We start from the raw sequence: 98632 nt of genomic DNA, 5'->3' as shown, positions 1-98632 counted from the left end.
CCGGATGAGACCGCTGTGACAGCATGCGCTATGCCTTCTCGCTGCGCCCCCCAGCGCGCAGAGAGCGGCTTTCCTTGACAGCGCGGTCGGACGGAGGTCGTCGCCCGAGGCTAGGGAGCGTGCCGCTCTCACCGCCTCGCACCGCGAGGTGAGGGAGCGCGTTGGCGGTCAGCTTTGGGTCGAGCGCACCGCGCGTGAGGCAGTCGACCGCGGCTGCGGCGTCATCACGCTCGAGGACGGGTGCGCGGGCGCTTCTGAGGAAGCGCACCGCGGGGCGCTGCGCCTGCTGCGCGCTCTCGGTGAGGTCCAGACAGTGCGCGCGCGGTTCGACAACGCCTGAGTGCTCAGCGCTCACGTCGGAAGACGCCGCCGCCGTTCTCGGATACAATTTTGGAGACAGCCGGATTTCCGGATGTCGCGAAAGGCACGATGACCTCCACCCTCGACCGATCGGCATCGCTCGAGCCCTCTTCCCCGACATGGACCGTTGGGCGGCTGATCGGGATCGGCTTTGTTTTCGCTGTTGCCATCGCACTGCTCGGACTGCTCGGCTATGGGCTGCTGGTCTCGGGAAAGCCGCGCGGCGACGTGCCGATCGAGCCGCGGCCGGCGCGGCCGTTCACTCTTCGCCTCTTCGATGGCTCGACCCTCTCGCTCGACGAATTGCGCGGCCGGCCGGTGCTGGTCAACTTCTGGGCATCGTGGTGCGGCCCGTGCATCGAGGAAGCGCCGGTGCTCGAGCGGGCCGCTCAGCGCTACGCGTCCACGGGACTTGTCCTCGTCGGCGTTGGGGTGTGGGATAGCGAGCAGAACGCCCGCGCTTTCATCCAGCGGCATGGCATCACCTACCCGAACGGCCTCGACCCGACTGGCGCGGTCGCAATCGACTACGGCGTTGGAGGCGTCCCAGAGTCGTTCTTCATCGACCGCAACGGCATGATCGTCCGCAAGTGGGTCGGGCCGTTGACCGACCGGCAGATTGCGCTCCTGCTGGATGAGTTGACGAAGTGACCGACCTCGTTCCGCACGTCAGCTGGACCGTCGCCTTCCTGGCCGGGCTTGTCTCGTTCCTCTCGCCGTGCGTTGCGCCGCTCGTGCCGGGCTATGTCGCGTACGTCTCCGGCGCGTCCCTCGACCGGCCTGCGCCGATCACCCGGGTGCTTGGCACGACCTTGCTGTTCGTCCTCGGGTTTACCTTCGTCTTTGTCGCGCTCGGCATGTCGGCCGGGCTGGTTGGCGCGGCCATGGAGGGGGTCCGCCCCGTGCTTTACCGCGCCGGCGGAGCACTCCTCATCGTAATGGGGCTGACGCTGATCGGCATCGGGCCGCGGTTTCTGCAGGCCGACCGACGCGTTCATCTCCCGCGTGAGGCGCTTGGCCCGGCTGGCCCCGTGCTCCTCGGGATGGCCTTCGCCTTCGGCTGGACGCCCTGCATCGGGCCGATCCTCGCCTCGATCCTGTTCTACGCCGGCACCCGCGAGACGGTCGGCCAAGCGGGGCTGCTGCTGCTCGCCTACTCCCTTGGCCTCGGGCTCCCCTTCGTCGCGGTCGGGGTCGGACTGAGCCGCCTGCTCGGCGCTTGGCGCGCGCTGCGCCGAGTGAGCGGCCCGCTCAGCGCGCTCTCCGGGCTGACGCTCATCGCTGTCGGCGTGCTGTTCCTCACCGACCGGTCCTACATTGTCGCCATGCTGGTCGGACGGCTTGCCGCGTTCTGGCCAGTGCCATCCATGGGGTAGCGCAATGTTCCGTCTCCTGCTCGCTCTGCTGCTCGGCGCTCTCGCTGTCACGCCGGCCTTCGCCCAAGACCCGACGCGGGACGCCTTTCTCCTCTACCGCACGCTCAAATGTCCTGTCTGCGAGACGTCGCTCGAAGGGTCCGATAGCGCGCTCGCCAATCAGATGAAAGAGCAGATCCGCCAAAAGCTCGCCGCCGGCGAGACCCCTGAGCAGATCACCGCCTATTTCGTCGAGCGCTACGGCGAGTCGATCCTCGTCGCGCCGCCGAAGGAAGGCCCTAGTCTGACGGCGTGGATTATGCCGGCCGTTGGGTTTGTGATCGGCATCGGCGTGGTCACCCTCGCTCTCCGCCGACTGAGCCGGCGCGCGCCGAGCGCCCCTCTCGTTCCGGCCGACGACGCGCCGCTCGATCCGGAGTATGCTGCCCGCCTCGAGCGGGAACTCCAAGAAGCGGAGCGGTAGCCGCCCTCCCCCGCGCCGCGGGAGGAGACGCTGCGCGCTGACGATCACGGTGAGCAGAAAGAGGTGATGCTCCCCGTCACGCCTGACGCCGGTGACGGTAGGGAGGGAGCGAGGAGTTGCTGATCGAGCGAGCCGGGCGGACAGCGGGCGCGCGTGAGCACCACCGGCCCGAGCGAGCGGCGGGCGCTGCCGAAGCTGCTGATGCAGTCGGCTCGCACGAAGAGTCAGCCATCGTCGCCGAACTGGACCGGAGAGCGCTCGGAGCCGGCACGTCGGTCCGGCGGTCGCCCGAGCACCGTTTCGCCTGCCACTTCCAAAGCGTTTCAGTGACTAGCGCCGCTCTCGGCCGCTCCCCCCGGGGCTCGAAGACGTCCGCAAGGACGTCGGCAAGGCGGGCGAGCGCGCTTTGGTGAGGAACGCTCGCTCCCTGCGTCTGCTCGAAGGGTGGCCCGCTGTCCACGCGGCGAGCGGCCTCGCGACGAAGGCGGGCGGCACGACGATCGGAGCGCCTTGTTCGCGTCTCCTTTCGGGAAGAACGCCCATGCCCCGCCGGCGCGCTCGTCATGAGGGTGTGGTAGGATATTGAGAATGAACTGAACATGTGCGCGCTGGGGGAGCCCGGGAGTCGGGCTGAGAAATCGGCAGGAGCCGCCGATGACCCCGAAACACCTGATCCGGGTCGTGCCGGCGGAGGGAATGCGTGGAATGCAAACGCCGCACCGGCCGTTCGGAGGCGGCGTTTCTCGTTCCCGCGCACCGGAGGAGCGCTATGACCGACCCCCTGATCATCGCTGGCCGAACGTTTCGCTCGCGGTTGATGCTCGGCACCGGCAAGTACCGGACGCCCGAGGAGATGAACGCGGCGCTTGCCGCCTCGGGGACCGAGATTGTCACCGTCGCCATTCGCCGCCTGCCGCTCGACCGTCCGGGGGAGAAGACCCTGCTCGACTATGTCGACTGGTCGCGCTACACCATCCTGCCGAACACCGCCGGCTGTGCCACCCCAGAGGAGGCGCTGCGGATTGCCCGTCTCGCGCGCGCGCTCGGCCTGCCGAACTGGATCAAACTCGAAGTGATCCCTGACCCGAAATACCTCCTTCCCGACCCGATCGGGACGCTCGAGGCGGCGCGACGGCTGATTGAAGAAGGCTTCGACGTTCTGCCGTATATCAACGACGACCCGGTGCTTGCTCGCCGGCTGGAGGAGATCGGCTGCGCAACGGTCATGCCGCTCGCCTCGCCGATTGGCTCAGGGCAAGGAATGGTCAACTTCGAGCAGATCAAGATCATCATTGAGCAGGCGAGCGTCCCCGTTGTCGTCGACGCGGGGCTGGGAGCGCCTTCTGATGCCGCTCTCGCGATGGAGATTGGCGCAAGTGCCGTTCTCGTCAACACGGCCATCGCTGAAGCGAAGGACCCGGCACTGATGGCGGAAGCATTTCGGCTTGGTGTCGAGGCCGGCCGCCTCGCCTATCGCGCCGGCCGGATCCCGAAGCGCGCCTACGCCAGCGCAAGCAGCCCGCTGGAGGGGGTCGTCCGGTGACGATCGGCGGGCTGCTTGTCGTCTCCGACCGCCGCCTGACCGGCGCGGAGGGACTGGTGGACGCGCTCGTCGAAGCAGCGGCGGGCGGCGCGACGGCAGTGCAGCTGCGCGAGCCGGACCTCCCGGCGCGTCAGCAGTATGAACTGGCCTGCGCCCTGCGCGCGCGGCTGCCGGCAGGCGTCCTGCTCTTCGTCAATGAGCGGGTCGACATCGCCCTCGCGGCGGGCGCGGATGGGGTCCAGTTGCCGACGGGCGGCTTGCCGGTCGCTGCTGTGCGGCGCATCGCGCCCCGGCTGATCGTCGGCCGCTCAGTCCACGCCGTCACCGATCTCGATGAGGCAGATTTCTTTATCGTCGGGACGATCTACCCCAGCCGCTCTCATCCCGACCGCCCAGCAAGCGGTCTCGACCTGCTGCGCGCTGTCCGCGCCGCGACGAGCAAGCCGCTCCTCGCTATCGGCGGCATCACTGCCGAGCGCGCTCCCGACGTGCGGGTCGCCGGTGCAGACGGGGTTGCTGTCATCTCGGCAGTGCTCGGCGCAGCTGACCGACGGGATGCGGCGGCGGCGATCGCGCGTGCCTTCGGAGGGACGACCATGATTCGTGTCCAGCTCAACGGCGCGCCGCGCGAGATCCCCGCGGGGATGACAGTTGCGGCGCTTCTTGAATCGCTTAAAGTTGACCCGCGGATCGTGGCGGTTGAGCTGTCGGGGGAGATTGTCGCCCGCGAGCGCTTCAGCGAGACCGTCATTGCCGACGGCGCGACGATCGAGATCGTCCGCATGATCGGTGGAGGGTAGCGTGGACTGTCTGTTCTGCAAGATCATCGCGGGCGAGATCCCATCCCGCATGGCGTATCAAGACGAGCGCGTTGTCGCCTTCCACGACATCGCGCCGCAAGCGCCCGTCCATATCCTCATCGTCCCGCGCGAGCATCTAAGCGGCCTGAGCGCGCTCACCGCCGACCATGGCCCGCTGCTGGGCGCGATCCACGCAGCGGCGAACACTGTCGCGCAGCAGCACGGGATCGCCGAGACCGGCTACCGGCTGGTCGTCAACAATGGCCCGCATTCCGGCCAGACGATCTTTCACCTTCATTACCATCTGCTCGGCGGCGCGCCACTCGGCCGGTTCGGCGCGTGAAGTTCTGCACGGCGTGCGGCGGACCGCTGGAGGAGCGTCCCGTCGAAGGCAAGCTGCGGCCGGTCTGCACGCGCTGCGGCCGCATTCACTACCGCAACCAAGCGCCGGTCGCCGTCTGCATCGTTGAGCATGCCGGCGGGGTCGTCCTCGTCAAGCGGGCGAATGAGCCCGGGCTCGGCCGCTGGGCGCTGCCGGGCGGCTTTGTCGATTGGGACGAGGATGTCGAAGACGCCGCCCGGCGCGAGGTGCGCGAGGAGACGGGGCTTGAAATCGCGCTGCTGGGGCTGGTGGATGCGCAGTCGTTCTTTGAGCCGAACAAGCACGGGCTCGCGGTCTTCTACCGCGCCGTTGCGCGAGGCGGGACGCTCCGGCCAGGCGATGATGCCGCCGAGGTCGCGGTCTTCCCTCCTGACGCCCTGCCGCCGGTCGCCTTCGCCACTCACGAGCGCGCCCTCCGCAAGTGGCGCGAGGAGAGGCAGTAAGCAGCGCCCCAGCAATCGGCTGCAGGCCACGCCGCGCTCCTCCCTGCCCTCCTCTTTCCTCCGACTGGACGCGCGGTCGATTTGGCAGCACGATCACGGGGCCGCCCGAGGCGTTCCCGGTCATCGTTGCGCCCCTCGTCTGGCGCCGTCAGCCTTCCAGCGTGGGATCTCGTCCGGCGTCGCTGCGAGCGAGCGCAGCACCGCGCTGAAGGCGCTACCACCCGCAGGCCACAAGCCCGTCGCTGCGAGCGCACAGCACCCCGGCCGAAAGCGCTACCACCCGCAGGCCACAAGCCCGTCGTTGCGAGCGCACAGCACCGCGCCGAAGGCGCTACCACCCGCAGGCCACAAGCCCGTCGTTGCGAGCGAGCGCAGCGAGCGTGGCAACCCCGATCAGAACTGAGACCGCAGCCTCTGCTGAAGTGAGCGTGGTCCCACTGAGGACGGGATTGCCACGGCCCGCCTGCGGCGGGCCTCGCAATGACGGAGACAGCAGGGCTCAGCCTAATGCCCGCAGCCAGAGTAGCAGCAGCACTGCGCAAGCTCACTATGACGGAGACAGCAGGGCTCAGCCTACCGGGCTGGAAAGCAATGGAAGTTCCACGCTAAGCGCCCGTCGTTCGCAATAGCGGCGGCAGCGGCCCCAGCTTAATTTTCTGGACGAGTCGCTTTGTTTCTCCTCAAGAACCTTGCCATGACGGGGAAAGTACACCCCGGTTTGATGCCGGCACAAAAGGAGGCGACCGTCACCTCGATACTGTCTTGCTTGTCTCGGCGCTCGGGGAGCCTCGCTGCAGCAGGGCGAGTGGCGTGCTGCTCCCTTTATGGTTTTTGAAGGCTGAAGCGCGCCGCAGTGCTGACGGTGAGGCGAGCGAGAGGGATGCTGCGGCCGCGCTCCTAGGGCAACCGAGGGCAGGCGACCATCGCCGACGGCGAGGGCGATGCGCCTGATGCAGCGCTCCAGCGCCGTCGCGATGCCGTCGCGAGCGCGGAGCGGCTCGGGCAATGCGCAGCGCGAGCCTAGAACGCGCGGAACAGGAGCAGGACCCTGGGCAAGGATTGCCCTCGCAATGCGTGAGCCTGAGGGGAATGGAACCGAGAGAGCGGTTCCTAAGCGCGCGGCTATGCCGCGTGGGCCTCGAGCCGCGTCGACTGCACCGCTGAGCTCGCCATGCCGAGCGTCGGGCCAAGCGGAGGCCGGAGAGCTGCGCATGACGTCGGCTACAATCAGCGGGGAACGATCGTCGGGAGAAGGTCGCGATGTTGCCGGAGCCGCACCGTTACCGCGTGGCAAACCGCCTCAATACCAGCCGGGATGTCGGCATCATCTGGCGGATCAATCAGGCCCTCGCCCGCGACCCGCGCACCGCTGGCCATCAGATCGAGATCACCGCCGTCGAGGATCGGATCCGGCTGCTCGGCACCGTTCCCAGCCCCGAGGTCCGCGACGCCGCTCTCGAGATTGTCCGTTCCTTGCCGGGCATCGCTGCAGTGATCGACGATATCCGCGTCGTCCGCCGACACTGACACCGGAGCGACCGACGCCCAGCGGGCCGCCATGAGCGAGGATCTTGCCTACCGCATCGCCTTGGCGCGCGTGCCGGGTATCGGTCCGTCGAAGTTTCGCCGCCTGGAGCAGGCCTTCGGCGACCTTTCGTTCGCTTGGCGGGCGAGCGCTGCCGCCTTGGCCGCCGCCGGCATTGACGAGCGTACCCGCGAGGCGCTGGCGGCAGCGAAGGCGTCCATCGATCCCGAGCGCGAACTGGAGCAGCTGCACCGGGCCGGCGTGCGCGCCTTCGACTGGAATGATCCCGCCTATCCCCGCCTGCTGCGCGAGATCGATGCTGCCCCGCCCGTGCTCTTCGTGCGCGGCACGCTTCGAGACGAAGATAGCCGCGCGATCGCCGTCGTCGGCACGCGCCGAGCGACCCCGTATGGCCGGCAGGCAGCGGCCCAGTTCGCCCGCGACCTCGCTCAGCGCGGCTACACTGTCGTCAGCGGGCTCGCCCGGGGCATCGACACCGTCGCTCACCTCGCCAGCCTCGATGCCGGTGGCCGGACGATCGCCGTCTTCGGTTCCGGGCTGGACATTATCTACCCCGCTGAGAACGCCAAGCTGGCAGCGCGCATCGTCGAGCAGGGCGCGCTCGTGAGCGAATATCCCCTCGGGACAAAGCCGGCGCCGACCAACTTCCCCCAGCGCAACCGGATCATCAGCGGACTGAGTCGCGGCGTCCTTGTCGTCGAAGGAGACCGCTCCAGCGGAGCACTCCTTACTCTCGCCTACGCGCTCAACCAGAACCGCGAGACGTTTGCTGTTCCCGGGAGCATCTTCTCGTCCCTCTCGGACGGGCCGAACCAGTTCATCAAGCGCGGCCTCGCCAAGCTGGTCAGCACGGTCGAGGACGTGATCGACGAAGTTGGCCCCCTGCAGGGCCGGCTCGACATGCAGGAAGCCCTTACGGACGACCCGGTCGAGGCCGCGCTCTTGCCACACCTCTCGCGCGAGCCGCTCCACATCGACGAGCTCTGCCGGCTGGCCGACCTGCCCGCCGCGAGCGTCAGCGCCGCGCTGGTCATGCTCGAACTGAAGGGCGTCGTGCGCCATCTCGGCGGCATGCAGTACGCTCGCGCCGTTTGACCGCGCGAGGCTGTCGTCGCAACCCCAAGGGTGACGAGAGGGGCAAAAGTCTGCGCCAGCCGGCCGGCAGCGACGGCTTCGTAGATGCCGCGCTCGTCTTCGCCGTCACTGAGCCGATCGCTGGGGGGTATCATCTGCCATCGTCGGTATCTGCCGCTCTGACGGGCGTCCGTCAATGGCGTCTTGCGAGTGCATCCTGCCGCCAGCGACAGGCAGAGCCATGACGGGCAGCATTCCTGGCGTCGTTGCGAGCAGCCACGTCGTCGCCCGGCAGCGGCAACTCGGTCTGATTACGGCCGAGCAGGCTCGGGCCGGATATGCGAATTGACGTTCAGGACCCTCGAGGAGCGCCGAGCGGGCTCGGCGGGGGGGGTGAGGGCGCCACGGCAGAAAAACCCCCTCTCCTTGGGAGAGGGGGCAGGAGATGAGGCGCTACAGTTCGCGGAACTCGCCTTCGACGGTGCCCTCATCGGACGGGCGCGGCCCGGCGCTCGGCCCAGCGCTTGGACCATCGCCGCCGGCAGCCTGCTGACTGTAGACCGCCTGCCCGACGCGCTGGAGCGCCTGCGACAGCTCATCGCGCGCGGTGCGGATTGTGGTAGCGTCGCCGCTTTGGAGTGCCGAGCGCACCGCCGCGATCTTGCCTTCGACCTCTAGCTTCAGGTCAGAGGGGATACGCTCGCTGTGCTCGCGCAGCATCTTCTCCGCTTGGTAGGCGAGCGAGTCAGCTTGGTTGCGCAGTTCGATCTCCTCGCGGCGGCGGCGGTCCTCTTCGGCATGCGCCTCAGCGTCGCGGATCATCCGCTCAATCTCCTCTTTCGAGAGGCCGCTCGAGGGCTGGATCGTGATCTTCTGCTCGCGTCCTGTCGCTTTGTCTTTTGCCGAGACCGAGAGGATGCCGTCGGCGTTCAGGTCGAAGGTCACCTCGATCTGCGGCACGCCGCGCGGCGCGGGAAGGATGCCGTCGAGAACAAACCGGCCGATCGATTTGTTCTCGCTCGCCATCGGCCGCTCGCCTTGGAGGACATGGATCTCGACCGAGGTCTGGTTGTCCGACGCGGTCGAGAAGATCTCGCTCTTACTCGTCGGAATGGTGGTGTTGCGCGGGATGAGCGGCGTCATCACTCCGCCGAGCGTCTCGATGCCGAGCGTCAGCGGCGTCACGTCGAGCAGCAAGACGTCGCGCACTTCGCCCTTCAGCACCCCGGCTTGGATCGCCGCGCCGATCGCCACCACCTCGTCGGGGTTGACACCCTTGTGCGGCTCCTTGCCGAACAGCCTGCGGACGCGCTCGATAACGAGCGGCATGCGCGTCTGGCCGCCGACAAGCACCACCTCATCGATCTGGCTGGCGGTCAGTCCGGCATCCTTGAGCGCCTGCTGGACCGGCCCGACCGTGCGCTCGACCAAGTCTTCGACGAGCTGCTCCAGCTTGGCGCGCGTCAGGGTCATCGTCAGATGCTTCGGCCCGCTCGAATCGGCCGTGATAAACGGCAGGTTGATCTCTGTCTGCTGGGTCGAAGACAGTTCGATCTTCGCCTTCTCCGCAGCCTCCTTCAGGCGCTGCATCGCCATCCGGTCTTGGCGCAGGTCGATCCCCTGCTCCTTGCGGAACTCATCCGCCAGCCAGTCGATGATCCGCTGGTCGAAGTCATCGCCGCCAAGGAACGTGTCTCCGTTGGTGCTCTTGACCTCGAAGACCCCGTCGCCCAGCTGGAGGATCGAAATGTCGAAGGTGCCACCGCCGAGGTCATACACGGCGATGTACTCGTCCTTCTTCTTGTCGAGGCCGTAAGCAAGCGCCGCTGCCGTCGGCTCGTTGATAATGCGCAGCACTTCCAGGCCGGCGATCTTGCCGGCGTCGCGGGTCGCTTGGCGCTGGCTGTCGTTGAAGTAGGCCGGGACGGTGATGACGGCCTGGGTGATCTTCTCGCCCAGCTTCGCCTCGGCATCGGTCTTCAGTTTCTGCAGGATCATGGCCGAGATCTCCGGCGGGCTGTATTTCTTGCCGCCCATCTCGACCCAGGCATCACCATTCGGCGCCGGCACAATCTTGTAGGGAACGATCTTCATCGTCCGCTGGACCATCGGGTCGTCAAACTTGCGGCCCATCAGACGCTTGACCGAGAAGATCGTGTTCAAGGGGTTGGTGATCGCCTGCCGCTTGGCGACTTGACCGACGAGCCGTTCGCCGGTCTTGGGGTTGATGGCGACGACCGAAGGAGTGATGCGGTTGCCTTCGGCGTTTTCGATGACGACCGGCTCGCCGGCGTCCATCACGGCGACGACGGAGTTCGTCGTCCCAAGGTCAATGCCTATCACTTTGGCCATGCGTTCCTCCATATGATGATTTGGGGACGCCGAGCTCGTCGAGCATGGCCCGGATGGCGGCTCGGCTGAGCTCTCGGTGTTCAGCAGAAAGGCTGTCCAGCTGCCCCAACAGCTCGTCCAGCTCACGCAGACGGCGCGTCAACCGCAGCGCTAATTCCACCCCGGCGAGATTGATCCCCCGCTCTTCGACCAGCGTCTTAATCTGAAACAGCCGGTCGAGATCTTCTGCCGAGTAGAGGCGGAGATTGCCCTCCGAGCGCGAGGGCTCCAGGAAGCCAGCACGCTCATACTTCCGCAACGTCTGCGGGTGCATCTCGACAATGCGCGCCGCCACGGAAATGATGTACTGCGCTTTCTCAACCATCACGCTCGTCCGCCCGTGACTGCTGCTGCAACTGTACGAACTTGATACAAGTCGTGTCAAGGCGTCTAACAAAAGTCTAATAGAGGCAATCGGCACCCGCCGGAAGAGGCGCCGCGCTTCGGCACGACCCGCCGGCAATGCCGCTGCCGTGCAGGGAGCACGGCAGCCAACTGGCCTGAAGAAACGCCGGCCGACCGCCGCCCCCGAACCTCCGGCGCGCCGTCCGACGCCGAGCCGGCGCCCGCTGGCGTCGTGCTGGGCAAGGGAGAACGCCGCGCCCTAGCGGCCGGGCAGCGGTCCTCCTCCAGCGACAGCGTCCGAACGGAACTGTTCAGCATCCCCTCCCGCACACGGCTGAAGCGACCGGCGACGCGCGTTCGAGACCGTCACGTTTCCCCGCACGCCCCTCAGTGCGTCTCTTCAGGCGGGCAGCTGTTCGCCGCGCGGGACGCCTGCGTTGACAAGCGCTCCCCCTTCGATAGAGCGCTGAGCGGCCGAGAGGAGCGGAGCGCCGTTCCGAGGCAGAGCGCAGGACGGCGGCAGGACAGCAGGCCGAGCTCGCTGTCGGGGAGGCAGCGCATCGCGGCAGGGCTCCCTCTCTCGAGCCGGAACGAGCCCCTTCGACATGCGGGCGCCGATGACGTCTTCTCCGCAAAGCCCCGCCGCTGCCTCACGCGAGCGCACCGTGCGCACTGCCCCAAACGACACGCGGCGAGGTCACGAACCGAGAGCAGCGCAGCGAGGAGAGGCCGCAGCATGGTGCGTCCGCGCCCCCTCGCAGGGGAGAGCGCAGGATGAGGCGCGCCCGGCGAGAGAAGACGGCTCCCATCCACCCTTCGGCAGGCAACTGCTCAGGAGCAGCGCCCCTGCCGGCAGCTGGAGAACGGGTTCGCCGCGCGTCTGCCCGATGGTCGCGGCGGGCAGCATCGCCCCCGGCGGCTCTGTCCGGCGCAAGCCGCATCCTCGTCGGCGCTCCTTTCTTTGGCGAGCCGGCCGCGGCGAGTGGGGGCTGTTCCCATCAGGATGCCCCAGATCCGCGGCGCTCCTCCTCTCCCCGGCGCGCTATCGAAACGCAGCGGCTCTACGCCGCGCCGCGAACGAGCGCCCGCGCAGCCGCGACGAGGTCGGCCACTTGCGGCAGCGCTGCTTCCTCCAGCACGGCGCTATAGGGAACCGGCACATTCTTGCCGCAGACACGCAGCGGCGGCGCATCGAGATAGTCGAAGGCGAGCTCGACAACGCGGGCAACGATCTCCGCCCCATAGCCGGCCCGCGTCACCGCTTCGTGGGTGACGATCAGCCGCCCCGTCTTCTTAACCGAGGCGACGATCGCCGCCTCGTCAAGAGGGACAAGCGTGCGCGGGTCGATCACCTCGAGTTCGATCCCCTCCTCGGCCAGCTGCTCGGCAGCCTGAAGCGCCTTCAGCACCATCATATGGATGCCGACGACAGTAACGTGCCGGCCCGGACGCTTGATGTCCGCGACACCGAGCGGGATGGCATACTCGCCGGCAGGGACGTAGCCTCTCGTGCCGTAGAGCAGCTTGTGCTCGAGGAAAACGACCGGATTGTTGTCGCGGATCGCGCTCACGAGCAGCCCCTTGGCGTCGGCCGGTGTGCTCGGGGTGACGACCTTGAGGCCGGGGACATGACAAAACCACGCCTCGAGGCTCTGGCTGTGCTGGGCGGCGTTGCCGCGTCCGGCGCCCTGCTGGGTCCGCAGGACGAGGGGGACGCTCACCTTGCCGCCAAACATGTAGCGCAGCTTGGCCGCTTGGTTGACGAGCGGCTCCATCGCGAGGCCGACGAAGTCGACATACATCAGTTCGACGACCGGCCGGCTGCCAGCAGCCGCCGCGCCAACCGCAAGCGCGACAATCGCCTCCTCGGAAATCGGAGTGTCGCGCACGCGTTCGGTGCCGAACTCATCGGCGAGACCGCGCGTCACGCCGAACACCCCGCCGCCGCCCCACGCCGCTACATCCTCCCCCATCACGAACACCGTTGGGTCGCGACGCATCTCTTCGCGCAGCGCCTCGTTCAGCGCCTGCGCATAGGTGAGGAGACGCTCGTCGCCTGCTGAGGCCGGGGCGGGCGCCTGCCGCTCGGAGGTCGTCACCATTGTGCTCCCCCACTACGCGTAGATGTCCGTCAGGAGCTGGTCGACAGTCGGTGGCGGACTTGCCTTGGCGAAGGCGACAGCATCGTCGATGCGCGCTACCGCCTCGGCATCGATCGCGGCGAGGTCATCGGCCGTCGCCATGCCGCGCGCCACCAGCCGTTCGCCGAGAAGACGGATCGGGTCGCGGGCTCGCCACCGCTCGGCCTCGTCCTTCGGGCGGTAGTTGAGCGGGTCGCCGGCGTGGTGGCCGACGAACCGGTAGGTGCTGGCGATCAGGTAGCTCGGCCCCTCGCCCCGCCGGGCGCGAGCAACGAGCTGGCGCGCCGCCCGCGCCACCGCTTCGACGTCCATGCCGTCTACCGTCACCCCCGGGATGCCGTAGCCGGCCGCTCGCTTCGCCGGGTCCCCGCCGGCGATCGTCCACGCCGCCGCCGCTGACATTGCGTACTGGTTGTTCTCGCAGACGAAGACAACCGGCAGCGACCAGATTGCGGCGAGGTTGCTCACTTCATGGAGGACACCTTGATTGAGCGCGCCGTCGCCGAAGAAGGAGACCGCGATCGCGCCGGTGCGCTGAAGCTTGGCGGTGAGCGCCGCGCCGGCCGCGAGGCCGATCCCGCCGCCAACGATGCCGTTCGCGCCCAGCATCTTGCGGTCGAGGTCGGCGATATGCATGCTGCCCCCCTTGCCGCCGGAGTAGCCGGTCGCCCGGCCGAGCAGTTCGGCCATCATCCGGCGGACGTCGCCGCCTTTGGCGATTGTGTGGCCATGGCCGCGATGGGTGCTCGAAATGTAGTCGCCCGGCTCGAGCGCGAGACAGACCCCGACAGCGACGGCTTCCATGCCGATGTAGGGGTGAGTGCTGCCGCGCAGTTCGCCCGCGCGATAGAGATCGAGGGCGCGCTCTTCAAAACGCCGGATGGTGACCATCTGCCGGTAGGCCTCCAGCAGCCGGTCCGCCGGCAGGCCGCGATCGTCGAGCGCGAGAGCTGGTTGTCCGGCGCCGTCCATGCATCACGCTCCCACCGCGCCGTCAGGCGCGCTGATCGGTGCTGCACACAATAGAGGATCCCGCCCGATTTTTGACGGGGATCGACCGACCGAGCGCGGGCTAAGACGTTCTCCAGCACCGCTTCCGGCCGCGCGCTGTTACAGCAGGCCCCGCCTCGAGCCAGGAAGCGCGGCCGCGAGCAGGGCGAGGGCAGTGCCCTCAGGGCACCCTTGACCGCGTCCAGAACGCCATCATGGCGTGTCAGGGACGAGAGGCCGCGCGCGCCGGCGTCCTCTTGCCCCACGGCGGCCAGCATGAGCAGTGTTGCGAGGCGCGCCAGCGAATCGACACGGTGCGCCCCGATCGCCGTCCCCACCACCGGCAGCGCACTCTTAACCGCTTGGCGCTCCAGCAGCTCCATGCGCTCTGCCGCCGGTTCGCTTACGGCAGGATCGCGGCAACGGGAACAGCAAGCTGTGGCAGGGCAGCGGGGACGATCTGTCCTTCCGGGCCAACGACCCGCTGCTCGCGATAGGCTTCTCTCTCCGGCTCGCGATACACCTCAACCTGCCGCGCCGGGAGATTGACAATCCACACCTCGGGGATGCCGGCGCGGGCATAGAGCGGCAGCTTCACCTCACGGTCGTGGCGATAACTCGTGTCCGCCACCTCAATCACCAGCAGAATGTCTGCCGCCGTCGGGTGCGCCGTCCGGTAACGGTCCCCGGGCCCCCTGAGGAGCAGCAGGTCCGGCTGGGGCTCGGATTGCCGGTCGATCGCGGCGGGATTCTGAACCCAGACCACCGCCGCATCCCCGACACCAAGCACGCACAGCTTGGTCAACGCTCCAACGCAATAGGCGTGCGGCGGTCGGATTGCCGGCATGTCGAAGATCTCCCCGTCCAGCAACTCGGTGCGTCCTTCCTCGCCCAGCAGCCCAAGGTCCGACAGCCGCCGATACTCCTCAACCGTGAAGCGATGGCGTCGCACGATCGTGCTCATCGCGCCTCCTCCCGCAATGATACCGAGCTCCCGCTGCCGGTGTGACCGGAAGCCCGCGCTGCCTCAAGTCCGAACTGATTGTTTGGACTGGTCATGTTTGGCAGACTGGCGGTGCGGGCAAGTGAGGAGAGGTCATGGTCGTTGAGACAGTGCCCCGACACGCTTCCCGGAGAGTGCGAAGCCAGCCTGCCGACCTGCTGCTCGATCCGACCGCGACTGCTGGCGAGAGCGAACAGTTCCCGCGCCCAACGCGGCCGGCAGGCTGGCCGGAAATCAAGCTTGGGCTCTGGTGGCTGGGGGTCGCCGGTTTCGTGGCGATCTTCTCGGGGCTCTTCTGGGCGCTCGCTTGGCCGGAGCCGCGCGGCATCGCAGCCCTCCGGATCCAGTTCGAGTTCGCCGTTCCGCTGACCCTCGCCTGGGTTGGCGGACTTGCCTCCCTGCTGACTGGCATTGTCGGCGTGCTGCGCCAGCGCAGCCGCGCCCCCGCTCGTCGGCGGGCGCACCGACCATTGCCGCGAGCCGCCTAGCCCCGGCACGATCCTGCCGGAGGAAACGATGCGCCCGTTCACTGTCGAACTCGCGATTGCCGTTCGCGGCTACGATATCGATTTCGCAGGGATCGTCAGCAATATCGTCTACATCCGCTGGCTCGAGGACCTGCGGATGGCGCTGCTCGCCGCGTACTTCCCCTTTTCGGAGTGCGTTCGCCTTGGCGTCACGCCCATTATCCTGCATACCTCCATCGACTATCGGCACGCCGTGCGGATGTTCGACCCCCTTGTCGGCCGGATCTGGGTAACAGCGATGGGCAAGACGCGCTGGGAGATCGCCGCCGAATTCGTGGTCGACGAGCGCGTGATGGCGAGCGCGGTCCAACGCGGCTGCTTTGTCAGCCTCAGCACCGGCCGTCCTACGCCTATCCCTGTCGGTCTGCTCGGGCCCTGGCGCGAGTGGGAGCGGACCGGCCAGCTCCCCGCGCTGTGGAACAGCACAACCGGCGACCGCCCCGCTAGCGGGCAGCAGTGAGCGGATGCGCGCCAACGGCCGGCTTCTCAGCCGGAAGCGAGAGCGCCAACTGGCGCGGCTGGACCCCGAAGCGATCAAGCTGGCGATCGGCGTAGGCGCGGGCCCAGCGGATGGCGCTGCCGAGGCTGCGTCGACGAGCAGTCCGCGCCGGAGCGCCATTCACGAAGATCGTTACCCGATAGTGGTCGGCAAACGCTCCGACCGACAGGTCGAATGCGAGCCCATTGCCCGCAAAATGTCGGTAGATCAGCCGACCTTGCGCCGTCATCTTGTGGTCCTCCCATCGCGAAGTCCGAGAAGTGTAGCACAAGAAGAAGTCCGATAGGACTGCTTTTCGCTAAGTCCTGGACTTTCTGCGCAGCACGCCGCCCGTTTCAGCGGGTGTCGGACCAGTCGGAGGAGAGAACGACGCGGTAGATGTCGTCGGTCGCCTCGTCGATGACCGCGCTCGGGAGGCTGAGAGCATGAGCAGCCGTGTCTGTCCGAGTATGCACTACGAAGGTGTAGGCATTCGGCTGGCCGAGGTTGCGAGCGAGGCGGGCAGTGAAGAAGTCCTCCGTCAGTTGGGCAACGAGAGCGCGGACAGCGGCTTCCCATGCGCGCTCCCTGCCGGGCCGCACGAAGACCATTGCGTGGCGAGCGAAGCCGAGGACCGCGGGGTCGTAGCCAGTGGGCGGCGGCACGGCCCGCCGCTCGAAAACGAGCTCCCAGTAGCCGGGCGAGAGCGGACCGGTCATCTGGACGCGCGGTCTGCCCTCAGCCGCCAGCTCGCGGCGCAGCGCTTGGAACCCCGGGCTGACGCCGAATGCCTCGGAAGCCGCTTGGTCGCGCCATGCCATGAGATGGATGTTCCGGTTTGGATTGCGCAGCCCGCGGAAATAGAGGTTCCAGCGAATGCCCGGCGTCTCGTGGAGCAGCCGGTCGTACATCTCCTCATGCTGACGGACAATCTCCGGCTCGCGCAGAATATCGCTCACGCCTTGAACGATGAACATCAGCCTTCTCCCTGCCCTTGGCCAATTCGGGCGCGAACCGTACGCCCAGGCGAGCAGCAGTCGCTTGCTGAAAGGCCGCCGCTCTCGACCCGCCGTTATCCGGGCTGGCTTTTCCGCCTGCCTCGACGCGAGCGGACAACCGGAGACGCGCAGGGCCGCGCCGCCCCGGAAAACCGGCGGCGCGGCGAGCGAGAGGAGCGCCCGTTGCCGTCTTCCTCCCCGGCACGTTGGCGACCGCTACCCGCACCGCTCGCCAGCCTGCAAGATCACGCTTCCCGGCTTCGGTCGGCCAGCACCCGCTCGAGCGGCCAGCCGAGAATGGCAAGGCGCGCCAGCCGCCGGTGACCGAGCGTGAGATAGTGGCGTTTCCACCAGTGTCGCAGCTCCTCGAGGGTGGTGACCCGCTCCAGTTCGCGCGCGGCGACGACCGTCTGCTCGCGGATCTGCTCCCTATCCCGAAGCTCTGCCATACTGCGCCGTCCGTCGTATCTTGTCCCGCTCAGAGAGTACGCCATGGCCAAGCGTAGCAGAGCCCTCGCCCCCGCCGTCTTCCTCCTTGCGGTCGTGCTCGCCTGGGGCGGCGAGATCCTGCTCGGGGCGGTCCCGACGTGGGGAGCGACGGCGCTCCAGAGTCAGCCATGGCAGCACGCCGTCGTCGCGGCCTATCGCGCCGGCCGGCTGCCGCTCTGGGCAAGCGAGTCAGGCCTCGGGGCGCCGCTCGCTGCCAACCCGCAGGCCGCTGCCTTCTCGCCGTTCATCGTCCTTTCGATCCTGGTCGGCGCCGAGCGGGGGCTCGCCCTCTCGCTGCTCGCCCATGCCGCGCTCGCCGCGTTCGGCGCCTTTTTCGCCGCCCGCCGGCTCGACCTGCCGCCGTGGCCGGCAGCGCTCGCCGGCGTGGTCTTCCCGCTCTCGGGGGCGCTTGCTGCCCGGGCCGTCTTTCCGCCGTTCTTCGCGACCGCCGCTTGGCTGGGGCTGGCCGTCGCAGCCTGGCCGCGCGCTCCTCGGCATCCGCGGGCGGCGCTCCGTCCCGCGATCGTGCTCGCCCTCGCCTGGCTGGACGGGCATCCCCAAGCGTGGCTGATCGTTGCGCTTGCCAGCCTTATAAGCGGCGCCTGGTTTGGGATGCGGGAAGCGCCGGAGCGACGGACGACGCTCGGCCTGCCGCTGACGCTCGCCGCGGCCATCGGGCTGGGGCTGGCGCTGGCCGCAGCGCAGGCCGTGCCGGCAGCGGAACTGCTGATGCGCTCGGTGCGGGCAGAGGGGTTGGCCGAGCCGCTCGTCGCCCCGTACGACCCGCCGCCGTGGGCCGCCCTCCTGCTCATCGCGCCAGACCTGCTCGGCACGCCGGCGGCCGGCGACTATCGCGGTCCGGTCGGCTTCTGGGAATGGTGCTGGACAATCGGGCTGCTCGCGCTCCCCGTCGCGGCACTCGGCCGGCGCGGGCTGCCGTGGCTGCTCGTTGCGGTCGGCGTGGCGCTCGCCTTTCTGCCCGGGCTGCCCGGTGTCGGCCCGGCCGGGCGGCTGCTGGCAGGCGGCGACCTCCTGCGCGGCGCTGGGCGCTTCCTCATACTCGCCGATTTTGGGCTGGCGCTCGCCGCGGCGGCGGGGCTGGCGCGCGCGGCCACCCTTCCCTCGGCAGCGCGGCGGCGCGCCGCGCTCGTCACTGGCGCGGTCGGCCTTGGGCTCGCCGCTGGCGGGCTTGCGGGGCTCGGGATTGGCGGCGCCCCCTTCCTGCGCAGCGGCCTGCTCATCGTCGGCGCGGCGGGCATGGTCGCCCTCAGCGGCAGGCGCGGCGGCCTGGGGCTCGTGCTCGGCGCTGTCGCGGTCGAGCTCGTGCTTTTCGCGCGGCCGCTGCTGCCGCTCGGGCCGGCCGGCTGGCCCCCTCCGCCGCCAGGCGGACCGCTGCTCACGCCCGAGCCAGTGTTCCTCGACCGCTTCTTCGCCGCCTTCTCACTCAGCAGCTACCAGCGGCCCTTCCCCTTCCCCGAAGCGGCGGCGGCGCTGCCGAACCGCGGTCTCATGGTCGGCCGGCGCGATCTCCTCGCCTACGACCCCCTCCGCTTGGCGTCGACCGAGCGTGCCCTTGCTGCCGCCGGCGACGACCCGCGCGCCCTCGCCCGCCTTGGTGTGGCAGAGGTGGCGGGCGGGGGAGTGCTCACCGGAACGCGTCCGCTTGTCAGCTGGGCAGCGCGCGCCGTCGTCGTGACGGAGGAAGCGGCCGCGCTGCGCCGTCTCACCGACCCCGCCCTTGACGACGACACGGTCATCCTGATCGGGCGGCCGCCGATCCCGCCGCCGGAAGGACCGCCGACCGCCGAGCGAGCGGTGCGCGTGGTCGAGCGCGCGCCCGGCTGGTACCGCATTGAGACGGCGAGCCCCGAGCCCGGCTTCCTGCGCATCCTCGAGAGCGCCTACCCCGGATGGACGGCGCAGGTCGACGGCAGACCTGCCCCGCTGATCACAGTCGATGGCGTGCTGGTCGGCGTGCCGCTCTCGGCGGGGCAGCATGTCGTCGAGCTCGCCTACCGGCCGGCGTCATTCGCCGTCGGAGCGGCGCTCAGCGCGGCGGCGTGGCTGGTCGTCGCGCTGACGCTGCTGCGCCGGCGATCGCCTCCCCGGGGGAACGGGCGCTCCCTATAATCGAGGCAGGCCTCGGAGGAAAGGATGCTGAACGTTCACGGCCGCGACCTCGCCGCTCTCTTTCCCCTCACTGCAGAGGCAGACAGCAGCGGGATGCGTATCGGTGGCTGCGACCTCGCCGATCTTGCGCGCCGCTTCGGCACGCCGCTCTACATCTTTGACGAAGCGACCCTGCGCGCCCAGCTGCGCGCCTTCCGCGACGAGTTTCGCGCTCGCTATCCGAACCTGCTGCCGCTCTATGCCTCGAAGGCGTATATCGGTTTCGCCCTGCTCCAAATCCTGCGCGAGGAAGGCTACGGACTGGATGTTGTCTCGGGCGGCGAGCTCGCCTTCGCCCGCGCCGTCGGCTATCCGGCCGAAACGATCTACTTCCACGGCAACAACAAGACGCCACAGGAGCTGGCCGAGGCGCTCGCAACCGGGGTCGGTCGCTACGTTATCGACAATTTCACCGAACTCGAGACCCTCGACCGCCTCGCCGGCGAGCGGGGCGTCCGGGCGAGCGTGCTGCTCCGTGTCTCGCCGGGAATCGATCCCCACACCCACCACAAGACGACAACCGGCATCGTCGACAGCAAATTCGGCTTTACGATCGCCAACGGTCAAGCGAGCGAGGCGCTCCGGCGGGCAGCGGCCGCGCCGCACCTCGACCTGATCGGCATCCACAGCCATCTCGGCTCGCCGATCTTCGAGATCGCGCCCTACGTCGAGGCGGCCGAGGTCGTGCTGGACTTTGTCGCCGCCCACCGCGACGTGCCTGGCTTCCGGTTCGAGGAGCTGAGCCCCGGCGGCGGCTTCGCCATCCAATACCTCGCCGACACGCCGCCGCCGACGCCGGCCGACTACGCCGAGGGCATTCTGCGGCCGCTCCAGGCGGGACTAGAAGCGCGTCGGCTCGGCGCGCCGCGGGTCTGCATCGAGCCCGGACGCGCGATCGTCGGCCGTGCCGGCGTTGCCCTCTACACCGCCGGGGCGCGCAAAGAGATCCCGGGCGTCCGCACCTACGTCTCGGTCGACGGCGGAATGGCCGACAACATCCGGCCGGCGCTCTACGATGCCCGCTATGAGGTCGCCGTCGTCAACCGGCTGGCGGAGCCGCCGTGCGAGACGGTGACGATCGCGGGCAAGTACTGCGAGTCGGGCGACCTGCTGGCACGCGATGTCGCCCTGCCGGCGATCCAGCCCGGCGACCTGATCGCGATGCCGGCGGCGGGGGCATATGCGCCGGCGATGGCGTCGAACTACAACATGGCGCTCAAGCCGGCGATCGTCCTCGTGCGCGACGGCGAGGCGAAGCTGATCCGCCGCCGGGAGACCTACGAGGACCTGATGCGGTGTGAGCTTGGCGACTAGCTGGGGGGTGGTCGGTCAGCGGGCGGCCGTCGCCCTGCTCGACCGTTCGCTGCGGGAGGGGCGCCTCCACCACGCCTATCTCCTCGCCGGTCCGCCGCGCGTCGGCAAAGGAACGCTCGCCCTCGCGCTGGCCCAAGCGGTCAACTGCGCCCAAGCGCCGCCGCCCTGCGGAGAGTGCCGCAGCTGCCGGCGGGTCGCGCGCGGCCTCCATCCCGATGTCGTCACGCTCGGGCTGCTCGCCGACGAGAAATCGGAGAGCGGCCGGCTGCGCAAGAACATCGGCATCGCCCAAGTGCAGGAGCTGCATGCCGAACTGGCCCTGCAGCCGTACGAAGGGCGGGCTCGCGTCGTCATCGTCGATGGCGCTGAACGGCTGTCGACCGAGGCGTCGAATGCCCTCCTGAAGACGCTCGAGGAGCCGCCGGCGAACGCGATCCTCATCCTGCTCGCCAACGAGCCAGACCGGCTGCTGCCGACGATCCGCTCGCGCTGCCAGCGCCTCGACTTGCGGCTCGTGCCGGAAGCGGAGATCGCCGCTGAGCTCGCGCGCCGCGGCGCGGAGCCTGCGCAGGCCGCCCTGCTCGCCCGCCTCGCGAGAGGCAAAATCGGCTGGGCGATTGAGGCGCTCGCCAGCGCCGACCTTCTCGACGCCCGCGCCGAGCGGCTCGATGCCCTGCTTGCCGCTCTCGAAGAAGGGACCGTGGAGCGGCTGGAGCGCGCCGGCAAGCTGGCGGCACGGTTTTCGGCAAGCCGCGAAGAGGTGTATGAGACGCTCGACCTCTGGCAGAGCTGGCTGCGCGATGCGCTGGTCGTGGCGAGCGGCGGCGCAGCCGACCTGCTCGTCAACCCCGACCGCCAAGCCGAGATCGAGGCGGCCGCCCGCGCCTGCGCTCCCGCTGCGCTCCGCACCGCGATCGAGGCCCTTCGCCGCTGCCGCCAGCAGTTGGAAGCGAACGTCAACGCGCGGCTCGCCCTCGAGGCCGCGCTGCTCGAGCTCCCGCGTCTCGCCGGCTCTGTCGCCCGCTACCGGCTGGCAGGAAGCGTCGCGCCGCGCAGCGAGGCATCGAGCAGCTGAACAGGATGGTAGGTCGGCAGCGGCCGGCCGGCGCGGGCGAGGGCACGCGCGAGATGGAGAAGGCAGCCGGGGTTGCCGCTCGCCAGTGCCTCGGCGCCGCTGGCGAGGATGCCCGCCGCCTTCCGGTCGCCGAGGGCGCGCGCCGGTGCCGGCTGGAGAAGGTTGTAGACGCCGGCGCTGCCGCAGCAGATCTCGGGCTCGGCCAGCTCGACCACCGTCAGCTCCGGGACCCTCGCCAGCAGGTCGCGCGGCTGGCGGTAGATGCGCTGGCCATGGAGAAGATGGCAGGCGTCGTGGTAGGCGACGCGAAGCGGGAGCGGCCGGTAGTGCCCGAGCGGCGGCAGCTCCGCGAGGACCTCGGCGATGTCGCGCACCGTCGCCGCAAAGCGCGCTGCGCGGCGCGCCCAGCGCGGCTCGTCGGCCAACAACTCGCCGTACTCCTTCAGCGTCGAGCCGCAGCCGGCGGCATTCACCACCACCCGATCAACGCCGGCGCGCTCGAACGCGGCAATCAGCCGCCGCGCGCGGGCGCGCGCAGCAGCATCGCGGCCGGCGTGGAGCTCAAGAGCGCCGCAGCAGCCCTGCGCCGGGACGATCACTTCGCAGCCCTCGGCGGCCAGCACCCGTGCTGTTGCGGCGTTCACCTCGCCGAAGAAGATGCGCTGGACACAGCCGACGAGCAGCCCAACGCGCAGCCGCAGCACGCGCGCCGGCGGGGTCCGGCGAGGCAGCGGCTCGATCCGCGCCGGCACGGGCGGGAGCAGCGACTCCATCGCCTGCAGCCGCTCGGGCAGCCGGGCGAGCAGCCCGCTGCGGTCGAGGAGGGCGCGCAGCCCGCTCGCTTGGTAGGCGCGCAGCAGCGGCAGGAGCGCCCGCAGCCGCCCCGGATGGGGGAAGAGGAGGAAGATCGCCGCACGGAAGAGGCGGTCGGCGCGGGAGCGGGGCGCGTTGCGCTCGATCTGGGCGCGCGCGCGCTCGATCAGCCGGCCGTACTGGACGCCGGACGGGCAGGCAGTGACGCAGGCGAGGCAGCCGAGGCACTGATCGAAATGCGCCACCGTTGCCGGCGTGAGGCCGATCGCGCCGTCCAGCACGCCGGCCATCAGGTCGATCCGGCCGCGCGGAGAGTCCGGCTCGAGGCCCCAGAGGAGATAGGTCGGGCAGGTCGGGAGGCAGAAGCCGCAATGGACGCACTCGCCGATCAGCCGCCGCTCCGGCGGGCGGTGCGGGTCGAAGCCGGGACCGGCCGCGCCGCTCATGCTGCGTCCAGCGGGACGAGCCGCCCCGGATTGAGGATGGCGTTCGGGTCGAACTGCTCGCGCACGCGCCGCATCAGCGGCAGGACGTCCGGCGGGATGCCCCAGACATCCAGCCGCGCCTTCACTGCCTGCGGAGCGGCGAGGACGACGAGCGTGCCGTCGCGCGGCGCGAGCCGAGCGCGGAGGGCGCCCACCGCTTCATGGAGCGCCTCCGGCTCTCCTTCGAGGCGGAGACAGCCGAGGCCGTGGGCATGGATGATGCCAGCGGCCGGCAGCCCGCTCGCCGCCGCCGCAGCCACGAGCGCCGGGATCTCGCTCGGCAGGACCGAGACGCGCACCACGGCCGCCGGCTCGCAGCCCGTCCACGGAAGGGTGACGGCATCCCGCCAAGCGGTGGCGGCGAGTTCGCCTTCGAGGCGGTCGCTCGGCGCGCCGGCGGCATCGACGACGCGGGCGACCTGGTCGCGCACGCCCGCCTCGCTGCCGGCAAGCCGCACCAGCAGCCGGCCAGCGCGGCCGAGGATCGTCGCCGAAAGAGCGACCGGACTGGCGCGAGAGCGCAGGACGCGAAGAAGGAGGTCGGTAGGCGCGGCCGTCTGGTAGACGAGCGTCGTCTCGCGCCGCGGCAGCGGATGGAGGCGGAAGGTCGCTTCGACGACGACGCCGAGGGTGCCGAGCGCGCCGGTGAACAGCTTCGGCAGGTCGTAGCCGGCGACGTTCTTCACCACCTTGCTGCCGCCGCGGGCCACGATGCCGTCGGCGCGGACGACGGTGACCCCGAGCAGGAGGTCGCGGACGCCGCCGAAGCGGAAGCGCAGCGGGCCGCTGTCGTCGGCCGCGATCAGGCCGCCGACAGTTGTCTCCGCTGGCCACGGCGGGTCGAGCGCCAGCCGCTGGCCGCGCTCGGCAAGCGCCGCCTGCAAAGCAGCGAGCGTCACGCCGGCCTGCGCTGTCACTGTCAGGTCGGCCCAGGCGTGTTCGATGATCGAGGCAAGGCCATCGAGGGCGAGCACGATGCCGCTCCGTGCCGGCGGCCGCCCCCAGCCGAGCCGCGCGCCGCCGCCGCGCGGGAAGACCGCCTCGCCGCTCTCGTTCGCCCACGCCAGCGTCTTGGCAACGGCATCGACCGTCGTCGGCGCGGCAACCGCGCGCATCGGCACGCCGTCGATCGCATCCTCCGCTGCCGCCGCCCGGACCCGGCCGGGGATGAAGCGGTCGAGGAGGTCGAGCGCGCCGGTCAAAACAGCTCCGCCAGCCCGGCTTCGACAAGCGGATGCGGCCGGTAGGGGCCGGGGCGCTCGCCGCACAGCCGCGGCGTCGGGAAGACCTTGCCCGGGTTGCTCAGATTGATGGGGTCGAAGGCGCAGCGCAGCCGCCCCATCGTATCGAGGTCGGCTTCGGCGAACATCTTCGGCAGATACGCCTTCTTGTCGAGCCCGACGCCGTGCTCGCCGGTGATGCTGCCGCCGGCCTCGATGCAGGCGAGGAGAATGCGCCCGGCGAGCTCGATCGCCCGCTCGCTCTCGCCCGGCACGGCAGGGTCGAAGAGGACGAGCGGGTGCAGGTTGCCGTCGCCGGCGTGGAAGACGTTCGCCACCCGCAGCCCCGCCTCGGCGGCAAGCGCCGCGATTTGGCGCAGCACCGCCGGGAGCGCGGTCCGCGGCACGACGCCGTCCTGAACATAATACGCCGGGCTGAGGCGGCCCATCGCCGGCAACGCCGCCTTGCGCCCCTTCCAGAAGCGGGCACGCTCCTCGGCCGTGGCAGCGACCCGGACCTCGCTCGCGCCGTGGGCGCGGCAGAGAGCGGCGACTTCGTCTACCTCGCCCGCCACTTCGACCGGCGCGCCGTCGAGCTCGACAAGGAGGAGCGCTCCGGCATCGCGCGGATAGCCGGCATGGACGGCGTCGTCGGTGGCGACAATCGCAAGATGGTCCATCATCTCGACCGCGGCCGGAAGGATGCCGGCGGCGATGATCGCCGAGACCGCCGCTCCGGCCTCGTCGGTCGTGGCGAAGGCGGCCATCACCAGCTGGATCGCCTCCGGCAGGCGGAGGAGACGGAGCGTCGCCTCGACGACGACGCCGAGCGTGCCCTCGGCACCGACGACGACGCCGAGAAGGTCGTAGCCGGGATGCTGGAGGGTCGCGCCGCCGAGCGTCACCAGCTCACCGTCGGGGAGGACGAGCTTAACGCCGAGGACATGGTTGACAGTGAAGCCGTACTTCAGGCAGTGCGCGCCGCCGCTGTTCTCGGCGACATTGCCGCCGATCGTGCAGACCTGCTGGCTAGAGGGGTCGGGCGCGTAGAACAGGCCGGCGCCGGCGACGCGGCGCGAGACCTCGAGGTTGATGACGCCCGGTTGGACGACGACCCGGCCGTTGTCGAGGTCGACGGCGAGGATCCGGTTCATGCGAGCAAGGCTGATCAGCACGCCGTCTGCGACCGGCACCGCCCCACCCGAGAGGCCAGTGCCGCTGCCGCGGGCGACGAAAGGAAGGCGCTCGCGGTGACAGAGGCGGACGACCGCTTGGACCTGCTCCGCCGTCTCAGGCAGGACGACCACGCCGGGACGGGCGCGATAGGCATTCAGCGCGTCCGCCTCGTAGGGGCGCAGCGACTCGGGAGCGGTGAGCACGCCATCCGCTCCAACAAGAGCGCGCAAGGCGTCGGTGATCCGGCGCTCCATGCCGGGAGGATAGATCAGCGGGCGGCAGCCTCGCTCGCGGCGAGGGCAGGCAGCACCTCGCGCGCGAACAGCTCCATCGAGCGGCGCACCTTGGCGTACGGGAGGTTGCCGAAGTTCATCCACGCGATGACATGGCCGACGCCGAGCGCCTGCAATTCGCGCAGCTGGCGCAGCACCGTCTCCGGCGTGCCCGCGATCATGCCGCCCTCGCTGTGGCGGATCACCTCCTCCGGCGTGGGCAGCGCCGGCGCGGCCGAGCCGTCGGGCAGCGAGCCGGTCTGCGGCGGAACGTAGATGCCGAGCCGCGACCCGGTCTTCGGGTCGATCGCGACGGGGGCGTTGGGGCGGTGGATGCGCAGCCCGGTCACGGTATACCAGAGCAGCGGCGGCACGATGTCAGCCATCGCCTCCTCATCGCTGTCGGCGACGTGCACCCGCCGCAGAACGCCGAGCTGCCGCACTTCTTCGCGGAGACGCTCCTCGGGGACGCCGAGTTCGGCGCGGATCTGGCGGTAGGTCGCAATGCGCGCTGCCAGCTCCTCGTTCGGGCGGAAGCCGATGAGCGCCGGCAGTCCGAGCCGCGCGGCGCGCCGGAGCGATTCTTCGCCGGACGAGGCGAGCATGAACGGCGGATGGGGCGTGGTGTAGGGCCGCGGCTTCAGCCGCACCTCCGGGAAGTGCCAGAAGCGGCCCTGGAAGGAGAACGCCTCGTTCGCCAGCAGCCCTTGCAGGATGGCGACGCCTTCCTCGAGGCGGGCATTCCGCTCCTCGAGCGGGACGCCGAACGCTTCAAACTCGTAGGGGCTGAAGCCTGGCCCAACGCCGACCCAGAGGCGGCCTTCGCTCAACTGGTCGACCCACGCGATCTCCTCGGCGAGCCGGATCGGGTGATGGAGCGGCACGACGGCGACGCCGTAGCCGATCCGGAGGCGGCGCGTCCGCTGGGCGACCGCAGCAGCATAGACCGAGGGCGAGCCGATCATCCCATACTCCGAGAGGTGATGCTCGGTCACCCAGACGGTGTGGAAGCCGTTTGCCTCGGCGAAATCGACCTCCCAGAGCGCCTGCTCGATCACCTCGCGGTCGCTGACGCCCTCCGGCTGCGAGAGAAGCTGAAAGATCCCGATCTCCATCGCCTGTGACCCTCCCTTCTTACTGCGGCGCTTCTTGCGGCTCTTCGAGATCGACAACAGCTGCTGCGAGCCGCACGAGACACGCGGCGACCTCCGCGGGAGCGCGGCCGCGAATGGCGTGCAGCTCGTGGAACGCGGCAAAGCTGGTCAACAGCCAGAGGGTGTCGTAGACGCGCTCGACCGAAACGCCCGACTTGATCCGGCCGGCTGCCTCCAGCCGACGCACCAGCCCCCACAAGATCGCCTCGCGCGCGCCGGCGTGACCGGCGACGATCGCGCCCACGTCGGGGTCGACGGCGGCGAACGGAAGCACCGCGCGGAAGATCGGAAACTCCGCGGCCCAGAAGCGCGCTACCTCCTGGAGCACGGCGACGACCGCCTCCGCCGGGTCGGGCCGGCCATAGGCGGCGGCGAGGGAGCGTCCCTCGGCGCGCGAGAGCGCGTCGTCGAGCACCGCTTCGAGCAGCCCCCGTCGGCTGCCGAACTGGTAGTAGACGGTTGCCCGGGCGACATCGGCCCGGCGCGCCACTTCGCCGAGGCTCGTGCCAAGCACGCCCTCTTCGACGATCATCGCGCGCGCCGCCGCGATCACTTTCTGGCGCGTCTCGTGGACGACGGCTTCGCGCCGCCCAAGCTGATAGGCACGCGGGGCCATCTGCTCCTCAATTTCGTCAGACAGTCTGCATGAATTCTAGCGAGAGCGACAACCACGCGCAAGCGCCAGAATTTGGCCTGCTCACCATCGCGAGCGCAGTCGATTACCACGCGGTTTCCGTCACCTAAGGAGAACGCGGCAGGTCGTGAAACGCGCCCGGCTCGAAAAGGCGGCAGCGCAGTCACGGGCGGTCAGCACCCGACGGCGCGCGGCAGGACGATGCGCTCTTCACACAAACCGGCCTTCGCGTAAACAGCGCCGTCCGCTATTCACGTCAGCGATCATTCGCCGCTGTCCCGTCACGACAGCTGATGACGCGCGGCTACCCGCGGCAGCGCCGGGAGCGGCGGGCCAGCGCGACCTGCCGGCGGCGGCGTTCCTACCGGAGCGGTGAGGGCTGAGCCGCTCCTTCCCGGTCGCTGCCCTCCTGACGCGGCCCGGGCCTGTCCTGCCAGCAGACACCCTGCACGCTGACGTATCTTTCAAGGAATGAGCGCATCTTCTCGTCCGGCGCCGAGGCAGCCGCCGGCCATCCTCAGCACCCTTATCCAAGCGGCGCTCGCCGCCGCCGACCCGGCAGCGGCGGTGCAGCGGGCGCTCTCGGTCCGGCGCGAGACGCTCGCCTTCGGGTCGCTGCTGCTTCCGCTGCGCAGCGTGCGGCGTATCCTCGTGGTCGGCGCGGGCAAGGCGGCTGCGCCGATGGCGGCTGCCGTCGCCGACCTGCTTGCGCCCCGACCAGTCGAAGGCGTGGTGATCGTGCCCTCCGGCTACGCCGCCCCGGCGGGGCCGATCACCGTCCGCGAAGCCGGCCATCCGGTCCCCGATGCAGCCGGACTGCACGCCACCGCCGAGATCCTCAGCCTGCTCGCCGGTGCCGATGAGCGCGACCTTGTGATCGCGCTCATTTCGGGGGGAGGCTCGGCGCTGCTCGTCGCGCCGGACGACGGTCTTGAGCTGAGCGACCTCGTCGTGACGACCGAGGCGCTCTTGCGCTCGGGCGCGCCGATCGCGGCGGTGAACGCCGTCCGCAAGCGCTTGGACCGCGTCAAGGGCGGCGGACTGGCACGCGCCGCTGCGCCGGCGACGCTCATTGGGCTGGTGATCTCCGACGTGATCGGCAGCCCCCTCGATGTTATCGCCTCAGGTCCCACCGTCCCCGACCAGTCGACCTGGCAGGAGGCGGCCGAGGTTGTGGCGCGCTACCGGCTCGAGGAGGCACTGCCGCCCCGCGTCGTGGACCGGATCCGCCGTGGTGCGGCCGGACAGGGAGCGCCGCCGCTCACCGCTGCTGACCCTGCTTTCGCGAAGGCGCGCACCGCCGTTATCGCCGACAACCGGCTTGCGGCGCAGGCCGCCTGCCGCGCCGCCAAAGAGGCAGGGTTTGCAACGCTGCTGCTGACGACATCGCTCGAAGGAGAAGCGAGCGCTGCCGGACGCGTCCTCGCAAGCGTGCTGCGCGAGGCGCGGGCGAGCGGCGCGCCCTTGCCGCCGCCGTGCTGTCTTGTCGCTGGCGGCGAGACGACCGTGACCGTCCGCGGCACGGGACGGGGCGGCCGCAACCAGGAGCTGGCACTCGGCGCAGCACTCGGCCTCGCCGGCATCCCGGGCGTCCTGCTCGCGAGCATCGGCACCGACGGCCGCGACGGGCCGACCGACGTTGCCGGCGCCTGGGTCGACGGCGAGACAGCGGCGCGGGCAGCAGCGCAGGGGGTCGATGCTGCCGCAGCGCTCGCGAGCAACGACTCCTACGCCTTCTTCGCGGCGGTCGGCGGCCACATTCGGCTCGGCGCGACGCGCACGAATGTGAACGATCTCGTCTTCTTGATCGCGTTCTAGCAGTCAGGAGCGGGGGACGTCGATCAACCCATGACGAATGGCAAGGGTGAGCACTTCCAGCTTCGAATGCGCATTGAATTTATGCATGATGTTCTGGAAGTGCGTCCGCAAGGTATGCGGGCTGATGACCAGTTTTTCTGCGATTGTCGCTGCGTCGTTGCCGGCGGCCAGTTCTTGCAGCACTTCGAGCTCACGTTCGGTCAAGCGCACCGGCGGCGCGCCGCCATTGCCTCGCCGATGCCGCTCGCGGAGGTCGGCGAGCAACCGGCGGAGGCGGGGGCCAGCAAGCAGCATCTCGCCCTGGTGGGCAGCACGCACCGCGCCGATGACATCTTCAAGGGCATTTTCCTTCTGGATGAACCCGCTCGCCCCGGCATCGACGGCGTCGAGGACCGCCCGGCTGCGCTCCGTCGCCGTCAGCATCACCACTTTCGTTTCGGGGCGAGCGGCCCGGATCTCGCGCGTGGCAGCGACCCCATCCCGCCCCGGCATCTGGATGTCCATGAGCACAACGTCCGGCTGGAGACGTGCGGCTTCGCGGATAGCGCTCTCGCCGTCGTACGCAACCCCCACCACCTCCAAATCCGGCTCATGGCTGAGAACGTCGCGCAGCGCCTGGGCGACCAGTTGATGATCGTCGGCGATCAAAACACGGATCGGCGCAGTCACCGCTCTCCTTGCGTGTCCTCCCGGGTGATGGCGTGCCGGCGCAGTCACTCTACCCCCCCTCACAATCTCTCGTCAAGGATGAACCCGTCCATCAGCTCCCGCCGCGCAAGCGGGGAGAGGCCCAGATGATCGCGCTGGCGGAAGAGAAGTGAAGCGGCTGTCGCGAGAGCAGCTTGAGCGCGCGCAGCTGGGAGTATACACAGCTGCGCTGCTTGCCGGGGCGGGGATGGGAACCGCGCTTCCCTCCCACTCGCCTCTGTTTGCGAGCCTCATCACTCCCGTGCTTGGCGCGCTGCTCTACACCACCTTTCTCCAGATCCCCTTCCAAGCCCTCCGCCGCTCTGTCGTCAACCGCCGCTACCTCGCAGCAACAGTTACGCTGAATTTCGCTGTTGTACCGAGCGTCGTCTGGCTGCTGGCGCGATTTGCGCCGCAGGACCGCGCTATTGCCGTTGGGGTTGCCCTCGTTCTGCTCACTCCTTGCGTCGACTACGTGATCGTCTTCACGAAGCTCGGCGGCGGTGACGACCGCGTGGTCCTCGCCTCGACGCCCGTTCTGATGCTGTTGCAGCTCTCTCTCCTGCCGTTCCTGCTCTGGGTCGTTCTCGGTGACATCGGGATCGAGGTCGTAACGGCCGGCCCGGTCCTTGAAGCCTTTGTACTGCTGATTGTGCTGCCGCTGGGCGCGGCGATCGCTACCCAGCGCTGGGCGACGCATTCCCCGCGGGGGAGGCAGTGGGCAGCCGCGCTGGAGTGGCTCCCCGTTCCCCTCCTTGCCCTCACGCTGCTGACGGTGGCGGCGGCGCAGGTTCCGCTGCTTCGCGGGTCGCTCTCCGTCGTCGCCGGCGTTATCCCGCTCTACGCCGCATTCATCGTCATCATGGGCGGGCTCGGACGCCTCGGAGCGAGCCTCTTCGGGCTGACCGTCCGCGAGGGACGAGCGCTCATCTTCAGCGCCGTCACCCGCAATTCGCTGGTTGTGCTTCCCCTTGCCCTCGCCTTGGAAGCCGGCTACGAGCTCACCCCCAGCGTAGTTGTCACCCAAACCTTGGTTGAGCTGGCAGGGCTGCTCATCTTGGCGCAGGCGGTTCCGCGCTTGATGCCGGCGTCAGCCCGCTGCGAGCGGCCGTAACCCACGCCCCTCTGCCGCCGCTCCGGCAGCCGGTGCGCCGTGGTACACTGGCAGCCATGTTCGCCAAAGTGCGTTCGGCGGCAGTGACCGGCCTCCAGGCCACGCTCGTCTCGGTTGAGGTCGATATTACCAACGGGCTCCCTGCCATGCACATCGTGGGCCTGCCGGATGCGATGGTGCAGGAGTCCAAGGAGCGTGTCCGCGCTGCCATCCGCAACGCCGGCGCAAGCTTCCCGCTGAAGCGGGTTGCCGTCAACCTTGCTCCTGCCGACATCCGCAAGGAAGGCCCCGCCTACGACCTGCCGATCGCGCTCGCCATCCTTGCTGCGACCGGCCAAGTGCGCCTTGACCGCGAAGACCGGCTGTACCTTGGCGAACTTTCCTTCGAGGGCGATATCCGGCCGACGAACGGCGTGCTGCCGATGGTGGCGCTCGCCCGCGCCGAGGGGATCGAGGAAGTGATCGTGCCGTCGGCGAATGCCGCCGAAGCGGCGCTCGTGGCCGGCGTCCGGGTGCTGCCCGCCGACCACCTCGCTACGATCATGCACCATCTCGCCGGCACCGCCCCGATTGTGCCGCTCACCCCCCAGGACCCTTTTGCCCTTGCAGACGACGCTGACGAAGCAGTTGTCGACTTCGCCGAGATTCGCGGGCAGGAGCATGTCAAGCGAGCGCTCGAAGTGGCCGCGAGCGGCGCCCACAATGTCCTGATGACCGGGCCGCCCGGCAGCGGGAAGACCCTGCTCGCCCGCGCGCTCGCCGGGATCCTGCCGCCCCTCACCCTCGACGAGGCGCTTGAAGTGACCAAGATTTACAGCGTCGCCGGCCTCGTTCGCCCTGACCGACCGTTGATCCGCCGGCGGCCGTTTCGCGCGCCGCACCACACCACCAGCTACGCGGCGCTCGTCGGCGGCGGGCGCAAGCCGGGACCGGGCGAGCTCAGCCTTGCCAACCGCGGCGTTCTTTTCCTCGACGAACTGCCGGAGTTTCCGGCCAACGCTCTCGAAGCGATGCGCCAGCCGCTCGAAGACAAGGTGATCACAATCAGCCGCGTTCAAGGCTCGGTGGAATATCCCACCAACGTGATGCTGGTCGCCGCGCAGAACCCGTGCCCCTGCGGCTACGCCGGCGACCCGGCGCGCTTGTGCAGCTGCACGCCGGCGATGATCCAGCGCTACGCAAAGCGCATCAGCGGACCCCTCCTCGACCGGATCGACATCCATATCGAGGTGCCCCGTCTCGAGTACGAGAAGCTCGCCGATAGCCGCCGCGGCGAGCCGTCCGCCGCCATCCGCGCCCGCGTCAGCGCCGCCCGCGAAAAGCAGCGCGCCCGCTTCGCCGGCACAAAACTCGTCGCCAATGCCGAGATGGGCCCGGCCGAGATCCGTCAGTTCTGTCAAGTCGAGCCGGCGGCCGCGGCGATCCTCAAGACTGCCGTCGCCAAGCTGCACCTCTCGGGCCGCGCCTACCACCGCGTCCTGAAACTGGCGCGCACCATCGCAGACTTGGCCGATGCCGAGACGATCGGCGCGCCTCACGTCGCCGAGGCGCTGCAATATCGCCCGCGTCGCGGCGACGCGTAAGCGAGGTCCAGCCGGCTGCCAGCGCGCCCCTCAGCCGCTCTGCCTCGCCCGACGGCCCCGAGACACCCCGTCGTCGAGCACCGCCCGGTAGACCGCGACTGTCTCGCGGGCGGTGCGATCCCAAGTGAAGCCGGCTGCGCGGGCGCGCCCGCGTGCCTGAAGCGCGGCTCGGAGAGCGCCGTCAGCGAGCAGCCGACTGAGCGCCGCAGCAAGGGCTGGCGGGTCGTCCGGCGGAATGAGGAGGGCGGCGTCGCCGGCAACCTCCGGCAGCGCGCCAGCCGTCGTCGTGACCACTGCCGCGCCGCAAGCCATCGCCTCAAGGACCGGCAGGCCGAACCCCTCGTAGCGCGAAGGCAAGACAAACGCCTCAGCAGCGGCGTAGAGCGCGGGCAGGTCCTCGTCCGGCACATAGCCGAGCCGCCGGACCCGCGCTCCAAGGCCGTGGCGGGCGACCCGCGCCGCCACGCGCTCCCAATTCCAGCCGACCTTGCCGGCAAGCGCCAGCACCGCCCGCCCCTCGAGGAGTGCGAGCGCATCGACGAGGGTGTCGATGCCCTTGCGGGGCTCGAGCGTGCCGACGGAGAGCAGAAACGGCTCGGCCAGCCCGTAGCGAGCGCGGACAGCCGCGACGCGCTCGGGCGGGGGAGGAGAAAAGAGCGGGTCGACGCCGAGCGGCACGACAGCAATCGGCGCGCGGACGGCCGTCAGGCGGAGAATGTCGCGGCGCGTCGCCTCTGAGTCCGCGATGATGGCATCGGCGAAGCGGAGGGTGAACGGCAGCCAGCGCGCCCAATAGAGCCGCGACACCGGCGGCAGGATCTTTGGAAAGAGGGCGCCGATCAGGTCGTGCACGGTTAGGACCACCGGACAGGGCGCGCGCGCCGGCGCGTCGAAGCCCGGCACGTGGAGCAGGTCGGCACCCGTGGCACGCCGCGGGAGCTCGAGCTGCTGCCACCACAGCCGCCGGTCGGTCCGCATTACGAGGTCCCGCCCGGCAGAGACCTCGCGGATCAGCAGTTCCGGCGCAGTCCGGCGCAGCGCTTCGACGAGGCGCGCCGTGTATTGGCCGATGCCGGTCCGCTGGCCGAGCGTCGACTGGACGTCGATGGCGATCTCCATCTCACTGCTCCTTGCTGGGCGCGCTCGTCAGCACCGCGAGCCAGAGCGTCGCCGCCGCGAGCATTCCGAAGCTGAGCAGCAGCGGCGACGGCGCGACGAGCAGCGTCAGCGGCTTCCAAAAGCGGTGCACGCCGAGGAACAGCGCGGCCAGCGCCAGTGCAAGCGCCTCGCGCCCGGCAAGCAGCGCCTGCCAGTGCCGCGCGCGCTGCCGTGCCGCCGCAAGCAGGAAGAGCACCGGCAGGAAGAGGAGCACAAGATAATGGTCCCAAACGAGCGGGGTCACCAGCAACGCCGCGCTGACGAGGAGCGCCGCCCCAAACGGCGCGTCTGGCGACCGCCGCCAGAGCATGACGACAGTCGTAGCGAGAACGGCCGCCGCCAGCCCCCATCCGACCGGTGCGGCGAGCGCGGGCAGGTCGAGGAGGGCGGGAAAGGCAACAAGTTGCGGGTCGTCGGCGGTGAACGCCGAATAGCGATGCTGGCTGGGAATGAGCAGCCGCCCCACGACCGCCTGGATCGACTGGTTGGCAGGCGGGCGCGCCGCCGCTGAAGCTGATGGCAGAACGACCGTCAGATATTCGGCCGTCCGGGCGGGGCCGGCGAGCGCAAGCCCAGCGACCCCGGCGAGGAGGCCGGTAAGCGCGGCCGCGAGCAGCTGCCGGGTCTGCCGCGCCCGCGCGAGAGCAAGGAGCATGACCGCGGGAAACAGTTTGATCGCGCTTGCCGCACCGATCGCGACGCCAGCAGCGCGCGGCAGCGCGACTGCCGTCGCGAGGAGCGCATACAGCAGCGCGTTCACCTGGCCGTAGAGCAGTGTCTCAAGGGTCGGCGGCGCGATGAGGGCGAGGAAGGCAGCGGCAAGCGCGCTCCGCTGCAGCCCGAGCGACCGCGCTAGGCCGAGGGTCGCCGCTGCGACGAGGACGACATTCAGCAGCAGCCATCCGGCCCGCGCGAGCGGGTAAGGGAGCAGCGCGGCCGGGCGGGCGAGGCCAGCGAAGATGGGCGGGTAGAGATAGGGGGTAGCAAAGGTGTAGCCGGACGCATCGAACGGCACGCCGATTTGCGCCGCGACACGGTCGAGCGCCGACGGGTCAGAGGGCGATTCGCCGAAATTCAGCGCCGCGCCCGCGACGTAATAGACGGCGAGGTCCGGCTGCTCCGGAATGGCCAGCAGCGCAGGCAGGACGCGCGCCGCGCCGAGCAGCCAGAGCGCGAGCGCAAGCAGCCCGCTCCCGGCGGTAACACCTGCCCGCAGACCGGTCAGCCCGCCACCGCCAAGACAAGCGCTTCCGCCCGACGGACATTCCGTTCGGCGTCGTACTCCCGTTCGGCGAGACGCCGGCCAAGGCGCCCCAGCTGCGAACGCAGCGGCGCGTCGCCGAGCAGCCGGAGGATTGCCGCCGCCAGCGCTGCTGGGTCGCGCTCGGGGACAAGCACCGCCCCGGCGCCCGGGGGAGTGTACTCTGGGATCGCGCCGCTCCACGTCGTGACCACCGGCACGCCGCAGGCAAGCGCTTGGAGATTGGTCATCCCGACCTGCTCGGCCCACTTCGGCGTCGTGCGCGAGGGCGAGACGACAAGAGCCGAGCGACGCATCACGGCCGGCAGCTTCCGGTTCGGGACGACGCCGAGGAGCACCACCCCGCCGATCGCGCGCGCCCGCCGCTCCGCCTCGCCTCGCGCCGGACCATCTCCGGCGATTGTCAGCTGTGCCGCCGGCAAGCGCGCTCGCACCTCGGCGAAGGCATCAAGCAGGTCGGTGATCCCCTTCTCCTCATGCAGCCGGCCCGCGAACAGCAGACGCGGCGCATCGACTGCGGGCCCGGGCGAGAACTCCGCGAGATCGACGCCCCATGTTCCCCAGAGCAGCCGCCGCAGCCGCGCCGGCGAGGCGCCGGCAGCGAGCGCGTTCCGACGCGCTCCCTCGTTCAGGACAACGACGACGCGCGCGGCGCGGAAGATCAGTCCGGCGGCGGCACGCACCGCCGGGGCGAGGCGGCCGAACTTGACCTCCCACGGACGGTTCTCGAAGGTGACGGCGAGCAGCGGCGTCGCCGTCAGCCGGCAATAGGCGAGCGCGGCAAGGCTCGCGGGAAGGAGCCGCGCCGCAACTGGCTCCGGCGGCTGGACAACATCGGGCCGCAGCGCGGCGAGCTGGGCGACAAGGTCAGCCGGCGAGCGGTACCAGCGCAGCCCGGCATCGCCCTCGAAGTCGCGGTAAGTCGACCGGCGCGCCAGGTGCGCGATCTCGACGCGGCGGAAGAAGCGCAGCGGGTCGATCAGGTCGCGCCGGACGTCGGTGCTGACTAGCGCCAGCCGCGGCCGGCGGCTCACGGGCGGCGAGACGGCAGCGGCACGCGCCGCTGGCCGCTGCGCCGGAACTGGCGCACGCCCTCGACCGCGCCGCGCCAAAACAACGCCTGACGGCGCGCCAGCGTGCCGAGCCCGCCGCGGCGCGCCCGGTCACTCAGAGTGGAGGTCCGGCACGTATTCCAGAGCACGCGCCAGAAATCGAGGCCGCCGACGTTGTTGCTCGCGAAATACCCCGTGTTGCGGCAGGAGGAAAGGTCATCGCCTTGGTCGCGGACGGCGGCGCGGATGCCGCCGGTCGGCGCGTAGCGGTGGATCAGCCAGGCGGCCGGGTCGACGACGCTCCGAGAGCCGAGCCGCCGCACCGCGAAGCAGGCGTCTTCCTCATCCGCGGCGGGGTTGCCCGTCAGCCGCTGGTCGAACCCGCCGGCGGCAAGAAGCGCGGCGCGGCGGAACGACACGTTGCAGCCGCGGCCGAACGCGACGTCCCGCCGGTCGACGCGGTCGCAGCCCTGCCCGGTCGGCGGAGGAGGCGCGGCCAGCGGTCGGCGGACCTCGCGCTGGACCACAACCCGGCCCGCGACGGCGCCGACCGTGCGACCGGCGGAGGGGACGGCGTGGGCGGCGACGAAGCCGGGCGGCAGGGCGACGTCGTCGTCGATGAATAGGATCACCTCGCCAGTCGCTGCTTCGAGGCCGAGAGCGCGCGCCGCGATCAGCTCTGGCCGGCTGTGGCGAAGGTGGCGGATACGTCCCGCGACCTCAGCGAGATAGGCGTCGGTCTCGGGCTCGTGCTCGGGCGTGCCGTCGACGACGACAATTTCGGCCGGCAGCGGCTCCTGGGCCAGCGCGTCGGCGATCGTCTCGCGCAGGAGCGCTTCGCGGTTGCGGGTGGCCATAACGACCGAGACGTTCATTTGGCGGTCTACGACGGACGAAACTGGAGCCCCAGAATGCTCCCGATCTCGCGGATCGCTGCCCCTGCTGGTGCGCCGATCTCAGCCATGGAGCGAAGGGCGGCGATCGCTGCCGGCGTGTTCAGGTCGTCGCGGAGGGCCGCAAGCGCTGCGTCGCGGAGCCGGAGCGCTTGGTCGGTGGGCGGCGACTCGCTGCGGGCGAACAGCGCCAGCTGATCCGCGAGGGCGCGGGCAGCCGCGAGGTCGGCCTCGCGGTGATCCCATCCCTCGCGGTAATGGTGGCTGAGGAGATAGAGGCGAACGGCATCCGGTCCGCTTGCCGCAAGGAGGTCGCGGGTGAAGATCAGGTTGCCCAGCGACTTGGACATTTTGACCCCGTTCAGGCGGACAAGGCCGCAATGCATCCAGAAGCGGGAGAACGGCCGCACGCCGGTCGCCGCCTCGCTCTGCGCGATCTCACTGGCGTGGTGCGGGAAGATGAGGTCGGCGCCACCGCCGTGAATGTCGATCTGCGGCCCGAGATAGTGGCTCGACATGGCGCTGCACTCGATGTGCCATCCCGGCCGGCCGCGTCCCCACGGGCTGTCCCACGCGGGCTCGTCGGGCTGGCTCGGCTGCCAGAGAAGAAAGTCGAGGGGGTTTTCCTTGCCCGGAAGATGCGGGTCGTTCCCTGTCTCCTTTGCGCGCTGGAGCTGGGCTTCCCGGGAGAGGCCGCCAAGCGCGCCATAGCCGGGGAATTTGCTGACGCGGAAGTAGAGCCGGTCGCCGAGGGCGTAGGTATAGCCGCGCGCTTCGAGCGCTTCGATCAGCGCGATCATGCCGTCGATTTCGTTCGAGACATAGGGCTCAACGTCCGGCGGGCGCGCGCCGAGCGCAGCCATGTCCGCGTGAAAGCGGTCCATATTGCCGCGGACGATCTGGCGCCAGTCTTCGTGGATAGCGCGCGCCCGCTCGAAGAGCGGGTCGTCGACGTCGGTGACGTTGCGGATATAGCGCACCGGCGTCCCATCGTGCTCGAGCAACCGGATCAGAACATCGAAGGTGATATAGACGAACGCATGCCCGAGATGGGTCGTGTCGTAGGGGGTCACGCCGCAGACATAGAGCCGAACCGGGATGGATGTCGGCGTAAACGGCTCGACCCTCCCCGTCAGCGTGTTGAACAGCCGCATCGGTTTCCTCGCCCGGCGCGATGCTACCAGATTTCGGCTGGCCGCGCTGCCGGGGCGCGGACGCTTATGCTGTCCGCCCGAGAATCTGGTCCACCTCGTCGAGGGAGAAGGCGCGCAGCGTCGTCGTCCGAACCAGCCCGTCAGCGGCCAGCGCAAACAGCCCCGCCATCACGGCCTGCTCTTCTCCTTCAACGAGAGCAGCCAGATCGTACACGCCCTGGGTCACGTAAAGCGCTTTGACCGTGATCCCGCGTTCCGCCGCGCGCTGGGTCCGCTCGCGCAGGGCGGTCAATGCTGCTTTGATGTCGGCAGCACCCTTCTCCGTCAGATTGCCGAGGATCACGTAGGCGGCCATCGTTCTCCCTCCTCGCCGGGATATCCGACGCATCCCGCGCTCGCAATATCGTGGATCGGATCAGGGGTGTGCGGCAACTCCGCGTCCGCGCGACCGCGCCGCCCGAGCGCCCGCCCCCTCAGGCGAGGAAGCGGGCGATGTCCCGCGCTTCGGCTTCCACGCCGGCTTGGACCTCGGCGGAGAGCGGGAGGAACGGGTCGACGGTGACAGCGCGGATGGCCCGCGCCAGCCGCCAGAGGCCCGCCACCCAGCCATCGACGGCGATCGTCGGACGGATCAGGCCGCCGCCTTGACCTTGCCGGCATGCTCGGCAGCAATAGACCGCTCGCGGTAGCCGAGGAGATCGGTGTCGAACGCCGGCAGCAGCCGGACGACCGGCGGTCCCTCCTCGACGTCCGGCCGATCGAGGAGCCAGGCGGGCCGGCCGTCCGCCGTCACCTCGACGATCCCCCCGCCGATCGCCTCCCAGCCGGCGCGAACGTCGTGGCTGGGCAGCCGCGACCTGGCGGCGAAGTCCTCGGCCCGGGCGGGACCGAAGGCGCGCAGATAGCGGCGCGCCAGTTCGCCGAGGGCCGCCTCGCGGCGCGGAGCGCGCTCGACCGTCGCCCAGTCGTCGAGCAAGATGACCGTTGGCGTGCGGCCAGCGCCCGGCGCGAGCGCGATCACTCCCCGGTGCGCCGCCGCGACGAGCAGGACGACCGGCGCATCACTGGTCGGGTCGAGCGCAAGGCCGTCCGCTGCCAGCCGCGCCAGCAGCGCCGAACGGGAGAGCGGGCCGTTCGCAAGCGCTCGCCGCAGCAGGGCGATGCCGCGTTCGAGCGTCGCGTCGTCCAGGTCGGCGCGCCTTCGCGTCGAGGAGGCGAGCGCAAGCGGCCCGTAGACCGCGAGCAGCCAGCCGAGTCGGCCGTGGGAACGAGATGGAGCGTGCCGCACATCAGCCAGGTGCGGACAACCGACCGCTCCTCGGCGCTCGCGCGCGCCACGTCGGCGGCCGTCAGACCTTCGCTGCGGACGCGGATGCTGAGCGCCGCCGCGTCCGGGTCCTGCGCCTGAATGCCGGCGGCGGCGCCCGCCACTGCCGCAACATCGCTCAAGTGCCGCCAGGCGAGCCCTGGCCAGCGCAGCCGCAGCCGGCGCGTCGCGCGCGCCGAGAGCGCACGCGTCTGTTCTTCTGGCAACGCTCTCGGCGCCGGTCGGGCTCTGGCGCCGCTCGGCTCAGCGCTGCAGTTTGCGCGGGCCATCGGCGTGTGCGTCCTGTCCGCTGTCGCCAGCCAAGGCGCCGAGCGGCGCAGACTGCCCTCATCGACGCCTCTTCGGGCGTATTGTGCAATCTTTGAGATCATCGTGGTGCTGATCAGGCCGGAAGCGCTCTCGTCCACAGTCGTTGCGAGCAATACCTCCGCCTCACCGGCGACCGGTCGAAGCTGCTTCGACCTCACCCGCGGCCGTCGCGGGCCAGGTACGCCAGAACGTCCTCATGGGCCGTGGCCGAAAGCGGCTTCGGTCTCATCCACAGTCGTTGTGAGCCGGGTGTTGGTGCATTGCCCGGCGCATGATGACCGAAAGCGGCTTCGGTCTCATCCACAGTCGTTGTGAGGGGGGTCGTCCCATCTCAAATAGGCGTACATTGCTTCTTCTACGGTCGTTGCGAGGGTCAGGATGTAGGCCTTGCCCACCTCGGCCCAGTATAGGCGTACATTACTTCTACGGTCGTTGCGAGGCCCGCGCAGCGGGCCGTGGCAACCTCGGTCGTGCCAGACCGGCGCCCCAATTTCCAAACCAGCTGCACCATCTGAGGATACGTGCAAAATGCGCCTGAACCCGCGTCCCCCATATCCGAAGAAGGAATTGTTCTCCCCGGTGCGCGGGCATCGTCCTCATCCATAAGGCGCTCCTGCCACGATCGGGATTGCCACGCTCGCTTCGCTCGCTCGCAATGACGTTAAGACCAGAGGCGCGCCGCACGCGCCATGAGGTCACGCCTGACCCCTGCCGCCGGCGCCGCCATGACGCCACGACCCAAGGCGCGCCGCACGCGCCATGAGGTCACGCCTGACCCCTGCCGCCGACGCCGCCATGACGTCACGACCCAAGGCGCGCCGCACGCGCAATGGCAGAAGGCCAGCGGCGCCGCACATACCAAGCTCACAATGGCGGCAAGGCCGGAAGATGCCGGTCGTACCGAGCTCGCAGCGGCAGAAGGCCGCCGGCACCAACCCCACCACACTCGAAGTGAAAAACTAGAGGCGCCTCGACGAGATAACGGCCTCCACCGCTAGGACACGTGCCGCACGCGCCACGCTTGCAACGAAAGACCAGCGGCGCCGCACGCGCCACGCGCAATGACGGGGAGAGCAGAAGGAGACGGTTGGCCGCCGGAGGGGCGCGACGCTCGCATTGGCGGGAAGAGCGGCTGCCTCGTCATTGCGCGCGGTTCGGAATCTAGCCGCACCTTGTCATTCCGCGACCACAAGGCCGGGGCTGCGCCCACTGTTCCCTAGCACCGCCAGCACCGAACAGTATAGAACAGGCGTTCTTTGGCGGTGGACGATGGCGAAGGAGCAATGCATTGAGCCCGGCTGCGGCCGGTTTCGCGTGGCAGGCGGTGAGCGCTGCCGCCGCCACAGCGCGGCTTTTTACCTCGCCGCATTGCCGAGCGAGCTTCGCGCCCTCTATGAGCAAGCAGCTGCCCAGGCTAGCCTTGAGGACGAGATCCGGCTGCTGCGCTCGCTCGTCCACCGCGCCGCGGAAGAGCATCCGAATGACCCTGACTTTCGGCAGAAGTGCGCATTGCTTATCCGCGCAGTGCTCGCCCAGCGCCACCTGACTAAGGGCGCCCGCGAGGACATCGAAAGCAGCGTCTTGGCAGTATTGCGCGGACTAAACGACATGCTCGAGGACGAAGAGTGAGCGAAGCGATCCGCCAAGAGACGCGCCGGCTGGCACGCCGGTTGCGGCCGCGCCGGCTCCATCTCGGCCCTGCGAGCGCTTACGACGCGCTGCTCGACCAGCGCCTCTCCGACCTCGCGGCGCAAGTCGCCGAGTTGAAGAGCCGGCTGAACGGGCTGATCTTCGTCGTCGTCGCTGCTGTCATCACCGACCTCGTGGTGCGTCTCGCGACCGCAGGACGATAAGAGTTCTCTTCTAGAGAGCGTCTCCGCATCGAGCCCCTTCGCTGAGGGGAGCGCGCCAGTTTCTCGGTGACTCTCGGAGCGGGCATGAGGGCGACATCGATCCGGACCTCATTGGACGCAGGACTCCAGTAAGGGCGATTGCTCCGCGACGATCGGGATTGCCGCGGCTGGACACAGGCGCGCTGCTCCGAGGTGCTAGCGTGGAGAGCAACGCAGCGATCGAGATTGCCTCCGCATCGGACTGCAGGCCCATTGGGCGCAGGACCGCAGTGAGCGCGACGATGCCGGTCGGGATTGCCGCGCCCGCTGCGCAGGCCGCGCAACAATGACGATAGGAGAGACACTCCTCATGTCTGCCCGCAGCCGGTATAGCCACTCGCCATGACGGCGGGACGGACACTCCTGTTGATGAGCGAGAGCGCGCAGGACCTTGGGTTGACCTCGGGCCGCAATACGATGGGGCAGCGGCGTTGTGCCTCGGGCGGCAGTGTGTGTGCCCCCACGCCGATGTCGCAGCGCAAGGACTGGGGCAAGACCGCAGCAGCATCTTCCCCTTACCCTCACGCACCCGTCCCGCACACCGGCGCGACGCCGCCCTGCTCGTTATTGCGAGCGAGCGAAGCGAACACGGCAATCCCGATCACGGCAAGCGCCTCTTGAGCAGCAAGACGGACGCGTTCCCCAGACAAGCGGCACTGCCATGCTGCGTGGCGAGAACGCCGTCTCGCCGCGTTCGGAGCTGCCGCAGCCTGCTGCTCGCCCCGCACAGCGACCGCGGCCAAGTCGCAGGGAGCGGCATTCGAGAGAAGCAGGATGCCCTCAAACCCCATAGGGGACGCCCGCCGCGCGCGCCGCTCCCCCGACAAGCAAGAGAGAGGCGAGCGCGAGGCCCTGCGCTCCTTCCGGTGAGCGTGACTGCGGGAGCGGGAAGCAGGCTCGATGCAGGGCGCGGCCATCCGGCTGCCGATGGGAGCCGCGCTGCTTCCACGGCCTCTAGGCCGGCCGCACTACCAGCAAGCGGGATCGCCGTCACACGGGAGGGACGACGACCGCTTGCGAGGCTCGTCGAGCAGGCGAACCTCCCCCTAGGCCGTCCCCCGGCTGCCCCCTTGCCGGAGGCAGAGCACGCTCGCGACGCCTCACGCCGCTGTCAGGGCAACGACGCCAAGGGAGACGAGCGCCTGCGCAATTACGCCCCCGCTCCGGCGTCGGTGAGGGTCAGGTCGATCTCATGGGCGCCGCCGGGGATGGGGAAGGAGACGTAGCGGTCGTCGCCGACCGCTTCGACCCGCGCGCTGAGCGGCACGCCATCGAGGGCCCCGGCGCTGAAGCCGCGGCCGGGCGGCAGCAGATAGCGCATTTCACCGAAGAAGGCATAACTCGTCCAGTAGCGAATACGGAGACGGCCGTCGGCAAGACCGCCAAGCTCCAGCTGAACGACCCGCCCCGTGCCAGGCTGCTCAGCGATAATCGCGCCCGAGCGGCCCGCGAGCCGTGGGCTGAGGCGATAGGAGTCGCGGGTCATTTCGATCCCGAAGAGGCCGCTGATAATTGCCGACCCAACGACCGCCGCCGCGCCGGTATAGCGCGTGCTGCCGCGTGGGCGGTGACTCCACAGCTCCTGCCACTCCCACACCTCGCCTGGGCGGCGCGCCCAATCCTCGGCGAGGGCGACAAGATGGCCGTAGGCGAGCGCTGCCTGCCCGGCCTCGAATTCGGCTTCGATCTGGCGGCCTCCCCACCAATCCCAGATGCCGCCGTTCTGATACTCCCCCGGCAGCATGTCGGCAAAGACCCCCTCAGGATAGGGCGGCCAATTGACGATCCCGACCTTCGGCGACCGAGCAGCGACCCGCGCGCGCTCGAAGTTCGTGAAGATCAGCCGCGCCTGCTCGGCATCGGCAAGGCCAGCCCGCACGGCTTCCACGTTGCCGATCCCGAGGATCGCGTCCTCGTCGTAGCTGCGGGGAGCCGCCGCAAGAGGAAGGCGTGCCCGGTAAAAGCCCCGCTGCGGCTGCCAAAACAGTTCGTTGACCACAGTGCGCACAGCCATCGCCCGACTGCGCCACTCGGCAGCCGCCGCTGGGAGGCCCGCAGCATCATTCATCGCGGCCAGTTCAAGCAGGCAGCGGAAGAGGAGCGACTGGTCGTAGACCGAGAGGATCAGAGGGTCGCCCGGCGCGCGGTCAGTCGGGTTCGGCCCTCCCTCGGCCTTGACATCGCCCCAGTCGGTCGTATTGGCACGGGTGATCAGGCCCGTTCGGCTATCAGCACGCGTGCGGAAGAGATACTCCATCGCGAGGTTCAAGCGCTGAATGACCGGCCCGCCATTAATCATCTTGCGCAGCCACGTCGGCCCTGCATCGTGGCGATACGCAAGGTACGCAAGATGAATGACCGACAGCTCTTCATCGGAAGTCGCTGTCGCTTTGTCGTGCCCTCCGCCCGGATAGAACACCCCTGGCAGCGCCCCCGCCTCCGGACCGTGGGGGGTCTGGAGGAAGAGGAACTCCTCAACTCCAGAGCGCAAATGCCCGGGCGTGTAGACGAAACGCGCCATCGGGCCGATGGTAGCGAGGTCGCGGGCGAACACCCCGTGATAGGCATCGCCCGCCCAGAACGCTTGGACCCAGCCGCTGCGGCCGGGGTACTCGATCCGCTTCGCTTCGAGAACCGACAGGATGGTTTCGCGCATCTGGTTGAGCGCCGGCAGCTCATCGACCCGCCACGCCGTCGCAACGGGAGGCAGCGTCCCGCCGGGAATGCCGGTCGCCGGCCCTTCAGCCGCCGCCGAGCGCAGCGCCGCCAGCGCTGCAAGAGACGATGCGCCGAGAAGAAACGACCGTCGGTTCAGAGGAGCCTCCGAAACACTCTCCGTCCTAGCAGCCAGGCAACCGGCAGAACGATTGTACGGTATAAATGACTGGAGAGTAGCCCTTTTGCAGCCAGCTTGGCTGGAACAGCATTCGTGCCCTGCACAGTTCACCGCTCCTCACTGCCTGCGAACGGCGCGCCGCGGCGAGGAGCGCTGTCAGCGAGCCGCGGAAAGCCCCCCGGTCGACCTCGCTGAGCGCGGCGCGAACGGGAGGCCGCGCCTTCACACACCGCGGGGGCGGGGTGAGTGAGCCCATTTGACCCCGTGCGCCAACCTGCCTATAATGCAGCAGGCGAGCGGACAGTCCGGTCCGGGCGGGGCCAGACAGTCCGCCAAGATCGCCGAGCCGACCGACGGTCTCGACGCGGGGACCCGACGCGCCTCTCGTCGCTCGCAAGGGCGAGCTGTTTCTGGACGTCACGACCGCTGTGCGGTCGCGCTCGGCGCCCTCTTCCTCGGGTTCCTCGTCGTAAGCGCTGCCGGCTCGATTCTGCGAGGGAGAGGCATGGCCGAGGACCCGATCAGCACCAGCGGCGAGGACACCTCCAAGGAACGCTTCCGAGAGATGGGGCGCAAGGGAGGACGCGCTCTCCGAGAGAAAAAAGGGCAGGACTTCTACGTCGAGATTGGCCGCAAAGGCGGCAACACCGTCAAGTCCCGTCACGGCGCTGACCACTACCTGCGCATCGGTCACAAGGGCGGCACTGCCGTCAAGGACAAATACGGACCGGACTACTACAGTGCGATCGGCAAGAAGCGCTGGGAGGGCCGCGCCAAGAAGACTGAACCGGCTGAGTAGGCGCGCCCCAGCGGAATAACCGCTTCTTGCAGCGCGGCGCAAGCGAGGCAGCGGGAGGGGCCTCGGTTGAGAAGAAGGGCAGCCAGCCCGCGCATTGCTCCGCGCAGCCCGTTGATCTGACCCGAGACGCTGCCTATAACTCCTGCCGTGGCGACACTCGAGCGGCCTCGACTTCGCCAGCATTCCGATCGCCTGGCGTGGCTCATTATCTGGGTCGCGTTTGGGCTGTTCTGCTTGCTGTGCATCGGTTCGGTGCTCAGCCTCCGCTGGTATCAGGAGAGCGCCACCCAGCCGTACGACGCCCTTCTCGGAACCGTCATCGGCGGGACCATTACCCGCCAGTCTGCGGGCTCGACGAGCTGGGTCGTTGTCAACGAAGACGCCATTCTTCGCGAGCACGACCGCATTCAGACCGACCGGGTCGGCCGCGCCCTGGTCTCCCTCTTCGACGGAAGCACCGTGCTCATTCTTCCCGAATCGGAGATCCAACTCAGCCGTCTCCAAGTCTCCGTCTTCGCGCCGAAGACCAACTACGTCTCTGTCCGCGTCAATCGGGGCAAAGCGGTTATCGCCGTTGCCCGTCCTCCCGAAGGACGCACCGAATTTACGCTTCTCATCCCCCAAGGGCGAGCAGTGCTGCTGGAAGGAAGCTATTCCGTCGTCGTCGGCGAGCCGGAGAGCGAAATCAAGGTGCGGGAGCGCGGCCACGCGTTCGTTACGGCGGGAGGACGGACGGTCGAACTGCGTGAGCGCTTTGCGACTAGCGTGGGCCGCATGCCGAGCGACCCCCGTCCGGCGGCAACCGACCTCATCCGCAACGGCACCTTCACCGAAGGCTTCACCGGCTGGCAGCGCGAGCCAGACCAAACCTACTGTCTCGAAAATACGCCGGCACCAGCCCAAGTGCAGCTGACCACCGACGCCGCCGGCCAGCCCGCCGTCCGCTTCGTGCGCACAGGAAGCCAAGCGACTGCGTGCGAGGTGTTCCTCCGGCAGGAGATCAACCGCGACGTGAGCGAGTTTTGGACCTTGCGGCTCTCCGTCGAGATCAACGTCATTTCGCAAAGCCTCGGCGGCGGCGGTTCGCTCGGCTCTGAGTATCCGATGATGATCCGGCTGCGCTATCGCTCTGCAGAAGGGCTCGAAAACCTCGTGGTCCAGGGGTTCTATGTCGAAAATCCCACCAGGAGCCGCGTCGACTACGGCGTACCGGTGCGCGCCGGCGTCTGGGAAACGATCGGGTATGAACAGGACCTCATGAGCCGGGTGCCTACTCCACGCCAGATCCTCTACCTCGAGGTCGTGGCCGGCGGCCACGACTACGAGAGCTACATCCGGCGCGTCTCCTTAGTCGGCGAGTAGCCGCGCTAGCGCGGCACTGGCCAACAATAGGGATGACAGCGTGACCAACCGGACAGCGGACCGACCGAGCTTCGCGCATCCACACGCCCCTGCGCTCCACGAGGTCACCCTCGCTATCGAGCGCGGCCTCTTCGTCACGCGGCTCATCATCCCTGCCCTCGTCGCTCTCGCGGTCTTTCTCTTCCGTGACAATCTTGACAACTGGGTCGCCGTCCTCGGCCTGCTCGCGCTCGTAGCGGGCTACAACCTCGGCCTTGTCGGGCCGACGATGCAGCGCTTTCCGCGCTTCTCTCACACGATGGGCATCCTGCTCGACACCGCCATCCTGCTGGGGTGCGCTTTTCTCACCGTCCCCGATCTCGCCGCGCGCGGCGTGACCGCCGATTTCTGGCTGGTCTTTCTCCTCTTCATCGTCGGCGCCGCCTTTCACTTTGGCCCGGTTGGTGCTCTGCTGTATATCGTTTTCCTCTCGGCATTTTTCGCGTGGCTCTCTCTCACCTATTTCCCTCCCGACTCCATCACCGCCCAGAATCTGCCGGTGCGGCTCACGTTCTTCTTTGCAATCGGCGGGCTTGTCTGGTGGCTGACGTTCGAACTGAACCGTCGCCGGCGCTCCCTCGAGGCTGCGAACCGTTCCCTCGAAGAGCAGAACCGCGACACCATCATGATGCTGGCGACGATCGTCGAGGCGCGCGACTCGTTCACGGGCGCCCACCTTCAGCGTATCCGCTATTACAGCGAGGCGATCGCCCGCCGGCTCGGGTATCGTGAGCCCGACGTCTCAGCGCTCGGCGAGGCGAGCATCACGCACGATGTCGGCAAGGCGTATACGCCGGACGCTGTGCTGAAGAAAGCCGGCCCCCTGACCGCCGAGGAGCGCCGGATCATGGAGCAGCATGCGGCGGACGGAGCGCGCATTCTTGGCGAACGCCCAGCTTTTCGAGTTCATCGGGAGATCGCGCGTCATCACCACGAGCGGTGGGACGGCACCGGCTACCCGGACCGCCTTGCCGGCACAGCGATCCCCCTCTCGGCGCGGATCGTCGCCGTCGCCGATGTCTACGACGCGCTCACCTCGCGGCGGCCCTACAAGGAGCCCTGGGAATCAGCCCGCGCAGCGGAGGAAGTGTTTCGCCTCGCCGGGACACAGTTCGACCCCGACGTGGTCGAGGCATTTCGGCAGGCGTATCGTGCCGGCGAAATCGACGCTATCCGCGCCCGCTACGGCGAACCAGCGGCTCAGTTCGGCTCGGCTGACGTGGAGAACGCACTAGCGGACCTTGGCACAGAAGTAGCAGAGCCCGGACGACCGGTTCCAGTGGGTCGGCTCACAGGCAGTGCGCCCGCAGCGGACACAGACCTGCAGGCTGGTATACGGACGATTCGCTCCGCGTTCACGGCAGACATCGCAGCTCGGTGATGGAGCAGCCATCGGTCGACCCCGTTCGTCACCTCGACAGTCGAGTGTGCGGTCGCGACGAAGCAGCCGTCAAGCCGTCGCCGGCGCTCCCGAGCGGAGCCCGACAAAAACGAGGAGGGCCGGCTGGCCCTCCTCACCTAGCGTCGCGTGCGGTCAGGCGGGCTTGTCCGCCTTGACGAGCATGTTGCGCCCAACGCGGGTGAGCCGCTCGACATTGATCATGCCCAGCTCGCTCAGCCGCTCCTCGAGCCGCAGGTCGAGATATTGGAGCATAAACGGCTCTTGGATGTTGACCATCGCGGCGCGCTTCTCATACTCGCCCGGCTCTTCGGCCGGCGGCCAGTCCGCGAAAGCGATCCGGCCGCCGGGACGGGTCAGCCGGATCATCTCCTTGACGCAGGCCAAGCCGGCGTAGGTCGGGACCTCGTGGAGGCAGTAGTTCTCGTAGACGAAGTCGAACGAACCGTCCTCCCAGTAGCTCAGGTCGCAGAAGTCGCGGTGATAGAACTTGACGTTGGGCACCCCCTGCCGCTCGGCTTCACGCCGGGCCCAGCGCAGCATCGGCGCCGAGAGGTCCACGCCGATCACTTCGGCCTGCGGGAACATCTTGGCGATGATGATCGCCGCTTCCCCGATTGCGCAGCCGACATCGAGGATCCGCTTCGGATTCAGCGGCGCGATCAGCTTGCCGTAGTAGTAGCGAATGACATCCTCGCGGTCGAAATAGAACCCCCAGCGGGCAGTCTTGTAATAGAACTCGCCCATCGCCGGATGCATCCAGCCGGGGTCCGGCATCGAGTGGACATGCTTCATGAAGTAATACGGCGGATAGGTCGTCGGCTCGGTGACACCCGGGGGCAGCAAGTCGGACGCATCAAACGGGCCATCCAGCTTCTCGAGCCGCGACCACCAGAGGGAAAGGAACGGGCCGACAAGGGGACGGAATGTCCTCGCTGCCCAGAGGAAGAGAGGCGCCGGCGGCTTGTACTCGGGTGGGGCTGGCGGGAGATCGGCGAGACGGGGCTCCGCTTCGGTCGTCGTCACAGCATCCTCCTAAACGCGTTCGCGCTGTCGAACGGTGAGAGTATATCAAGTGTGGTGTGATCGTTGGAATATCTGTCGCTTTCCGTCGCATGCCTCGTCCACGAGCGCCTCGCGTCCCGCCCGCGGCCGGCGTCGCTTGTCCCTCGCTGCCCTCCCCCGACTGCGCTTCAGCGCGGAAGCGCGGCGCGCGCCCAGCGCTCGCCGACTATCTCCAGCGGCTGCTGCCTCACGCCGCCAGTCTGCAGCCGACCGACGAGAGCACGCTTGACCGGGCAGCCGCCGTCGGCTATGCCCGCGCGCCCCGCCGGACCACCGCTGCGATCGCGCCGAGAGCAACCAGCAGTCCGCTCGCCCCGATCAGCGACCACTTGATCATCTGAAACATACTCGTGATCTGAGCGATCCCGTCCAGCCGCGCCGGATACGCGAGGATCATCGCGATGATGCCGACGTTCTCGGCATAGTCAGCGGCAAGCGCGAGAAAGGGGAGCAGGATCGCGCGCTGCGCTGGACTGGCGGAGGGAAAGCCGCGGGCAAACAGCCACGCCAGCAGTGTGCCGAGAAAGAGGGCGTACACGATCGGCCAGATGACATCCCCAGTCACCAGGAACAGGAGATAGAAGGTCCGACCGTCGGGACCGAGCGCCTCAAGCGCCGCGAAGGCGTCCGCCGGGGTAAAGCCGAAATTGAGCGCGATCGACGGTCCGCCGCCGGAATAGGCGGCCAAGCGCGCTGCCGCCCAGGGCAGGATCATGGTGGAGAACACGAGGAGCATGCAGAACGCGACCACTACCCGCCGGCCCGTGGCACCCCGCTGGATCCGATGCACCATCCGACCTCCTCTTACTCACCGCGCCGGCCGCTCGAGCTCCTCGATGAACCCGCGGGCGACGACCGGCCAGTCGTGAGCGGCGACCGCCTGCAGCCCCGCCGACCCCATCTCGCTGCGCCGCGCCGGCGCGCCGAGCAGAGCGATCAACGCCTCGGCCAGCGCTTCGATGTTGCCGGGCGGCACGAGAATGCCCGCCGCACTCGGCACCACCTCCGGAACCGCCTTGTCTGTTGTCGCCACGATTGGCAGGCCGCTCGCCATTGCCGCAAGAAAGAAAGGCGTGGCGGCAGCAGAAGCCCGTGGCAGACAGAAGAGGTCAGCAGCTTGGTAGCAGGCGCGGAGGGTCTCCTCGTCGGTCACGGCGCGCTCGAGGACCGCGCCGCTCAGCCCCAGACGCTCCGCCTTCTCGCCGCTGCCGGGGCGCGCAGCGTGATCGCTCACCAGCACCGCGCGCGCCGACGGCAGTGCGCGATGAACAATCGCAAAGGCCTGCACGAACTCGGCGCCGGCAGCATCCCCCGAGCGCGGCACCGCGCAGAGGATCGTCGCGCCGTCGCCCGCGGATGGCGCTGGGGCGCGCCACCGGGCGAGGTTGATCCCCTCGGGCACTACCCGCAGCCGTTCAGGCGCAACTCCATAGCGGCGCCTCACCGCCTCGCGAACATGCTGACTGGGGACGACGACGCCGTCGGCTCGCTGAGCGTTGCCGGCCTCCAGCCGCGCTTGGAGCGAGCGCAGAAAACGGGAGCCGCCGTTGAAGCGGTCAGCGACGAGTTCGCGCAGCAGCACGACATACGGCGCGAGCCGCTGCCGTCTCGCCCAGAGAAAGCCGTCGAGGCCGACGCCGACTAGGAGATCCGTGGAGAGGGTCGCAAGGGCGCGCGACAGGGCGAGATTGAAGAGCAGGCGATGGACGAGGAGCGAGCCGCGAGGCGGCCCTTGCGGCCGCAGGGTGACAACCTCATGCCCAAGCGCGACCAGCCCGCCGCGCAGCCCGGCGACCGCCGCGGCAGTACCGCTGAGCAGGCCTTCCGCCGGCGCCGACGTGACAATGCCGATGCGCATCGGGGACGCTAAAACTCAATCCCCGGCTGGGCGCGGATCCCCGCATCGTAGGCATGCTTCACTTTTGTCATGTCGGTGACGACATCGGCGTAGTCGATGAGCGCCGGCGGGGCGTAGCGGCCCGTGATGATCAAGTGGAGCATGGGCGGCTTGTGCTCGCGCAGCCAGCCGACCGCTTCCTCAGGGTCAATCCAGCCGTAGTGCAAGGGATAGGTGAACTCATCGAGGATGATCAGGTCGTACTCGCCGCTCGTGATCTTCTCTTTGACCCGCTCCCAGGCGTGGATTGCCTTGGCGGTTGTCTCGTCGAGGTCGCGCGACGTCCAGGTGAATCCGTCGCCCATTCGGTGCCACTCGATCCCGAGCTTCTTGGCAGCGCGCACCTCGCCCCAGTTGCCCTTCTCGTGCTTAAGAAATTGGAAGACACAGACCCGCATCCCCCGCCCCCACGCGCGGAAGAGCACGCCGAAAGCGGCTGTGGATTTCCCCTTGCCCAGCCCGGTGTTGACAAGGACGATCCCTTTCTTGATCAAGTTCTTGCGGGCGGCTTGGCGCTTAGCGAGCGCTTCCGCGGTCGTGGTGGGGGGGATTGGGTCGGTCACAGGCGGCTCCTGAACAAGCGCGCCGCAACAAATGGCTGGCGCGTCTGGTAAAGAAGAGCGAAAGAAAAGTACCCCCGGCAGGGATCGAACCTGCGCGCAAGGTTTAGGAAACCTCCGCTCTATCCACTGAGCTACGGGGGCGCGCACTCGATTCTACCAGCTGGGCAAGCTCGGAGACAGCGATGAACCTCGATGTGACACGCTTCCACCGCCGCGGTGTTCTGCAAACTTTGGCGATGATCCCCGTTGCGCTGCTCGCTGCCGCCTGCGGCATCGGCCCATCGCGCAGCGCCGGCGCTCAGGGAGGAGAGGGCGCGGCGGGAAGTCCGCTCGCAGCCGGACACGCCCTCGACCCGACCCCAAGCTGCGCTGACGTCGATGACCCAACGCCGCCTCAAACCGAAGGCCCCTACTTCACTCCCAACTCGCCGCGCCGCACTTCTCTCCTTGAGCCCGGCGTGAATGGAACCCCCCTCGTCCTGACCGGGCGCGTCCTCTCGACACGCTGCCAGCCGGTCGCCAACGCCCTCCTCGACTTCTGGCAGTGCGATAACACCGGCCAGTACGACACCCGCGGCTACCGGCTGCGGGGCCACCAGTTCACAAACGCCGACGGAACCTACCGACTCGAGACCATTGTGCCCGGCCTCTACCCCGGCCGAACCCGCCATATCCATGTCAAGGTGCAAGCGCCGAACCGGCCCGTGCTGACGACCCAGCTCTACTTCCCCAATGAGCCCGGCAATCAGCGCGACAGCATCTTCAACCCGAAGCTCGTTATGCGGCTGAGCGACACAAGCGAGGGGAAGGCCGGCGCGTTCGACTTCGTGCTCCAGCTTTGAGCAGGCCGAAGACCAGCCGTCGCCAGCGAAGCGCGCGGCGCGCTATGATAGCGGGTATACAATCTTCAGCACGAGGAGAGCATGCAGACCTTACCCGCGACCCGCAAGAGCGGTCCGCCCGGCAGCGCGCCCGACGTGTCGTTCTTCGACATCGAGCTAGGGCCTCGCGGGCCCTACCAGGTGACGGTCACCGAGGAGGATATCGCCCGCTGGAGCCGCATTTACGCCGATGACCACCCATGGTATTCCGGGCCATCCCCGTGGGGCGGGCCGATTGCACCCCCGTCGATCCTCTACTACCCGAGCCAGATGTTCCTCGGGCGGTATCTGATCGGCAACTCGCCCGGCGCGACCCGGTCGGGCGGGTTCGCCCGCTATGCGCTGGACTGTCTTGGACCCATCCCTGTCGGCCGGCCACTGGTGGTGACCGGTGAGGTGTTTGACAAGTTCGTGCGGCGCGGGCGCGGCTACGTCTACTACCGCCTCGAAGCGTCGGCGGCGGGGCGCCTCGTCCAGCGGCACTGGAAGAGCTGGGCATTTGGCCTGGCCGATGAAGAAGCGGCGCGCTCTCCCGAGAAGCCGTCCGAGCCGCGCGAGGACGTGGCCGGCGATGCGATTGCGACGCTCGCGCCGCTGCGTTTCGAGATCACCCTCGCCCGGATGGCCGAGTTCGAGGGACCGGACGAGCGGAATGTTCACACCGACCCTGCGCTGGCGAAGCAGACCAGCGGCCAGCCGCCGCTCGCGCAAGGCGCGCTCTCGTTCGGCCTCCTCTCTCGGCTGCTCACCAACCACTTCGGCGCGGGCTACCTCGAAGGCGGCTCGCTCGATGTCCGCTTTATTGCGCGCGTCTTTGCCGGCGAGACGATCCTTGCCGGCGGGGAGATCGTCCGCCGCGAGAATGGGGTCGCGCGGCTCCGTGTCTGGTGCGCGAAGGAGGATGGAACCCTCGTAACGGTTGGCACTGCAAGCGCCCGCGAGCGCCCCTAGCCGATGCGGTCGACCCCGAGATAGGGACGGAGCGCCTCCGGCACGAGCACTGAGCCGTCGGGCTGCTGGTAGGTTTCGAGCACCGCGGCGAGCGTGCGGCCAACGGCGAGCCCGGAGCCGTTCAGCGTGTGCACATACTCGGCGCGGGCACCGGCGTCGCGCCGAAACTGAATCCGCGCCCGGCGCGCTTGAAACGCCTCAAAATTGGAGCAGGACGAGATCTCCACGTAGCGGTCTTGGCCCGGCATCCACACTTCGAGGTCGTAGGTCTTCGCGGAGGCGAAGCCGAGGTCGCCGGTGCAAAGCACAACCGTGCGGTAGTGAAGGCCTAATCGCTGCAAGATCGCCTCGGCATCGCGCGTCAGACTTTCGAGCTCATCGTAGCTCGTCTCCGGCACAACGAACTTGACCAGTTCGACTTTGTCAAATTGATGCACCCGGATCATGCCGCGCGTATCGCGGCCGGCCGACCCGGCTTCGGTGCGGAAGCAGGGAGTGAAGGCGACGTAGCGGATCGGCAGCGTCCCCGGCTCAAGGATCTCCTCGCGATGCAGGTTCGTGACCGGCACTTCGGCAGTCGGGATGAGCGAGAGGCCGTCTTGCGTCTGGTAAAAGTCGCCCGCGAACTTCGGCAGCTGGCCAGTGCCGACCATCGCCTTCGGCTCGACAAGATACGGCGGCCAGACCTCGGTATAGCCATGCTCCCGAATGTGGACGTCGAGCATGAAGGTGATGAGCGCCCGTTCGAGCGCGGCGCCGGCCCCGCGCAGGAGGACAAAGCGCGAGCCGCTGATCTTGGCAGCGCGGGGAAGGTCGAGGATGCCGAGCGCCTCGCCGATCTCCCAATGCGGCCTCGGCGGGAAGGGGAACGTCGGCCGCTCCCCCCACACCCGGACGACGACGTTGTCCTCCGCGGTCGCGCCAATCGGCACCGAACTGTGCGGCACGTTCGGCACGCGCAGCAAGAGGTCGTCGAGTTCGGCCTCAATGGCGCGCTGTTCATCATCGAGCGCTTTGATCCGGTCGCCAACGCGGCGCATCTCGTCGCGGAGCGCTGCCAGCCGCTCCTTGTCGCGGCCGATCTGGCGGCTCACTTCGTTGCGCCGCTGTTTGAGCGCCTCATTCTCCGCGATGATGGCGCGGCGACGCTCATCAAGCGCCAAGATGCGATCGAGGGGAGCATCCGTCCCCCGGTGAGCAAGCATTGTCCGAACAGCGTCGGCATGCTCGCGCAGGTAGGCGAGTGGCAACATGCTGGCTCCTCATTCCGAACTCTACTCCCGACCAGCGACGAGCGGGCAGCCGAGACGGCTGGGGGGAAACGACGAACGGCGCCGGCGCGCGGCTCAGCGCACCGTTCGAAGCTGCGGGAATAAGATCACCTCCCGCAGCGAGTGCGCCCCCGCCAGCAACGCTACCAACCGGTCGATGCCGATACCAAGACCGCCCGCGGGCGGCATCCCATATTCAAGGGCGAGCAGGAAATCTTCGTCGAGCCGCTCCGTCTCTTCGTCGCCGGCGGCGCGCGCAGCCAGCTGCGCTTCGAAGCGGGCGCGCTGGTCATCGGGGTCGTTCAGCTCGCTGAACGCATTGGCGATCTCTATGCCGCCGACAAACCCTTCAAACCGTTCGACGAGGGTCGGGTCGTCCTCTTTCCGCTTCGCCAGCGGCGACAGCTCAACCGGATAGTCGAGCAGAAACGTCGGTTGGATGAGGGTCGGTTCGACAAAGGTCGTCAGCAGTTCATCGATCAGCTTGCCGCGGCCGAGCGTCGGGTCGACCGCGAGCCCCCGCTCCCGCATCACCGCGCGCAGCGATTCGGCGTCGGGATAGTCCGCGAAGTCGATCCCGGCACGGCTGCGGATCGCGTCGCGCAGGGTCTCCCGCCGCCACGGCGGCGTGAAGTCGATGGTGTGCTCGCCGAGATCCACCTGCAGCGAGCCGTGCACGTCGCGGACGACCGTCGCGAGCAACTCTTCGACCATCGTCAAGACGTCGAGATAGTCGGCATACGCCTCGTAGGTCTCCAGCAGCGTGAACTCGGGGTTGTGCTTATGCGAGATGCCTTCATTGCGGAAGACACGCCCCAGTTCATACACCTTGTCCAGTCCGCCGACGAGCAGCCGCTTCAAGTAGAGCTCAAGCGAGATGCGCAGGTGCACCTCGGTATCGAGCGCCTCATAGTAGGTCTTGAATGACCGCGCCGCCGCGCCGCCGGGCACGAGCTGGAGCACCGGCGTTTCGACTTCGACAAACCCCCGCGCGTCGAGGAAGCGCCGGATCGCCGAGACGACCCGCTGCCGCAGTTTGACGATCCGGCGCGTCTCTTCGTTCGCGATCAGGTCAAGGTAGCGTTGCCGATACCGCTTTTCGACATCGGTCAGGCCGTGCCACTTATCCGGGAGCGGACGAAGCGACTTTGCCAGCAGCGTCGCCTTCCCGACATCGACCGTAATCTCGCCGGTCCGCGTCCGCATGAGGGTCCCTTCGATGCCGACGATGTCGCCGAGGTCGAAGTCGAGAAAGGAGTCATAGGCGTCGCCGAGGGAGTCGCGGCGCGCAAACAGCTGGATGCGGCCGGACCAATCTTGGAGATGGGCAAAGGTCGCCTTGCCCATCACGCGCTTTGAGATGAGCCGGCCGGCGACTGTCACCGGAATGAGGGCGTCGGGGTCGGCCTCGAAAGCGGCAACTGCTTCGGCGGCGGTGTGGGTGCGCCGGAAGCGAGCAGGATAGGGGTTGCCGCCTCCCGCGCGGATTGCGGCGACCTTCGCCCGCCGCTGGGCGATCTGTTCTGCAACGTCAGACATCTGGCTCGTTTCGCAGCTGCTCGCTGCCGTGAACAGGATGACGGATACGGGGATCCGCGGTCAGTGTAGCCGATGCCTCCTCACTCGATCCGCCGGATCGTCAGCCGCTCTACTCCCGAGGGGGTCATCACTTGGACGACTTCGCCCACTTTGCGCCCGAGCAGAGCATGGCCGACGGGAGATTCGTTGGAAATTTTTCCTGCCCGCGGGTTCGCCTCGGCGCTGCCGACGATGGTGTAGCGCTCCTCTTCGCCATCATCGGAAACGACCGTGACCGTCGAGCCGATCTGGACGATGCCCGTACTTGGGTCGTGCTCCTTGATGATGGTGGCAGCGCGCAGCATCCGCTCGAGCTGCTGAATGCGCGTCTCGACGATCACCTGCTCGTTGCGCGCATCGTCGAGGTCGGCATTGTCCCCGAAGCCGCCGATCTCCTTCGACTCGCTGATCCGTTCGCTAATCTGGCGACGCTTCTCGCGCCGGAGATATTCGAGCTCCGCCTCGAGCTTCGCGCGTCCCTCCGGGGTGAGAAAGACGGGCTTGTCGACCATGGCCGGCTCCTTCCACAACGGCAGCTGCGTCGTTGCAGTTGCAATAGAAAAACGACTGAGAACAAAAGCCCTCAGCCGTCCCGCCGCGTGTATGCAGAACAATCGTAGATCGTCGCGATGCCGGCTGCAAGAGGCTCGCTCAGCGCCAGCAGCACCGCCTAGCTAAGGACTAGGGCCGAACGGCCCTAGTGAGCCCTCCGCTCTTAAGACGAAGAGATGAGGAGAGCCACCGTGGAGAGGACCGATGCTTCGATGGGCTTGTCAGCGAGCAGCGGGATGGACGGCGATCGCGGTCAGCAGCGTGCTGGTCGTCGTCGGCCTGACAACCGGCTCCGCACTGCCGCTCGTCGTTGCGGCGCCATTTTCCGGGCCCTATGGAGGGCCGACGTATCCTGCTCCGCCGGGCAACCGTGTCGTCCTGCCGCTCGGCCTGAAGAACGCGCCGCTTGCCACCTCCCCGCTCGGCTACGCGCCGCCTCCGACCCCGACCGCAACGCGGACGGCGACGCCGACGCCTCGCCCCGCCACTCCGACGCCGACCCGCACGCCGACCACTCCTTACCGGCCGCCCCGCTAAACAGCGCTGGCCCGCTCGCGGGAGCGGGCCAGCCTCCCGGACAGGGAGCGCCTCAGCACTCCGTGTAGCCGCACGCCTCACACTTCTTGCAGCCTTCCATCATGAAGAGCGTGCTGCAGCCACACTCGGGGCAGAGATTGCCCGTCGCCTTCACGTGGACGGCGACCGCCGCTTGTGCCTGCGCGGCTTCGGCGGCGTGGCCGTTGCCGGGGGCCGCCGCGCCGTTGCCGCCGAGACGCGCCGCGGCAACGGGCCGCGTCTCCGGCACGACCGGAACCGGACGCTCCTCGCCGAGATGCAGTTCGATCGCCTTCGCGACCGCATCGGGAAGCGAGCGCACTTGATTAGGCCCGAGGCCAACGGAGCGGCTCCCGCCGATGCCGCGAAGCTGGTTGGCCACCTCGCGCGCGCGCTCGTTCGGCGGCAGCGGACTGGCCATCCGCAGGGTGAGGCTGACGAGGCGGCCTAGCGCTTCGGCGAGCGCGGCGATATCGCTGCCGGCCTTGCCGACGTTGATGAACACCTCGTACAGGCCGTACTCATCGCTGTTGAGGGTGACGTTCACCTTCCCCTCAGGAGCGACGATCTGCCGCGTGTAGCCGGCAACGACGCTCGGCCGCGGGCGGATGCCGCTCTTGCCCGCCGGCACGCCCAGTCCCCAGAGCGCCTCCGCTTGGGCGGTGAGCGCCTTTGCCTGCTCGGCCTCGCTCGGCGCGGCTTCGGCCGGCTTCTTCTCGGCGCTGCCGACGTGGAGCACTTGCGCTGCTTCGCCCTTGCAGCCATCGCGGAAGACTGTGATGCCGAGGCAGCCCAGCTCATAAGCGAGGCGGTACGCCGACGCGACATCGGCACGGGTCGCCTCATGCGGCAAGTTGATCGTCTTGCTCACGGCGTTATCCGTCCAGCGCTGCCACGCCGCCTGCATCCGGACATGGGCTGGAGGCGCAATCTCGTGCGCCGTGACGAGGACGCGCTTGATACGCTCGGGCACCCCCTCGATCTCGCCGATTGTGCCGTGGAGCGCGATCTGTTCGCGCAGTTCATCAGTCAGCAGCCCGTGCGCCTTCAGCACCGCCTCGGCGACCGGATTGACGAAGGTGAGCAGCCGATTTTGTCCCGGCGCCTTGTGGCGATAGGCGAGCGCGAAGAGCGGCTCGATGCCGGAGCTGCAGCCGGCGATAATGCTGATGGTGCCGGTGGGCGCGATCGTGGTGACCGTGCTGTTGCGCTTCGGCGCGCCATTGGCGTAGATGCTCCGGCTCCAGTTCGGGAAGGGACCGCGCTCGACCGCGAGGCGCTCGGTCGCCCGGTGGCCAGCATCGTGGATTGTGCGCATGATCCGGTCCGCCAGCTCGAGCGCTTCGTCGCTGTCATACGGAACGCCAAGCGCGATCAGCAGGTCGGCCCAGCCCATCACGCCGAGGCCGATGCGCCGGTTCGCCTTCACCGCCGCGTCGATTTCAGGCAACGGGTAGGGGTTGACGTCGATGACGTCGTCAAGGAACCGAACACAGTCCGCAACGACTGCCTCGAGCTCTTCCCACGCGATGCGGCTTGCGGGCGGCTCATCCCAAGGACGGGCCGGGTCAGCGGGCGGCCGCACGAACGCAGCAAGATTGATCGAGCCGAGATTGCACGCTTCATTCGGGGCGAGCGGCTGCTCCCCGCAGTTGTGCACCACGAGGCCGTTGGCGACGAACGAATGCGTGCGCGGCTCGGTCAGGTCGTACACCTCTTCGATGCCGTCGGGGATGAGCGACGCGAAGCGGGCGTAGAAGCGCTCACGAGGCAGCTGACGCCCGGCGAGCTGGCTGCTGAGTGCGCGCTGCTTGCGGTCCGACAGAAAACCGATGCTGCTCGCAAAGCGGTGAAGGTTATCGTTCGAGATGACAAGTTCGTGAGTGGCGCTCTCCCCGCTGCTATCGGGCAGCGGACGGCCCGCCGCCTGCCCGCGATGGGGAAAGAGCGCCGACGCGATCCCGAAGTTGAGCAGCAGCCGCTGCACATCTTTCAGCAGGCAATCGCTGGACGAAACGAGCCGGACCGAGACCCCCTCGGCATGGCCGGTGACGTCGCCGTCGGCGGTGAAGAGCGCCTGCAAAAAGCCGCGTTGCATCTCCTCCGCGCCGGTCAGCACGCTCTCGGGCACCTGCTGCGTCGCTCCCGGCACCACCCCATGCTCGGCGGCGAGCCGCAAGAGGTACGCCGAACGGACGCGCGCCTCGTCGCGGTCGGCGATCACGGCGACCGGAGCGTCCTCGCCGTGGCGTCCGCCTTCCCCGGCGAGGACGCTGCTGGCCATCCGCTCAGCAGCGCGCGGAGCCTGCTCGCGCTCCGCCTCGCCGAGGACGGAGAGCATGGCGGGGTCGACGGCGAGCGCCGTCTCGCTCACAAGCCAGCCGAGCACGCGACCGAGAGTGAGCGAACCGCCCGTTCCGAAGCCGCCGCGATGCGAGAGGAGCCGGATCTCGTCGCCCGGGCAGAGATCGGCGGCCGCTACCCAGCCGCGCCGGGTCATCACGCGATGGTCTGCCGTCAGCCGCACCTCATAGCCCTCAACAGTCTGGAGGCGGAAGACGGGCCTGACGCCCGTGGAGAACGCCGGGGTCGCCGGCGCAAAGCCGTCCTCGACGGCGACTGCCGCCGCGCGCCCAGAGGCGACGAGGTCTGCCATCCGCTCCAAGCCGCGGTCGGTGTAGACGAGCGTATCCCCCGTGACACAGGGGTTGGTCGCCTCGATCTGCCAGACGGCTGGCGTCGGATTGGCGGGCGAGTTGTTGATCCGGTCGATGAACACCACCCCGGGGTCGCCCGTCGCCCACGCCGCATCAACGAGCCGATTGAAGACCTCGACCGCCGAGAGGCGCCCCACTTCCTTGCCCGTGTCAGGAGCGATCAGGGCGTAGTCGCTCCCGCTCTCGAGCGCCTTCATGAAGGCGTCGGTGATGGCGACTGAGATATTGAAGTTCGTGATGCCGCCGTCCCGCTTGCAGTCGATAAATTCGAGGATGTCGGGATGGTCGACGCGCAGGATGCCCATGTTCGCGCCACGCCGCGTTCCGCCCTGCTTCACCGCTTCGGTGGCAGCGTCGAAGACGCGCAGGAAGCTGACCGGGCCGCTCGCTTTGCCGCCCGTCGTCGAGACGACGGCATCCTTGCTGCGCAGCCGGCTGAAGGAGAAGCCCGTCCCGCCTCCCGACTTATGGATGATGGCGGCGCGCTTGATGCTCTCGAAGATGCCTTCCAAGCTGTCTTCGACCGGAAGGACATAGCAGGCCGAATACTGGAGACCGTTGCCTTTTCCCGCGTTCATGAGGGTAGGGGAATTCGGCAGAAACACCCCGCGCACCATCAAGCGGTAGAAACGCTCGGCGCTCGCCCGCACGGTCGCGTCGTCTGCGCCATGGAGATACTCTGCCTCGGCGATCGCGCAAGCGACGCGCCAGCAGGCTTCCTCGGGGGTTTCGACCACCTGCCCCGTCGCATCTTTGCGCAGATAGCGCTCCCGCAGCACTTTCAACGCTGCTTCGGTCCACCTGCCTTCTTCGGCAGGACGGGGCCATTTCGGGACGATCGCAGCAGTGGGCATAGACACTCCTTCCCCAATTCTCTCAGAGAGTTCCGGATTGCGCGAGGTTAGGAACTGGCGGAAGCGCGCTGGCCGGCAGCGGCCAGCGCTCCGGCCGTGGGGGCAGGCAGCTCCCCTGTCAGCGCGCCGATCTCCGCTTGGAGCGCAGCGAGGTCGGGAAACTGCCGATAGACCGAGGCGAAGCGGACATAGGCGACAGCGTCGAGGCGCGCTAACTGCTCGAGCACAAGCTCGCCCACAAGGCTGCTCGGCAGTTCTGCTTCGCCGCGCGCGAAGAGGGCCGCTTCCACTGCCGCGACCGCTTGCTCAATGGCCTCTGCCGCCACTGGCCGCTTGGTGCACGCAAGCTGAATGCCGCGCAGGAGCTTGTCCCGGTCAAACGGCTCACGCCGGCCATCTTTCTTCACGATCAGCACGGTGGGCTGGACAAGGCATTCGCGGGTGGTAAAGCGCTGCCCGCACGAGGGACAGACCCGCCGGCGGCGGATCATCCCGGCCCCCTCTCGCGAGGAGATAACACGGCTATCGCCTTGATGGCAGAATGGACAGCGCACGAGCTACCCTCGACCACATCTTGACAGTTTTTATCCAGCCAAGCGCCATATCTGGCACATGGCAAGGGAGAACGATACCAGGTCCTTTCCCTCTTGTCAACAGGCAAGCGGCCTATTTAGGCCCGTTTTTCTCTCCTCCCACAACTTCTTGTAGAACCGAGTGGAATCCGCGATCGCCGACCCTGCAGCGTGGCGCGCACGGTCTCGCCGAGCAGCCGCTTGATCGATCGCGCCGAGGCGACGTAGAACTGCGCGGGAGGAAGGCGCAATGGCGGAGCGGCACCGGGAAGCGGGTCGCTTGAAGCGCAGCTGCGGCTGGACCGCAAAGCCTAGCTGCGCGTTCGTTGTCGCCGACCGTGGCGCGCTCCGGTTCGAGAACCCTGCCACCTCGGGCATCGAGCCGATGCCCAAGCCGGCTCTCTGCGCGGCCAGCCCGAAGCGAACGGCACCAGCACAGTCCGGGTGGCTGGTCTGGGCGGCAAGATCGGCCGGAGCATGCTCCCGTTCGGCAGCCCGGGCCTGTTTATCGCCGCGGCGACCTAGCAATTGCCCGGCGCGAGCATGCGTTCATCCGCCCGCTCGGGAAGCGCAAGGCGACCGACCACGCCGAGCTCGCCGGGCACGGCACGAGCATACCGCTCAGCATCCGCCCCAACGCACGGCCCGCTCTCTGCCGAGCAGCCGGCCGACGGCACCCCGCGTTTGCCCCACGGCTGTGCCCGCGGGGACACCTATCGAGCTCACGACCCTCCCCCTCTGGGAGGGCGCCAGAACAAGCGATGGAGGACGGGATGACGCATGTCGACACCGTGGTAGCGGGCGGAACAGTCGTGCTGCCTGACGGCAGCGAGCAGCGGGCGGACCTCGGGATTGCGGACGGACGGATCGCCGCGATCGCGGCGCCGGGCACGCTCACCGGCGCAACCACGATCGATGCCGCCGGGCGGTACGTGCTGCCCGGCCTCGTCGACCCGCACCTCCATATCGGGCTCGGTCAGGGGCTCGCCGACTGGGAGACAGAAACGCGCTCGGCGGCCGCCGGCGGCGTCACCACCGTGCTCACCTATCTGATGTCGGGCGAGGATTACTTTCCCATCTTCGCCGAAGCGCGGGCAGCCGCTGACCGGATGGCGTTCGTCGACTACGGCTTCCATGCGGTGCCCTGCTCGCCCCAGCATCTCGCCGACCTCGGCCGCTATGTCCGCGAGGCCGGCATCGCGTCGTTCAAGTTCTTCACCAGCTTTCGGGGCGACGAAGGCGCCTATCTCGGCATCACCGGAACGGACGACGGCTACCTCTACCGCTACCTTCAGGAAGTCGCCCGTCACCCCGGCGCCATCGCCTGCATCCATCCCGAGAACATCGAGATTGTCTGGCAGCTGCGCGCGCAGCTGCAGGCGGCCGGCCGCGATGACCTCGCCGCGTGGGACGAATCCCGCCCCGCCATCGTCGAAGCGGAATGCATCCTGCGCGCAGCCTACTATGCCAAGCAGACCGGCTGCCCGGTCTACTTCGTCCACATCAGCGGCGCTGAGGCGCTCGACGCCGTTCGCTGGATGCGCGCCCGCTACCCCGGCCATCCCATCGCCGCCGAGACCTGCCCCCACTACCTCACCCACACCAAAGACTCGCCCCTCGGCTCCCTCGGCAAGGTGAACCCGCCGCTGCGCGCCCGCGCCGATATCGATGCCCTCTGGGAAGGGCTCGCTGACGGCACGCTCGACACCGTCGGCTCGGACCACGTGCCGCGCCGGCGCGCCAAGAAGACGGGGTCGATCTGGACAGCGAGCGCCGGCTTCCCCGGCACGGCCTCCATCCTGCCGGTGCTGCTGAGCGAGGGCGTCCACCGCCGCGGCCTCTCGCTCGGGCGTGTCGCTGCGCTGACGGCGGCCAATCCCGCGCGGCTGTTCGGGCTCGGCGCGACCAAGGGCAGCATTCGCCTCGGGGCCGACGCCGATCTCTGCCTCATTGACCTCGACCGCGAGCAGGTCGCCGACGCCGCCATCTTCCAGAGCAGCGCTGACTATTCGCTCTACGACGGCTGGACGCTCAAAGGCTGGCCCGTGATGACGATCCTGCGCGGACAGGTGATCATGCGCGACGGGACAGTGGTCGGAACGCCGGGTGCCGGGCGCTATCTGCATCGAGGCGGCGCAGCCCAGGCCGCCTGAGCCACTCTGCCCTTAGAAGAGGGGGAAACGATGACCGTGACACGGCCGGTTTTGATGGTGATGGACATGCAGCGCGACTTCTGCGACCCCAACGGCGCGTACGCCCGGCATGGCTTCGACGTGGCAGCGGTGCAGCCGCTCATCCCCCGCATCGCCCGCGTAATGAACGCCTGCCGGACACACCGCATCCCGATCGTCGCCACCCAGCTGACCGTCCTCACCGACCTCGACGGCAAGGCGATGGGGCTTGGCCATCTGCGCCAGCTCCGCCCTTGGCTGGAAGAAGAAGGATTTCGTGCCGGCACGCCCGGCCATGCGCTCGTCGCCGACCTGCCGCCGCCCAACTATCTCGTCCGCAAATGGGGCTATTCGGCGATGTATCAGACAGAGCTCGAGAAGATCTTGACCGCCCTCGGCATCGAGACACTCGTCTTCACCGGGATCGCAACCAACGGCGTCGTCGAAGGCACCGCCCGCGACGCCATCATGCGCGGCTGGCACGTCGTGACCCTGACCGACTGCGTCGCCAGCTTCAGCCAAGCGCTGCACGAGGCGTCGCTCAAGAACCTCGCCAACATCGGCACCCTCCTCACCAGCGACGACTTCCTCGCTGCCCTCGCGCAGCAGCGCGCTCCGAGCGTCAGTTGAGGGAGCGGGGGCGAGCAATCAGACGGTTGCGATCTTCGACCGAGAGCGCCCCGAAGCGGAGGAAGGTGAGCTCGCGGCGCAGGATCTCCGCCTCAGCAGCCAAGCGGGAGACCGTGCTCGGCTGCTCAAGAAGCGCCTGCTTCTCCGTCATCGCGATCGGCAGCGTCGCGGCGACAAACCACGCCAGCGCCTCGGGGTCCGTGGGCACCTCGATCGCATCGAGCTTGCCATTGCTCATCTCGCGCAAGCGCTCGACGTAGGTTTCAAACAGCCCGTGCACTTCGCTGGCGCGCGTGCCGAGTTCGTCGGCCGGGCCAACCAGATCGGGCTCGAGCTGGACGCGCGCCACGAGATAGGGGCGCTCCTGCAGGATCGTCAGGACTCGAAACCGCTCTAGCCCAATCGCGGTCAAATCGTAGCGGCCATCCGGCTTCTTGACATGCTGGCTGATGCTCGCGACCGTGCCGACCTCATACGGGACTGCCGGTTCGCCTACTTCCTGCCCTTCGCGGATCAGCACCACACCGAACGGCAGGTTCTCCTCGATGCAGCGGCCAATCATCAAGCGGTAGCGCGGTTCAAAAATATGGAGCGCGATCTGGCCGCCGGGGTAGAGCACCGAGTTAAGCGGAAAAAGCGCCAAATCGAGGATTGCGCCGGCCATTCCTCTCTCCTTGTCAAGAGAGTATAGAAAAAACTGCCCAAACCGGATAGTTGCAGCATGCTTGGCCGCATCGATATACTGAAAGAAGATGAGAGCACAACCGAGAGCGGCGAGGGGGACGAGCGCAGGGCGGCTCGTCCCTTTTTTCTTCTCTCAGCCGCGCCGAACGACCTTGGAAGGACCAAGTGATTGCTTTGCCTGAACATCCGCTCACTGCGGCAGACTATCGTCTCTCTGCTCCGCAAACGGGAACCTTCGGCGACCTGACCCTCAGCGCCCCTGTCGCGCGCGCGCTCCGCGAGATGGGCTACCTCGCTCCGACCCCGATCCAGCGCGAAGCGATCCCGCCGTTTCTCGAAGGCCGCGATGTCGTCGGCCGCGCCAAGACGGGCACCGGCAAGACTGCCGCCTTCGGCATCCCAATCGCTGAAAAGATCGATCCGCGGCGGCCCGGCGTTCAAGCGTTGGTTCTTGTCCCCACGCGCGAGCTCGCCCGCCAAGTAACCGACGATCTCACGCGCATCGGCAAATACCGCGGCATCAAGGTGCTCGCCGTCTACGGCGGCGACTCGATCGCCAAACAAATCCATGCCCTCGACCAGGGGGTGCACGTCATCGTCGGCACCCCCGGCCGGATCATCGACCACCTCACCCGCGGAACGATCACGTTCCGCGACGTCCGCATCGTCATCCTCGATGAATGCGACGAAATGCTCGACATCGGCTTCGCCGACGATATCGAGACGATCCTGCGCCGCACCCCGAAGAGTCGGCAGACGGGGCTGTTCTCAGCGACGATCCCGCTGTTCGTCCGCAAGATCGTCTGGCGGTACATGAACGACCCGGTTTTCGTGGAGATCGACCCCGACCAGCCGGTTGTTGAGCAGATCGACCAGATCTACTACGAAGTGGCCGAACGCGACAAAACGCGCGCGCTCGTCGAACTGCTCGACGAAATGACGGGCGATGAGCGCATCCTCATCTTTCGGCGCACCCAGCGCGGCGTCGATACCTTGACGCGCGACCTGTGGGACCAAGGGTTCCTTATTCAGGCATTGCACGGCGGCATGAAGCAAAGCGAGCGCAACCGCGTCATGGATGCCTACCGTGCCGGCTCTCTTCCCCTCCTCGTTGCCACCAACGTTGCGGCGCGCGGCATCGACGTCGAGGGCATCACCCACGTCTTCAACTTCGATATGCCCGACAATGTCGAGGAGTACATCCACCGCATCGGCCGGACCGCCCGCGCCGGACGGACCGGCACGGCGATCTCCTTTGTCGGCGAGTGGGACTTCCCCATCCTTGAGCAGATCCGCCAAAAGGTCGGCAACCGGCTCCGGCGGGGCGAGCTGAAGCTCTACGCGCCGCGCTCGAAAGCGTCGTGATCAGGCTGCTTCGCGGGCGAGGCGGCTCGCGATCGCCTTCTCGACTGTGATGACCGGCACAATCAGGAACGCCACCAGCACCGCCTCCAGCAGGCTCATCAGCGAGAGCGGCGCCGTCCCAAACAGCACATTCATCACCGGCAGGTAGATGAACCCGGCTTGCAGCGCCAGCAGCACGCCGATGCCGACGTAGACCCACGGATTGCTGAACAGGCCGATCGAGAAGATCGAATCCCGCAGCGAGCGCGACTGCAGCAGATAGAAGACCTGGAACAGCGTTACCGCCGTCACGGCCATTGTCTGGGCCTCGCGCAGGGCCACGTCCGGCGCGATCCCGATCCCCACTTCGCTGAAATACTGGACGAGAAAGAGCCCGAGCGTTCCGCTCGCGATCAGCAGGGCGACAAGCACCGTCCGAAAGGCGACGAAACGGTTGAAGACCGGCGCGTCCGGCCGGCGGGGCGGGCGGCGCATGATATCTGGCTCCATCGCCTCAACGGCGAGCGGGAGCGCCAGCGTCACCGCCGAGACGAGATTGATCCAGAGGAGCTGGGTCGGCAGCATCGGCAACAGCGCGTTGCCTCCCTCGATGGGGAAGAAGACGACCGCGACGAGGAAGATCAGCGCAAAGGCAAGGTTTGTCGGCAGGATGAACGCGAGCGACTTGACCAAGTTGTCGTAGGCGCGCCGCCCTTCTTCCACCGCGGCGGCGATGGTGGCGAAGTTGTCGTCGGCGAGGACGATGTCGGCCGCTTCCTTCGAGACGTCCGTTCCGGTGATGCCCATCGCAACGCCGATATCCGCCTGCTTGAGCGCGGGCGCATCATTCACCCCGTCGCCCGTCATTGCGACGACCTCGCCTTGGCGCTGGAGCGCGCGCACGAGGCGCAGCTTGTGTTCGGGCGCAACGCGGGCGAACACGTTTGCCGTCCGAACGACGTCGACCATCTCGTCATCCGACAGCCGTTCCAGTTCGGCGCCAGTCACCGCGCGGTCGCCCGCGTCGGCCAGCCCTAACTGCCGGCCGATGGCGAGCGCGGTACTGGCGTGGTCCCCGGTGATCATCTTGACCGTGATCCCTGCGCCGTGACAGGCGGCAACCGCCGCGATCGCTTCCGGCCGCGGCGGATCGATCAGCCCTTGAAGGCCGAGGAAGACGAACCCGCCAGCGACATCCTCCTCGCTCAGGGCGGCGAGAGGCGCCGCCGGCACTTTGGCAGCGAGCGCCAGCACCCGCAGCCCCTGCGCTGCCAACGCCTCGACCTGGGCGGCAATCTGTGCGGCATCAAGCGGCGCGCCGGCACCATCCCGCGCCGCCCGCTGCAGAACGACTTCGGGCGCCCCCTTCAAGTAGATCACCTGCCCGCCGCTCGGTGTCGCGTGGAGGGTCGCCATGAACTTGCGCTCAGACTCGAAGGGGATAGCATCGAGCCGCGGCCAATCCCGGCGCAGCGCCGCGACATCGCCGAGGATCTTCCGCGCGGCGACCTCGAGCGCGGCCTCGGTCGGGTCCCCCGTGATCACCCACTTGCCGTCCTTTTGCTGCACCGTCGAGTCGCTGCAGAGTGCGCCGGCGCGCGCGAGCTCGGCCACATCGTCCGGCGGCGCGACCGACTGATCGTTATGGAGCAAGGCGCCCTCCGGGGCGTAGCCAGTGCCGGTCAGACGGTAGTGGCCGCTCGGCGCCCAAAGGTGCTGCACCATCATCTCGTTGCGCGTGAGGGTGCCGGTTTTATCGGAGCAGATGACGGTTGCGCTGCCGAGCGTCTCGACCGCCGCCAGCCGGCGGACGATCGCGCGGCGCGCGGCCATCCGGCGGACCCCGATCGCGAGGACGATCGTGATCACCGCCGGCAGTCCTTCCGGGATCGCGCCGACCGCAAGCGTAATCGCCGCGAGGATAGCGTCCACCGCCGGGTAGCCGCGCAGCAGCCCCGTCGCGAACAAGAGCGCCGAGACGATCAGGATCGCGACCGTAATCCAGCGGCTGACCGCCGCGATCTGTTTCGTGAGCGGCGTTTCGATCTCGGTCGTCTCGCGAAGCATGGCCGAGATCCGCCCAAGCTCGGTGCGCATGCCCGTCGCGACGACGACCGCCGTCCCAACGCCTGAGGTGACATACGTGCCGGCAAACGCCATGTTGCGCCGGTCACCGAGCGGCGTGTCCGGCGGCAGGGGCGCTGTCTCTTTCTCGGCCGGCACCGACTCGCCCGTGAGCGCCGCTTCCTCGACGCGCAGCCCACGCTCGACGACCAGCCGCACATCTGCCGGCACGCGGTCGCCCGATTGGAGCAGCACGATATCGCCGGGCACGAGCTCAGCGGCGGGCACAGTCACCTTCTCTCCGTCGCGCAGGACAGTCGCCGTGTCAGGCGTCATCGCAGAGAGGGCGGCAATCGCCTTGCCGGCACGATACTCTTGGACAAAGCCGATGATGGCGTTGACGACGACAACGGCGAGCACGACCGCGCCATCAATCCCTTTGCCCGTCGCAATCGCGAGCGCCGCCGCGCCGAGCAAGACGAACACAAGCGGGTTGTTGATTTGCCGCCACAGGATGTGCAGAACCCCGTCCCCGCGCGCCGGCGCAAGAACGTTGGCTCCGTAGCGTGCCCGGCGGCGCTCCGCCTCGGAGGAACGCAGTCCTTCGAGGGAACTGGCAAAGGCCGCCAGAACAGCAGAAGCTTCGAGAGCGTGAGGCGGTAAGGACGCCTCCGGGGGTGCGTCGGGATCTCGCGTCAGAGTCATGAGCGCTTCCTTCGTCGGGGGTGTTTCCCCAAAACAGTACGATGTTCTGTGCCGGCTGAGAAGAGCAGCGCTTCCTCGGGATCTTGGGAAGAATGTCCTCCAAGCCCCGCGCAGCCTCGCACCGCCGGCGCCGGGGAAGACGACCGCGGGAGGCGGCTACTCCCCGCGCTGATGTTCGCGGCCAAGCACCCGCGCGGCGCGGTACAGCCCGACAAGACTTGGCGAGTCGATGATCTCGCTGCGGTCAGCGAGGGCAAGCGCTTCGGCGAGAGGGACAAAGCGCAGGACCAGCCGTTCAGTGCCTTCGGGACGGGCAGGCCCGCGATGGAGGCCCTGAGCAAGGAACAGATAACCGATCTGGGTCGAGAGGCCGCCCGAGAATGCGAAGCGGCCGAGCGAGACCCACCGCTCGGCGGCCAGTCCCGTCTCCTCCGCCAGCTCGCGCTTGGCGGCCGCGAGCGGGTCTTCGCCGGGGTGCACGCCGCCGCTCGGGATCTGCAGCAGCTCCCGCCCGAGCGGGTAGACAAACTCGGCAATGAGCGCGACGCGGCCCTCATCGTCGAGCGCCACGACCGCCGCGTTGTCCTCCGGCTCGACCACGCCGTAGATCCCCGGCTGGCCGTCGGGGCGAATGACCGAATCTTCATAGACCCGAAGCCAGGGGTTGCGATACACCTCGCGGCGAGCGAGCACTCGCCACGGGCCGCGCTGGCCGATCACGCCGCGCGAGAGCGCATCGCCGCTTGGACTGCCCAGATCGCGGCGACAGCAAGGACAAGATCACCGGGCGACACCCAGCCGTCCCCGGGAAGCGGGAGCCAGGCAGCGAGGAACGGCGCCGCCACGAAGTCCGGCAGCGCGATCAGCGGCACGCTCGCCGCAAAGGCCGCTGGCCGGACGACATAGGCGTACCCGCCGTTCGCCAGCAGATAGCCGGCATTCATCCCGATGCCGAGCAGCCAGAGCGGAAGCGGCTGGAACACCGTTCTGTTGAGCAGCGCAATGACCAGCAGCCCCGCGATCGTCGCAAATGCTGCCCACGGCAGCGCCGGCTCGAGCAGCGAGAGCGGCGCAAGCCGCGGCAAGACGACGAGGTCCACCGCGAGCAGGCCGAGCGCAAGCGGACCGCCGCGAATGGAGAGGTCGAGCAGCGCTTCCAGTCGGCCGCGACGCGCTACTCCGAGTGCGATGCCGACGGCAGCAACTGCAAGCCAGAAGACGATCACCGACACGCCTTCAGTCTAGCGATCGTCCTGCCTTCTTCCAAGCAGCTGCCGCTGGCCGAGCAACGGCAGCGCAACCGAGGAGCGCCCCGGTTAGTACCGATAATGGTCCGGCTTATAGGGGCCTTCGCGGTTGACGCCGATATAGCGCGCCTGCCGATCGGTCAGTTCGGTCAGTTCGGCGCCGAGCTTCTTGAGATGCAGCCGCGCCACCTTCTCATCGAGGTGCTTCGGCAGGACATGGACGCCGACCGGGTATTTGTCGGGGTTGGTCCACAGCTCGATCTGCGCAATCACTTGGTTGGTGAAGGAGGTCGACATGACGAAGCTGGGATGGCCGGTGCCGCAGCCAAGGTTGACCAATCGCCCTTCAGCTAGCAGGATGATGCGGTGGCCATCCGGGAAGATCACATGGTCGACCTGCGGCTTGATGTTCTCCCAGCGGTATTTCCGCAAGCTGGCAACGTCGATCTCGCTGTCGAAATGGCCGATGTTGCAGACAATGGCGTTGTTCTTCATCCGCGCCATATGGTCGTGCGTAATCACATCGACGTTGCCGGTGGCGGTGACGAAGATATCCGCCTTGTCGCAAGCGTAGTCCATCGTTACAACGCGGTACCCTTCCATCGCCGCTTGAAGCGCGCAGATCGGGTCGATCTCGGTCACCCACACTTGCGCACAGAGTGAACGGAGCGCTGCTGCGCTGCCTTTCCCCACATCTCCATAGCCGCAAACGACTGCGATCTTGCCCGCGATCATCACATCGGTCGCGCGCTTGATGCCGTCGATCAGCGATTCGCGGCAGCCGTACAGATTGTCGAACTTCGACTTCGTCACCGAGTCGTTGACATTGATCGCCGGGAAGCCCAGCTGGCCTTCGGCATGCATCCGATAGAGCCGCTTGACCCCCGTCGTCGTCTCCTCGGTCACGCCGCGGATCGCAGCCTTCCGCTTCGAATAGTAGTGCGGGTCCTTGTCGAGATGGCGGCGGATTGCGGCGAAGAGCGCCGCCTCCTCGTCGTTCGTCGGGTGGGAGATGCAGCTGCGGTCGCGCTCCGCCTTCGCGCCAAGATGGATGAGCAGCGTCGCATCGCCGCCATCATCGAGGATCATGTTGGCATAGAGGCCGTCGCCGAAGTCGAAGATCCGGTGGGTGAACTCCCAGTACTCATCGAGCGACTCGCCTTTGTAGGCAAACACCGGTGTGCCGGCGGCGGCGATCGCGGCGGCGGCATGGTCCTGCGTCGAGAAGATGTTGCAGGATGCCCAGCGAACCTCTGCGCCGAGCGCCTGCAGCGTTTCGATCAGGACCGCGGTCTGGATCGTCATATGCAAGCTGCCAGCGATCCGCGCGCCGCGCAGCGGTTTCAGGTCGGCGTACTCCTCGCGGATCGCCATCAAGCCCGGCATCTCCGTCTCGGCGATCGCGATCTCTTTGCGCCCCCATTCGGCCAAACTGAGATCGGCGACGTAGTAGTCGGTGAACGACTGGGAGACGACGGCGGAAGACATCACGCCCTCCTTCACGAAAAGGTCGTGAGCGCCGTTAGCGAGTGACTACGGCTTCGAGCCTGGCGGGCACGGCCCGTTGCAGCGCTCCTCGAAGCGAACAGAATGATAACCTCGATCGCGCCGGCTGACTACTCCGCGCGCGGCCGCCTCCGACAGCAGACTGACCCCGCCGGCCGACGGCGCGCCGCACGACAGCGGAGCGGGCAGATGCGCTACAGTCTCGGCGCCATGGACGACCGCCTCCCGTGGATCCTCGACCGTCTTGCCGAGCAGTACGGGCGCAGCAGTCCGCCCTTGAGCGACCCGATCGATGAGCTTGTCGTGACCATCCTGTCGCAGAATACCTCCGACCGCAACGCGGCGCGCGCCTTCGCAGCGCTGAAGGGGCGCTATCCGACATGGGAGGAAACGCTTGCCGCTCCTCCCGCGGAACTGGCGGCGGTAATCCGCTCGGGCGGAATGGCGACGATCAAAGCGGCGCGGATTCAGCGCACCTTGGCGGCAATCCAGGAGCGGCACGGCACGCTCGACCTGCGCTTTCTCGCCGACCTCCCGCTTGACGAAGCGCGGCGCTGGCTCGCCAGTCTGCCCGGCGTCGGCAGCAAGACCGCAAGCTGCGTCCTGCTTTTCTCCTTCGGACGCCCGGCACTCCCCGTCGATACGCACGTTCAACGGGTCGCGCGCCGCCTCGGCCTCGTTCCCGAGCGGTCGTCTCCCGACCAGATTGCTGCTATGCTTGAAGCACGCATCTCCCCCGCCGAGGTGTTCGACCTTCATATGGGCCTGATCCGGCATGGGCGGCAAGTCTGCCTTGCGAGGCGGCCGCGCTGCGCCTCCTGTGTCCTCACCTCCCGCTGTCCGAAGATTGGGGTGACCGCAACGAGCGGCCTCGAGGGGGCGCAATGAACGTCGGCATCCTTAATGTCACTGGCTACGCCGGGCTTGAACTGGCGCGCCTCCTCGCCCGCCACCCCCACGTGACGCTCCACGCCGTCACTGGGCGCAGCGACGCCGGGAAAGCGCTCGATGAAGTCTTCCAGAGCCTCACTGGCCTCGACCTGCCGATCGTGTCGGAGCTGCCTGACGATGTCGAGTTTGTCTTCTCCGGCCTGCCCCATAAGGCAAGCGCCGAGGCGCTGCTCCCCTTCATCGATCGCGGCATCCCCGTTGTCGATCTCGCCGCCGACTTCCGCCTCCACGACCCGGCAGAGTATCAGCGCTGGTACAACGTCGCGCCGCCTCGCCCCGCGCTGCTGGCGCAGGCCGTCTACGGGCTGACAGAGATCCACCGCGCCGAGATCGCCGGCGCCCGGCTTGTCGCCAACCCGGGCTGCTATCCAACCGCGGCGCTGCTCGCTGTCATTCCCGCCATCGCCGCCGGCATCGCTAAGCCCGATGTTATCGTCGACGCCAAATCCGGGATCTCCGGCGGCGGCCGCAGCCTTGCCCTCGCCAACCACTACAGTGAGGTGAACGAGAACGTCACGCCGTACAGCGTCAGCGGCCATCGCCATCTCCCGGAGATTGTGCAAGAGCTGGCCGCCCTCACTGCGTCCCCCCCCGCGGTCACCTTCATTCCGCACCTTGTGCCGATGACCCGCGGGATCCTCGCGAGCTGCTATCTGCCGCTCGCCGACACGGTCGAAGAGGACCCGCCGGCGCTCCAGCGTCGCGTTACCGACCTCTACCACGACTGGTACGACCGCGAGCCGTTCGTGTTCGTCAGCAAAACGCCGCCGTCGACGAAGGCGACATACGGCAGCAATCGCGCTCTTCTCTATCCTGTCGTCGATGCGCGCGCGCGGCGCCTTGTCGTCTTCAGCGCGATCGACAACCTTGTCAAAGGAGCATCCGGTCAAGCGATCCAAAACATGAATGTCATGCTCGGCTGGCCGGAGACACTCGGCCTCGAGGGGCTGCCGGTGTACCCATGAATCTGCCCCGAAACCTCGCCTTAGCCCTAGCAGCGATCGCGCTGCTCGCCATCTTCATCTCCCAGCGCGAGACGATCGGGCTCATCCTGTCCGACGCCACATTCCTCCGCAATTGGGTGGTCTCGTTTGGCCCGGCCGCGCCAGCCGTTCTGATCGCGCTCCAAATTGTCCAAATCGTCGTCGCGCCTATCCCCGCTCAGGCGATCGGAATGGTCTCGGGCTATCTGTACGGATTTTGGGGCGGCTTGGTCATCACGTTCTTCGGCGGCACGCTCGGGTCGATCACCGCGCTTATGCTCGGTCGCTTTATCGGCAAGCCCATCGTCTACAAGTTTGCCGACGAGCAGGTTATCGCGTGGGTGCAGCGCTTCAATCGGGTCCGCTCGGTCCCTATCTGGGCCGTCATTTTCGCCCTGCCGATCGGCGACCCCCTGCTCTATGCAGCGGGATTGACGGGCATCTCGCTGCGGACCCTGATCGTCGGAGCGGCAATTGGGCGCTTCCCCGGCATGATCTTTGCCAACTTCTTCGGCGCCGAGACGGAGTCGCTCGGCGCTTGGGCATGGGTATTTGGGTTTGTCATCGGCGGGATCCTGCTGACCCTCTTTTCGCTCTGGCACCGCCAGATCCAAGCCGCGACCGAGTTGCTCGCCCGCCGGCTCGGTCACGACGTTCGCGCCGAGTCAGAATAGCGTTCGCGCTCTGCGCAGGGTGAACCGATGGAACTCATCCCAGACGGGAGCGTCACCAGCCCCCGCGGATTTATCGCCGGCGGCATCGCCGCCGGAATCAAGCCGAGCGGCGCCCTCGACCTCGGCATCCTCGCTAGTGTCGTGCCGGCCACTGCCGCCGCGGTCTTCACCACCCACGCCCTCCCCTCGCCGACCATCCTTCTCAACCGCGAGCGGGTCGCCCGCGGCACGGCGCGAGCGATTGTCGTCAACAGCGGCAACGCCAACGCGGCGACCGGCGCCGCAGGGCTGCATGATGCGCAGGAAATGGCGCGGCTGGCGGCAGCGCGCCTAGGCATTCCCGAAACTGAAGCGCTTGCCGCCAGCACCGGCGTGATTGGCATTCCGCTGCCCATGGACCTCGTGCGTGCCGCCATCCCGGCCGTGCCGCTCTCCCCAGAGGGCGGGCATGACTTCGCGCGCGCGATCATGACGACCGACAGCTGGCCGAAGGAGCGGGCGGTGCGCCTCGTCATCGACGGCCGAACGGTGACAGTCGGCGGCTGCGCCAAAGGGGCGGGGATGATCCACCCCAATCTGGCCACCATGCTTGCCTTTCTGACCACCGACGCGCCGGTAACCGCGAGCTGGCTCTCGGCGGCGCTCCGCCGGATCGTCGATGACACGTTCAACATGATCGACGTCGACGGCGACATGAGCACGAACGATACGGTGCTCGTCCTCGCGAACGGCGAAGCGGGCGGCACGCCGATCGCTGGCGGTCCCGCCGGCGATGCCCTCGAAGCCGCGCTGCGCGCCGTCGCCGAGCATCTCGCCAAGGAGATCGTCCGCAACGCCGAAGGCGCGACGAAACTGATCGAGGTACGCGTCACCGGCGCGCCAAGTCGCCACGCTGCGCGCGCCATCGCTCGGACCGTTGCCTCCTCCCTCATGGTCACCACGGCGGTGCACGGCAACGACCCGAACTGGGGCCGCATCTACGGCGCCATCGGCAATGCCGGGGTTCCGGTCAACGCCGACCGCCTGTCGATCGCGATCGGCGCGGTGCAGGTGTTTGCCGCCGGCGCTCCCCGCCCCTTCGATGCGACTGCGGCGATTGCCCATCTCCACGGCCCTGACGTGCTGATCGCGATCGACCTCGGCGAGGGCACCGAGCGCGCCACCGCGTGGGGCAGCAACCTGAGCGAAGCGTACGTCACGCTCAACAGCGTCTACACCACCTGAGCAGGACAAGGCCGCCCCCGAAGAGCCCTGCCCCGCCTGTCGGCGCGATCGCCCCTCGTGCCTGCGGCGCTTCCGCAGACCTGTCGTCATCCTACACGCTGTGGGCGATATCCTTTCGCAATCCTCCTCCTCCACGCTATGGTCTAAGCAGCGAGCACAATGCGCTGACGTCGTTCTGCGGCAGTGCGGGGGAGCGAGAGGCGATGGTCGAGATGGCACGCTTTGCTGATCGGGCACATGCGGGGCGGGTTCTCGCCGCCGCTCTTGGACACTACGCCGGCCGACCGGATCTGATCGTCCTCGGGCTGCCCCGCGGCGGGGTGCCAGTCGCGTTTGAAGTGGCGCGCAAGCTCGGCGCCCCCCTCGACGTGTTTGTCGTTCGCAAGTTGGGCGTGCCGGGCCGCGAGGAATTAGCAATGGGCGCGGTGGCGAGCGGCGGTGTCCGCGTGCTGAACGAGGATGTCGTCGAATCGCTCCGCATTCCTCCCAGCGTCATCGACCAAGTCGCCGCCCGGGAAGAGCGCGAGCTTGCGCGCCGGGAGCAGCTGTATCGCGCCGGCCTGCCGCCGCTCACCTTCGCCGGCAAGACGGCGATCCTCGTCGACGATGGCCTCGCCACCGGCAGCACGATGCGCGCGGCAATTTTGGCCGCCCGCCGCCTCGAGCCGGCGGCGGTGGTAGTCGCCGTTCCCGTGGGCTCTCCCGACGTCTGCGCCGACCTCCGCACTCTCGCCGATGAGGTCATCTGCGCCGAGACCCCGCCCTTCCTCTACGCCGTCGGCTTGTGGTATCGCGACTTTACTCAAGTCTCCGACGAGGAAGTGCGCGACCTCCTCGCCCGCGCTCGAACGGCTGTCCGCAACGCCGAGACATGACCGAAGAGACGCTCGTTCTCTCCACCGACGAGGGGCCGCGCGCGGCGACCCTGTTCCGCCCCGCCCAGCCGCAGGGGCTCATCCTCTTTGCTCACGGCACGGGAAGCAGCCGACAGAGCCCGCGCAATCGCTTTGTTGCGGAGACGCTCGCCAGCGGCACGTTCGCCGCCCTGCTGATTGATCTCCTCACCGAGGAAGAAACCCGCGCCAATGCCGAGATCAGCATGGAGCTTCTTGCCAGCCGCCTCGAAGCGGCGATCGAGCGCGCCTCTCGCCTGCCCGACCTGTCGGCGCTCCCCGTCGGTCTCTATGGAGCGAGCACGGGAGCCGCTGTTGCGCTGATCGCCGCTGCCCGCCATCCGGCCGTCCGCGCGGTTGTCTCACGCGGCGGCCGTACTGACCTCGCCGACGAGTGGCTGCCCCGCGTGCGCGTTCCGACCTTGCTCATCGTGGGCGAGCATGACGTGCCGGTGCTCCTCCTCAACCGCCAAGCGCTGCCGCGGTTCGGCGGCGAGACGCGGCTCGCGATCGTCCCGGGCGCGTCGCACCTGTTTCCCGAGCCCGGCGCGCTTGAGCGGGTCGCGACGCTGACGCGAGACTGGTTCTTGCGCCATCTTGGCTAACCCAGCGGGCGAGGCGCCGCTCCCAAAGCACGCGGGACTGCCTCTCGGGACGCAAGGGCATTTCAGCAGCGCCTTGAGGCCGAAGCGGGAGACATTGCTCGCAGGAGGAAGCGGCCGCTTCCCCAGCGGCGAGGCCGCTCACTCCTCCAGCGCCTGGACGGCCGGCGGCGCGCCCCGCACCGTCAGGCGCGCAATGGCGGCGCCTGCGGCCGCGAGCGCCGCGCCCAGCAGCATCGCGAGGCGATACCCCGCAAGGTACGCCTCGTCGACCGCGCGGTTGAGCGCTGGCGCGTCGGGAACAGTCGCCGGCACGGTTGCGGCGGCAAGGCTGCGCCGCTGCGCATCGATGCTGGCGCGGGCCTCAGGAGCGGGCGCAAGCGCCGCCACGCGGCGGTCCAGCTCGGCATTGAACGCGGTCGCGACGACAAGGGAGAACAGCACAACCGCGAGCAGCCCTGCGGCACGAGAGAGGGCGTTGTTCACGCCGGCCGCAACCCCCGCTAGGCGGTGGTCGACCGAGTTCATGACGACGATCGTCAGCGGCGGCACGGTGATCCCCATGCCGAGGCCGAGCACGGCGACGGCAGGGAAGATCGTCGTCCAGTAGCTTCCGCCGATGCCGGGCAGGGCGAAGAGCGCGAGCCCGATCGCGACGAGTGACGGGCCGGCCACGAGCGGCACCTGCGCGCCGCTCCGCTCGACCAGTCCGCCTGCCCAGCGCGAGACGATGACCAGAAGGAGGAAGAAGGGCACAATGGCCGCGCCAGCCTCTGCCGCTGCATATCCCTGCACTTGGATCAGGGTGAAGGGCAGCAAGAACAGCGCCCCGCTGACCGCTCCATACAGCAGCACGGTCAGCGCGTTCGCGCCGCAGAACTCCCGCGAGCGGAACAGCGCGAGCGGCATCACCGGCTGCGCAGCCCGCGCTTCGACCATGACAAAGAGGACCAGCGTCGCGATGCCGGCCGCCAGCGGCACAACGACGCTCACCGCTCCACCGTCCTCGGCGGAAGCGCGGATCAGGCCAAAGACCACGCCCCCAAGACCGAGCGTGGCGAGGAGAGCTCCTGGCCAGTCCAGCCGACCCGCTGCGCGGTCGTCGCGGCTTTCCGGAACACGAGTGAGCAGAATGGCGACCACAACGATCGCGATCGGCAGGTTGAGAAAGAAGACCCCCCGCCACGACAGCAGCTCGATCAGCCCGCCCCCCAGCAGCGGCCCAACCGCAGTCGCTCCTCCCGTCGCCGCTGACCAGAGCGCAATCGCCCGGCTGCGACGCTGCTGCGGCGTGCCCGCGCTCAGCATCGCCAGCGCTCCCGGCGCCAGCACAGCGCCGCCAATTCCCTGGACCACCCGCGCTGCGATCAGGGCACCGATTGTCGGAGCAAGACCGCTTGCGGCCGAGCCAAGCGCAAAGAGCACCGCGCCGAGCGCAACCATGCGCCGGCGACCGTAGCGATCGCTCAGCGCGCCGCCGACGAGGAGAAGGGCCGAGAGCGGCAAAGTAAAGGCTGCCACCACCCATTGGATGTCGGTCAGGGTTGCCGCGAAGTCGGCTTGCAGCGCCGGCAGGGCGACCGCGACCACCGTACTCTCGAGGAAGACCATGCTCGAGCCGAGGATCGCGGCCAGCAGGGTCCACGTCTCCCGGCTGCGCGCAGCGGGCAGCGGCCGACTGCGATGCGACATCGGCGCTATCACCTTCACGGGTGCCCTCCTCCGCGCCTGACGCCATCCGCCCGGACACGGCAGCGGCGCCGCATGCCATCGAGGCGCGGCTCTGTTCTCCGCGCTGACATCCGCGCTCGCTCAGCGCCGCGCGCAGCAGCGCCGGAAGGAGCGCGCCGCAGCCATTGTACGGCTGCCCTCCCTCTTCACTGCGCTCGCTGGGCCAAATCGCCTCTGCGCGATATTCCACGTGGACCGTGCGAGACAGCCCATTCGGCAGCCGCGCGGGCGAGCCGAGCGCGCTACGGTGTTCCCGTCAGGGAGGACACCAGGAGGTCACCATGACCAGCCGCGGACGCCCCGACCAGTTGGGGAGGTTCGGACAGACGCGAGCGGGCTGACCTGCCCCGCGCCGTCGCTCACTCCGCCGAGAGCGGGCTGCCAGTCCGCAGGCGGGAGCGAGCCGCAGCGCGGGGAGGAGATCCCGCGGCACGCCGCCATGTGCGACCGATGGCGGGGTGCCGCGCAGAAGCGCCGTCCCTCCTCTGCTACCCCCTTCACCGTTTGGCCCCTGGCGAGCGGAGACGCCGGGGCCAAACGATTCCAGCGCCACATCCCGCTTCTGCGCGAGCGCCTCCTTGCTATACTCCTCGTCACGACCACCTCGGGGGCGGTGTGCGGAAGTACGTCCTTCTGTCGTACGACCTCCTCGCGACAGCCTTTCTCTTTCTCCTCGCCGTCCTGTTCTTCCAACGCGCCATCTTCAGCGGAGAGATCTTCGCCGAGCGGGACACGCGCGTTTTCTACTTTCCTCTTCAAGCATGGTTCGCCGGCCGACTGAAGCAGTTTGAGCTGCCGCTCTGGTCGCCGGATATTTTTGGCGGCTTTCCGATCTTCGCCGATGGCGAGACGGGGATGTTCTATCCCCCCGTTGTACTGCTCAGCTTTTTCCTGCCGGCGGGACAAGCGTTCATCTGGAATGTCGTCGTCCATTTCTTCTTCGCCGGGGTCTTTACCTACTGCCTCTGCCGCGCGCTTGCGCTGAGCCGCCTCGCGAGCGTGATCGGCGGCGTCACCTTCATGTTCTCAGGCTTTCTCGTCGCGCAGATCCACCATCAGAACCTCCTGGACTCAGCAGTGTGGCTGCCGCTCATTCTCTGCTTCATCGAACGAGCCGCGCGCGCAAGCGGCGGAAGACGGCAGATTAACCTCGCCTTTGCCGGCGCCGCGTTTGGCCTGCAGTCGCTTGCGGTGCATGTCCAAGTGCCGCTAATGAGCGCCCTCGTGATCGCGGCCTACTGCACCTTCCGCTGGCTCCTCTGCCCGATCGGGGGCGCGCCGCCGCGGCTGCTCGTCGGCCATAGCGACTGGCAGCAGGGATGGGTTCGCCGTTTGGCCCTTGAAGAGCTTGACCGGCTGTGGGCAGCGGCGCGCGTTGTCATCGGGCGGCTTTGGCTGTGGGCGTGGAGCGGCCTGCTCATCGGAGGGATCGGCGCGGGACTGGCGGCAGTGCAACTGCTCCCGCTGTACGAGCTTGGAACATTCTCGCGCCGGGCGGGGGGCGTTGATTACGCCTTTGCCACGCTCCATCCCCAGACCCCCGTCAATCTCATCACCTTGCTTCTGCCCTACTTCTTCCGGAGCCCCGACGGCTACTACTGGGGGCTGTGGTCATCGTGGGAGACCCGCCTCTATATGGGGATCGCTCCCCTCATCTTGGCAGTCGTTGCCCTGATCGCCTGCCGCACCCGCTTCGTCTACTTCTTCGGGCTGCTAGGACTGACCGCTCTTTGGATTGGAATGGCCTCGCATGCGCCCTTTTTCAACCTGCACGAACTGATCTATCAGCTTCCCGGCTACAACCAGATGCGGGCGCCGGGGCGCTACGCCCTCGTCTTCTCGCTCGCAGTCGCGGTGCTTGCAGCGTCTGGCTTCTGCTTCTTAGAGCGCCATCTCCGGGGCGGCTGGAGGTTCAATCCGGGCGGACCGGGCCCGCTCTTCGTGCGGGAAGCAGCGCCGCGAGGGCCGTGGCGCGTTCCCCTCTATGCCGCGCTTGTCTTCGTCTTCCTCCTCGCCCTTGAAGTCGTCTTCCGGCTTGAGGAGGCGGCCGCTGCTGTTGCCGCGCGCGCTCCGACGGTGGCGAAGTGGGTCGAGGAGTACCTTGCTGCGCCCCGCATGCGGCGCCTTCCGGACGAGGCGCTCACGGCGGAGCGCGTCTGGGCAGGGCTCGCCGCGGCGCTCGACCCGGCCAGTTTCTGGGTGAACTACGCCCTCATCCTCCTCTTTCTCACCATCCTTGTCCTCTTTCTCTGGCTCGCGCTGCGTCCGCTGCGCTGGCTCTGGATGACGGCGCTGCTCACCTTCAGCGTGGTCGACCTGATCTTTGTCGGCTGGCAGTTTCACCCCACCATCCCGCTCGGCACTCTCGAAGCGGCGTCGGCACCGGTGCGCTTTCTGCAGAACCAGCTCGCGACCGCGCCCGGCCGTGTCTACAGCCGGCCGGGCGCGACAACGGCGCCGAACACCCTCGCCGCGTTTAACATCCCGGAGGTCGGCGGCTACAGTTCGCTCAGCTTCAGGCGCCATGAGGAGTACACGGGCGCCCTTGAGATCGGCTACCCTCACCTGCTCGACGCGTTCCACGTTCGCTACGTCATCGCCTCCAACCGCTTCATCCCGACCCCCTCGTTCGAAGCGACCCCCTTCGACCCGGCTCGGCCGCTTTTCTCGACCGTGTCGACCGCCAACGGCTCTGCTTCGATCGACTTCGTGCTTGAAGGGTTCCTTGCCACCGATCTGCGCGTCGTCTCGCGGCTGCGCAACTCGCACGACCTTCCCCAAGGGACACCGGTGCTCGAAGTCCGGCTGACTGATGACCGCGGTGCCATCCAGACGTTTCGCCTGCTGGCCGGCGTCCATACCAGCGAAAACGCCTACGACCGCCCCGACGTGCGCCCGCTGGTGAAGCACAATAAGACCCAGGTCGCCTTCGAGTACAAGACGCCCGCCGGCGTTGTTGAGGGGCTCGCTTACTATACGAACCTCCCGCTCGGGCGGCGCGCCCGGATCACGCGTGTCGAAGCGCGCAACATCAGCCCGATCGGCGACCTCCAGCTTGTCGGCATGTCGTTGGTCGACGAGCCGACGCGCACTTTGCGTCATCTGTTTGCCGAACGCTCGACCCGCTGGAAGCGGGTCTACGAAGATGCCGACGTCGTCATCTTCGAGAACCTGCGTGTCTTGCCGCGCGCCTATCTCGTTCCCAATGCCATCGTTCGGCCTCCCAGCAAGAACCCGATTGAAATTCTGAACTTTATGGCCGAGAACGCCTTCGACCCGCGACGCGAAGTGCTCTTCGAGCGGGGCGACGCGCCGCCGAACATCCCCACGGTGGTGCGCCCCCCGCTGCCGAGCGACGTTCGCCTCGAGCAGGCGAGCGATATGTATCTCCGGATCCGGGTCAGAACGCCGGAAGAGCAGTACCTGGTCGTGGCCGATACCTACTATCCGGGCTGGAAAGCGACGATCGACGGCATTCCGGCCACAATCTACCGCGCGAACTACCTGATGCGCGGAATTGCGGTTCCTCCCGGCGAGCACGTGGTCGAGCTGCGGTTCGAGCCCGATACCTTCTGGCTCGGCTTTCGGATCACCCTCAGTGTTGCGAGCGGCGTGATCGCAGTCTGGGCGCTCTGGCGGCTGGGACTGTTCGCCCGCCTGCTTGCGCAGCTTGCGCGAGGCTGGCACCGCCGCGGCGGCCACTGGCGTACCTTCCCCCTCCCCACGCCTCGTCCCTCGCCGCGCTGGCCCCGCCCTGTCCCGACCGAGGCGCGGTTCGCCCGGCGCTAGGCCGGTTCGACCGGCGAGATTCACCCCCAGCGGCAGCTATCTCGCTGAAGCAGGGAAGCAGGCTTGCTAGACTCGCCGGCGGTGTCTCGCGATCGATCGCGCCTCACGCTGCTTCTCTCCTACCGCGGCGAGCGCTGCCCGCCGCGGAGTTCGCGCCGTGAACTTCCCGCCCGCGAGACGGCCGCGCCCCCCTCGCCTCGTCCGCTCCCCACCGCAGCGAAGCGGGCGAGCCCCGTGCGGCGGTGGCCGCCGCGCGGCACGCTGTTCGTCATGCTCTGCGTTGTGTTGGCGGCGTTTGCGTTCGGCCCGTTCCATGCCGAGCCGGCGGGCGCAGCAGAGATCGCCGTCCCGTTCGAGTGGTACCGCTACCAAGGCGAGCCCGACTCCGGACCAGACGCGCTGCAGAACTGCGAGGTGACGACGACGGCGATGGCCATTCAGTTCGCGCGCGGCGGGCTGCGCATCCCGATCCAAGACGTCCGGGCTGTCATCGGGCGCAGCGGGCCGACCACGAGCGCCGATGCCAAGAAAGCGCTCCGCTATTGGGGGGTCCCGACTAGCGATATCGACAACATCGATCAGGTGATCGCCGCCGTTCGGCGCGGCCGGATCGTCATCGTCGGCCTGATGATGGGCGCAATTTCGATCGGCACCGACGCCGGCCAGGCGCGGTCCTCGCCGCGGGAACGCACCGGACGCTATTCCACCTACGCGGGAGCGCACTCGATCATCGTCAAGGGGGTCTCCGCCGACGGCCAATGGCTGACGGTGTATGACCCGAACCACTGGGACACCAACCCGATCTACTTCTACGCCGACGGCACGCCGAAGGGGAAGAACCGGCTCTACAAGACGAGCGAAGTCGCTGCCGGCATGCGCGCCTTGGTCGACTTTCCGCGCGCGATTGAAATCCTCGGCGGCTCGGGCGTGTTGACCAACGGCGGCCAAGCGCCTGCCACCCCAACCCCGGCTGTGAGCGCAACGCCGCCGGCCGGCAAGGCAGCCCCAAAGCAGAGCGGCGACCTCGTTGTGCTTACCTCGGGCGCCGGAGGCAGCTGGTCGAGCGCTGTCGTCACGTTCGGCGTGAAGAACGACGGCACCGCGCCGATCCATTTCGAGGCGATCGGGATCCGCGGCGTGCGGCCGGATGGCAAGCCGTTTGATCAGCTCCAGCGGCAGCTCTCGCTCAAACCGGGAGAGGAGCGCGTCGTCTCGCTTCTGCTCGCCACGCCGGCGACAGGTGAGTGGCGGATCAGCGGCATCGTCTATCAGCACGATGGAGCGTGGCACGACTTGCCGCCCGAGGGCAAAGTGAGCCGCGCCGCGTTCCGCGTCGGCGGCGCGGCAGGGATGCCGCCGCTTCCCGCCCCGACAGCCGCGGCGGGAGTGAAGCCGAGCGCCCCGCTCCAGCCCGGCAGCTGAAGCGGGGCGCGTCGGAGGAGGCAGGAGTTAGGGCAGGAGGCTGCGGAAGAGGTCGCTCAAGCCGCCGCCGCTCGGCTGGGACGCGGGGCGACGGCCGGTGCTGCCTGCCATGCCGATGCGGCCGCCGTTCTCAGCGGTGATGGCGATGACCGACGGCCGCGGATAGGGCAGGCCATCGGGCCACGTGCTGATCGGGTTCTCGACGGTGCCGTCTTCGCCCGGGTGCTGAACGGCAAGGAAGAGCGTCGTGCCGTCGGTGTTGAACTCCGGTCCGCACACCTCGGCACCGGCAACTGTGCTGTAGAACTGCTGCAGGTGCCCGCGCTCGCTCCCTTCGGTCGGCACTGCGAAGAGGCCGTCGTTGATCCGCACTGCCGAAGGCGCCCCGTCGGTCGCCACCCACATGTTGCCGAACTGATCGAAGGTGATGTTGTCCGGCGCGCCGAGCGTGCTTACCCGGTCTTTGGGGTACCCCGCGTAGTAGCTCGTCGGGTCGCTGGGCGGACCAGCCAGGATGAAGATGTTCCACGTAAACCGCGTCGCCGTCACGTCGTTGTTCGCTTCGGTGATCTCGATGATGTGGCCTGCGCGGTTGTTGGGACGCGGGTTGGCTGCATCCGGTCCCGGCCGCCCAGGAGCGCCGCGGTCGCTGTTGTTCGTAAGGACGAGATAGATCTTGCCGTTGACCGGGTTCCACTCGAAGTCTTCCGGGCGATCCATCTTCGTCGCGCCGACGGCATCCCCGGCGAGGCGGGTGTTGATCAGAATGTCAGCCTGCGAGCCGAACCCATTTTCCGGCGTCAGCGGCCCTTGCCCCCAGACGAGCGGGATCCATTCGCCAGTGCCGTCATCGTTGAACTTCGCGACGTAGAGCGTCCCTCGATCGAGCAGGTCCATATTGGCCGCGCGGTTATACGGGTTGAAGCGGCCCTCCGGCACGAACTTATAGGCGTAATCGAAGCGCTCGTCGTCTCCGATGTAGAACGCCAAGCGGCCATCCGGGTTCATCGCAAAGGTCGCCGCCTCATTCTTCCGTCGGCCGAGTGCGGTTCGCTTCTTCGGGGTCGAGGTGGGATCGTAGGGGTCGATCTCCACGACCCACCCGAACTTGAAGCTCTCGTTCGGCTCCTTGCCGACATCGAAGCGGTCGTGATACCGGCTCCACTGGTAGCGTCCCAGTCCGGTCGGGATGCCATAGCGGTTCATGCTGGTGCGCCGCGGGTCGCTCGCCGGCAGCCGGCCAGCGTTGTCGAAGTAGCCGTTGAAGTTCTCCTCGCCGGAGAGCACCGTGCCCCACGGGGTCTTGCCGCCGGCGCAGTTGTTCAGCGTGCCGAGCACCCACGCGCCCAGCGGGTCGTCGCTGGTGACCAGCCAAGGATGTCCCGCCGCTGGACCCGTCAGCTGGATCGGCGTGGACGCCGTAATGCGCCGGTTGAAGGGCGAGTTCGGCACATACCGCCACGTGCCGTCGCGGAGACGCTCAACTTCAACGACCGAGATGCCATGAGCAGCCATCTGAATGTCGGCCTGCTCCTTCGTCAACCGCGACAGCGAGAAGTTAGCGAACATCAGCTCAGGGTTGGTGTATTCGTGGTTGACCACCAGCAGCCCGCGGTTCGGATTGGCCGAGCCGTAGGGCAGCGGGAGGTAGCCGATGAAGTCGCAGTTGTAGCCAAACTGACGCGCCTGCAGCGCCGCGCTCTGGCGCTCCGGGCTCCACGGCTCGGTGCCGGGCAGAATCGGGTCGCCCCAGCGGATCAGCACCTGCATGCGATAGCCCGGCGCCACCACCATGCGGTCCGCATCGGGCGGGTCGCCTTGGATAGGCGTAAAGTCCAAACCGACGGCGCTCGCTGCCGGCACATCACCAGCGAGGCGCGCCGCCGCGGCTGCCGCCCCTGCTGCTGCGCCTGCTTTCAGGAAGCCGCGCCGGCTCAAATAGCGATTGAGGACATCGCTCCACAGCTCTCCAGAGCCGTGATCGGGAGTGCCAATGGAGGTATCTCGATCGGCCACGACGAATCTCCTTCTTTCGATCTCTCGATCGGGCTGGACCCAACCGTCGGGACGGTAGAAGAGAAAGATGAGCCGTGTGTTAGGAGGGTGTAAGCGCGTGTTAGCGCCGTGTTTACGTTCGTGTAGCGGAGCCGCCGCGGTCAGCGCCCTGCCTGCCCCGGGCCAACGCGCAGGAGCGCCCCGCCGACAAGCGGCAGCAGCCAGCGCCGCAGCCGGTCGTGTGGCTGGACCACTCCGACCACAATTGCGCCGAAGCCGGCAGCGCATGCCCCAACAGCATGGGTCACCGCGCTCGTGACAGCACTGCGGACATCGTCGAGGCGAAGCTCGGCACGGCGGCGCGTGTCGTCGACGACGGGAGCGAACGCTCCCTGCGGGTCGGGCGCGAGCCGCCCGCGCCCTAGATCAGGCAGCAGCAGGCTCGTCTCAACTTTCGAGAAATCCGGGCTCGTCGCTGCGCGAACGACCGACTGCACCGCCGGCAGAATCCGCTGGACATCGCGCCACGCGGAGACAGCAGCAACCGCCGCCGCGAAGAGGAGGGCGAAGACGACAGCAGCGGTCACCAGCCGGCTCAGGAGCGACTGCTTCTCGAGGCCGCGCCGTTGAAGGCGGTAGGCGAGCGCGTTCCACCGCTCGCCGCGCTGCGCCGCAGCGTCATCGGCCTCGAGGAGCGCCATATAGCGCACGATCGTCGGGAGGGTCGCCCGCTCCCCGAGCGGGTCGTTGAGAGCAAGGTAGCGGCGCAGCGCCCGGATCAGCGCCACCTCGTCGCTCGTCAGCTCGCCGTCGCCCACAACGACAGGGTACGCAGGAGAGCGGCGGCGACGCAACTGCGCCCCCGTTGCCGCAGCCGAACCGGTTCCGAGCGCGCCGCCAATCGGCTACAGTTCGCGCGGGAGGACGCAATGGCGCGGATGCGTGTCCCCTGCTTCGGCTGCCGGACGCCGCTTGTTTTCGATGAGTACGATGTGGGATTGAGCTGCCCTCAGTGTGGTCAGCGCTACCTCATCGAGCACGAGGGCGGAGTGTTCACGCTCGTCGCCAGCGAGGCGCCGCCGGCACCCGCCGCTGGCGCCCCGGCGGATGCGCCGGAGGAGGACATTCCTTCTTCAGCGCCGCCGAGCGAGAGCGCGAACCTCGTTCCGCCTGCCGGGTCACCGCAAGCGGCGCCGACACCGGCATCGCGCGCGCCGCTGGTGGCGAGCATCCTGACTATCGGCATGATGATCGGCCTTTGCGGCGGCATTGTCGGCGGTCTTGGGCTCGCCGCCGTCCTGTATGCGGTCCTTCTCCGTCCGAACTGAGCGGGCTTTCCAAGCCGCTGCTTCCTTGGTACACTGAGGCGGAAAGAGCGCAGGCAGCGCGCGGGATGCACCCAAGCCGGCGCGGAGAGGACGCGGCTGCGCTCAGCCGCGAGGTTGCGCCGAGCGCGCCCGGAGCAGCGGCGCGGGCAAGTTGGCGGCCGGCGGGGGAGCGCAGGGCGCATGCTGCCGTCCGCGAGTCCTCTGCCCCTGAGGCGCGGAGCGACAGCGGTTCTCCCGCAGGCACGATGGATGGCCGTTGCGCTGCCGCAAGGCGCGGACAGCGGCGCATCCCTCGAAACAGCGCGCGCAGGTTGTTGCGTCGGACGGGCGAGCGCTGCGTCGGCTACTCCGGAAGAGCTCCGCCGACTGGGAATGCGCGCAGCAGGGGCGCTCCTCCGCGGCTGGGCGATACCGTCATCTCGGCAGGGTGTTCCTGCCGCGCAAAAGCAGGGAACGATGAGCAAATTAATTGAAAAGCTGCGTGCCGCTGCGCGCGGCGTTCCTCCCCGGATCGGCTTTGCCGTCGGCGGCCCAAAGCCGAAAGCGCCGGGTATCGGTCTGCTGGCCGCCCTCGGCGAGCAGACCCACCTTGGAAAAGCGGTCGCGCCCTTGGTCGACGCGCTGATTATCGACGCGTCCGCAGCGACCGCCGAGGAGATTGCCGAGATCGGGGCTGTCGTCGGCATCAATGCTGGCAACCGCGCTGCTCAGCTGCCCGACCTGAAAGCGCTCGGCGCCGACTTCGTCGTGATCGGCCTTGGCGCCGACGCAGTCGCCCTGCGGATGGAGGAGGGTGCGAAAGTGCTCCGCTTGCCGCTCGACACGCCGGACGGCAGCCTGCGCGCCATCTCTGTTCTGCCGGTCGACGTTGTCCTCGTCGAAGAGACGGTCGGCAAGCGGCTGTCGGTCGACGAACTGCTCAACTATCTCCGGCTTGGCGCGCTGAGCGCTCGGCCGCTCATCGTCACGGTCGATGCCGACTTCGCGCCGGACCAGCTGGTCTCGCTGCGCGATGCGAGCGTCGCGGCAGTGTGTGTTCCCGTCACGAGCGAGGACGATATTGCGATCGTCGAGGCGTTCCGCCATACGATCGACTCGTTTCCCGCCCCTCCCCGCCGCGATCGCGGCCTCGACCGGTCGCTGCCGCTCGTCAGTATTCCTCCGGCCCCGAGCGCGCCCCCTCCGCGGGAGACGCCGCAGCCCGAGACGGTGCCGGCGCCGATCCCCGACGACGACTAGAGACGCAAGCAAGTTAGCTGCTTGTAGGGCTCGAATGCCCGCCCGTATAATCGGTCGAGCATGGCGACGCCGCCCGGCGACGCGCGGCCGTCATGATCTGCTCACCGCGCGCCTGGCGGGCAGCGCGCGGAATGTACCAGCTGGACCCAAACGATGAAAGTGCTGTTTCTGAAAGAAGTTGAGAATGTCGCCCAGCCGGGCGAGGTGAAGGACGTCGCGGACGGCTTCGCGCGCAACTACCTCCTGCCGAAAGGGCTTGCCGTTGCTGCCAGCAGCGCAATGCTGAAGCAGCACGCAGCAGCGATTGAGCAGGAGAAGAAGCGCGCGGCGAAAGAGAGCGAGGAGCTGCGCGCTCTCGCCGCGCGGCTGAGCGAGACGACGGTGACGATCCCCGCGCGCGCCGGGGTCGAAGGGCGGCTGTACGGGTCGATCACCGCTGCTGACATCGCCGAAGCGCTCCACCGCCAGCACGGCGTCACAGTCGACCGCCGGCTGATTGAACTGGATGAGCCGATCCGGCGCCTCGGTGAGCATCAGGTGACTATTCGGCTGCGGCGCGACCTTCTCCCGACGCTGAAGGTCGTGATCGTCAGCCTCGAAACCGCCTCCACCTCCGCCTAGGCGGGCGCGCAGCCCGATCGCTGGCGGAGTCGGCGACAAGGAGCGCAATGCTGATCAACGACCCCGCAGTAGACCGGCTGCCGCCGAACGATCAAGCTGCCGAACAGGCGGTCATCGGCAGCATCCTTGTCGACCCTGACATCCTTCCTCGGCTGCAGGCGCTGATCGAGCCCGAGGATTTCTTCTATGACCGCCATCGGTGGATCTACGAGGCTGTACTCGCCCTCTTCGACCGCCAAGCCAAAATCGACCTCGTGACGGTCGCCCGCGAGCTCGAGGACCGCAACCGGCTTGAGGAGGCAGGAGGCCCGGTCTACCTCGCCCAGATGATCGCGGAAACGCCGACCTCGCTCCACGCCGAGTACTACGCGGGGATTGTCAAGCGGACTGCAATCCAGCGCCGCATGATCGCAATCGGCGGCCAGATCGCCGCTATCGGCTATCAAGCCGGGGCCGACATCGACCGGGCGATAGCGGAAGTAGAGGAGTTAGTCTACAGCCTGCGCGTCACGCGCCCCCGCCGCGGTTTTGTCCACCTGCGCGACATCCTCGACGAACTGTTCGAAGGACGGATCGCCGTCCCCGAGAGCGAGACCCTCGTTGAATCCGTCAAGACCGGCTTTATCGACCTCGACCGGCTGCTTGGCGGGCTGAAGCGGTCTGACCTTATCGTGCTTGCCGCCCGACCAGGCATGGGCAAATCGAGCTTCGCTCTCAACGTGGCCCTCAACGCCGCGCGCAGCCAAGGCGCAACGGTTGCTATCTCGTCGCTCGAGATGTCGAGCGACCAGCTGGCCAACCGGCTGCTCGCCAGCGAGTCTGGGATCGACTCGCGCCGCATCCGCCTCGATCAGCTCTCCGATGCGGAGCAGGCGCGCCTGATGGAGGCGATCGCGACGCTCTCCGAGCTGAACATCTTTATCGACGACACGCCCGCCGCGCGGATCGCCGAACTGCGCGCAAAGCTGCGCCGTCTCCACGCCGAGCATCCGCTCGACCTCGTTATCGTCGATTACCTCCAGCTGCTCCATGGCTCGGGCCATGACAATCGGGTGCAGGAGATCGGGGAGATCTCCCGCTCGCTGAAGGCGCTCGCGCGTGAACTGAACGTGCCCGTCCTCGCGCTTTCTCAGCTCTCGCGCGCCGTCGAGTCGCGCTCTCCGCACATCCCGATGCTGTCTGACCTCCGCGAGTCGGGGTCGATCGAGCAAGATGCCGACGTCGTCCTCTTTCTCTACCGCGACGACGTCTACTACACCGAGAAAGAATGGGAGAAACGCTTCCCGACCAAGCCGTATCCCCGCGGGATCGTCGACGTCATCGTCGCCAAGCATCGGAACGGTCCGACCGGCCAGATCAGTCTGCTCTGGTTCGAGAAGACGACGAAGTTTGTCAACCTCAATGTCCGCGACGACCGGTAGCGCTCCGTTCGCCGGCTTTTCGCGCGGTGACCGCGTAATCCCGACGCCGGTCACTGTCTTCCGCGATCTCGTGCCCGCCATCTCCGACCTTGCGGAGCTGAAAGTCACGCTCCACGTGATCTGGCGGCTTGCCGAGAAGAAAGTCTTTCCGAAGTTCGTCAGCCGCTCGGAGCTCGAAACCGACCGGACGCTGCTCGCCAGCCTCGCTGCCTCGGGACCGCCGCTTCAAGAACTGCGGCGCGCGCTGCGGCTTGCGGTTCGGCGCGGCGTCCTGATCGAAGTCGTCGTCGGCCGTGCGGACGGAGAGGAGCCCCTCTTCTTTCTCAATAGCGATCGCGACCGGGCGATCGTTGCCCAGCTCGAGCGCGGCGAACTGAACATCGGGCAAACGCGCGCCTCGCGCACGGAGACGCCGACCAGCGCGCCGCGTCCTACGATCTATCAGCTGTATGAACAGAACATCGGCCTGCTGACCCCGCTTGTCGCCGAGGAGCTGCAGGCCGCCGAAGAAGAGTATCCCGCCGACTGGATCGAGGATGCCTTCCGGCTGGCAGCGACGATGAACCGCCGGAACTGGCGCTACATTGCGCGCATCCTCGAGCGCTGGCGGGTGGAGGGGAAACGCGATGGAGCCCTTAGCGCGGATCCTGCGCCAGAAGGCTGGGAGCGCTACTTCCGCTCAGACGGCCCCGTCTCCCGCCGACCCCGCTGAGCCCGCATGTCCCATCTGTCTCGACGCCGGCTATGTCCGGCTCGACGTGCCGCTCGGCCACCCCGAGTTTGGACGCGCCATTCTATGCCGCTGTCAGGAGGAGCGGTTCGCCGCTCACCGCCGTGAGGTGCTGCGCCAGCAAGCGATGCTCGGCGCGCTGAGCAGCAAAACCTTCGCCACCCTCCGGCCCGAAGGGCGCTACGGTCGCTTCCCCGAGCAGTACCGCCTCGCGGTGGAGCAAGCGAAGGCGTTCGCGGAGCGTCCCGAGGGCTGGCTTGTTCTGACGGGCGTCCCAGGGTGCGGCAAGACCCATCTTGCCGCCGCGATCGCCAACGCCGTGATCGACCGCGGCGAGCCGGCGCTCTTTCTCGTCGTCGCCGACCTTCTCGACTACCTGCGCTCCACTTTCGCGCCCGGCGCCGACATCCGCTTCGATGACCTGTTTGACCAAGTCTGTCAGTCGCCGCTGCTGATTTTGGACGATTTTGGCGCAACCACCAGTTCAGAATGGGCGCAGGAGAAGCTGTTTCAGATTGTCAACCGCCGCTACAACGCCAAGCGGCCGACCGTCTTCACGCTCGCTACTCCGATCGACGCTCTCCCGGAGCGCCTGCGCGTTCGGCTGACCGACGAAGAGATATCGGCTGTCATCGAGCTCGAGGGCAGCCAGTCCCCACTTTTTCAGCGCGTTGGGGCGATGGCGCTTGAACTGCTGCGCGAGATGACGTTTGAGACCTTCGACGCCGCCCGTGCCGACCTCACTACCGCCGACCAGCGCAGCCGGCTGGAGGCCGCGTTCGTCAGCGCAAAACGGTTCGCCGAGCAGCCGGAGGGGTGGCTCCTCCTCACCGGCCCCTGCGGCACAGGCAAGACCCATCTCGCTGCCGCCATCGCCAACGCCCGCATCGCCGCCGGCAAGCCGGTCTACTTCGCAGTCGTTCCGGACCTGCTCGACCATCTGCGCTCGACCTTCGCGCCCGACAGCCCAGTGCGCTATGACGGGCTCTTCGAGACCGTGCGCACGGCGCCGCTGCTCATCCTCGATGACCTCGGCGCACACTCGTCGAGCCCCTGGGCGGAAGAAAAGCTTTATCAGATCATCAACTACCGCTATAACGCCAAGCTGCCGACCGTCTTCACGACAAACTGCCGCCCCGAAGACCTCGAGCCGCGCCTCAGTTCGCGGCTGGTCGACAAAAAGCTCGCCCATCATGTCGGCCTCGACCCGATCCCCGACTATCGCGCCGACACCCCCGCTCAGCGCCGACCGCTGCCGCGGCGGATGGCGGCACGGCAGCGCGATCAGCGCCCTCTCCCCCGGCCGAACTGAAGGCGCCGCTCACTCGTCGAGCACGTCCACCTGCACCCGGATCGTCTGATACGCGGGGAGGCGTTCCGTGCTGGTGAGGGTGACGGTCGCTGACCCGCCCGCCGGCAGCGCCGCCGCGCCGCGCGCGATGCCGACGAGATTGCCTGCCCCATCGAGCAGAGAAGCGACCGCCGTGAAGCGGTGGGGAACGCGGTCGGTGTTTGTTGCCCGCGCCTCAACCTGAAAGCCGGTGCCGACGGCGCGGGCGGTCGCGTTCTCAAACGTGATGGACGTCTCCCCGGCGCGGGCGCTTGCCGGCAGTCGGCTGGCAACGACAACGTGCGCGCGCGCAACCTCGGCCGGAGCCGCCTCGCTATAGAGCGTATACGGCTTGGTATCGTTCGGCTGGACATTCAGCACGGCGCCGACGGCTGCGCCGACCACCCGGCCGCCCGCGTCGTAGAGGGTGGCCGTCAGGACAGCAGAGCGAGCAACCGGTTCTGGGTTACGAATAAGCCCGCTCACCTGCACCCCGCCGCTGCTGCGGGCGAGCAGGGGAGTGCCGACGAGCTGGAGCCGCTCCGTGAACGGGGTCGGCGTTGGCTGCGCCGGCGGACGGGCTGGGGGAGGGGTCGGTGTCAGCCGCGCCGTGCCCAGCCGAGCGAGACCGCCAGTTTGGTACACCGCCAGCCCCGCAGCGCTGACGCAGACGCAGACAACCGCCGCGAGGCCAAGCGCGACGGCAAGCCAAATCCAGCGCCGGCCGTCGAAGTCATCCATCGCCATGCCGTCCGCCGCGCATGAGCTCAGGCTAGCGGATCCTCCCCAGCGACGCCAAGGCGTCGCGCGCCGCTCGCTCACCGCTGAGATAGGCGCCATGCACCGTGCCGGGATAGGCGCGGCTGGTATGCTCGCCCGCGAGGATGAGGCAGTCGGACGGCGGCGTCGCGAGAGTATCGTAGTCGTCCCCGCTCGCGCCGGGCGGAAGGTGAGAATAGGCGCCGCCGGCGAGCGGGTCCGTCAGCCAGCGCGTGACGAAGGCGCTCCGGGGCGCCGGTACCCCGCGCCCGAACAGGGTGCGGAGCGCGGCGAGCGCCGAGGCGACGATCTCTTCGTCTGAGCGCGCGGCGAGCTCCCGCGCGACACGGCCTGCATTGAACCCGACCACGATCGGCGCTCCGGTCGCGGCAGCCAAGCTGTACCACTCCGCCCACAGCCCCGGCTGCGGCCCCATCCAGCCGAACCGGTCGTAGCCTTCCTCCCAGAACACGCGCGGGAAGAGGAGCGCCACCCGTTCCAGCGCCCCGACCCCGAGCCGGCGCAGAGCGGCGGCGTGCGCTGCCGGCAATGGGGGAGTGAACGTGAGCGTCCCCGCTCGGAGAACGCCGAGCGGAACGGTCACGATCGCGACCGCGGCGCGCCGCTCGCCGGCGGTCGTTGTCAGTTCTACCCCCGTCGCGCCCCACGCAATGCGGGTGACGCGTGCGCGCTCGACCGGCACCCCGGCTGCAAGGCGTTCCACGAGGGCGGCGTAGCCATCGCGGAACCACACGTCCGGCCCGGCAAACTCGTCGTCTTGGTCCCAATGCCGGAACGACAGCTCCGCAGCATCGGCCGCGTAGTCATGTTCGATCTCGACGTTCACCGCATAGGCGAGCTCGCGCCGGCGCTCGCGCCCGAGCCCCGCGGTCACCTCATCGATTGCCGACTGCAGCGGCCGGTCCGGCGCGTCGCTCCTCTGGGCGCGAAGCCGGCGGAGGCTCGCCAGGAGGGCGTCGAACTCCTCCTCGATCGCCTCTTGGCGGCGCTCGGGCAGCTCCCGGCCGTCCGGACCGTAGAGCGTGCTGTTGTCATAGTCAGTGACGACGGTGTGCAGTCCCGCGGCAAGAGCGGCAATCGGATTGCCCTCGACGCGATGAATCCATGTCGCGCCGAGGTCAATGGGGGAGCCATCGGGAAAGCGCGCGGTCCAGACCCGCCCGCCGAGCCGGTCTCGGGCTTCGAGTACCGCCGCCTCGATCCCCGCCTCGCGCAGCCGCCGCGCCGCCGCGAGCCCCGCCACCCCGCCGCCGACGACAATCACCTCGTGCATCACAGTCGCAGCATACGCGCGCTGCGCCGCATGCGACAATTCCGTCACCTTGAGGCGGAGGGATGGCGTGGCAGTACTCGACCGATTTCGGCTTGACGGCCGGGTCGCCGTGGTGACAGGAGCGGGAGGAGGCATCGGCCGGGCAACGATTGCGCTCTTCCGGGAAGCAGGGGCGCGGGTTGCCGGGATCGACCTCAACCCCGACAGCTTCGCTGACCTGCTCGGCGAGGACGATGTTGCCGCGGCCGCCGACGTCCGCGACCCGGAGGCGGTGCGGTCCGCCTTCGCCGCCATCGCGGCGCGGGTTGGCCCGCCGACAGTGCTGGTCAATAATGCGGGCATCGCCTACCGGGCATCTGTTCTCGAGACGTCGCCGGACGCGTGGGACCGCGTGCTCGCGATCAACCTGCGGGGCGCGCTTCTCTGCTCCCAAGCGGCTGCTCCGGCGATGCTGGCCGCGGGCAAGGGGAGCATTGTCAACGTTGCTTCGCAGCTTGCCTTTGCCGTTGCGGCAGAGCGGGCAGCTTACGTCGCAAGCAAAGCGGGGCTGATCGGGCTGACCAAGGTGATGGCGCTGGAATGGGCAGACCGCGGCATTCGGGTGAATGCGGTCGCGCCCGGCGTGACGCGGACACCGATGGTGCGCTACCTTGAAGAGAACCGAGAGGCGGGCGACGCCTTCCGCGCCCGCATTCCGCTCGGCCGGTTCGCCGAACCGGACGAAATTGCGCTCGCATGCCTCTATCTGGCGAGCGACGCCTCCTCGTACGTCACCGGCCACGTCCTGACCGTGGACGGCGGCTACAGCGTTCCGTAACGATGTCGGCCGAGGCGGTCCGCTATCTTCGAGCGGTCGATCCGACGCTCGCCGCCGTTATCGACGCTGTCGGCCCCTTCGCGCCTCTGCGCCGCGAGCCGACCTTCGCCACCCTCGTCGCCACCATCATCGGCCAGCAGATCTCGACCCGCGCAGCCGCGGCGATCGACCAGCGACTGCGCGAGCGGCTCGGCGGGACGGTGACCCCTGACACTCTCTTGGCCGCAAGCGACGAAGACCTGCGGCGCGCAGGCCTTTCGCGCGCGAAACTGACTGCCGTGCGCGACGTCGCGCAGCGGGTTGCTGCCGGCGAGCTCATCGTCGAACGGCTGAGCGAGCTCGATGATGAGACGGTGATCGCCCACCTGTCGAAGAGCCGCGGCATCGGCCGCTGGACAGCGCAGATGTTTCTCATCTTCGCTCTCGGCCGGGAGGATGTTCTTCCCCTCGATGATTACGGCTTCCGCGCCGCGGTCCGTCGCCTCTACGGCGCCGAGAGCGCCCGAACGCCCGCCGCGCTTGCCGCCCTCGGTGAGCGGTGGCGGCCCTACCGCTCGGTTGCGACATGGTACCTCTGGCGCAGCCTCGCGCTGCCGATCGAGCACGATTACCATCCGCCGAACGATCGCCAGAACAGAACAGCTTGAAGTGTCCCCGAAATGCCGTGGTAGGATAAAGCGACTTCGCTAGGCGTAGCGACGGAGCGGTGACTTCGCTGCATTCTCCTCCCCAGCAGCCCCCAGCGCAGGGCGACGAAGCGATTGCCGAGGGTATCGCCCGCATGCTCCGCCTGCTCACTGCCAGCGGCGAGATTGTTTGGACGAAGGGCGAGTCTGAAGAGCGGGTGGAGGAGGTAGCGCGCCTTGCGCTCCACCTCGCGCAGATCCCCGAACAGGACGGTCTCGCGGCGCAAGGGAAGGAGCTGCCGCACGCAGCGTTGTCCCCAGCGCGGGCGCGGCCGGGTCGGCGAGCAGTCCGCGCCCGCGGAGGCGGGTCCCAGCGGCTGCCCATTTCCCAGAGCGCAGGCCGAGAGTGGGCGCTCTCACGCTGGGCGCTTGCGGTCGCGGTCGCCTCGATCATCCTCTTGGTCATTGTCTTCGCGCTCCAGCGGCTCTAACCGAGTTACAGCGCCGGGCCACGCTGAGGCAGCGGCTCCCCCGCGAGATCGATGCCCGGCAGCGGCGACTGCCGCTGCTCGTTGCTGACGACCGTCACCGCTCGAAGCCGCCCCGCTTCGATGTGCTGGACAGTGCGCGCTCGAGTGTGGTCGGTCAGGAGGGTGATCGTCTCGACTGTTTCGGAGCTTCCATCGGCGCTGCGCCCCGTCAGCACAATAACGCGGGCAGCGGCAGCGCGGGCTCGCGCCGTGAAGCGCGGGCTCCGGACGACGAGATCGCGCCCTTCCCAGTGCGCGGTGAACGTCCGCGCCTCGGCGCGTCCTCCGCGCATCGTCACCACCCGTTGGGCATAGCGGTTCGCGGCGAGATCGACCGCCACGTCGGTAACCACGTCGTACTCGTCAATCAGCGCGCCGTCGACCGCTCGGGTCGTGACTTTCCCGCTCCACGTCCCTGTCTGCAGCTGCCAGAGCCGGGCCTCCCAGTCGGCCATCGCCTCGTCGGGCGGTGTCATCGCGCTCCTCCGTTCGTTCTCCCCGCGGTCCGCGCCCCTTCTTTTTCCGCGAGCTGGCACCGCGATCTCGGTGTAGACTGCCTCCATTCTCGACGGGAGCGTCCTATGGGCCCATCGCGAACGCACCTTGTCTGGCCAGTCCACCGCCGCCACGTCGAGGTCAGTTGGGACCCTGATGTTCCTCACACGGGTCAGGGGCGCCGTCCTGCTCCCTATCACACGCTTCACTTGCCGTATGAGCCGCTGACCACGCCGCGGATCGGCATCGATGCCGACGGCATCCGCTTTCCGATCGCAGAGCAGCTGCAGCCCCGTCTCGCTGTTGCGTGGGAGCCCGCCGACGGCTACCGGACCTGGACCGTTCGGCTCCGCGAAGGCGTCCGCAGTTCTCTCGGCAACGAACTGAGTGCGGACGATGTGGTCTGGGCGTGGCAGCGTGTCTACGCCCTGCGCGGGGTCGGGCTGTGGCGCTCGCGCCGCATGGCGGGTGTCCAAAGCGCCGACGACGTTGAGGCGCTCGACCGCTTCACGGTCCGCTTTCGCACCGTCGGCCCCAATCCTGAGTTCCCACAATACCTCATCTTCGCGACGAACAACATCGTCGATTCGCAAGAAGCGCGCCGGCACGCCACCGCCGACGACCCCTGGGCGACCGACTGGCTGGCGCGCAACATCGCCGGTTTCGGCGCCTTCACCCTCGAACGGCAGACCGCTGACACCTTGGAATTTCGAGCGCGGGAGGACCACTGGGCAGGACGGCCGGGGATTGCACGGGTGACGCAGGTTGCCATCGAGACCCGAGAGGAAGGGATGCGCCTCCTTGAGCGCGGGGAGGCGAACTTCTTGCTTGGGCTGTATCCGGAGGAGCTGGCGCGCTTTGCGGGCCGCCCCGACTACCGCCTCATCCGCGTCCGCGCCAATCACGCCACCCTCGAATTCAACTGGCTCGACCCGCCCTTCTCCGACCAGAAGGTGCGGCAGGCCGTCTGCTACGCCCTCCCCTACCAGCGCATCCTCGACCAGGTCTACCACGGCTACGCCCGCCG

General features: G+C 68.2%; 91 protein-coding genes, 1 tRNA gene and 2 riboswitches. Of the genes, 47 read left to right on the top strand and 45 right to left on the bottom strand.

Features of this window, described 5'->3' with window-relative positions; genetic code table 11:
* The first annotated feature begins 148 nt into the window (after positions 1-148).
* The 10 genes from NZ773_10150 to dprA all read left to right on the top strand — a co-directional run bounded on the left by NZ773_10150 (position 149) and on the right by dprA (position 8008).
* Positions 149-340 carry a cysteine hydrolase gene (locus NZ773_10150; GenBank protein ID MCS6802285.1) on the top strand — a complete coding sequence of 64 codons (192 nt, stop codon included), beginning with the start codon at positions 149-151 and terminating at the stop codon, positions 338-340.
* A 50-nt stretch (positions 341-390) separates the two neighbouring features.
* Positions 391-1011 (top strand): TlpA family protein disulfide reductase, encoded by a 621-nt coding sequence (locus NZ773_10145; protein MCS6802284.1) that lies wholly within the window; start codon positions 391-393, stop codon positions 1009-1011.
* Complete coding sequence (locus NZ773_10140) at positions 1008-1736, top strand: cytochrome c biogenesis protein CcdA (GenBank protein MCS6802283.1); 729 nt, start codon at positions 1008-1010, stop codon at positions 1734-1736. Before NZ773_10145 ends, NZ773_10140 begins: the two co-directional genes overlap by 4 nt.
* 4 nt (positions 1737-1740) lie before the next feature.
* Positions 1741-2199, top strand: a complete 459-nt coding sequence (locus NZ773_10135) for a cytochrome c-type biogenesis protein CcmH (GenBank protein MCS6802282.1) — start codon at positions 1741-1743, stop codon at positions 2197-2199.
* 600 nt (positions 2200-2799) lie between these two features.
* Positions 2800-2913: riboswitch (TPP riboswitch) on the top strand.
* A 55-nt stretch (positions 2914-2968) separates the two neighbouring features.
* Entirely contained in the window at positions 2969-3742 is a 774-nt protein-coding gene (locus NZ773_10130; GenBank protein ID MCS6802281.1) for a thiazole synthase, read from the top strand.
* A complete protein-coding gene (thiS, locus tag NZ773_10125) occupies positions 3739-4542 on the top strand; it encodes a sulfur carrier protein ThiS (GenBank protein MCS6802280.1) in 804 nt (267 codons plus the stop codon). The genes NZ773_10130 and thiS overlap by 4 nt, the downstream gene beginning before the upstream one ends.
* A gap of 1 nt (position 4543) precedes the next feature.
* Entirely contained in the window at positions 4544-4885 is a 342-nt protein-coding gene (locus NZ773_10120) for a histidine triad nucleotide-binding protein (GenBank protein ID MCS6802279.1), read from the top strand.
* Complete coding sequence (locus tag NZ773_10115; GenBank protein ID MCS6802278.1) at positions 4882-5367, top strand: NUDIX hydrolase; 486 nt, start codon at positions 4882-4884, stop codon at positions 5365-5367. Before NZ773_10120 ends, NZ773_10115 begins: the two co-directional genes overlap by 4 nt.
* A gap of 1260 nt (positions 5368-6627) precedes the next feature.
* Entirely contained in the window at positions 6628-6894 is a 267-nt protein-coding gene (locus NZ773_10110; GenBank protein MCS6802277.1) for a BON domain-containing protein, read from the top strand.
* A 31-nt stretch (positions 6895-6925) separates the two neighbouring features.
* Positions 6926-8008, top strand: coding sequence for a DNA-processing protein DprA (gene dprA / locus NZ773_10105; protein MCS6802276.1), 1083 nt, complete (start codon positions 6926-6928; stop codon positions 8006-8008).
* A 432-nt stretch (positions 8009-8440) separates the two neighbouring features.
* On the opposite strand, the gene dnaK is transcribed toward dprA, so the two are convergent.
* The 5 genes from dnaK to NZ773_10080 all read right to left on the bottom strand — a co-directional run bounded on the left by dnaK (position 8441) and on the right by NZ773_10080 (position 14818).
* Complete coding sequence (gene dnaK / locus NZ773_10100) at positions 8441-10339, bottom strand: molecular chaperone DnaK (protein ID MCS6802275.1); 1899 nt, start codon at positions 10337-10339, stop codon at positions 8441-8443.
* Positions 10317-10703 (bottom strand): MerR family transcriptional regulator, encoded by a 387-nt coding sequence (locus NZ773_10095; protein MCS6802274.1) that lies wholly within the window; start codon positions 10701-10703, stop codon positions 10317-10319. Before NZ773_10095 ends, dnaK begins: the two co-directional genes overlap by 23 nt.
* Before the next feature lie 1081 nt (positions 10704-11784).
* Entirely contained in the window at positions 11785-12825 is a 1041-nt protein-coding gene (locus NZ773_10090; protein MCS6802273.1) for an alpha-ketoacid dehydrogenase subunit beta, read from the bottom strand.
* A 12-nt stretch (positions 12826-12837) separates the two neighbouring features.
* Positions 12838-13836 carry a thiamine pyrophosphate-dependent dehydrogenase E1 component subunit alpha gene (locus NZ773_10085; protein MCS6802272.1) on the bottom strand — a complete coding sequence of 333 codons (999 nt, stop codon included), beginning with the start codon at positions 13834-13836 and terminating at the stop codon, positions 12838-12840.
* Between the two features lie 421 nt (positions 13837-14257).
* Positions 14258-14818, bottom strand: a complete 561-nt coding sequence (locus NZ773_10080) for a Uma2 family endonuclease (GenBank protein ID MCS6802271.1) — start codon at positions 14816-14818, stop codon at positions 14258-14260.
* Between the two features lie 134 nt (positions 14819-14952).
* Here NZ773_10080 and NZ773_10075 point away from each other — a divergent pair, with 134 nt between their 5' ends.
* On the top strand, positions 14953-15345 hold the full coding sequence (locus NZ773_10075; GenBank protein ID MCS6802270.1) for a hypothetical protein: 393 nt from the start codon (positions 14953-14955) through the stop codon (positions 15343-15345).
* Between the two features lie 28 nt (positions 15346-15373).
* A complete protein-coding gene (locus tag NZ773_10070) occupies positions 15374-15844 on the top strand; it encodes an acyl-CoA thioesterase (GenBank protein ID MCS6802269.1) in 471 nt (156 codons plus the stop codon).
* Here NZ773_10070 and NZ773_10065 read toward each other — a convergent pair.
* The 3 genes from NZ773_10065 to NZ773_10055 all read right to left on the bottom strand — a co-directional run bounded on the left by NZ773_10065 (position 15828) and on the right by NZ773_10055 (position 17309).
* Entirely contained in the window at positions 15828-16112 is a 285-nt protein-coding gene (locus tag NZ773_10065) for a hypothetical protein (GenBank protein MCS6802268.1), read from the bottom strand. The two genes, NZ773_10070 and NZ773_10065, sit on opposite strands and share 17 nt — an antisense overlap.
* Before the next feature lie 106 nt (positions 16113-16218).
* On the bottom strand, positions 16219-16839 hold the full coding sequence (locus tag NZ773_10060) for a hypothetical protein (protein MCS6802267.1): 621 nt from the start codon (positions 16837-16839) through the stop codon (positions 16219-16221).
* A 266-nt stretch (positions 16840-17105) separates the two neighbouring features.
* Positions 17106-17309, bottom strand: coding sequence for a hypothetical protein (locus NZ773_10055; GenBank protein MCS6802266.1), 204 nt, complete (start codon positions 17307-17309; stop codon positions 17106-17108).
* A gap of 43 nt (positions 17310-17352) precedes the next feature.
* Between NZ773_10055 and NZ773_10050 the strand changes: the two genes are divergently transcribed.
* From NZ773_10050 to holB, 3 genes are read left to right on the top strand one after another with little or no spacing between them, the layout of a single operon-like run.
* Positions 17353-19479: a YfhO family protein gene (locus NZ773_10050; GenBank protein MCS6802265.1), complete on the top strand. Its 2127-nt coding sequence runs from the start codon at positions 17353-17355 to the stop codon at positions 19477-19479.
* A gap of 24 nt (positions 19480-19503) precedes the next feature.
* Positions 19504-20832, top strand: coding sequence for a diaminopimelate decarboxylase (lysA, locus tag NZ773_10045; GenBank protein ID MCS6802264.1), 1329 nt, complete (start codon positions 19504-19506; stop codon positions 20830-20832).
* The gene (gene holB, locus NZ773_10040) at positions 20822-21907 is read left to right on the top strand and encodes a DNA polymerase III subunit delta' (protein ID MCS6802263.1); all 1086 of its coding nucleotides are present in this window, start codon (positions 20822-20824) and stop codon (positions 21905-21907) included. Before lysA ends, holB begins: the two co-directional genes overlap by 11 nt.
* Here the strand turns inward: holB and NZ773_10035 are convergent.
* The 5 genes from NZ773_10035 to NZ773_10015 are packed head-to-tail and all read right to left on the bottom strand — an operon-like array spanning position 21856 to position 27643.
* Positions 21856-23166, bottom strand: coding sequence for a heterodisulfide reductase-related iron-sulfur binding cluster (locus NZ773_10035; protein ID MCS6802262.1), 1311 nt, complete (start codon positions 23164-23166; stop codon positions 21856-21858). The genes holB and NZ773_10035 overlap by 52 nt on opposite strands.
* Positions 23163-24407: an FAD-binding oxidoreductase gene (locus NZ773_10030; GenBank protein ID MCS6802261.1), complete on the bottom strand. Its 1245-nt coding sequence runs from the start codon at positions 24405-24407 to the stop codon at positions 23163-23165. The genes NZ773_10035 and NZ773_10030 overlap by 4 nt, the downstream gene beginning before the upstream one ends.
* On the bottom strand, positions 24404-25855 hold the full coding sequence (locus NZ773_10025; protein MCS6802260.1) for an FAD-binding protein: 1452 nt from the start codon (positions 25853-25855) through the stop codon (positions 24404-24406). The genes NZ773_10030 and NZ773_10025 overlap by 4 nt, the downstream gene beginning before the upstream one ends.
* Before the next feature lie 14 nt (positions 25856-25869).
* Positions 25870-26988, bottom strand: a complete 1119-nt coding sequence (locus NZ773_10020) for an LLM class flavin-dependent oxidoreductase (protein MCS6802259.1) — start codon at positions 26986-26988, stop codon at positions 25870-25872.
* A 19-nt stretch (positions 26989-27007) separates the two neighbouring features.
* Entirely contained in the window at positions 27008-27643 is a 636-nt protein-coding gene (locus NZ773_10015) for a TetR/AcrR family transcriptional regulator (GenBank protein ID MCS6802258.1), read from the bottom strand.
* Positions 27644-28132: 489 nt separating this feature from the next.
* Here NZ773_10015 and NZ773_10010 point away from each other — a divergent pair, with 489 nt between their 5' ends.
* Positions 28133-29479, top strand: a complete 1347-nt coding sequence (locus NZ773_10010) for a DUF4147 domain-containing protein (protein MCS6802257.1) — start codon at positions 28133-28135, stop codon at positions 29477-29479.
* Positions 29480-29482: 3 nt separating this feature from the next.
* On the opposite strand, the gene NZ773_10005 is transcribed toward NZ773_10010, so the two are convergent.
* Positions 29483-30148 carry a response regulator transcription factor gene (locus tag NZ773_10005; protein ID MCS6802256.1) on the bottom strand — a complete coding sequence of 222 codons (666 nt, stop codon included), beginning with the start codon at positions 30146-30148 and terminating at the stop codon, positions 29483-29485.
* Positions 30149-30296: 148 nt separating this feature from the next.
* Here NZ773_10005 and NZ773_10000 point away from each other — a divergent pair, with 148 nt between their 5' ends.
* Together NZ773_10000 and NZ773_09995 are read left to right on the top strand one after the other, a co-directional pair.
* On the top strand, positions 30297-31280 hold the full coding sequence (locus NZ773_10000; protein ID MCS6802255.1) for an arsenic resistance protein: 984 nt from the start codon (positions 30297-30299) through the stop codon (positions 31278-31280).
* 56 nt (positions 31281-31336) lie between these two features.
* Positions 31337-32863, top strand: a complete 1527-nt coding sequence (locus NZ773_09995; GenBank protein MCS6802254.1) for a YifB family Mg chelatase-like AAA ATPase — start codon at positions 31337-31339, stop codon at positions 32861-32863.
* Positions 32864-32893: 30 nt separating this feature from the next.
* Here the strand turns inward: NZ773_09995 and NZ773_09990 are convergent, their stop codons facing one another.
* The 8 genes from NZ773_09990 to NZ773_09955 all read right to left on the bottom strand — a co-directional run bounded on the left by NZ773_09990 (position 32894) and on the right by NZ773_09955 (position 39669).
* Positions 32894-33982: a glycosyltransferase family 4 protein gene (locus NZ773_09990; GenBank protein ID MCS6802253.1), complete on the bottom strand. Its 1089-nt coding sequence runs from the start codon at positions 33980-33982 to the stop codon at positions 32894-32896.
* A gap of 1 nt (position 33983) precedes the next feature.
* Entirely contained in the window at positions 33984-35036 is a 1053-nt protein-coding gene (locus NZ773_09985; GenBank protein ID MCS6802252.1) for a DUF2029 domain-containing protein, read from the bottom strand.
* Positions 35037-35242: 206 nt separating this feature from the next.
* Complete coding sequence (locus NZ773_09980) at positions 35243-36316, bottom strand: glycosyltransferase (GenBank protein ID MCS6802251.1); 1074 nt, start codon at positions 36314-36316, stop codon at positions 35243-35245.
* Positions 36313-37209: a glycosyltransferase gene (locus NZ773_09975; protein ID MCS6802250.1), complete on the bottom strand. Its 897-nt coding sequence runs from the start codon at positions 37207-37209 to the stop codon at positions 36313-36315. Before NZ773_09975 ends, NZ773_09980 begins: the two co-directional genes overlap by 4 nt.
* 8 nt (positions 37210-37217) lie before the next feature.
* Positions 37218-38381, bottom strand: a complete 1164-nt coding sequence (gene cysS, locus NZ773_09970; GenBank protein MCS6802249.1) for a cysteine--tRNA ligase — start codon at positions 38379-38381, stop codon at positions 37218-37220.
* A gap of 64 nt (positions 38382-38445) precedes the next feature.
* The gene (locus NZ773_09965) at positions 38446-38736 is read right to left on the bottom strand and encodes a GYD domain-containing protein (protein ID MCS6802248.1); all 291 of its coding nucleotides are present in this window, start codon (positions 38734-38736) and stop codon (positions 38446-38448) included.
* A gap of 118 nt (positions 38737-38854) precedes the next feature.
* Positions 38855-38983: a hypothetical protein gene (locus tag NZ773_09960; GenBank protein ID MCS6802247.1), complete on the bottom strand. Its 129-nt coding sequence runs from the start codon at positions 38981-38983 to the stop codon at positions 38855-38857.
* A 29-nt stretch (positions 38984-39012) separates the two neighbouring features.
* The gene (locus NZ773_09955) at positions 39013-39669 is read right to left on the bottom strand and encodes a winged helix DNA-binding domain-containing protein (GenBank protein ID MCS6802246.1); all 657 of its coding nucleotides are present in this window, start codon (positions 39667-39669) and stop codon (positions 39013-39015) included.
* Positions 39670-41286: 1617 nt separating this feature from the next.
* Here NZ773_09955 and NZ773_09950 point away from each other — a divergent pair.
* Both NZ773_09950 and NZ773_09945 read left to right on the top strand, forming a co-directional pair.
* Positions 41287-41646 (top strand): hypothetical protein, encoded by a 360-nt coding sequence (locus NZ773_09950; GenBank protein MCS6802245.1) that lies wholly within the window; start codon positions 41287-41289, stop codon positions 41644-41646.
* Positions 41643-41870, top strand: a complete 228-nt coding sequence (locus NZ773_09945; protein ID MCS6802244.1) for a hypothetical protein — start codon at positions 41643-41645, stop codon at positions 41868-41870. Before NZ773_09950 ends, NZ773_09945 begins: the two co-directional genes overlap by 4 nt.
* Before the next feature lie 560 nt (positions 41871-42430).
* Here NZ773_09945 and NZ773_09940 read toward each other — a convergent pair.
* A complete protein-coding gene (locus NZ773_09940) occupies positions 42431-42559 on the bottom strand; it encodes a hypothetical protein (GenBank protein MCS6802243.1) in 129 nt (42 codons plus the stop codon).
* Between the two features lie 500 nt (positions 42560-43059).
* Positions 43060-44565, bottom strand: a complete 1506-nt coding sequence (locus tag NZ773_09935) for a hypothetical protein (GenBank protein MCS6802242.1) — start codon at positions 44563-44565, stop codon at positions 43060-43062.
* A gap of 685 nt (positions 44566-45250) precedes the next feature.
* Between NZ773_09935 and NZ773_09930 the strand changes: the two genes are divergently transcribed.
* The 3 genes from NZ773_09930 (at position 45251) to NZ773_09920 (ending at position 48326) form a co-directional block, all read left to right on the top strand.
* Entirely contained in the window at positions 45251-45544 is a 294-nt protein-coding gene (locus tag NZ773_09930; protein ID MCS6802241.1) for a hypothetical protein, read from the top strand.
* Positions 45545-45691: 147 nt separating this feature from the next.
* Positions 45692-46906 (top strand): FecR family protein, encoded by a 1215-nt coding sequence (locus tag NZ773_09925; GenBank protein MCS6802240.1) that lies wholly within the window; start codon positions 45692-45694, stop codon positions 46904-46906.
* A gap of 40 nt (positions 46907-46946) precedes the next feature.
* Entirely contained in the window at positions 46947-48326 is a 1380-nt protein-coding gene (locus NZ773_09920; protein ID MCS6802239.1) for an HD domain-containing protein, read from the top strand.
* 153 nt (positions 48327-48479) lie between these two features.
* On the opposite strand, the gene NZ773_09915 is transcribed toward NZ773_09920, so the two are convergent.
* From NZ773_09915 to NZ773_09895, 5 genes are all read right to left on the bottom strand, one after another.
* Positions 48480-49370 carry a class I SAM-dependent methyltransferase gene (locus NZ773_09915; protein MCS6802238.1) on the bottom strand — a complete coding sequence of 297 codons (891 nt, stop codon included), beginning with the start codon at positions 49368-49370 and terminating at the stop codon, positions 48480-48482.
* A 286-nt stretch (positions 49371-49656) separates the two neighbouring features.
* Complete coding sequence (locus NZ773_09910; GenBank protein MCS6802237.1) at positions 49657-50202, bottom strand: hypothetical protein; 546 nt, start codon at positions 50200-50202, stop codon at positions 49657-49659.
* 15 nt (positions 50203-50217) lie between these two features.
* Entirely contained in the window at positions 50218-51267 is a 1050-nt protein-coding gene (locus tag NZ773_09905; protein MCS6802236.1) for a glycosyltransferase family 4 protein, read from the bottom strand.
* 8 nt (positions 51268-51275) lie between these two features.
* The gene (gene cobO, locus NZ773_09900) at positions 51276-51869 is read right to left on the bottom strand and encodes a cob(I)yrinic acid a,c-diamide adenosyltransferase (protein MCS6802235.1); all 594 of its coding nucleotides are present in this window, start codon (positions 51867-51869) and stop codon (positions 51276-51278) included.
* A 69-nt stretch (positions 51870-51938) separates the two neighbouring features.
* A tRNA-Arg gene (locus NZ773_09895) sits at positions 51939-52010 on the bottom strand.
* Between the two features lie 41 nt (positions 52011-52051).
* Here NZ773_09895 and NZ773_09890 point away from each other — a divergent pair.
* Both NZ773_09890 and NZ773_09885 read left to right on the top strand, forming a co-directional pair.
* On the top strand, positions 52052-52711 hold the full coding sequence (locus NZ773_09890; protein ID MCS6802234.1) for a hypothetical protein: 660 nt from the start codon (positions 52052-52054) through the stop codon (positions 52709-52711).
* Between the two features lie 81 nt (positions 52712-52792).
* Positions 52793-53701 (top strand): MaoC family dehydratase, encoded by a 909-nt coding sequence (locus NZ773_09885; GenBank protein MCS6802233.1) that lies wholly within the window; start codon positions 52793-52795, stop codon positions 53699-53701.
* On the opposite strand, the gene serS is transcribed toward NZ773_09885, so the two are convergent.
* The 3 genes from serS to greA form a co-directional block, all read right to left on the bottom strand.
* Positions 53698-54954, bottom strand: a complete 1257-nt coding sequence (gene serS / locus NZ773_09880) for a serine--tRNA ligase (GenBank protein MCS6802232.1) — start codon at positions 54952-54954, stop codon at positions 53698-53700. The genes NZ773_09885 and serS overlap by 4 nt on opposite strands.
* Positions 54955-55047: 93 nt before the next feature.
* Positions 55048-56511 carry a lysine--tRNA ligase gene (gene lysS, locus NZ773_09875; protein ID MCS6802231.1) on the bottom strand — a complete coding sequence of 488 codons (1464 nt, stop codon included), beginning with the start codon at positions 56509-56511 and terminating at the stop codon, positions 55048-55050.
* Between the two features lie 80 nt (positions 56512-56591).
* Positions 56592-57062 carry a transcription elongation factor GreA gene (gene greA, locus NZ773_09870; GenBank protein ID MCS6802230.1) on the bottom strand — a complete coding sequence of 157 codons (471 nt, stop codon included), beginning with the start codon at positions 57060-57062 and terminating at the stop codon, positions 56592-56594.
* 244 nt (positions 57063-57306) lie between these two features.
* Here greA and NZ773_09865 point away from each other — a divergent pair, with 244 nt between their 5' ends.
* Positions 57307-57639 carry a hypothetical protein gene (locus NZ773_09865; protein ID MCS6802229.1) on the top strand — a complete coding sequence of 111 codons (333 nt, stop codon included), beginning with the start codon at positions 57307-57309 and terminating at the stop codon, positions 57637-57639.
* A gap of 52 nt (positions 57640-57691) precedes the next feature.
* On the opposite strand, the gene NZ773_09860 is transcribed toward NZ773_09865, so the two are convergent.
* Together NZ773_09860 and nrdR are read right to left on the bottom strand one after the other, a co-directional pair.
* The gene (locus NZ773_09860; GenBank protein ID MCS6802228.1) at positions 57692-61228 is read right to left on the bottom strand and encodes a ribonucleoside reductase class II; all 3537 of its coding nucleotides are present in this window, start codon (positions 61226-61228) and stop codon (positions 57692-57694) included.
* A gap of 47 nt (positions 61229-61275) precedes the next feature.
* Entirely contained in the window at positions 61276-61782 is a 507-nt protein-coding gene (gene nrdR / locus NZ773_09855) for a transcriptional regulator NrdR (GenBank protein ID MCS6802227.1), read from the bottom strand.
* 791 nt (positions 61783-62573) lie between these two features.
* Between nrdR and NZ773_09850 the strand changes: the two genes are divergently transcribed.
* Complete coding sequence (locus NZ773_09850; protein MCS6802226.1) at positions 62574-63953, top strand: amidohydrolase family protein; 1380 nt, start codon at positions 62574-62576, stop codon at positions 63951-63953.
* A 30-nt stretch (positions 63954-63983) separates the two neighbouring features.
* Positions 63984-64601 (top strand): cysteine hydrolase, encoded by a 618-nt coding sequence (locus tag NZ773_09845; GenBank protein MCS6802225.1) that lies wholly within the window; start codon positions 63984-63986, stop codon positions 64599-64601.
* Here the strand turns inward: NZ773_09845 and NZ773_09840 are convergent.
* Positions 64594-65265, bottom strand: a complete 672-nt coding sequence (locus NZ773_09840) for an LON peptidase substrate-binding domain-containing protein (GenBank protein ID MCS6802224.1) — start codon at positions 65263-65265, stop codon at positions 64594-64596. The two genes, NZ773_09845 and NZ773_09840, sit on opposite strands and share 8 nt — an antisense overlap.
* 185 nt (positions 65266-65450) lie before the next feature.
* Between NZ773_09840 and NZ773_09835 the strand changes: the two genes are divergently transcribed.
* Entirely contained in the window at positions 65451-66650 is a 1200-nt protein-coding gene (locus NZ773_09835; protein ID MCS6802223.1) for a DEAD/DEAH box helicase, read from the top strand.
* Here the strand turns inward: NZ773_09835 and NZ773_09830 are convergent, their stop codons facing one another.
* The 4 genes from NZ773_09830 to ahcY all read right to left on the bottom strand — a co-directional run bounded on the left by NZ773_09830 (position 66651) and on the right by ahcY (position 72133).
* Entirely contained in the window at positions 66651-69398 is a 2748-nt protein-coding gene (locus NZ773_09830) for an HAD-IC family P-type ATPase (protein ID MCS6802222.1), read from the bottom strand.
* Between the two features lie 156 nt (positions 69399-69554).
* Positions 69555-70118 carry an NUDIX hydrolase gene (locus NZ773_09825; GenBank protein MCS6802221.1) on the bottom strand — a complete coding sequence of 188 codons (564 nt, stop codon included), beginning with the start codon at positions 70116-70118 and terminating at the stop codon, positions 69555-69557.
* The gene (locus tag NZ773_09820; GenBank protein ID MCS6802220.1) at positions 70115-70630 is read right to left on the bottom strand and encodes a hypothetical protein; all 516 of its coding nucleotides are present in this window, start codon (positions 70628-70630) and stop codon (positions 70115-70117) included. The genes NZ773_09825 and NZ773_09820 overlap by 4 nt, the downstream gene beginning before the upstream one ends.
* Positions 70631-70714: 84 nt before the next feature.
* Positions 70715-72133 carry an adenosylhomocysteinase gene (ahcY, locus tag NZ773_09815; protein ID MCS6802219.1) on the bottom strand — a complete coding sequence of 473 codons (1419 nt, stop codon included), beginning with the start codon at positions 72131-72133 and terminating at the stop codon, positions 70715-70717.
* Between the two features lie 19 nt (positions 72134-72152).
* A riboswitch (S-adenosyl-L-homocysteine riboswitch) is annotated at positions 72153-72229 on the bottom strand.
* A gap of 6 nt (positions 72230-72235) precedes the next feature.
* Between ahcY and NZ773_09810 the strand changes: the two genes are divergently transcribed.
* The 6 genes from NZ773_09810 to NZ773_09785 all read left to right on the top strand — a co-directional run bounded on the left by NZ773_09810 (position 72236) and on the right by NZ773_09785 (position 77481).
* A complete protein-coding gene (locus tag NZ773_09810; protein ID MCS6802218.1) occupies positions 72236-73039 on the top strand; it encodes an endonuclease III in 804 nt (267 codons plus the stop codon).
* The gene (gene argC, locus NZ773_09805) at positions 73036-74067 is read left to right on the top strand and encodes an N-acetyl-gamma-glutamyl-phosphate reductase (GenBank protein ID MCS6802217.1); all 1032 of its coding nucleotides are present in this window, start codon (positions 73036-73038) and stop codon (positions 74065-74067) included. Before NZ773_09810 ends, argC begins: the two co-directional genes overlap by 4 nt.
* Positions 74064-74759, top strand: a complete 696-nt coding sequence (locus NZ773_09800) for a VTT domain-containing protein (GenBank protein ID MCS6802216.1) — start codon at positions 74064-74066, stop codon at positions 74757-74759. Before argC ends, NZ773_09800 begins: the two co-directional genes overlap by 4 nt.
* Positions 74760-74786: 27 nt before the next feature.
* Positions 74787-75983 (top strand): bifunctional glutamate N-acetyltransferase/amino-acid acetyltransferase ArgJ, encoded by a 1197-nt coding sequence (argJ, locus tag NZ773_09795; GenBank protein ID MCS6802215.1) that lies wholly within the window; start codon positions 74787-74789, stop codon positions 75981-75983.
* A gap of 212 nt (positions 75984-76195) precedes the next feature.
* Complete coding sequence (locus NZ773_09790; GenBank protein ID MCS6802214.1) at positions 76196-76858, top strand: phosphoribosyltransferase; 663 nt, start codon at positions 76196-76198, stop codon at positions 76856-76858.
* The gene (locus NZ773_09785) at positions 76855-77481 is read left to right on the top strand and encodes a dienelactone hydrolase family protein (protein ID MCS6802213.1); all 627 of its coding nucleotides are present in this window, start codon (positions 76855-76857) and stop codon (positions 77479-77481) included. Before NZ773_09790 ends, NZ773_09785 begins: the two co-directional genes overlap by 4 nt.
* Before the next feature lie 138 nt (positions 77482-77619).
* On the opposite strand, the gene NZ773_09780 is transcribed toward NZ773_09785, so the two are convergent.
* Positions 77620-79188 (bottom strand): MFS transporter, encoded by a 1569-nt coding sequence (locus NZ773_09780; protein ID MCS6802212.1) that lies wholly within the window; start codon positions 79186-79188, stop codon positions 77620-77622.
* Positions 79189-79824: 636 nt separating this feature from the next.
* On the opposite strand from NZ773_09780, the gene NZ773_09775 reads away from it, so the two are divergent.
* A complete protein-coding gene (locus tag NZ773_09775; GenBank protein ID MCS6802211.1) occupies positions 79825-82998 on the top strand; it encodes a YfhO family protein in 3174 nt (1057 codons plus the stop codon).
* 81 nt (positions 82999-83079) lie between these two features.
* Positions 83080-84420, top strand: a complete 1341-nt coding sequence (locus NZ773_09770) for a hypothetical protein (GenBank protein ID MCS6802210.1) — start codon at positions 83080-83082, stop codon at positions 84418-84420.
* A 27-nt stretch (positions 84421-84447) separates the two neighbouring features.
* Here NZ773_09770 and NZ773_09765 read toward each other — a convergent pair whose 3' ends face one another.
* Entirely contained in the window at positions 84448-86436 is a 1989-nt protein-coding gene (locus NZ773_09765; GenBank protein MCS6802209.1) for a PhoX family phosphatase, read from the bottom strand.
* A gap of 140 nt (positions 86437-86576) precedes the next feature.
* A complete protein-coding gene (locus NZ773_09760) occupies positions 86577-87233 on the bottom strand; it encodes a hypothetical protein (protein MCS6802208.1) in 657 nt (218 codons plus the stop codon).
* 111 nt (positions 87234-87344) lie between these two features.
* On the opposite strand from NZ773_09760, the gene NZ773_09755 reads away from it, so the two are divergent.
* From NZ773_09755 to NZ773_09730, 6 genes are all read left to right on the top strand, one after another.
* Complete coding sequence (locus NZ773_09755; GenBank protein MCS6802207.1) at positions 87345-87743, top strand: hypothetical protein; 399 nt, start codon at positions 87345-87347, stop codon at positions 87741-87743.
* Positions 87744-88199: 456 nt separating this feature from the next.
* Entirely contained in the window at positions 88200-88982 is a 783-nt protein-coding gene (locus tag NZ773_09750) for a hypothetical protein (protein ID MCS6802206.1), read from the top strand.
* A 153-nt stretch (positions 88983-89135) separates the two neighbouring features.
* Entirely contained in the window at positions 89136-89603 is a 468-nt protein-coding gene (gene rplI / locus NZ773_09745; protein ID MCS6802205.1) for a 50S ribosomal protein L9, read from the top strand.
* Positions 89604-89650: 47 nt separating this feature from the next.
* A complete protein-coding gene (dnaB, locus tag NZ773_09740; protein ID MCS6802204.1) occupies positions 89651-91024 on the top strand; it encodes a replicative DNA helicase in 1374 nt (457 codons plus the stop codon).
* Complete coding sequence (locus NZ773_09735; GenBank protein MCS6802203.1) at positions 91005-91736, top strand: DnaD domain protein; 732 nt, start codon at positions 91005-91007, stop codon at positions 91734-91736. The genes dnaB and NZ773_09735 overlap by 20 nt, the downstream gene beginning before the upstream one ends.
* A complete protein-coding gene (locus NZ773_09730; GenBank protein MCS6802202.1) occupies positions 91651-93066 on the top strand; it encodes an ATP-binding protein in 1416 nt (471 codons plus the stop codon). Before NZ773_09735 ends, NZ773_09730 begins: the two co-directional genes overlap by 86 nt.
* 9 nt (positions 93067-93075) lie before the next feature.
* Here the strand turns inward: NZ773_09730 and NZ773_09725 are convergent, their stop codons facing one another.
* Entirely contained in the window at positions 93076-93831 is a 756-nt protein-coding gene (locus NZ773_09725) for an FxLYD domain-containing protein (protein MCS6802201.1), read from the bottom strand.
* Between the two features lie 25 nt (positions 93832-93856).
* Positions 93857-95137, bottom strand: coding sequence for an FAD-dependent oxidoreductase (locus NZ773_09720; GenBank protein MCS6802200.1), 1281 nt, complete (start codon positions 95135-95137; stop codon positions 93857-93859).
* A gap of 67 nt (positions 95138-95204) precedes the next feature.
* Between NZ773_09720 and NZ773_09715 the strand changes: the two genes are divergently transcribed.
* Genes NZ773_09715 through NZ773_09705 form a run of 3 tightly spaced genes read left to right on the top strand, consistent with a single transcriptional unit; the run spans position 95205 to position 97071 of the window.
* Positions 95205-95954 carry an SDR family oxidoreductase gene (locus NZ773_09715; GenBank protein ID MCS6802199.1) on the top strand — a complete coding sequence of 250 codons (750 nt, stop codon included), beginning with the start codon at positions 95205-95207 and terminating at the stop codon, positions 95952-95954.
* Positions 95955-95956: 2 nt separating this feature from the next.
* Positions 95957-96601, top strand: a complete 645-nt coding sequence (locus tag NZ773_09710) for a DNA-3-methyladenine glycosylase (GenBank protein ID MCS6802198.1) — start codon at positions 95957-95959, stop codon at positions 96599-96601.
* 59 nt (positions 96602-96660) lie between these two features.
* Positions 96661-97071 (top strand): hypothetical protein, encoded by a 411-nt coding sequence (locus NZ773_09705; GenBank protein MCS6802197.1) that lies wholly within the window; start codon positions 96661-96663, stop codon positions 97069-97071.
* 5 nt (positions 97072-97076) lie between these two features.
* Here the strand turns inward: NZ773_09705 and NZ773_09700 are convergent, their stop codons facing one another.
* Entirely contained in the window at positions 97077-97586 is a 510-nt protein-coding gene (locus NZ773_09700) for a hypothetical protein (GenBank protein MCS6802196.1), read from the bottom strand.
* Positions 97587-97691: 105 nt separating this feature from the next.
* On the opposite strand from NZ773_09700, the gene NZ773_09695 reads away from it, so the two are divergent.
* Positions 97692-98632, top strand: a 941-nt coding sequence (locus tag NZ773_09695) for an ABC transporter substrate-binding protein (protein ID MCS6802195.1), incomplete at its 3' end; no start/stop codon positions are given.

This window comes from Dehalococcoidia bacterium, assembly GCA_025054935.1.
GTDB lineage: Bacteria > Chloroflexota > Dehalococcoidia > SpSt-223 > SpSt-223 > JANWZD01.
This window is presented reverse-complemented; position numbering and strand designations above follow the sequence as displayed.

Bases quoted from the DNA above. Each gene is read 5' to 3' on its own strand.
- NZ773_10135 (MCS6802282.1), top strand. From the start codon at position 1,741: ATGTTCCGTCTCCTGCTCGCTCTGCTGCTCGGCGCTCTCGCTGTCACG.
- NZ773_10130 (MCS6802281.1), top strand. From the start codon at position 2,969: ATGACCGACCCCCTGATCATCGCTGGCCGAACGTTTCGCTCGCGGTTG.
- NZ773_10110 (MCS6802277.1), top strand. From the start codon at position 6,628: ATGTTGCCGGAGCCGCACCGTTACCGCGTGGCAAACCGCCTCAATACC.
- dprA (MCS6802276.1), top strand. From the start codon at position 6,926: ATGAGCGAGGATCTTGCCTACCGCATCGCCTTGGCGCGCGTGCCGGGT.
- dnaK (MCS6802275.1), bottom strand. From the start codon at position 10,339: ATGGCCAAAGTGATAGGCATTGACCTTGGGACGACGAACTCCGTCGTC.
- NZ773_10095 (MCS6802274.1), bottom strand. From the start codon at position 10,703: ATGGTTGAGAAAGCGCAGTACATCATTTCCGTGGCGGCGCGCATTGTC.
- NZ773_10090 (MCS6802273.1), bottom strand. From the start codon at position 12,825: ATGGTGACGACCTCCGAGCGGCAGGCGCCCGCCCCGGCCTCAGCAGGC.
- NZ773_10085 (MCS6802272.1), bottom strand. From the start codon at position 13,836: ATGGACGGCGCCGGACAACCAGCTCTCGCGCTCGACGATCGCGGCCTG.
- NZ773_10080 (MCS6802271.1), bottom strand. From the start codon at position 14,818: ATGAGCACGATCGTGCGACGCCATCGCTTCACGGTTGAGGAGTATCGG.
- NZ773_10075 (MCS6802270.1), top strand. From the start codon at position 14,953: ATGGTCGTTGAGACAGTGCCCCGACACGCTTCCCGGAGAGTGCGAAGC.
- NZ773_10070 (MCS6802269.1), top strand. From the start codon at position 15,374: ATGCGCCCGTTCACTGTCGAACTCGCGATTGCCGTTCGCGGCTACGAT.
- NZ773_10065 (MCS6802268.1), bottom strand. From the start codon at position 16,112: ATGACGGCGCAAGGTCGGCTGATCTACCGACATTTTGCGGGCAATGGG.
- NZ773_10060 (MCS6802267.1), bottom strand. From the start codon at position 16,839: ATGTTCATCGTTCAAGGCGTGAGCGATATTCTGCGCGAGCCGGAGATT.
- NZ773_10055 (MCS6802266.1), bottom strand. From the start codon at position 17,309: ATGGCAGAGCTTCGGGATAGGGAGCAGATCCGCGAGCAGACGGTCGTC.
- NZ773_10050 (MCS6802265.1), top strand. From the start codon at position 17,353: ATGGCCAAGCGTAGCAGAGCCCTCGCCCCCGCCGTCTTCCTCCTTGCG.
- lysA (MCS6802264.1), top strand. From the start codon at position 19,504: ATGCTGAACGTTCACGGCCGCGACCTCGCCGCTCTCTTTCCCCTCACT.
- NZ773_10035 (MCS6802262.1), bottom strand. From the start codon at position 23,166: ATGAGCGGCGCGGCCGGTCCCGGCTTCGACCCGCACCGCCCGCCGGAG.
- NZ773_10025 (MCS6802260.1), bottom strand. From the start codon at position 25,855: ATGGAGCGCCGGATCACCGACGCCTTGCGCGCTCTTGTTGGAGCGGAT.
- NZ773_10020 (MCS6802259.1), bottom strand. From the start codon at position 26,988: ATGGAGATCGGGATCTTTCAGCTTCTCTCGCAGCCGGAGGGCGTCAGC.
- NZ773_10015 (MCS6802258.1), bottom strand. From the start codon at position 27,643: ATGGCCCCGCGTGCCTATCAGCTTGGGCGGCGCGAAGCCGTCGTCCAC.
- NZ773_10010 (MCS6802257.1), top strand. From the start codon at position 28,133: ATGAGCGCATCTTCTCGTCCGGCGCCGAGGCAGCCGCCGGCCATCCTC.
- NZ773_09995 (MCS6802254.1), top strand. From the start codon at position 31,337: ATGTTCGCCAAAGTGCGTTCGGCGGCAGTGACCGGCCTCCAGGCCACG.
- NZ773_09990 (MCS6802253.1), bottom strand. From the start codon at position 33,982: ATGGAGATCGCCATCGACGTCCAGTCGACGCTCGGCCAGCGGACCGGC.
- NZ773_09975 (MCS6802250.1), bottom strand. From the start codon at position 37,209: ATGAACGTCTCGGTCGTTATGGCCACCCGCAACCGCGAAGCGCTCCTG.
- cysS (MCS6802249.1), bottom strand. From the start codon at position 38,381: ATGCGGCTGTTCAACACGCTGACGGGGAGGGTCGAGCCGTTTACGCCG.
- NZ773_09965 (MCS6802248.1), bottom strand. From the start codon at position 38,736: ATGGCCGCCTACGTGATCCTCGGCAATCTGACGGAGAAGGGTGCTGCC.
- NZ773_09950 (MCS6802245.1), top strand. From the start codon at position 41,287: ATGGCGAAGGAGCAATGCATTGAGCCCGGCTGCGGCCGGTTTCGCGTG.
- NZ773_09935 (MCS6802242.1), bottom strand. From the start codon at position 44,565: ATGCGCGAAACCATCCTGTCGGTTCTCGAAGCGAAGCGGATCGAGTAC.
- NZ773_09930 (MCS6802241.1), top strand. From the start codon at position 45,251: ATGGCCGAGGACCCGATCAGCACCAGCGGCGAGGACACCTCCAAGGAA.
- NZ773_09910 (MCS6802237.1), bottom strand. From the start codon at position 50,202: ATGGTGCATCGGATCCAGCGGGGTGCCACGGGCCGGCGGGTAGTGGTC.
- NZ773_09905 (MCS6802236.1), bottom strand. From the start codon at position 51,267: ATGCGCATCGGCATTGTCACGTCGGCGCCGGCGGAAGGCCTGCTCAGC.
- NZ773_09890 (MCS6802234.1), top strand. From the start codon at position 52,052: ATGAACCTCGATGTGACACGCTTCCACCGCCGCGGTGTTCTGCAAACT.
- NZ773_09885 (MCS6802233.1), top strand. From the start codon at position 52,793: ATGCAGACCTTACCCGCGACCCGCAAGAGCGGTCCGCCCGGCAGCGCG.
- serS (MCS6802232.1), bottom strand. From the start codon at position 54,954: ATGTTGCCACTCGCCTACCTGCGCGAGCATGCCGACGCTGTTCGGACA.
- lysS (MCS6802231.1), bottom strand. From the start codon at position 56,511: ATGTCTGACGTTGCAGAACAGATCGCCCAGCGGCGGGCGAAGGTCGCC.
- greA (MCS6802230.1), bottom strand. From the start codon at position 57,062: ATGGTCGACAAGCCCGTCTTTCTCACCCCGGAGGGACGCGCGAAGCTC.
- NZ773_09865 (MCS6802229.1), top strand. From the start codon at position 57,307: ATGCTTCGATGGGCTTGTCAGCGAGCAGCGGGATGGACGGCGATCGCG.
- NZ773_09860 (MCS6802228.1), bottom strand. From the start codon at position 61,228: ATGCCCACTGCTGCGATCGTCCCGAAATGGCCCCGTCCTGCCGAAGAA.
- NZ773_09850 (MCS6802226.1), top strand. From the start codon at position 62,574: ATGACGCATGTCGACACCGTGGTAGCGGGCGGAACAGTCGTGCTGCCT.
- NZ773_09845 (MCS6802225.1), top strand. From the start codon at position 63,984: ATGACCGTGACACGGCCGGTTTTGATGGTGATGGACATGCAGCGCGAC.
- NZ773_09840 (MCS6802224.1), bottom strand. From the start codon at position 65,265: ATGGCCGGCGCAATCCTCGATTTGGCGCTTTTTCCGCTTAACTCGGTG.
- NZ773_09830 (MCS6802222.1), bottom strand. From the start codon at position 69,398: ATGACTCTGACGCGAGATCCCGACGCACCCCCGGAGGCGTCCTTACCG.
- ahcY (MCS6802219.1), bottom strand. From the start codon at position 72,133: ATGTCTTCCGCCGTCGTCTCCCAGTCGTTCACCGACTACTACGTCGCC.
- NZ773_09810 (MCS6802218.1), top strand. From the start codon at position 72,236: ATGATAACCTCGATCGCGCCGGCTGACTACTCCGCGCGCGGCCGCCTC.
- argC (MCS6802217.1), top strand. From the start codon at position 73,036: ATGAACGTCGGCATCCTTAATGTCACTGGCTACGCCGGGCTTGAACTG.
- NZ773_09800 (MCS6802216.1), top strand. From the start codon at position 74,064: ATGAATCTGCCCCGAAACCTCGCCTTAGCCCTAGCAGCGATCGCGCTG.
- argJ (MCS6802215.1), top strand. From the start codon at position 74,787: ATGGAACTCATCCCAGACGGGAGCGTCACCAGCCCCCGCGGATTTATC.
- NZ773_09790 (MCS6802214.1), top strand. From the start codon at position 76,196: ATGGCACGCTTTGCTGATCGGGCACATGCGGGGCGGGTTCTCGCCGCC.
- NZ773_09785 (MCS6802213.1), top strand. From the start codon at position 76,855: ATGACCGAAGAGACGCTCGTTCTCTCCACCGACGAGGGGCCGCGCGCG.
- NZ773_09755 (MCS6802207.1), top strand. From the start codon at position 87,345: ATGGCGCGGATGCGTGTCCCCTGCTTCGGCTGCCGGACGCCGCTTGTT.
- NZ773_09750 (MCS6802206.1), top strand. From the start codon at position 88,200: ATGAGCAAATTAATTGAAAAGCTGCGTGCCGCTGCGCGCGGCGTTCCT.
- rplI (MCS6802205.1), top strand. From the start codon at position 89,136: ATGAAAGTGCTGTTTCTGAAAGAAGTTGAGAATGTCGCCCAGCCGGGC.
- dnaB (MCS6802204.1), top strand. From the start codon at position 89,651: ATGCTGATCAACGACCCCGCAGTAGACCGGCTGCCGCCGAACGATCAA.
- NZ773_09735 (MCS6802203.1), top strand. From the start codon at position 91,005: ATGTCCGCGACGACCGGTAGCGCTCCGTTCGCCGGCTTTTCGCGCGGT.
- NZ773_09730 (MCS6802202.1), top strand. From the start codon at position 91,651: ATGGAGCCCTTAGCGCGGATCCTGCGCCAGAAGGCTGGGAGCGCTACT.
- NZ773_09725 (MCS6802201.1), bottom strand. From the start codon at position 93,831: ATGGCGATGGATGACTTCGACGGCCGGCGCTGGATTTGGCTTGCCGTC.
- NZ773_09720 (MCS6802200.1), bottom strand. From the start codon at position 95,137: ATGCACGAGGTGATTGTCGTCGGCGGCGGGGTGGCGGGGCTCGCGGCG.
- NZ773_09710 (MCS6802198.1), top strand. From the start codon at position 95,957: ATGTCGGCCGAGGCGGTCCGCTATCTTCGAGCGGTCGATCCGACGCTC.
- NZ773_09700 (MCS6802196.1), bottom strand. From the start codon at position 97,586: ATGACACCGCCCGACGAGGCGATGGCCGACTGGGAGGCCCGGCTCTGG.